We start from the raw sequence: 115343 nt of genomic DNA on the forward strand, positions 1-115343 counted from the left end.
AACATTAGACGAAAGGATATAGTGTTGTTTTTTAGATACACATTTCCCGCATTTTATTGTTCAGATAATCAGCGCTATTTCATAAATCTAGTTCGGTGATAAAAAGCGGTCGTAGGTAAAAATCACTATCTTTCTGTTAGTTAAAGAAAAATCGTATATTTAAACATCAGGCAATAACGTAATTGGCAAACCCTTTGCAAAACTAACTTCAGATTTAACAATGGAATTCGCGATACTTGTTTGCACAGCACGATGCACAGGTACGCAAAATTTGAAGCGCAGGTATTTTTTCTTTCTGCGATAAATAGGAGTTTTTTCAATGCGTAAAGCAATCACTTTACTTACAGCACTTACCGCTACCGCAGCCTCTGTTGCTTCTTTTGCAACGTTAGCTGAGTCTCCAGACTGGCGTTATGTAGAAGGTGGCTATAGCAAGATGGATTTTGACGATAACGAATCATTCGAACCAGATGGTTTCGTACTAAGCAGCAAATATCTACTACACAGCAATATTTATTTAAACGGTGAATACAGCAACTTTGAAGAAGGCAATTTCGATTTCGATATGCTAACGCTAGGTGCTGGTTACAGAATGCCGCTTAACGCGACTACCGACGCATACTTCGGTGCCAACTTTGAGCGTATCGATGGCGATTTCGATGATGAGACAGGCTACAGCGTAAATGCGGGCGTTCGTTCTATGGTGACTGAGCAGGTAGAGCTTCTGGGCGAAGTAGGTTACTACGACGTTGAAGATGGCGATGCGACGTTTAAAGTAGGTGCAAACTATTACGTCACTCCTCAGTGGGCCGTAGGTGCCAGCTACAAGCTAATGGATGACTTAGACATCATGCAGGTAACTGCACGCTACAGTTTCTAAACCTTTCTCGTTTTTGGGATGCTCTCCTAAAGAAAGGTAGCCGGGTCACTCGCCCGGCTTTTTTTGGTCTTCAATTTGAGCTTATGCGATTTTAGGCGCTTTTTTATTGAACAATTTCTTATCAAAATTGGTTAGTGAGCAGTTTGTTATTGAAAAACCTAAGGCACTTCTACTCTTCTTGAGCAGACTCACTTTCGGATGTCACATCGCCTTTTGGTCTGATATCCACACTCTCGTGAAGCTCTGAATACACTAGCACCGCCTCGTTGCTTTTAAGGGCATTTAACACCTGTGTTACTTTGGTTTCCATACTGACGTCTTCAGCGCCGTACTCTGTGCCTTCTCGCAGCACAAATGCTTCCACTAAACTGTGTAAGGTCTCAGTATCAACCGCATCGATTGGAATTATCATCTTTGCCTCCAGAAAAAATGAGTTCACGCTAACTATTATGCGTGAATTAAAGCCAGCTAACGTGCTAATAAATTAGAAAACTTACACGTAGGGCGTGTTGGGGTTAATGGGTAATACATCGCTAACGTATCTTTTTACCCTTTCATGCAGCCACACTTTGGGGCTAAACACTGAACCCTGCATAAAACCAACATGGCCACCACGCTCACTAAGTTCAAGGGTAACATTGCGCGCTAATTCTTCTTCTTTAGGCACCACTAAATGGTTCATAAAGGGGTCGTCAATACTGTGCAACACAAGCGTAGGGCAGTGAATAGCACTTAAGAAATGGTACGCACTGCATTTCTCGTAATAGTCATTTGCATCTTCGAAACCATGCAAGGGCGCAGTGACTTTTTCGTCAAATTGCGCAAAGCTGGTAATGCTATCAACATCATCACCCGTTAATTGGATAAGTTTACGATAGTCGATAAACGACATTTTTTTGCGCAGTGTGGTTTTTATGCTGTTTAAAAGGTATTTCTGATATACCCGCGAGAAACCGTGGTTAATTGATTTGGCACATTCCGACAGCTTCAACGGTGATGATATAGCAATAGCCGCATTCAACCATTTTTGTGCTGGGTTCTCGCCAAGCAGCTTTAACAGCATGTTCCCGCCAAGAGAAAAACCCACAGCGACTTTAGGGATCTGGGGGAATTTTTGGTTTAGCCAATCAAGAAAAAAGCTTGGATCGCCGGTCTCGCCAGAATGGTAACCTCTTGGCTTTAAATTCGGTACACCGCTACAGCCACGATAATGCATCATCACTACTTGCCAGCCATTCACCGATAAATTGGCCATCATATCGTTGGCATAATGTGAGCGAATGCTGCCTTCAAGGCCATGGAACATCACAATAATGCCTGAGGGTTCTGCGGGCTTTGGCCCCCACGCAACGTCGACAAAATCGTCATCAGGCAGTGTTAAGCGTTCCATGCTGTATTTTAGCGGTAAGCGTTTTTGAATGAAGCGCGGCCATATAGTTTGAACATGACGGTTCTTTGCCCAGCTTGGCACCCGAAAACTGCTTTTTATAATCTTTCCATGCGATAACGCGATTTTGCTCATGATGTTTTCTTATTGTTATTTTACGACAACTGCTTCAGTAGCTGGCTGATTAACTCGCGGGCTTCCTGTTTTTCTCGTAGCCCATACGCATTAATAAGTGCAGCGATAGAGGCATTAAACACACCTGACATACTAGAGGCGCCTGAAGGTAAAGATGCCAAACCAAGGCTATTTACCGTTTCTACGATAATAGCTTGTTGCGCTTTTTCTAAAACTAACTCGTCATCTTTTAGCTGATTGTATTTCGCCAAGGCCTGCGGGTAGTTTGCATCTTGCTTGCCTTCTGGCTTCGCTTGCTTTCGCTCAAGCCGATGCTGCTTAAGGGTGTGTTCTGATGCTTCAACGGCGTTTATCACCGCGTTTAACTGAGGTAAATTGATAATATAACCGTGCTCAATACACCAGCATATCAACAAAAGTATATTTACGTTAACACCATGGCGGTCTTGCAACAAAATGGCCAGTGGCGCTACATCGCCTTTGCCGTAGCGACTGCCCGCGTACTGCCAAAAGTCCTCTGCATTTACAATAGCATTATTGTGCTTCATAGCTTGCGCGCTGCGCCTCCATTTGCTCTTGTGCATCAAGCCATTGCATCTCTTCTTCTTCAAGCTGCTGAGTAAGCTTTGCTTGCTTATCTAGCAACTGCATTAGCTCGGCTTTCTTATCATCATTATACAAGCTTGTGTCTGACAACGATGTTTCAAGGGTTTTCAGCTCGCTTGAACATTTGTCCATGGCCTTTTCATGTTTCTCTAAGGCTTTTTTCAGCGGAGCAACTTGCTTCCTAAACTCTGCTTCTCGGCGCTTTTCTTCTTTGCGATCGATTTTACGCTCGCTTACAGCGCTTGCACCTTCATTTAACGCTTTCGCATCGCTATTGGCTTTGGCTTTTTCTGCGGCTTGTTGCTTTAAAATCCAGTCGCGATAATCGTCTAAGTCGCCTGTGAAAGCCGCTACTTCGCCGCTATCTACTAAGTAAAAGTCTTCGCATACCGATGAGAGTAAGAACCTATCGTGCGATACCAACACCATGGCACCTTCAAAGCCTTGCAACGCAATGTTCAACGCATGACGCATTTCTAAATCAAGGTGGTTGGTGGGCTCATCGAGTAACAACAAGTTTGGTTTTTGATACACAATAAGTGCCAGCACTAATCGGGCTTTTTCGCCGCCAGACATAGGCGCAACGGCTGACAGTGCTTCGTCACCGTTAAAACCAAAACCACCTAAATAATCTCGCAATTGTTGTTCGGTGGCTTTTTCGTCTATGCGCTGTAAGTGCAAAATAGGCGTAGCGTTAGGATCGAGAGTTTCTAGTTGATGCTGAGCAAAGTAACCAATTTTAAGGCCCTTGGCAGTATCAAACACACCTTGTTTGGGGGCATGTACACCGGCTAATAACTTGATAAGAGTAGATTTACCTTGCCCGTTTCGCCCCAATAAACCAATACGACTTCCTGGCACCAAGTTCAGCTTCACTTGCTGCAAAACAATATGATCATCATAACCTAACTGTACATGTTCCATTTGTACAAGAGGGTTAGGCAGTGCAGCAGGTGGAACGAACTCAAAACTAAATGGGCTAGCCGCATGCGCAGGTAACAAGGTTTCCATTTTTTCGAGTTGTTTAATACGACTTTGTGCTTGCTTTGCTTTACTCGCTTTAGCTTTAAATCGAGTAATAAAAGAGGTTAAATGCGCCACTTTTTGCTGCTGCTTTTCAAACTCTATATTCTGCAAACGAAGTCGCTCGGCGCGCTGCCTTTCAAAGGCAGAATAGTTACCGGTATAGGTAATCAGCTGTTGCTGCTCAACACTGATAATTTGCGCGACTGTGTTATCAATAAACGCCTTATCGTGAGAAATAAGTAACAAGGTACCTTCGTAGCGCTGTAACCACTTTTCTAGCCAAATGACGGCATCTAAATCTAAGTGGTTCGTGGGCTCATCAAGCAATAATAAATCAGAAGGACATAGCAATGCTTGCGCCAAGTTAAGGCGCATACGCCAACCACCAGAGAAATCGGTAACCGGTGCGGTAAGCTGAACATTAGTAAAGCCAAGCCCTGATAGAATAGTCGCGGCTCTTGCTTCAACATCGTAAGCGCCGGCTTGCTCTAGTTGGCCATGAATTTTACCAATCAGTACGCCGTCTTCGTCTTGCTCAGCTTGCTGAAGCTGCGCTTGTAAACGGCGAAGATTTTTATCACCATCAATAACGTATTCTATTGCGCGCCTGTCGGTGGCAGGGGTTTCTTGTGCAACACTCACTATGCGCCAATCAGCAGGTACTACACAGTCGCCTGCATCTACTGACATTTCGTTGCGCAGTAAGGCAAACAAGGTCGATTTACCACAACCATTGCTCCCTATAAGGGCGACTTTATGGCCTGGAAATACCTGCGCTGATGCACTTTCTAGCAGCACTTTTCTGCCACGCATTAGCGATACGTTGGTAAGCTTTATCATTCATAACCTTCGCGGGAACAATTTAGGTCGCGTATAATAGCAAATTCCTATCAAAATCTGATCAGGAAATGGCTTTTCACGGTATAATACTGAGTAAATTACGTTTAGAGAGCTGCAATGCAAAAATCGATTAAACGCCGCTTTGTTGCAGGCGCTACCTGCCCCAAATGCCAAGAGTTAGATACTATCTCGCTATATTACGAAAATAACGTAGAAAAGCTAGAGTGCGTAGCCTGTGGTTACAATGAAGCGCAAACCGAAGAACAAGTGAGTGCGGCTACCCGAGAAAACGAAAACGTTATTGGCATTTTCAAACCTCACTAACGTTACCGCAATAGCGCTCATTTCTATTTTTGCGCTAGGTACTACATGATAGCTACTAGCTTCTCACTCACGGTATTCGCTAGCAGTAACTATTACGCATAATGTGAAGATACCGCCCATGTTAGCCTTATCTTTACATTATCTGAAACAGTAAATTTTATGCTTAAAACCCCACCAACCTACTGATTTTAATATACTTGCAGCATCAAACAACTCACATCTTCTATTTATATTCGACGGCATAAATCTTGAAATACTTCTCTAAAGGAGTATTTATGAAAACCGCAAATCGTTACCTATTTATTTCACTCGCCACCATACTTGGGCTACTCATTATTATTCGTATGAGCATGCCTTATGCAGCGCAGTGGTATATCAATAAAACACTCAGTCAGCCGGGGGAATACAGCGGCCGAGTAGGTGACGTAGATTTAATGCTATGGCGCGGGGCTTATAGTTTAGAGCATGTATTGTTGTACAAGTCTAATGGACAGGTAGACAAGCCATTGTTTCGCGCCGAAAAGGTTGAGTTCACATTAAACTGGAGCCAGCTGATTAAAGGTGCGGCAAGCGGAACGGTGAATCTTACTCGCCCTGAAATTAACTTTGTCGATGGTGCCACCAGCGACAACAGCCAAGCGGGTAAAAACGAAGATTGGCTTAACATTGCAAATCAACTATTCCCACTACGTATTGATAGGCTTAGTGTTACTGATGGAAAGATTGGTTTTTATAACCCAGAAACCTCGCCTGTGATTGATATCTCGCTGCACGATATTCAAGGTGAAGTAACAAATTTGGTAAACAGCGATGCGCTATCTGACAATCGGGTGGCTAACGCTTTAGTGACTGCGCAAACCGCTCAGCAAGGTACATTGAAGCTTGAAGCTAAGCTCAACCCTGCCACACAAAAACCCACTTTCGATCTCAATCTACAAGCCGATAACGTGGCACTCGTTAACTTTAAAAACCTGCTGGATACCTACGCGCCATTTGACCTAGAGGCTGGTTCACTTACACTGGCTGCCGAAGTAGCTGCCGACGATGGTAAAGTAAAGGGTTACATAAAACCAATACTGCACCATGTAGAAGTATTTTCATGGAAGGGCGATATTGAGCAAGATGGTGATGGCCTACTTGAAGGTACCGTAGAGTTATTGTCAGCGTTTGTCACTGAGATATTTGAAAATCAGAGTGAAGATCAAGTAGCTACTCGTATTCCTATAGAAGGGGATTTGAGTAGCCCAGACACTGATGTGTTTAGTGCGCTAAGCGCCATTATTAAAAACGCCTTTATTCAAGCTATTAACGGCGACATTGAAGAGTCGGTAGAGCTACAGACTTTGTCTGAACCCGCACTGCCGGATTCAACAAAAACCGCAAACTCAAATAGCCAAAGCGCTAAACCCGATACTCGCTAGCTTTGTATGTTCTCGGGTGTATCAATAATGAGGAGGCGGTGTTTCTTCCGAGTCTTTGGCCATATTTGAAGGCTCAATTGACTTAACCTTGTCGATAACGTGACGTAACTTATAGGTAAGCTCATCGAGTTGCTGCTGCTGCGAAGACAACGCTTCGTTTAACGCTTCAATAGTGTGCTCTTGAAACGCTATTTTCGTTTGGAGCTCTTCAATACTATTGTTCGTACTATCGAGTTCTGCTCGAAATGCGACGCTGTCAGTACTGCTGTTTTTATCTGTCATAATTTACTCTATTTACTGCGTTGCCATACTTCGGCAAGACCACTGCTGCTTTCTGTCACAATATTACCATCGGACATAAAGCCAACGCCATAAACAACTGCAGTTGGGGGTGAAACTGTATCTCGTGATGCAACCTGCCAAGCATCCACTTCTTTTCCACTCTTTAAATCCCATAAATACACTTGACGTGATGGTGAACCTGTTAGTAAATACTTACCATCATCAGAAAATACAGCATCAGTGAAGATTTTCTGCCTCGCAATAAAACTCAGCCCGCTAATTGCCTCGCCTGTTTGTACGTTCCACACTTGTGACTTATCTTGGCTATCGGCAGTAAAGGCAAAGCGGCCTTTGTCATCTAGCGCCACTTTGGTTACCCGAGAAGGATGCGTAAAGGTGTGAATTATTTGCCCTGTATCGGTGCTCCATAAATACGCGATATAGTCGTTTCCACCGGTGAGGGCAAACTTGCCATTTGGAGAAATGTCGATAGAGTTCACTTTTTCTTGATGGCCCAAAAACTCTAACCTGCGCTGGGTTTTAGGCTCGAAAAACATGACTTTACCGTTAGAGCGAGCCACCAAGATACCATTACCATTATTCGAAATGGCCACATCCCGAATAGATGCTTCGTCAATACGCCAAAAGCCAATAGGGTCGCCGGTTTCAATACTCCAAAGCGCAAACGCTTCTCTATCAGCAGTAACCACATGGGTATTGTCGGCGGATATATGTAACGAAATGACTAAATTATTACCTTCACCTTGATGACTCCATTGATACAGGGGCGTTTCCTCGCCTATTCGCCACACATTAATGCCATTGTTAATGCCTGATACAACAGAAATAGTGCCATCCGCCGAAATGTCAGCTGCATAGGCTCCCTCTTCAACGTGCCGCCATTGCTTAATTGGCGTGGTCTCAGGGAAGCTACATCCTATAGATCCACTTATTAATAAGGTGAGTAACAATAATCTGGGGAACATTTGAGCCCTAAACATAATCAAATAGGTTTCGCTTTGTGAATGCTAGGTTTAACATAGCATGGATCACGCATCTTTCACTATCGTGCAGACTGCCTTGGATGCAGCAGTTTAAACATAGACGCATGATGATAAAAATTTATGGAGACGTTTTATGCAGAAGTCGCTTGTTGCCTTATCTACTATTGCTGCCCTAGGCCTTTTTGCCTGTCAGCCAAATACCTCTGATGAGGCCGCTACTACCGGCACTGACATCGCTGAAACCGCCGATGTTTCAACTGAATCAATGACAGACGTGCAAAAACAAGCATACGCTATGGGTGCCAGCATGGGCTTGTTCGTGAGCAACCGCGCACAACAGCAAGAGCAACTGGGCTTTCCGCTAGATGAAGCTGCGTTAAAAGAAGGCTTTGAAGATGGCCTTAACGACACATTGAAATTTACCCCACAAGAAATTCAGCAAATTGCTCAGCAAGGTGAAGAAGTACTTCGTGCTAAGCAACAAGAAATGGCGCAAAAAGCCGCACAAGATAATATTGAAGCCGGCGCGGCGTATCTAGAAGAGAACGCGAAGAAAGATGGCGTAACCACCACAGAGTCTGGCCTTCAGTATGAAGTGTTAGAAGAAGGTGAAGGCGCAAGCCCAGCAGCTGAAGACATCGTTAAAGTTCACTACCGTGGTACATTGCTAGACGGTACTGAGTTCGATTCTTCTTACAAGCGTGATGAGCCAGCTCAATTCCCACTTAACCAAGTTATTCCTGGTTGGACTGAAGGCGTTCAGCTTATGAAAGAAGGCGCGAAGTACCGCTTCCATATCCCTTCTGATTTAGCTTATGGCGAACGTGCTACCGGTTCAATTACGCCTAATTCAACGCTAATTTTTGACGTTGAATTGCTAGAAATCATTAAAGAAGAAGCTGCTGAGTAATATCACGCAGCGCTTCAATCCCGCGTAGCGGCTACGTTTTGCGTTCGCCACTACTAATAAAAGCCGATACTTTTTAAAGTGTCGGCTTTTTTAATGCGTAAACTGATGGTAGTACTTAAATGAGTGGATGCGCTGCACCATAGCCATTGCTACAAATACAGCAAATGCACACCTTGCGTGGAAGGTGTATTAGACGGTTAGCCATTCGATAACTCGCTATTTATGCAAAAAATCGTGCAAAGTATCGTGCAATATACTGACCACCAATTTAAGTATGACGTGGTGGTGCACGTCGCCGTTCACGCTGTACTTTAAATACCGCAAAGTGATTTAATAGATATTGTCCAATCTTATACATCAACAAGCCTATCACGAGATATCCCGCTGTTATCAGGCTGTCCATACGAACGACAATATCAAGCAAGCCATACAGCACCATTAACGCGCCCGTTAAAAACAGCATGAAGCCAGCAATAGTACCGCCCATTGAACTGTTAGTTGCAGCTTGGCGCCTGTCTACAGGCTTTTTTTCCACCTTTCGTGCATCATCTTCCATTCGAGTTTCCCGCTCATTAGCCGGTTGTTATTTATACTGCGACAACAACCTAAAGGTTTATGTTCAATATTTGCACAAAGTGGTTTAAATGGGAGATTTCGACGCATTTGTTTATTGCGTTCTATTAATTCACCCACATACACTAGCCATAAGATTTCAATTTAGCTAAATAATTGTGAAAACACCACTGATAACACGAAAAGGATATTTGAAGCTAAAACAGGAGCTTGACCATTTGTGGCGGGAAGAAAGGCCCGAAATCACACGAAAGGTCACGTGGGCTGCTAGCTTAGGCGATCGTAGTGAAAACGCAGATTACCAATATAATAAGAAAAAACTACGTGAAATCGATAGGCGAGTACGTTACTTACGTAAGTGTTTGGAAAACCTAAAAGTCGTGGATTATAGCTCCCAGCAGGAGAATAAAGTTTATTTTGGTGCTTGGGTAGAAATTGAAAATGAACAAGGGCAAGTGCTAGAACTTCGCCTTGTAGGTTACGATGAAATCTTTGGGCGTCGAGATTACATTTCTATCGACTCTCCTATGGCCCGCGCTTTAGTAGGGAAAGAAGAAGATGATGACGTTACGGTAAAAACTGAAACTGACGTAAAAGAATGGTGGATAAACCGTATTTGGTACGATCCAACCGACAAACTGTAATAAAGTTAAAACGTTTTCCATGAATACTGACCATACAATCAGGCTGCTCCTGACCCGTCGCGGTGGTATAATTGCCGCCAGTTATTCCAACTAGAATGAAAGCGGTGTAAAAAGGCTAATGCTAGCCACTACATCCTTATTTGCTATTGCCTAGAGCGTATTATGATTATTAACAAAATTGCCGAAGAACTTGCCGTACAAACTTCTCAAGTCAGTGCTGCGGTGAAGCTTCTTGATGAAGGTTCAACGGTGCCGTTTATTGCACGTTACCGTAAAGAAGTAACACAAGGGCTAGACGACACTCAGTTACGTACGCTTCAGCAACGTCTTACTTACCTTCGTGAACTAGAAGACAGACGCCAAGTCATCTTAAAATCTATTGATGAACAAGGAAAACTGTCTGATGAGTTAAAGCGCAATATTACCGGCGCCGACAGTAAGACCACCTTGGAAGACTTATACTTACCCTTCAAGCCTCGTAGACGCACCAAAGGTCAGATAGCCATTGAAGCAGGCCTTGAAGGCTTGGCAGATACCTTATTTTCCAACCCTGACCAATCTATCGACGAATTAGCCGCTGAATATGTTAATGCCGAAAAAGGGGTTGCAGATACCAAAGCAGCTCTGGAAGGCGCTCGCTTTATTTTAATGGAACGGTTTGCTGAAGATGCAGCACTGTTAGGTAAAATTCGTAGCTACCTTGTTGAAAACGCGCATATTAAAAGCACAGTAGCAAACGGTAAAGCGCAAGAAGCCGTTAAGTATAAAGACTATTTTGAACACAGTGAAAAGTACAAAAATGCACCTTCACATCGCGCCCTTGCTATGTTTCGTGGCCGTAACGAAGGCATGTTGAACATTCAACTTGATGCCGACCCACAGCAAGATGATGCCAGTGCGCCTTCTCACTGTGAACACCTTATTGCTAGCCACTATAATATTATGCACCGCAACCGTCCTGCAGATGATTTCTTAGCCCAAGTAGTGCAGTGGACGTGGAAGATTAAAATCGCCTTACACATGGAAACTGAGCTATTCAGTGGTCTTCGTGAGCGCGCTGAAGAAGAAGCGATTGAGGTGTTTGCTAAGAACCTTAATGACTTACTAATGGCCGCTCCTGCTGGCGCTAAGACCACCATGGGCCTTGATCCTGGCCTTCGTACGGGTGTGAAAGTAGCCATCGTAGATAAAACCGGCAAAGTTGTCGCTAAAAATACCATTTTCCCCCATGCGCCTCAGAATCAGTGGGATAAGTCACTGCGTACGCTTACCACCGTGTGCAAGCAATATAAAGTTGAGCTTATCAGTATAGGTAATGGTACAGGTTCTCGTGAAACCGATAAGCTTGTAGGGGAAATGCTTAAAGCTAACCCAGAGCTAGGTGCACAAAAAATCATGGTAAGCGAAGCCGGTGCATCGGTTTATTCTGCGTCTGAATTAGCGTCAAACGAACTACCTGATTTAGATGTGTCTATACGTGGGGCAGTTTCCATTGCTCGTCGTCTACAAGACCCGCTAGCCGAGCTTGTAAAAATTGAACCTAAAGCTATTGGTGTAGGCCAATATCAGCATGACGTGAGCCAAAGTCAGTTAGGTAAATCTCTCGATCGCGTTATTGAAGACTGTGTGAACGCGGTAGGTGTAGATTTAAATACGGCTTCACCCGCGCTACTTAGCTATGTATCTGGGTTAAACAAGACCCTTGCAAATAACATTGTGCAATTTAGAGATACCAATGGTGCTTTCGGCGATAGAAAAGCGCTAATGAAAGTGGAGCGTTTGGGGCCAAAAGCCTTTGAACAAGCCGCTGGGTTCTTACGTATCGTAAATGGCAGTAACCCGCTAGATGCATCTGCGGTTCACCCCGAAGCTTATCCTGTGGTAGATAAAATTGTGAATACGGCCGCGGTTGCCGTAAACGACCTTATCGGTAACACAGAGCTACTGAAAACCTTATCACCTGATACCTTTACCAGTGACGCTTTCGGTTTACCCACGGTAAAAGATATTTTGAGCGAGCTAGATAAGCCAGGACGAGATCCTCGACCTGAGTTTAAAACAGCGACCTTTAAAGAAGGGGTGGAGACTATCAAAGATCTTACCCCAGGTATGATTTTAGAAGGCGTTGTGAGCAACGTTGCGAACTTTGGTGCTTTTGTTGATGTAGGTGTCCATCAAGATGGTTTAGTGCATATTTCAGCGCTAACCAACAAGTTCATTTCAGACCCGCGGGATGTAGTAAAAGCAGGGGACATTGTTAAGGTTAAGGTGCTTGAGGTAGACGTAGCACGTAAGCGTATATCCTTTACTATGCGACTAGAAGATACACCGACCTCATCAAACCAATCAGGAAAAAGTAATAACAGCAATGGCGCAGCTAACGCAAAGTCTAGTGGGTACCCTCGTGCTAATAATGGGTCTCAGCGTGGGAACCCTCGCGCAGATAAGTCAAACAAGCGTGGAGGCGGACAAAACCAGCAGCAAAACAGTGCTATGGGTAACGCCTTTGCCGATGCGTTCGCTAAAGCAAAGAAATAACGTTTAACGTTATTGTTTACACCCGCGATTGTCGTTTTAAAGTCAGCGTTTTAAAGCCAGCATGCATGCTGGCTTTTTTGTATTTGCACAGTGGAGGTTAGTATTTCTGAAAGTAGTAGTGTTGAGAATACGGGTTATTGGCAGTGAGCAGTAAACGAGATTAGATAAGCATTGAACGTTAATCATTAAGCGCTATGCGCTAGCGGAAAAACCTTCACGTACTGGTGTATAGGCTTGGGTGTAGAAATTTTGAATGCGGCCAATACGGGCTGAGTTAGCTTGATTTTCCTGAACTTCATTACCAAAGGCTAATGAGCGCGTATCAAAACCACCACCAATCTCATTTGAAACTTCACTGGTAGGGCTTTGTATTCCTTGGCTTACGGCGCTTTGCTCAACCGCTTGCGCTTGTAAAACGGCTTCATCTAATGCCCGAGTAGGGCGTTCGACACCCGCATTATCGGTAATTTCATCAATATCAGGTGGCGTAATCTCTGATGCGCTTGGCGCTACCGATGTAGCAGCGTTGTCTTCAGCAATTTCGCTGCGAGCTTCAAAAGATTTTTGCGTCGCTTCTGCAGCCACTTTTAAATCTTGCGCCGAAGGCTCAGCAGGGGCGAGTGCCGCGGCACGTACTTGCTGCATTTTGCGAAGGGTTTCTTCAGGGCTATTTAGCTCAGAAATATCAATAGACACTTCACCATCGGTAACATAACGTTTGTTATCTGGCCCCGTGGTATATTCATATTGCGGCGTCCCAGCGTATTGCCCACCCGCAGCAGCGTGCGCCTGCTCGTGGGTACGGACTTCTTGATCACGCGCCTCTAAGTTGCTTATCTCTTGCTGTTCTTCTTCTGTCTGCTGTTCAGGCTGTAAAGCTTGCTCACCAGAAGCTTGCTGATTTGATTCCTGTTGGCCTGATTCCTGTTGATCATGGGCATTTTGTTTGCCGGCGCTTTCATCAGAGCCATTGTCTTTTTGTTCGCCAAATACGCTTTCAAACGCGCTTTGCAGTTCAGTTTGGATTTGGGGGCGATCGTAGGTAACAGGCGCAGGCGTTTGTCCCGGATTACGCGCTTTGTCAGTGTCCGAACCTAGGCCTTTTTGCGATGCCCCTTTCTCTGCATCCCCCGACTGAGGAATGGTTTCACGTAATGCGTTGTCTCGTCTTGCAGACTCAGTATTAACGTTTGCAGTAGGGTACGCTATGGCCGTAAGGATAGGGGTAACAATGTTCACATTACACTCCTACACGACTACGCTAACGTATCAATAATGGTGCCTATGGTGTCATTAGCCACATCAAGTACCTTGGCGGAAGCCTGAGCATTAATACTGTTGATTTTCAATGACAACAGATTTGTGGTGACATCATCCTGTGGAGTGGGAAGTATGTTGCGTATATTCTGTAAACTCTGGGTGGCAGAATTGGCTAAAACAGCCTGCGGATCACGCTCTGCGCTTGTGGTTTGCTGGGCAATATTAGACGCAGCCTGCGTTATACCATTGCTGGCATTCTGCAAGCCGAATTGCCCCGACAAAATTGCCGAATTTATATTGTTACTATTTACACCCGATATACCAGACATACACTACCTCTACACTCTCATGTGCAATTATTAACCAAATTGTACAAAATGAAAAGGTCTGTACCGCTCATTCACCTTAACTGGCTGTGAAAACGAGCAATATTTATTTCCTCGCGTCTAGTTTTTGGCTAGCAAGAAACTAAGGCGTATCCACTAATGTTCGCTACCCATCACATAACGCAACTTAAAAGCACCGGGTCACGATGCTTTTTGTTGGTAAACGCTTGATGCAAAACTAAACAAAATATCGGCGCTTTGTTGGGGGTGAGAAATAAAAGGCGCATGCGCTGCATGGGGCAACACCACGGTATCGGCTTGAGGGTGCAACTCGCAGATACGATCTATACCACTGGTAGGCACTAAACTGTCTAAACGGCCATAAAGTCGAAGGGTTGGCACCGTTATGCGGCCAATGTCTTGACGTAAATCTTCTGTGGAAAGAATTCTTAAACCTTGTTTCAGCGCATGCTGGTCAGGTTCTGGGTATTCACTGATATGCCCACGAATGGCTTTGATATCTTGGCGGGCCGTATCACTTCCCATCGCTTGAATGGCTAAAAAGCGCTCTAGCGTTCTATTATAGTTACTCTCTAACTGACTTTCGAACATAGCCAGTAAATCACCTGCAATGCCAGGCCAGCAGGGGCCAGCGATGAATCGAGGTGTAGAGGCTATTGTCACTAAACCTTTAAGAGCTAACCCTTTATTGCCGCTAAGTAAGGCTAGTCGTTGCGCCACCAAACCACCTAAAGACCATCCTACAACAATGCTTTCTGGTGGAATATAAGGCGCTATCAATTGTGCTAAAGACTCAGCGTTATAAGGGGAAGGCACATGCTGAGCGTTTTCGCCGAAACCGGGGAGATCAATAGTGGTAACTCGAAAGCTATTTGTTAAATAGGGAATAAACGAGGTAAAAGCGCCGCTATTCATACCCCAACCGTGAAGGAAAACCAGATCGTTTCCTGTACCTTGAGTTCGGGTGACAAGCGGTGTGTTTGTATGCAAATCTTTCACTGTATACATCCTTTGGCTGTTGCATGAAGAAGCAAACCTAATAGGCTGCCATGTATGCATGATTACCCATTATCTCAAAAAATGCTTAAAGACACGTTATCGTACTGTAGCTGCATGCGAGAAAAAGCGACTTAACATAAGAATTCAAAAATCCACGTATTATGAATCTTTCATGCTTACTATGTTATCAGGCAAGTCCTGCGCCAGTATGTCATTGGTGTGAACATGATATATTTTTTTTCTCGGCCAAAGAACACGGTCATAACTTACTGTCCTTTGGGCCAGTGGGTCGGCACGTCAAGCATAGTAGCTACAACGGGCTATCTGTACTGGCTTTACATACTTACCCAATAACCACCTTAATTCATGGCTTTAAGTTTCAACACTCACTGACTTCAGGGAAGGTATTAGCCAAGTGGTTTGTCGGTAAACAGCAACACTTAGCGCATCATACACCGCAGGTATCACACAACGCTGCGCAACTTCTCTTACCAGTGCCGTTAAGCTCCTGGCGGCTAGCAACGCGTCATTATAATCAGGCCGCAGTGCTCGCTAAATCCATTGGCGGTGCACTGAATATTCCCATTTGCACCAATTGGGCGATTCGACAAGGTATGTCTGCCCAGCATCATTTAGGAAAAGCACAACGGCTACAACATGCTAAGCAGGTGTTTTCATTAACGCCGCAGTGTATTGATAAATTAGTCGCTTCTAACCCTGCTCTTAAATGCATCGCCATTGTGGATGATGTTATCACTACCGGTGTCACAGTAAACGCCTTGGCAAGCCTATTAAAAGCGCGCTACCCGCAACTTAGCATTATAGTGTGGGCAATGACCTTTACACCGCCCCCAAAAAGCTCACTGTTGACGGCAAGAATGGCGGCAAGGTAGCCGAAACCAATACCGTTACCTTTTATTGTCTAATCAAAGTTAGCTATTTAAGCATTAGCTAAATAAAAATTAGCTACTTAAGAAAGCCAGACTGATAAATAGCATTACTCAACATTTTGTTCGTGCCATACCAATACCCTCGAAATTGCGTATTGTCGGTAAACCCAATCACCACACCTTTACCTTGCTTTGTGGTTATCACAGCAGGGGTTTCGGCAATAAGTTTCACCAATTTTTCATCACTGAAACCAGCCAGTAATGGCGCTGAGGTATAACGCGCTGGCGTAGTGAATGGCGTGTAGTAATTGTTCACCACCATATTGCTGGTTTTGAACATTGGCAATGTGGTGTCGGTATAACCGTAAAAAAGTGGATGGGTAATATCAATCTCAGCTTCATAAACCGCGCCTGCCACTAACTTTCTTGCATATAACGCCGATTTATCGCCAAATGTCAGTTTATCTTCATCAAACTCACTGTCTATTTCTTCTTGTTTTAAAATATCGGCGTTTAACCATTCGTTGGCGGCAAAATAACGAAGCGCAGATTTTTGTCCAATTAACACACCGCCATTTTCAACCCAAGTAGACAGTGCATCTCTCGTATCATTCGACAGCGAATAGCGGCCGCTGGCAAACACAATATGGGTATAGCCTGACTGTAGCGCATTACCTAGCTTTTGTTGCTCCACAATACTAACCGGCAGCCCCACTCGGGTATCAAAATAGTGCCACATTTCACCCACTTCATACTGGCTTGTGCCCTCGCCTCCCACTAACAGTACTTTAGGGGCTGAAATAGGCTGTATTGAACGGCTTCCAATGTCACTGCCCGTTGGCGTTAACCCACTGGCCAGTGCGTAAACCGGAATATTTAATGCACTCGCGTGTTCCGTCAACAAGCTAAGTAAGTTATCAGGCTGTGCTAATCCCGTAGGAATAACAATGCTTCCGGAGGTAAATGTATGACGCTGATTATTAACAAGCTTAGCTTCAAACGCATTTTCGCTACTTCTTACACTTACCCCTGCTTCTAATAACGATTGAAGCAAGGCTGGCGCGTAGTAGTCTTCCCATGAAAAAGCGTACGCATAGGCATTAGCAGGTAACGAATCGCTAAGCACTGGCATTGCTAATTGTGCATTGGCAGCCGTTTTAACGCTTCGCGCATCACGCTTTTCAACTGCTTCAAACGGCAAATTAAATGCCATCGCCATGTTCCACGATGACACATCGTAGAAGGTGTTATTTTCAAACGAGGTTTGGGTTGAGAATATGGACGTAATAAGTCGATACTGCGCTTGGGCGGCAGGAATATAGATAGCACGATTGGCGCTAAAGGTTTGTTTGCCTATTTCGGAATCTTTGCTGACAACTTCGAACTTAATGTTGTGTTGATTAAGCAGCGACAACATAGCGTTAAATCTACCGCTATCATTCGATTCTCCCACAATGTAACCGCTTATATCACCGTCTTGTGCTAGTGCTTGCGTGTCTTTAACAAAAGCAGACTGATAATCTAAAATAGCTGGCTTATTGGCAAGGGCACCTTCAAAGGTACTCAACGACGTTGTAATTTGATTCGATATGGTAGTAGAAAATGCCAATGGGCCATTGATAGATTCTTGCAAGTGTCCGCGAGAACTCGCTTGTTCGAATAAGATACCTATGCTGCCATGTAAATCAGGGTAGGTACTGCCCTTACCGGCATAAAAGTCGTCGAATGCCTCTTCCGAGAAATACAGCTTCCCTTGTTTATCAAATGCTTTGGCATGATAAGCCGCTAACGCTTCCGTTAAAGTTACGTTTTCATCCGGCGTGATCGGGTTTTTACGCGAGCGTACACCTGGTTGAAAAAAGTAGGTGCTATCGGTGCCCATTTCATGAAAGTCGGTAAGAATATGCGGGCGCCAGCGGTGAAATTGCTTTATACGCGCTTGCGACTCAGGGTGAGCCAACAACAACCAGTCACGATTTAAGTCAAACCAATAGTGGTTCGTGCGCCCTGATGGCCATCCTTCATCATGTTCACGGTTATTACTGTCTGTAACAAGTTGCTTTCCTTTGTGCATATTGGCCCACTGTGCGAAACGAGATAACCCATCGGGGTTGAAAGATGGGTCTAACAGCACAATATTGTTGTTCAGTAACGCATCGATGGGTGCACCTTGCCCAGCGGCTAAGTAGTAAGCTAGGGCTAACGCAGCATTAGAGCCTGAAGGCTCATTACCGTGAATGCTGTAGCCCATATAGAAAATAAGTGGGGCATCGGCTGTTACTTTAATGCCTGAATTCATGGCATTAATATGCGCAGTTCGCATGCTTTCTATGTTAGGGCGATTCGATGGCGCAGTAATGGTAAGTAGCAACAACTCACGATTTTCATGGGTTCTTCCGGTGACTTCTAATGAAATGCGGTCGGAATGGTCAGCCAGTACACGCATGTAGTGCGTGAGTTGATCATGACGCACATGCCATTGACCAATGTTCGCACCCAGTACTGATTCTGGCGTAGGAATATCTGGATTATAGGTCACATCGGTTGGTAAATAGGCCTGAACCGGTTTTCCGCCCTTATCGAGGGCGACCATATTGGCATTTACCGAATCTGATACGCACAAGGCGGTTAACACTACAAATGGCGCAAGCCATTTTGGGAAATTCGAGATTGTGGCGGTGCGAACCAAAGTTGCGAGCATAGTGATTTCCGTCTTGTCGTTATGCGGTTACATCGAAACTAGTCAATACTTGACTGTTTTAGTCAGGTAAATTTGTTATCATAAACCAAATTTTTAATTAATAGGACTTACTGATGATTACTATATCAGAAGAAGCCCAGGCTCACTTCGTAAAACTGTTGGATAAACAAGAGACTGGCACAAATATTCGTGTATTCGTCGTAAATCCGGGCACATCGAGCGCCGAGTGTGGCGTGTCCTATTGTCCGCCAGATGCTGTTGAAGAAACGGATACTCGCCTAGAGTTCAATGGCTTCAATGCAGTGGTAGATGAAGAAAGTGTTCCATTTTTACATGAAGCAGAAATTGATTATGTTACTGATCAAATGGGTTCACAGCTTACGCTTAAGGCACCAAATGCTAAAGCACGCAAAGTCGCTGATGACGCGCCATTGGTTGAACGCATAAAATACATGATTGAAGCTGAAATCAATCCTCAACTTGCTAGCCATGGCGGCCAGGTAATGTTGGCTGAACTTACCGAAGATGGCTTTGCTATTCTTCAGTTTGGCGGCGGCTGTAACGGTTGCTCAATGGTTGATGTTACGTTGAAAGACGGCATTGAAAAGCAAATGCTTGAACAGTTTGCTGGAGAACTAAACGGTGTTCGTGATGCCACTGAACATGAAGCCGGTGAGCATTCTTACTACTAAGATGTTGTATCTCACTTATGTTTGATGTGCACAAAAGCTGGCGACGATTTAAATTAGGCCTTGCCTTGTTCGTTGCTGGCGTTGTGCAGCTTTTCGCGATAAGTCATCTTAGTACATTCCTTTACTATTATTCTCTTACCACTTTGCTTGTAGGCTTCGTTATTGCCATGTCTGGTTATGTAGGCATCTTCATGCAGCGTTTCGCTTTTCTAAAAGACAAAAAAATCCCCCCTAGTTTTAAAGACGATTAGTCGTATATCTCTCGCTTTTTGCACTCACCTTTTACCTTACACGCATTTGTTAACACTCTCGTCCAATGACCTTGTATTAGGTTGCTGATTACACGTAATCTAGTATTTAAAATCTGATATTGCTTATTTTTAACGATATGTTTATGACGGTTTTTGATCCGTGTTTGCCGTGCTTTTTATAGGGGCTTAAAATGAAAACCATTGGGCTAATTGGTGGTATGAGTTGGGAGTCGACAGTGAGCTATTATCAAGCCATTAATCGGCTGGTAAATAGCCAACTCGGTGGGCTACACAGTGCAAAAATATGCCTGTACTCGGTTGATTTTGCCGAGATAGAAGCTTTTCAGCGCAGCGGCGAGTGGGATAAAGCCGCCGATGCGCTAAAGCACGCCGCACAGTCATTAGAAGATGCTGGGGCCGATTTTCTGCTCATATGTACTAACACCATGCACAAGGTTGCTGCGCAGGTAGCAAGCGCAGTCGCCATTCCTTTACTGCATATTGCCGATGCCACCGGCGTGGCTCTGTGTGAAAACAAGGTTAAAAAGGTGGGCTTGTTAGGCACTCAATTCACCATGGAGCAAGCTTTTTATAGCGAACGATTAGCGCAACAGTTTGATTTAGATGTAGTCGTACCAAGCAGTGAAGACAGATTAGTTGTGCATAAGATTATTTATGAGGAATTATGCAAAGGGGTTATTTGTGAAAAATCCCGTGACGCGTATATTGATATTATCAACAAATTAAAAGCACAAGGTGCGCAAGCCGTTATTTTAGGGTGCACCGAAATTGCCTTGTTGGTGAAGCAGTCAGACACTGATATGCCTCTTTACGATACAACAGCACTTCACGCTGCTGAGGCTGTGAAAATGGCGCTAGAATAATCAGATAACAATATTTTGCCTATGAAAAAGGAAATGCTATGTTTAGTCATATAATGATTGGCGCGAACGACATTGAAGCGTCGAAGAAATTTTACGATGCCTCTCTTGCGGTATTTGGATACGATGAAGGCGTTTACGATGAACACGGTCGTGTTTTCTACTTCACCCCAAAAGGTGTATTAGCCCTTACCAAACCAATTAATGGCGAAGCCGCTACCCACGGTAACGGCTCTACGATTGGTCTTGCTGCTGCAAACCCTGGGCTTGTTGATGAATGGCATAAAGTGGGCGCAGCCAATGGCGGCGTTCCGGTTGAAGATCCTCCCGGCATTCGCGGTACCGAAGAGCGCCAGTTGTACTTAGCGTACTTACGTGACCCTTCCGGCAACAAACTATGTGCGACGCACTTTGTCAAAAAATAGCCGAGAGTTTGTATACAGCCTTGAGCGTATAGACAGCCTTGAGCTGTTATAAACATCTACGATAAGCTCGTCAGTACACCACTGGCGGGCGACTACTCAGAATAGGTAAGCAACCATGACACCTACAGAAACTGGCCTTGCTTACGATCAAATTACCCAGCGCTGGACTCGCCCAGAGTTTAATCGTAACAATGGCATTGCTCAGCATAAAACTGCCCTATCATTTCTAGACGTTTTTGCATCAAAAACTGACGCGCCCCCGGCAACGTCGAGTCTTTCGTCCTTAGCCCTTGATGTGGGGTGTGGATGCACAGGTAGATTTATTGATTTGCTGCATGACAACAAGCTTGTGGTAGAAGGCATTGATATTTCGAAGAAAATGCTGGCATTAGCCAGAGAAAAGCACCCCAACAACACGTTTTATTTTGGTGATATTTGTACCTTCGATTTGCCCCATCAGTACCGTTTCATTAGCGCATGGGACTGCCTGTGGCATGTACCACTGCAAAGCCAAGCTGCATTAATTACTAAACTGTGTAATGCGCTGCAGCCAGGTGGCGTATTTATATTTAGCTGCGGCGGTGTGGACGAACCGGGCGAACACACCAATACCACAATGGGGCCTGAAATCTATTACGCTTCACTCGGTATCAACGGCTATGTGCGCCATATTATCGAAGCCGACTGCTTTATCCGGCACATTGAATACGAGCAGCTACCCGAGTTTCATACCTATTTTGTAGTGCAAAAGGCAATACCGCAAAAATAGTCGGGTATTTTTTGATTCAAATTTGTATTGTTTGCTTAATCTAGATAACGCTAGTAACGAATGAACCCTTTATATCTACGTCTTGATAAGGTTGCCGAGGCCATATTAAAAGCGCCCGAGCTTGCCAGTGATCTTAGTCGACTTGCCTCCCTTGCGTGTACCTCTGAGTACCATCTTCATCGCGCATTTAACGCCAAGTTCGGTATTAACATTGGCGCCTACGCTAGGCAGCTTCGACTGCACGAAAGTGCCTATAAATTAGCGTTTCGGCCTCAAAAACGCATACTGGATATTGCAATAGAAGCAGGGTTTGGTTCACATGAAAGCTATGCCAAAGCCTTTAAAAAGCATTACAACCAGTCGCCTTCAAGCTTTAGAAAAACACCCAAGGTTGAAGCACTACATCAAAGCCCGCAAATTACCTCGCTAGTAATATCTAGCGAAAAAGGATCTTCGGTACTTATGAACACCTCACATGACAACGTAAATAGCGCGCCTGAAAGTGGCGCCTCTGAAAATCATCAACTTGATGTATCAGTCATTCAATTTCCGGCTGTAGACATTGCGCTGATGATGCATGTTGGGCCGCCAAGCCAAGTTATGAGCACGGTAAGTGAATTCATTACATGGAGAAGAGAAAACAAGCTACCACCTTCTACCAGCCGCACTTTCAACGTGCTGTACGATGACCCTGACAACACGCCGCCTGAATCGTACCGGTTTGGTGTGGCGTGCCAAATTCTTATGCCAAGTAGCACGCTAATTGTTACGCCAAGTAGTACGCCCGTGAAAACAAGCGACGCTATAGAAACATGTCCGTCTACAGATACAAATCATTCTAGCGTTACCACCACTACCATACCTGAAGGATACTGCGCTAAAGTCCGCCATATTGGCACCGATGCAGAATTAGGGGCGGTAGTACACGCCTTATATCACCAGTGGTTGCCAGATACGCAATTTGAACTTAGAGACTTTCCCATTTTTTTAGAGCGTATTCGCTTTTTTCCCAACGTAGCTGCCCATGAAGCTATCACCGATGTATTTCTGCCTATCGAGGCTGCTAAGTAATGTAGCTGCTTAGCTTAGTCGGGGTTGCATGGCTTAGGTTAGCTGTCACACAATGCATTGTGCTTACTTAACCGTTCAAAGCTCCATCCAAGCGTAATACCACGGGCAAGTAGGAACGCGAGCAATGCGTACCACAAGCTGACATTACCGAGGGACTGGGTAAAAAACCACACGGGGAAATATACCGCAATAGCACTAATAATCATGGTATCGCGCATAGAAGATGACTTCGTAAGGCCAACAAATACTCCGTCGTACAAAAAACACCAATGTGCTAGTAGCGGCAAAATAACCATTAATGGAAGGTAGGTTACCGCTGCACTCACAATATTTTGATGCTCAGTGAGCAGACTTATTATGCCGTGCCCGCCAAAAAAGAAGATAGCACTATAGCCTATTGCAAACAGCGATGACCAAAACAAACCTTGGTATGTTCTGCGCTTTATTTCTGCGGCATTGTTTGCTCCTTTCGCTTCGCCCACCAGCGCTTCTACTGCATAGGCGACCCCGTCTAATCCTAGCGCTATTAATACGAAAAACTGCAGTAGAATTGCATTCACCGCCGCTGGCATTTCGCCAAACCGTACACCTTGTATAGTCAAAAACGCTAAGCAGGCTTGTAATGCTAAGTTACGCAGCAGCATGTCAGTATTGAGTTTCATTAATATTTTTCGTGCTGCTCGATTAAACCAGCTCGCTTCTGGGGTAATACCCCGCACCTGTTTTAGTGCAACATACAAAGCCATAAATGCCATGGCGTACTCAGCAATAATACTGGCTAAGGCAACGCCTGCCACCGACATCGACAGCCCGAAAACAAAGGTGATATCTAGCCCAGCATTTACGAGATTACCCACTATCTGGATGACCATCACCGTTCTCGTTTTTTGCTGGCCCACCAAATAGCCGATAAGGGCTAAGTTCAGCATAGCCGCTGGCGCGCCCCACACCCTAACCTGGTAGTACTCAGTTAAATGCACCGCCACTGCATCTGATGGGCTAGCCAATGCTAGCCCAGCTGTGAGTACAGGCTCTTGTAATACGAGTAAACACAGCCCTAAAATTGAGGCGACAGCAAGGGTTTGCCAAAGCACTTTGGCAGAGGAAAGTGTGGCATCTTTATGCCCTCTTGCCTGTGCGCTTAAACCCGTTGAAGACATACGCAGAAAACCACACACCCAGTAAATTTGGGTAAGAATAAGCGCACCAACTGCCGCACCGGCTAACATAGCAGGTGCAGACATATGCCCCAAAACAGCCGTATCCACCAAACCTAACAAAGGGGTGGTAATATTGGCCAAAATCATGGGCAGCGCTAGTGTGAGTAAGCGTGTATGATCGCGCCAGAACGACTCAGGTTGGCGTAGAGATTGCTTGTCTGTTTGCACTCGCTTTTGCATTAATTATAGTCTCTGCATTATTAGAACGCCGTGCTGACGCGCAGTAAAAAGCACCGCTATTAAATCAACTTCAACTCGGAGAAAACATGAAGTTTATCATGCCTTTCAATATCATTTCGTGGATTAAATGTGACGCTGCTTTGGCGCAAATGAAAGGCAACCGACAACGCTGGTTAGCACTCTGCTCTCTTATTTGCTTTTCTGGCTATAGTCTGGCTGCTACTGATACCACTACGCAGCCTACCCGTGAAATTCTTACTCAAAACGGTGTTATTTTGCTTTACCATCATGTGTCTGACAACACGCCGAAAAGCACCAGTATATCGCCTGATATGTTCAAGCAACACATGACGTATTTAAAACAACACCACACTGTTTTACCTTTAGCAAAAGTGGTTAACGCTATTTTAGATAGCACACCGCTGCCTTCCAATACCGTGGTCGTTACCTTCGACGATGGCTATGAAAATATTCTCAAAAATGCCCACCCCATCATGGTTGATATGGGATTCCCTTACACAATATTTATTAACCCAGGGGAAATTGGCAGCAATAGAAGCCAGCTTACTTGGGAACAAGTTAAGGCGATGCATAACGATGGTGTAACCTTTGCTAACCATACACTTGATCACTTGCATATGCTTGATGGAAGAACGTCTAACAATGGTGCTGATAGCGAAACTAGCGATGAAGCTTGGCTTGAAAGGGTATGGCAGAATGTTGCTGACGCAGAAGCCATTATTGATAGCAAAATTGGGGAGTCGCTTAAATATTTGGCCTATCCTTTTGGTGAGTTCAACCAAAAGCTAGCAGATAAGCTTGCCCAAGAAGGCTACATTGCGTTCGGGCAACACTCAGGCGCTATAGGCCCTCACAGTCACTTTCAAGCTTTACCTCGCTTTCCCGCAGCAGGTCCTTATGCCAACTTAAAAACACTAAAAACCAAACTAAACAGTATTGCTATGCCGGTATTATCGACCAGCTTTGAAGGTGAGCATATTCCCGAGGTAAATCGAGATAGGGTGCAAGGTTCTAGTGACGACTCGATACTCCCTTCTATAACGCTAACTATTAAGGGCGATGATGTACGCTTAAGCCAAGTAAATTGTTTCTTTTCAGGCTCACCCGTTGAAACGAGCGTTGAAGGCAACGCTATTACCTTCAGTATTACTCAAGTACTTCCTGTAGGCCGTTCGCGAGTAAATTGTACCGCGCCCTCAAATTCTCAATCAGGCAGGTACTATTGGTATTCTCAGCCATTTTTTGTTGCAGATAAGAACGGAAATTACCCAGATTAGTTAACCTGAAAGTGCATGAACAAAACGCACAAAAGTGCCGTTCACTGACTGCTCTTTAAAATTAACGTTTTGATAAAACCGAATGGCAGCAATATTACTAATTTGCACGTCTAGCACCAATGCCTGCTTGTTAAGTTCTATGGCATAATCACGCATGTGGTCAATCATAGCCCTGCCGATTCCGCCGCGCCGAGCAATGCTATCTACCGCTACGTGACCTAGCATAAGCTCTGTCGCACTTGGAGGGGTTAAGCCTACAGCAACAGCTTGATTGCGCATTAGTACTGCCATCGCATCATCTAGGCTGTAGAAGGTGGTAATGCTATCTAACGAAGCACGGTCAAATACTGGCCCCAACTTGGTATGCCACGCCGTAATGACACCTACAACAGCGTCATCGACTACCGCAACCCAGTGATTATTGCAGCCATATTGCCCATACTTACCTTTCCATGCATGGGTTAAAAAATCGAGAGTATGCCTTGTATCACCATTGCCAAAAACGGAAACCAATAGATCTTCAGCGGCACTTAATAACAAGGGCACCGCTTGGCTAGCATCAGACACAAGACCTTGTCGGATTTTTATATCCATGCCTCCCATACCCACCTATAGTGCCGAGTTTAAATTAAATGATGATGTAATCCCTGGCATATCATTGAGAATTTGCTGTGCGTCACTAATCGACAACTTTCCAGGTTCACGTTTTGGTTTAAAACGCCCTATCACCTGTGCTTTAGGATTAATAAGTATTACAGATGCACTATGATCGACAAGATAATTAGGGTTGTCTGTACTTTCAGCAATGGCGTACATCATGCCCAAGTTTCTAGCGAAGGGAAATAAGGCTTTATGTTCTCCAGTCGCGGCAATGAAATTAGGGTTAAAGTAGCTAATGTACTCGTCTAGTCGTGCTATTGAGTCACGGTTAGGATCGATAGAAATAAACACCACTTTAATTGGAAATTCAGACTCAATAGCCTGCATTTGTGGGTAGATGCTGTTCAGTTCGGCCATCGTAGTCGGGCAGATATCGGGGCAAAACGTGTAGCCAAGAAATAACAAACTCCACTGATTCTCTAGCGAAGCTTGGTTAAATTCATTCCCTTTACTGTCTGTCAGCGAGAAAGGAGCAATGGCGCGAGGCTCAGGATAAGCCTGAAAATATTCGGGAGAGCTGCCATTAGACTGCCCCGTTGGCGACAAATAAATTGCCCCAAACACCCCAGTCAATAATGCTAATAATGCAACAACGCCTACAAAAATCCGTCGGTTCATAAACTCAGTGGTACGTAGTGATCAAGCAACAATACTACAAACAATACCATGAGATGAACAATTGAGAACTTAAAAGTTTTCATCGCCGTTTGACTAGTGGCGGCAAATTTTAGTTTTACCGCATAATACATAAACCCAATATTTAAAAGCGAAGAGCCAATAAGGTAAATTAAATCACTCATGCCCACCAAGTAAGGCAATAGGCATACCAAGCTAAGTAACACGGTATAAAGTAGCACCGAGGTTTTAGTAAATTCTACCCCATGGGTAACCGGTAGCATGGGCACTTTCGCTTTCGCATAATCTTTTTCACGATGAATAGCTAATGCCCAAAAATGTGGTGGGGTCCACGTAAACACAATGAGTACTAACAACAACGCATGCGCATGAATTTCACCGGTGACAGCGGTCCAGCCAAGAAGCGGCGGTGCGGCACCTGCAATACCACCAATCACAATGTTTTGCGGCGTGGCCCGTTTTAGAAACATGGTATACACCACGGCATAGCCCACTAAGCTAGCAAGGGTAAGCCAAGCGGTAAGCATGTTCACCCATAAACTCAATACAACAAAGCCCATTACGCCAAGGCCCGCAGCAAACCATGATGCTTTAGCGATACTCACTTTGCCTTTCGCCACAGGACGATTAAAAGTACGTGCCATTTGGCTATCGATTTTGTGGTCGACCACATGATTAATCACTGCGGCTGACGCCGACAACATACCAATACCGAGTAATCCACACACCAACGCTGTGACATCTACCCAGCCCGGCGAGGCTAGGCACATCCCCACTAACGCCGTGAGTAAAAGTAGCATCACCACATTGGGCTTTGTCATTTCGTAATAGTCACGCCAGGTGATTTTTGCGTGCGAGTTGCTCTTTGTTTGCGAGATTGGCGAGTGCTTAGCTGCAACAGCGTTATTTAAAGGGATAGATTTAGCCATGATGACCTCCAGTAGAGTAGGAGAAAGAAGAGGTTGAAGGAGCAACTGACCACGTCAGCCATATCAATGTGAGTAATAGCATGGCGGCAACTGCATTGTGCGACACTGCGATAAACAAAGGTAAACTAAACAAAACGTTACTTAGACCAAGCGCGACCTGCACACATAGCACCCCAATCATAAGTACACATCCCCTCTTTACAGAAGGTGGCAACCTGCTGCTTCGTAGCCACATGAAAGCCAATACCGTAAGGTAAATAAAGGTAATGGCAGCGCCGAACCGATGCACGATATGCATGGTGGCTCGCTCACCATAATTGTGTGCGCCAAACTCATAGTTTTGTGCTTCAGGCACACTGTATGCGCCTTGGAAATCCAACCGCTGCTGCCAGCCAGGCTCACAAATTGGCATATCGGTACAGGCGAGGGCTGCATAGTTGGCCGATGTCCAGCCACCTAACGCTATTTGACCGACTAAAATGACCATACCTATAAATGCCGTTGTAGTCAGCGTGTTACTTTGACGAGGATAATAGCCGTCATCACTTACCGATTGAGCAGCATGGCTTTTATGTAGTTGCAAGCTAACTGCGCTGTGCTTTCTAAGGCGTAAGTAAAGTACAAATAAGCAACTAAGTACGGTAAAGCCACCTAATAAATGCCCCATTACCACCACTGGCAATAAATTAAGGGTGACTGTCCACATCCCTAATGCCGCTTGAAAAATCACAAGCCCAAGCAACAATAAAGGAAGTTTAACGGGCGTGCCCTTGTGGCGCTGCCTTATCGCGATAATAGCAATGGCCAAAATACATAGCCCTAATGCCCCTGCAAAATAGCGGTGAATCATTTCGTTCCATGCTTTGTGCGCCTCCACAGGGCGCTCTGGAAACGCCGTATTGGCCGCAGCAACTTTCGCATCGCTTAATGGCACGGTAAGGTTACCGTAGCATCCCGGCCAATCAGGGCAGCCTAAGCCAGCGTCGGTAAGGCGAGTATAGGCCCCTAAAATGATGACTACTGCGGCAAGAAAAAGACTAAACAACACCAGCTTTTTCATGGCATCTCCTACCCAATCCGGGACAGTTTCAGAAGCTTTTTAATGTCAGCCAGCATGCTTCGGCTTTCCATTACAGCAGTGCTTCTGTCACTGTCTATTTGGTAATACAACATGGCATTATTTAAGGTATCGACGATGTACACGCTTTGCTGTTTAAGGTTGGTGATAGGCGCATCGCTGACGCTCAAGGTATGCACGTTGGCGTACTCAGATAGTTGCTCTAGTGCTGTTACATCACTTTTTCCAGTGAACAAAACTAAAGCTTGTGCCCTGTCAGACTCTTTGCCTAACGCCAGCCATACTTGGTTAATGCTAAACAATGCATTTTCACAAATCGCATCACAGTTTTCTGGCAATACATACAACAAGCGCCATTTCGGCTCAGTGCCTTCTAAATGCGATGAAACATCAATGGTAGGCTGCAGCAACGCTCCTTTATTTGTAGCACCTTGGTTGAACCAGTCATTTTCTAACGCAAGCTTAGCTAGAATCACTGGTAGCACGAACACGGCGACCATGATAATTAAGGTTTTCTTCGAGGCCGGATTACTCATATTGACGTCCTTTTTTCATAATTGCGAAACCGCCAATCAAGGCGGCTGCGATAGCAAGACCAAACCATTGAATGGCATAACCCAAATGCTTTTCAGGCGGCATGACAACACTGTTATAACGCCTAACAAAAAGGTCATTCTTTGAAGTAAGTACTACTACATAAGGTAATAAGTTAAGTGATAGCAATTCACTGGCGGTACTGATTGAAATTTGCTGAATACGTGCCGGAAAGCGTGATGCTGATGTAAGCGTTTCTTTTACTAACGGGTTATGACTGGGCTGACTCACCACCCCTTCAAATTGTTGTGAGTGGTGACTAATTTTGACAGCCGGTAGCGAGCGCGATAAATCTGGTGCAGGCAACCAACCATAGTTAACCAAAACCCACCCTGCGTTGGTCTGCACTGGCGCCAATACATCGTAACCTACCCGTTGTTCATGTATTTGGTTATCGAGCAATAACACCTTGTCGCCGTTTGGCGTACCTTCAAAAGAAACGATTCGATCTTCGGGCGCTTTCATTGAAAGGGCATCGATGAGCGACAAGCTTTCTTTCCCCTGTTTTTCGGTTATGCTAGCTATGCGTTGTTGCTTTTGTGCCATTCGGTCTAGTTGCCAGAACCCCAAGCTACACATCGCCATTACACATAAACTGGTAATGACGATAGCGATTAATTTGGATGCTCTCACCTGATTCATTTGGCCAACCTGCACACTACTATTGAGGTTTATATGTTGATAAAAATAATCTTGGTTGCGTTGGTACTTTTCATGATCGTTAACCTTTTTATGGCCATGCGAGTCATGATGAAAAACGATCCCAAAGACGGTCCAATGAGTAAATACATCGGTCGCAGGGTGCTCACTTCTGCCATCATTGTGATTTTAATTTTAGTGGCAATCGGCACCGGTTTAATTACGCCAAACCCTCGACCTTACTAGGGTTTGACGGCATTTTTTAATCGGCATTTATAAAACGTAAACAAAGATATAAAGCATCACCCACACCACATCAACAAAGTGCCAATACCAACTTCCGGCTTGAAAGGCAAAGTGGTTATGCGGAGTAAAATGCCCTTTTAGCACTCTAAAAAACATAACAATCAGAATGATGGTGCCAAGCGTCACGTGCATACCGTGAAAGCCCGTCAGCATGAAAAAGGTATTACCGTAAATGCCTGACTGTAGCGTTAGCCCTAGGTCGCGGTAGGCGTGAACGTACTCTTCAACTTGTAAAAATAAAAATCCAATTCCCAACAAGATAGTAACGCCTAACATGACGGTGAGTTGCTTGCGTTTGTTCTGCTCTAAACCAACATGAGCAAAGTGCAATGTGACCGATGATATAAGTAAAATAACTGTATTAATCGTGGGTAAACCAACAGCACTCATTTCTTGCGTAGTGATGCCCCCAGGGGTAGAGACTAGTGGCCACATGGCTTCAAACGTGGGCCATAACACCTCGTTAGTCATTGCGTTATTTGATGCACCGCCTAACCAAGGCACTGAAATGAATCGGGCGTAATAGAGTGCGCCAAAGAAGGCGGCAAAAAACATAACTTCAGAGAAGATAAACCAACTCATTCCCTGTCGGTATGAGCGCCCTAATTGGTCGCTATAAAGCCCAGACATAGACTCATCAATTTGGTTTTTAAACCAGCCAACCAACATCACCATTAATACGACAAACCCAGCGAGAAGTGTATAACCTCCATAGCCTGATTCACCTTTAGTGGCTTCAATTACAAAGTTGCCCGCGCCAACGGCAATTAAAAATAGCGCCACCGCACCTACAATTGGCCATGGGCTTTGGGCTGGTACATAGTATTTCTGATATTCTTGCTGCATTACTCTCTCCTTATCCCAATACCTGTTATTTACCACTTTCAGGTTGAGGGACCATGTAGGGATTCGGTTTTGTTTTCATATCACTCGCGCGCGCGGTCACATCAAACAAGGTGTATTGCACAGTAAAATAACTAATTTCTTCAGGAAGCTGTGGGTCGACATAAAACTGCATGGGCATATACGCCTCAGCCCCCGCACTTAAAGGTTGCTGATTAAAGCAAAAGCATTCCGTTTTATTTAAATATAGCGCTGCCATACCTGGTGAAACAGACGGAATAGCTTGCGCCATCATGTTGTTAGATGCAGGGTTTCTAACGTAAAACGACACCGTATTAAGCTCTCCTGGATGCACTTTCATACGGGTAGTTTGTGCGCGAAACTCCCAAGGCATACCGGTATTCGTGCGGGTGATAAACTCCACCGTCACCTCACGGCTTTCATCTATTTCAATAAACTCATATACCGCTGCAGTATTTTCGGTTTTGCCGTTTATCCCGGTTACATCGCAAAACACATCGTATAGTGGCACTAGGGCGAAACCAAAACCAAACATGCCAAACACAATAACGACGAGTCTTATCACCATTTTGTTGTTTGCATTTATTTGTGTCATGGTTATCTCCCGTGCCTACTTTTTGTGCTGATACATCACCACAATTTAGCGACTATTTTGCCTGTATTGCTTATCTCACTTTCACTTAACAACAGGCGGCGTTTCAAAGGTGTGATAGGGTGCAGGAGAAGGAATTTCCCACTCTAGTCCCTCAGCACCTTCCCACACTTGAGCAGATACTGGCTCACCTTGCTTCTTACAGGCCTTAATCAACAACGCTAAGAAGATAAGCTGCGACAACCCAAAGGCAAATCCACCTAGGCTTATCCATTTGTTAAAATCAGCAAATTGCAAGGCGTAGTCAGGAATACGACGTGGCATTCCTGCCAGACCCACAAAGTGCATAGGGAAGAACAGCACATTCACCGACACTAGTGAGCACCAGAAATGCCATTTTGCTAGCCCCGTGTGGTACATTTTTCCTGTCCACTTGGGTAACCAGTAATACACCGCAGCCATGATCGAGAAGATGGCACCGGTTACCAGCACGTAATGGAAGTGTGCGACCACGAAATAGGTGTCGTGGTATTGGAAATCGACGGGTACGATAGCCAGCATTAACCCTGACAGGCCCCCAATGGTAAACAATACGATAAACGCAATGGCAAACATCATGGGCATTTCAAAGGTAAGGGAGCCCCGCCACATAGTCGCCACCCAGTTGAAGACCTTCACGCCCGTTGGCACCGAAATAAGCATGGTGGCAAACATGAAGAACATTTCCATATACACCGGCATACCGGTAGTAAACATATGGTGAGCCCACACCACAAAAGACAGCAGCGCAATAGAGCCTGTGGCGTATACCATAGAGGCATAGCCAAACAGTTTCTTGCGGGAAAACGTAGGGACAATTTGAGAGATAATGCCAAAGGCTGGCAATATCATTATGTATACCTCGGGATGCCCAAAGAACCAGAATATATGCTGGAACATAACGGGGTCGCCGCCACCTGCTGCATCAAAAAAGCTGGTGCCAAAAAACTTATCCGTCAGCACCATGGTGACCGCCCCCGCCAACACCGGCATTACTGCAATAAGTAAGAAAGCAGTAATAAGCCAAGTCCAGACGAATAAAGGCATTTTCATCCATGTCATGCCAGGGGCACGCATGTTGAAAATGGTCACTATTACGTTAATCGCCCCCATGATGGATGAAATACCCATGATATGTACCGAGAACACAAACAAAGCCGTAGAGTCGCCACTGTAAGTGGTGGAAAGCGGTGCATAGAAGGTCCACCCAAATGCTGGGCCGCCGCCCTCTAAAAAGAGCGAACTAAGTAGGATCAGGAAGGCTCCGGGTAATATCCAGAAACTCCAGTTATTCATTCGCGGCAGGGCCATATCTGGTGCCCCTATCATCATTGGAATCAGCCAATTTGCTAGCCCTGTGAAGGCTGGCATTACTGCACCAAACACCATGATAAGACCATGTACAGTCGTCATTTGATTAAAGAAATTTGGCTCAACAATTTGTAATCCAGGCTGAAAAAGCTCAGCACGGATCACCATTGCCATGGCGCCGCCAATTAAAAACATGATAAAGGCGAACCATAAATACAAGGTGCCTATATCTTTATGGTTAGTGGTAAACAACCATCGAGTTATTCCTTTTGGAATATGGCTATGATGGTCATGATCTTCGTGATGCGCCGCGGTATCCGGCGCAATGACATCAGTTGCTTTACTCATTACGCACTCCTAGTTTCCATTTACGACAGCATTAACATCTTTGGCCTGCACCATATCGCCCGTATTATTGCCCCACGCATTTCGTTCGTAGGTCACCACAGCCGCAATGTCTTTTAGGCTTAACATTTTTCCGAACGCCTGCATCGCCGTGCCGGTTTTACCGTTCAACACAATATCGATATGTGCAGTTTGGTCTTCAAGTACCATTTCACTGCCCTTAAGCGCAGGAAATACACCGGGCAACCCTTCCCCATTAGGCATATGGCAAGCTGCACAGGTGGCGTTATAAACTCGCTTACCTTCCTTCATTAGTTCATCCATCGACATATTCATCGACAGTAAACGTTGCTCTTCTTCTTTCGCTTGGCGAGCGGCTTCTTCTTGCTCGTTCATCCACGCATCAAATTCGGCAGGTTCTTTTGCGATAACCACTACCGGCATAAAGCCATGATCTTTTCCGCAAAGCTCGGCGCACTGCCCGCGATAAATACCAGGCTCGTTCACCTTTGCCCAAGATTCATTAATAAACCCTGGATTAGCATCTTTTTTCACCGCAAAATCTGGAACCCACCAAGAGTGAATAACGTCATCTGAAGTAATAAGAAAGCGCACTTTTTGCCCTGTGGGGATCACCAGTGGACGGTCGACCTCAAGCAAATAATTCGTGCCTTTCTCGAATTTGTTTTCAATTTGTTCTCGCTGAGTCGCCATTAACGAATAGAACTCAACATCTCTGTCCATGTATCGGTAATGCCACTTCCACTGAGAACCTGTAACGACAACAGTAAGATCGGGCTCACTGGTATCTTCCATCGCAATAAGGGTTTTAGCGGCGGGAATAGCCATAAGAATAAGAATGATGAAAGGTACTACTGTCCACGCAATTTCAACTTTTACATTTTCATGGAAGTGAGCAGGCTTCGCTCCTCTGGATTTACGGTGTAAGTACATTGAGGTAAACATAACCCCAAAAACCACAACGGCAATGGCGATACAGATAAAGAACATCAACATATGAAGGTCGTACACTTGACCACTTATGTCGGTTGCGCCTCGACGTAAATTCATGGATGAGCCTTCACCTGTTGCTACATCCGCAAACAGCAGTGGTGAGGTAAGCAAAAGTGGCAGCCCGTAAAGCCACTTTGTCGCTTGTGTCGCCGCTTGTGTCGTTACTCGTTTCACTCAACACCTCCGTTATAACAGAAGCATTACCGCAATAAATGCGCTGCGCTTCTGGCAACTGATACCCGAAATCCAACTTTTAACTTAATTGCCCAGCTTTAGTTGTAAAGCAAAGTTGCAGCTATTGTTATTATTTTGTTAAATACAGTATAAGAATTGCTCAATAAAACGCACAAGTCTAGTCTTTTCTAAGAAAAAACAATTCCAGCGTTTAATTTTTAATCAAAAGTTGTAAGTAAGAGGAATGAATCACGCCACAGCGTATGGGCGTTATAAGGATAATTAATGTGGCCGTTTGAAACGCTCATTTTGAACGAAATCGACGAATATAAAGTGTAATAAGTTTCTTATAATCAAAAGGTAGTTACGTAATATTGAATGCTTTTCAAACAGAATAGATAACAGACATAGCGGTAGTTAGTACTATAAAAGATGACATAAATAGAAGATAAAATGTGGGAACCGGATCAACTGGCCTCTAAGGTATTTCTGAGGCTTAAACAAGATTATTGTGCAAGCAAGGTATGGTAAACATACAAAAAAGCGGCCTATAAGCCGCTTTCTTTACTAAATAGCTAAAAAGTTACATCCAATCGGCATTTCGAATAACACCAACGGCAATACCTTCAATAGAAAAAGGCTCTGAAGCTAAGTCGACCTTAATAGGAGAAAATTCATCATTTTCAGCATGAAGTAGCACTTCACGGCCACGCTTTTCAAGGCGTTTAACGGTAACGTCTTCATCGACACGTGCCACTACCACCTGCCCATTATGGACATCCGTAGTGCGGTGCACGGCTAACAAGTCACCATCAAGTATACCTATGTCTTTCATACTCATACCGCTTACACGAAGCAAGAAGTCGGCGTGAGGCTGAAATAGGGCAGGGTCGACCTTATAATGAGATTCTATATGCTCTTGCGCTAGAATAGGTTCGCCCGCAGCCACTCGGCCAATAAGAGGTAGCCCTTCTTCTTCAGGAGCTTCATCTTCAAGTGGGATATTCAATTTAATACCACGGGAAGTACCTGGAAGAATCTCGATGACACCTTTTCGGGCCAACGCTTTTAAATGTTCTTCAGCGGCATTCGCAGAGCGAAAACCTAAATGACGGGCAATTTCTGCACGGGTAGGCGGCATGCCAGTTTCGAGCATGGTTGTTTTTATCAGCTCGAGAACTTCTGTTTGTCTTGCTGTGAGTGGGCGCATAAAAGACCTGTCTGTCTATACAGTTCCTGTAAGTATATACACCTAAAAGGAAATGACAAGCACAAAGCTTTGCAAAGCATGTTTTTTATACTGACCTAACCACAACGCAAAAAGCGGCCATGAAGGCCGCTTTGTATATCACTACTATTTAGCGTGACTAAAACTTATATTGCAAACTCAAACGCGCATTAAGCGGCTCGCCGGTGGCAATATTGTTGTCGTTATGTGCTGACGGAAAATAATCTTCGTCGAATAGGTTTTCAACGTTTAGCTGAATTTTAACGTCTTCGCTATAGTCGTAATAAAGTGCAGCGTCTACGCGAACAAAGTCAGGTAGCTCAACCGTATTATTTAATGAAGCATACTGCTCAGATTGATAAATCACGCCTAATGCAACACGCCATTCATCATTTACTTCATACTGATTCCATAACGTCAGCATATGTTCTGGTAGCTGCGCTAAGTCGCGGTTCGCCAATGTGCCATCTACAATTCGACCCATTTCTTCGCCATCAAGGTTGCTGTAACCAGCATTGATTACCCAACGTTCTGAAAGTTTACCCACCACCTGCACTTCAAAACCTTTGGTTTCGGTACCGGTTAAAATAGACGCTTCCGGGTTGTTAGGATCTTGCGCTGTGCCGTTTTCACGTTCAACTTCAAATGCCGCTGCTGTCACGCTAAGCGAGTCAGATAAATTCCACTTCACGCCAATTTCTTTATTTTCAAACTCTTCAGCTTCTAGCGCTTGGCTTGTCAGCGACAGTGAAAGGAATTGATCACCTGAACGAGGTAAAAACGATTTGCTGTAACTTGCGTAAATCGATACTGATTCCGCTGGCTTGTAAATTAAGCCTGCACGCGGAGACACTTGTGAATCAGAACTTGATAGAAAACCGTTGTTGCCATCATCTGCACCGTCAGCCACTTCAATACTATCTACGACATCGATATCGAAGTTGTCGTAGCGAAGACCCGCTACCACGATCCAATTATCGTTAAGTTTAATTTCATCTTGAACAAACGCTGAGGTAAAGGTGACATCAGATGCACGATCTCTTACTGGGTCGGTCAGCGTCATTGAAGGAATTACTAGTGGGTCACTAAACACGAAGGATACTTGATCGTCTTGACTGTCTGCAAAAAACGCATCACGGCGAGCATTTTCTGTATCTTGGCTACCGTATTCCATTCCCGTCAACAAGGTATGGTTAATATCACCCGTGGCAAACTGCCCAATAAGGTTCAATTGAACCAACGTGTTCTCACGGGTTGTAGTATCACGATATCCGTCTAACGTGACTGTGCCTGCATCAGCATCAAAATTAACGGGGTACAAGTTTTGATAAGCTTTGTCATAGTCAGCAAACTGAACCGTACCGTTCAAGTTCCAATTTTGCGATAGTGAATGATCAACACGAATGCGGGCAATATGTGCTTCAAGGGTAGTATTGTTGAAGTCTGGATCACCAAAGTAGGTATCGTCATAGCCTTCCAGCGGCGCACCATCTAATGAAGGAATCCCCCTATCGACTAAACGGTCATCGTTTACGTATTCGTAAGATGCCACCACCGTAGTGTCGTCGTTAGCCATCCATGTATAGGTAGGGTTTAATGCGTAACGTTCACCATCTTTAAAATCACGGTGGTTATCAATGCTGTCGAACACACCATTAAAACGAAACGCATTGTTGGCATCTATGGCTTTATTGGTATCTACGCTAATAGAGCCAGCGCCAAAGGTATCAATACCTGCTGACAATGTGGTGAAGTCTTCCGCAGTACTGGCTACTTTAGTCACACGGTTAACCACGCCACCGCCGCCACCGCGTCCAAATAAAAGTGCGTTCGCACCACGTAATATTTCAACGCGTTCTAAATTATATAATGGGCGGAAGTACTGAACGTCGTCGCGAAGCCCATCAACAAAGAAATCGGCAGTAGTGTTCTGTCCACGAATAGTCACCTGATCGCGATGATCTTCACCCAGCCCAATGCTCACACCTGGCGTGTATTGCATAACATCGGCAATACTAAACAGTGCTTGTTCTGAAATTTGCTGTGCACTTACTACCGATACAGATTGTGGCACGTTAACCAATAGTGTTGGGGTTTTTACCGCTGTGGCGACTTGTTGACCAAAGAATGCGCCGCGTACTGTAATACGTTCAACGCTTTCATCTGATTCAGCTACAGTGTCTTGAGCCAAAACAGATGTGCCATAAAGTGCCAATAGAACAGCAGTAGAAATAGTTGCTTTACCAAGTTTCAAGCAAGTCTCCTCGAGTGATAATTCAAACAGTATTGAAAATGATAGATATTCTTATTTAGAGCGGATTCTAGTCATAATTGTTAATAATTAAAAGGTGTATTAATAAAAATTAAACTTTTGTTATAAATGAAAGCGTCAGTTTAACTAGACAGCCTGTTTAGACAGGAAATAGTGAATAGGCGCCTTACCTTTAATTGGGTTTACGCCGAGGTGACAAGTTTGGCATTAAGGCATAAAGTAACCTTTCTTTTATCTATCTTTAATCAGTGTATTTAATTCCGTCATGTTGCATTACCTCGACTATACCCCCGAGCTAGCCCCCCACTTTGACCGCATAAATAGAGAGTGGATCACCAAGATGTTTCGTTTAGAGAGCGTTGATGAGGCCGTTATTGGCAACCCTCAGCGTAATATTATCGATAAGGGTGGATACATTTGGTTTGCTGAACATCCCGATTTTGGCATTGTAGGCACATGCGCATTAATGAAAAAAGGGGAAGGGGTATTCGAACTTACTAAGATGGGTGTGGTCAGTGAAGCAAGAGGATTAAAAGTAGGCGAAGGCTTGTTGCAATATGTATTGAATAACGCCCCTGCCATTGCTTTTAATACATTATTTCTTTTAACGAATAAGAAGTGTGAGGCCGCTATTCATCTTTATAAGAAAAATGGCTTTGTTCATTGTGAAGAAATCATGCAAAAATTTGGTTGTTCTTATGAACGCTGTGACGTGGCTATGCATTACAAAGGCAATGCCACTAATTGATATGTAGGTAAAAACACGCTCAATCAATATGCTATGGCGACAATTTATACTAATGACTCTTTCAAACAGCCCCACGGCCTCTGCATGACATTGCACGAGATGTGGTACACTTCTCCCGTTTTAATTTCATAGGATTACAGAATTCATGTCGTGGATGCGAAAAGCCCTTTTGTCGCTATTTCATTATCCTGTTAAGTTGCTGGTTAAAGCCCACAGCATTCCCGTAAACGTAGAGACTGAGCTTGGCATTGATAAGTCGAAGCCCATCGTTTACTTGCTTCCAGCAAACTCGGTAACCGATCAATTAGCACTTAGAATGTCAACAGAAGCACTAGGTCTACCGAGCCCGACTGATACGCTTACGTTAGCGGGCAGAGAATACCCATCTACGCTGTTTCTGCGTAAAACCCAACCGATTTTTCGTTCACAAGCTGACGATACCGGTATTGAAGATGTATTTACTGACTTGTTTCATTTGCACAGAGACCATCATCAATTAGATCTTCAAGTGGTTCCGGTATTTGTAACTTGGGGCCGAGCGCCTGGGCGAGGTACGCCTGGATTAGCTGACCTTATTGCCGATAATGCCGCGCCAAGTTGGCTGAGAAAACTCTTTATCGTGATGTTTTTAGGCCGCGATAATTTTATCAATTACTCAAAAGCCGTTTCGGCTCGTGCCATGTCAAACCAACATGGTAGTGATAAAAGCATTGCGCACAAACTGGTGCGTGTAGCAAGCACTCACTTCCAGCGTAAGCGCCAGAGCATGACTGGCCCTACATTGTTAGAGCGCCAAGAGTTGAACAACAGTGTACTCGGTTCTGATGCCGTGCGCCGTGCTATGGCAGAAGAGTCTCGCAGTAAAAAAATTACCCATGAAGCGTCAAAAGACAGAGCACAATCGTACGTTACCGAAATAGCAGCTGATTATCGCGAAGGGTTAATTCGTTTTGGCGATCGACTGCTTACCCGTATTTGGAACAAAATTTACAATGGTATTAGTGTTGGCCACTCTGAACGTATTCGCGAATTAGCCGCTAACGGCCATGAGATTGTTTACGTGCCTTGTCATCGCAGTCACATGGATTACCTGTTGCTCACTTACGTGATTTATCATGAAGGCATGGTAACTCCCCATATTGCCGCGGGTATTAACTTAAATTTCTGGCCGGTTGGTAAAATTTTTCGTCGCGGCGGAGCCTTCTTCTTACGCCGTAGCTTTGCCGGGAACAAGTTGTATACCGCGGTATTCCGCGAGTACTTAGAGCTACTTTTCAACAAAGGCTATTCGGTAAAGTATTACCCTGAAGGTGGCCGTAGTCGCACTGGTCGACTTATCCCACCGAAAACAGGCATGCTTGCCATGACCATTCAAGCCATGCTGAAAGGTGTGAATAGACCCGTTAGCCTAGTACCAGTCTATATTGGTTACGAAAACGTGATGGAAGTGAAAAGCTACCTGAACGAGTTAAAGGGGACTAAGAAGCAAAAAGAATCTAACTGGCAAGTGTTCTCGGCCATCCGCAAGCTTAAAAACTACGGTCATGGCTATGTGAATTTTGGTGAGCCTATTCAGCTGAACCAATTTTTAGAAACCCATGTGCCAAACTGGCGCGACTGCCGTGATGCTGAGCCAGAGAAAAAGCCTGCATGGCTAACGCCGGCCGTAAACGAGTTGGCCAACAATGTCATGACACGTATTAATCGCGCAGCAGCGGTTAATGGCATGGCGTTAACATCGCTGTGTTTACTGTCGTCAAAAACACAAACTATGAGTGAGTCTGAGCTTAAACAAGCGATGGGCGACTTTATCAGTTTGTTCAAAAACGTGCCATTCAGTGCCGATGCCACCATTCCGGATGCCAGCGCGAAGGAATTGTTCGACGATACCTTAAAGCTTGGCAAGTTTGTGGTTGAGGAAGACGATTATGGTCGGTTAATCAGCCCCAAACCTAAGTCGGCGGTTTATCTCACCTACTATCGCAACAATATCTTGCACTTATTCGCATTGCCGGGATTAATTATGGCCTGTGTATTTGCTCATAAAGGCACAAGTAAAGCCACAGTATTCCAGTTAATTGCTGCGTTATACCCACTGCTTCAGCGCGAACTATTTTTACACTTATCTCAAGATGAAGCCCTTACACATACGGATGCGCTTATTGATGCATTAGTAGACCAAGGCCTTCTACGTATTAAAGATGGCGATTTACTTCCTCCTGATGCTCAGCAAAAACAGTTTCATTCAGCATGGTTGTTAAGCCGTTGTATGCAAGAAACCTTGCAGCGTTATGCGGTAGTACTGACTATTTTAGACAAAGAGAAAGTGATTAGTCGCGGTGCACTTGAACGCACCAGCCGCCAAGTGGCAGAACGCTTATCTACCCTTTATGGGCTAAGCTCACCTGAGTTTTACGATAAGAACGTGCTGTCTAGCTTTATTAGTGCGTTAAAAGATAACCATTGGTTAGACTCTACAGAAGATGGCAGTCTGAAATACTCTGAAGAGTGTGAAGCACTTCGGGAAGACGTGATGGCGCTAGTATGGCCTGAAATGACCCAGCATCTAGAGAACGTGGTATTGCATAACTAGCCTATACTTCGTCAGTGTGTTTGCAACTAGTTAGTAGTTACAGTGCTGCACACTGAAGAGACGGTTATCGATGCCACAAAAAAGCCGAAACGTTGAAATACAACGCTTCGGCTTTTTTATTAATTTGGAATACGCCTTACCTCGCCCCAAGGTAAGCCATGCTTAACTTGAAGCGAGGTAAAGCGAAAACGGTTTGCTCTTTACTTAGATGGTTGTGATAAAAAGAACTTATAGGCAGGATCTTGTGTTACTTCATCTACTTTGTAGCCAAGTTCAATAACATGCTCATTGAAAGCTTCTCTGCTTTCTGGCGCAATATCAAACCCAACCAACACTAAGCCTTCTGCCGCACCGTGGTTGCGGTAATGAAACAAGGTAATGTTCCAAGATTCACCCAAGGTATTTAAGAAGGTTAGCAATGCGCCAGGGCGCTCTGGGAATTCAAAACTGAACACTTGCTCGTTTAGAATGGCCGGTGGCCTTCCCCCTACCATGTGACGAACGTGCAGTTTGGCTAATTCGTTATTGGTTAAATTAAAGCACTGATAGCCTTTATCTTCTAAGTCGCTTTGCAGGCTTAAGAATTCTTGCTGACCGCCTTTTAATTTAACCCCTACAAAAATATGGGCTTCGTCGTCATTAGCATAACGATAGTTAAATTCAGTAATCGCCTTTGCGCCAACACATTCACAGAACTGCTTAAATGCCCCTTTGCGCTCAGGAATTTTCACCGCGAATACGGCTTCTTTTTGCTCGCCCAGTTCACAGCGTTCAGACACATAACGCAAAGTATGAAAGTTAATATTCGCGCCGCATAAAATGCCGCCTAGCTTCTTGCCGGTAAGGTCGTGCTGCTTGGCATACTTTCGAATGGCCGCCACAGACAAGGCCCCAGCAGGTTCAGCAATAACACGAGTGTCATCAAAAATATCTTTAATGGCACCGCATATTTCATCGTTGGTTACCGTCATGGTTTCATCAATTAGGCGATTACACAGCCTAAAGGTTTCCTGACCCATGACCTTAACGGCAACGCCATCGGCAAAAATGCCTACGTTATCAAGTGCAGCAGGTGCACCTTCTTTTTGCGCCAAGGCAAAACAGGCAGACTCTTCTGATTCAACGGCAACAATTTTAATCTCAGGCTTTAATTGCTTTAAGTAGACCGCAATACCAGCCGCTAAACCGCCACCGCCTACCGCAACAAATAAAATATCCAAGTTAGGGTTTTGTTCTAATAATTCACGCGCAACTGTACCTTGACCCGCAATAACGTCAGGATCATCAAACGGTGGCACAAAGGTATATCCATGCTCTTCGCACAGTGCTTTAGCGTGACCACTGGCTTGATCGAAGCTGGTGCCATGAAGAACAACGTTTACATGGTCGCCGCCAAAGCGGCGTACTGCATCCACTTTGATGTCAGGGGTGGTTTCAGGCATAACAATAGTTGCCTGAATACCCTTGCGCCTAGCACTGTACGCTAAACCTTGTGCGTGATTACCAGCTGAAGCACCGATAACGCCTGCTTTAAGCTGTGCTTCGCTTAACGAACTTATACGGTTGTAAGCGCCGCGTAACTTAAATGACTTAACGGGTTGCTGGTCTTCACGCTTTAAGAATATTTCATTGCCTAATTCGGCAGACAACAACGACATGTAAGAAAGCTCACTGCTTACGGCTACGTCGTAAACAGGGGCTAATAGAATTTTCTTTAAATAGTCGTGATCGCTAACGGTCATAGATTTTCCAGTTTCGATACATCACGTACTGCGCCTTTATCCGCACTGGTGGCCAATGCAGCAAAGGTTTTCAATGATGTTGATACTTCACGAACGCGATCTTTCGGGCGCCAAGGCTTTTCGCTGGCTTCCATTTTCGCGCGGCGCTCTGCTAGCTCTTCATCGCTAATAGCGATGTTGATGCTACGATTTGGAATATCAATTTCAATCTTATCGCCGTGCTCAACTAAACCAATACCACCGCCACTGGCAGCTTCTGGCGAGCAGTGACCAATCGACAGGCCACTAGTACCACCAGAGAAACGGCCATCAGTAACGAGCGCACAAGATTTACCTAAGCCTTTCGACTTCAAGTATGAAGTGGGGTATAGCATTTCTTGCATACCCGGTCCGCCGCGTGGGCCTTCGTAACGAATAAATACCACATCGCCTGCTTTAACATCGTCAGCCAAAATACCGGCTACGGCATCATCTTGGCTTTCGTAAATACGTGCAGTACCGGTGAACTTCAAAATCGAGTCGTCAACACCAGCGGTTTTAACAATACAGCCATCTTCTGCCACATTACCGTATAACACGGCTAGGCCACCTTCTTGGCTAAAGGCGTTTTCAACCGAGCGAATACAACCGTTTTCACGATCTGCATCTGCTTCATCCCAACGACAGCTTTGGCTGAACGCTTGGGTAGTACGAATACCAGCAGGGCCAGCGCGGAAAAATTTAATCGCATCGGTATTGTCTGGGTTAGTGATATCCCAATCGGCAATCACTTCTGTAAGCGACTTACCTAACACATGGTTTGCATCACCATGCAGTAAGCCACCTTTATTTAATTCATTCAAAATACCTAATACCCCACCAGCTCGGTGTACATCTTCCATATGGTATTTCGGGGTAGACGGTGCCACTTTACATAAGTGCGGAACCTTACGTGACAGTCTATCTATGTCGTTCATAGTGAAAGGTATTTCACCTTCCATTGCTGCTGCTAACAAATGCAAAATCGTGTTAGTTGAACCGCCCATGGCAATATCTAAGCTCATGGCATTTTCAAAGGCATTAAAGTTAGCAATGTTACGTGGCAATACGCTTTCATCATCGTCGCCATAGTAACGTTTACACAGCTCTACAATTTGTGAACCTGCTTTTTTGAACAAGTTTTCACGGTCTGCGTGTGTCGCTAGCATTGAACCATTACCCGGAAGCGATAAACCTAGCGCTTCGGTTAAGCAGTTCATTGAGTTTGCAGTAAACATACCTGAGCATGAACCACAGGTAGGGCATGCAGAACGTTCAATTTCGTCGGTATCAGAATCACTTACTTTATCGTCAGCAGCGGCCACCATGGCATCTACTAAGTCGAGTTTGATGATTTGATCAGAAAGCTTGGTTTTACCCGCCTCCATCGGACCGCCTGATACAAACACAACAGGTACATTTAAGCGCAATGACGCCATTAACATTCCTGGGGTGATTTTGTCGCAGTTTGAAATACATACAATGGCGTCGGCGCAGTGCGCGTTCACCATGTATTCTACTGCATCAGCAATAATTTCACGGGAAGGTAAGCTATAAAGCATGCCGCTGTGGCCCATAGCAATACCATCATCTACTGCGATAGTATTAAATTCTTTTGCTACACCACCCGCGGCTTCAACGCTTCGTGCGACTAATTGACCCATGTCTTTTAGATGCACATGCCCCGGCACAAACTGCGTGAAAGAGTTAGCAATAGCAATAATAGGTTTACCGAAATCAGAATCCTTCATTCCCGTAGCACGCCATAAAGCGCGTGCGCCGGCCATATTTCTACCTTGCGTAGTCGTTGCAGATCGTAACTTGGGCATAAAATCCTTCCCGTTTAATAAATAGCTAAATTAATTACTTGTAAACCGGTGTTAACCAGTTCCATTTGTCTTCAGTAGTACCGTTGAAAAGACCGAAGAACATATCTTGTACTTCTTTGGTGATTGGGCCACGGCCGCCCGCACCTACTTCAATGCCATCTACACTGCGTACTGGCGTTACTTCTGCCGCTGTACCACACATGAAGACTTCATCTGCTAAGTACATAGCTTCACGAGGAATATTTTCTTCGCGAACTTCGTAACCTTTATCTCTAAGTAGCGTCATACACGTATCACGAGTGATACCAGGAAGAATGGCTGCAGTTTTAGGCGTGGTAATCACAATGCCGTCACGAATAACAAAAATGTTTTCGCCCGCACCTTCGCTGATATAACCGTTAGTATCAAGGGCAATACCTTCTCCGTAGCCATGACGACGCGCTTCCATCGAAATAAGTTGTGAAGATAAGTAGTTACCACCGGCTTTAGCGCCAGTAGGCATAGTGTTAGCGGCTAAGCGGTTCCAAGAAGAAATACCAGCATCTACACCATTTTTAAGGGCTTCTTCACCTAAGTAAGCGCCCCATTCAAATGCAGCAATGGCAACTTCAGCTTCCGTACCAAAAGGCACTTGAAGTCCCATACCAATATCACCGTAAAACGCGATAGGGCGAATGTACGCTGATTTCAATTTGTTCTCACGAATGATATCAAGGGTAGCTTGGTTTATTTGATCTAACGTGTATGGAATGGTCATACGATAAATTTTCGCTGAATCGAACAAGCGACGGTTGTGATCGTTTAAACGAAAAACACAAGTACCTTGATCCGGCGTGTCGTATGCACGCACACCTTCAAATACAGACGAACCATAATGAATAGCATGCGTCATTACGTGAACAGTAGCGTCTTTCCAATGTTTCAATTCGCCATTAAACCAAATATGTTCGGCAGGTTGCTTAGCCATGAGTAATCCTTCAAAAATTGAGCGTAAAGCCCGAACCGCGTTTTGCGGAAATATTAATACCGAGACGAATGATACATGACAGTGCGCGAGCGCCCAATACGCTGGATGCAATACGCGACGCGCGGACACATAAATTTACGCATCTGTGCTTTATCACTGACATTGAAACACTGTCGTTTGTCGTGAAAACAAAGGACATCAGATAAAAACAATAAGCTTATGCTATTGAATTTACAGATTTAATTGACGAGCAACACCCAGTTCCTTGGATGAATGCTAAAATGAATGGTTGTACGATAGGGCTATGGCTTTTTCACCCCAATTAAACGTGAATTGGCCGTTACACGATTAATATGCGCAAAGAAATAGCATGAAACCGCCGCCGAAATCAAGTATTTTGCGGTTCAAACGCTATTTTCGTCAGATAAAAAGGGTATCGCAATACAATGGTAGACTGGTTTCACTGGTTAAATTTAGCAGGGGTAGCCGTGTGTGCTATTTCTGGCACCCTGATGGCGTACCAAAAACGGATGGACGGGTTTGGCGTTATTGTATTGGCAAGTGCCACTGCTATAGGAGGTGGAACACTGCGCGACATGATGCTGGATGTCCCTGTATTCTGGATTGCCGACAACGATTATCTTTACACTACCTTGATTGCTGCCTTCATTCCTATTATCTGGTTACGATTGAGCCCACGCTTTCCTTATCATTATCTTCTTATTGCTGACGCCTTTGGATTAGCACTGTTTAATGTAGTAGGTATTGAAAAAGCCTTAGCCAATGACACAGGTATTGCAGTAGCCATTGCCATGGGCACCATTACAGGGGTTTTTGGTGGTCTATTACGTGATGTTATATGTAGAGAAGTGCCGTTGGTATTAGGCGGGGAACTCTACGCGACGACCTGCATTGTTGGCGGGATGGCCTATGGCTTAGCCATGTACTTAGGCTTTGAGGCTCAGTGGTGCGGTGCAGTTGCACTTGTATCCACGGTATTACTGCGCCTAGGAGCCTTACGCTGGCACTGGGAAATGCCGGTCTTTTATAACGAAAATTAGTCCTTCTTCTTGTCCTAAGTACAGTTTCAGCTATTACCATGCTCACTTAAAGTATTCATCCCAAAGTACTTTCTTCTAGAGCGACATTATATGAGCATGGCAGTAGTTAAAACCTTTGCGGGGCAGGGCGTAGCAGCCCCCGAGGTGTCGGTAGAAATTCACTTGGCTAATGGCCTGCCGGCGTTTCAGCTGGTTGGTATGGCGGAAACCAGTGTAAAAGAAGCTCGAGAGCGGGTGCGTAGTGCACTCATTAATAGTGGTTTCGATTTTCCGGCAAAGCGTATTACCGTTAATTTGGCCCCTGCTGATATTCCTAAATACGGCGGCCGCTTCGATTTGCCCATTGCGGTAGGTATTTTGGTAGCGTCAGGCTACCTTCCCGACACCAGCGTCCTCAACATTGCCTTTGTGGGCGAACTTGGCTTAAACGGTGAAATTAAGCCAGTAAGCGGGCTTGTTCCTGTTTTAATTGCAGCTGCTGACGATGACACACCACTTGTTTTTCCGGGTGTTAACGATGTTGAGGCCTCGTTAGTCTCTTATGCTACGCGCTACCCAGCGTTTGATCTTCTGTCTGTTTACGAGCATTTGGCGAATAATAAAAAACTCAATAAAGGCCAACCCTTTACCCCTTGTGCCTCCTCATCTAGCAGTATGGGCTGGGATGATATTATTGGCCAAACCCAAGCTAAACGTGCACTAACCATTGCCGCAGCAGGTAGCCATAACCTGCTAATGGTAGGCCCACAAGGTACAGGCAAAAGCTTACTGGCCAGTAGGTTACTTGCACTATTACCCCCCATGACTGAACAGGAGGCGCTGGAAGTTGCCTCCATCCATTCTGTAAAAGGGGAAAATTTAAATGTGGAGCGATTTTTAAAGCGCCATATGCGCAGCCCACACCATACTAGCTCTGCTGTAGCGCTTACCGGCGGTGGCTCGCAACCCGTACCTGGCGAAATATCGTTAGCTCACAATGGCGTATTATTTTTAGACGAATTACCCGAGTTTGGCCGCCGCGCATTAGATGTACTTAGAGAGCCTTTAGAAACGGGAGATGTACATATATCACGCGCAATGGCGAGCGCTACCTACCCTGCTAATTTTCAATTAATAGCGGCTATGAACCCCAGTCCAACTGGTGATATAGACGACAACCGCTTAACCCCACAACAGCAGTTAAGTTACCTAAATCGGTTGTCGGGCCCCCTACTGGACAGAATAGACATACAAGTAGAGGTGCCAAGGCTAGCCAGTTACGACTTATCGCCACCGGTAAACTCTGCGTCTGATTCCATGTTAGAGGCTAGGGATAGGGTATTACGGGCAAGGGAAGTTCAGCTTCTTCGACAGGGTAAGCCAAATTCACAGTTAAATGCAGGTGAGCTTGCTGATTTATGCCAATTAACCGATACAGATTTACACTTTTTACAAGCGGCCGCTAAGCAATTGAATTTATCGATGCGGGTGTTCCACCGCACCCTTAAAGTTGCAAGAACGTTAGCAGATTTATCTGAAGCGCCTACGGTTACTCGCGCTCATTTAGCCGAAGCCCTAGGATATCGCGCATTGGATACCTTAATTAAGCAACTTAGTAGTCAGTAATGTCATGAGTGATAATCGGTTAACAACAAGCCTGAAAGCTTAAGCCACAATGCTTGGCATGATTGCAGTCTAAATGGCTTTAGGCCTTATCATTAATAGGTTAGGGCGCCATTTCTAACTGTAAAAATGCGTTTATAAGTGGCTCGTTTTGCTTATCCTGCAAACAGCATAAGCCCAATCCATAGGGCTCAATGTCATCTACCGGAATTTGGGTAACCAAACTTGCCATACTGGAATGATCGAGCACCACTTTGGGCACAAAGCCAACACCACACTCTAACGCTACCATGCTAACGATAGCTTCATTTCCTCCTACCGATGCATACACGTTCGGCCGAATACCATGCTCTGCAAACCAGTGGTAGGCAATGCGTCTGGTGGGACCATGCTCTGGCATGATCACATGATGTTTAGTCCAATCTACCTGCGTCAATTGGGTCAATCGCCAGTCTCGTGGTGCAATCAGTACCAATGGCACGTTGTCTAATGGAGAGAAGTGCAAATCCGTAGGTAAATCAGGTGTATAAATCGCTATCGATAAGTCGCATTCTTTCTGCTTTACTTTATCTATGGCTAATGCGGGATCGCCAGTAATTAAACGAATATCCACGCCTGGGTGCTGGGCCCTAAACTGACGTAATATGGCGGGTAAATGGCTTTGACTTGCCGTTACAGAGCAAAACAAACTTATCTCGCCTTGCAAAGAATTACTGTCTTCTCGTAAGTCTACCTTCAATTGTTGCCAGTCTTTTAAGGCTTGAGTAGAGAAAGACAACAATTTATGCCCGCTATGGGTGAGTGCCACTTTCCGATTATCGCGCTTAAACAAAGTACAACCCAATTCATCCTCTAGCCTTTGTATAACGCGGCTTAGGGTAGAAGGCGATACGTACATAGCTTGCGCAGTATCACCAAAATGTAGGCTTGTGGCGAGATGCGTAAACAGTTGAAGGCTACGAAAATCCATAGTGTTTCACTTATTGCAATATTATCTTGCAAATATATCATTTTCCAAAACAAAAGAAATCCCTTAATCTGCGTAGCAAGTCGTCATAGACGAGGTCGTCAACGCCACGGTTGGTTGTTGATAATGACGAAAATGAATGTTGTTCGGAATTTTTATGGCTAATTATTTCAATACCCTATCGCTACGCCAGCAGCTAGATCAGCTTGGCCGCTGCCGCTTCATGGCACGCGAAGAATTCGCTGACGGTTGTCAGTTCTTAAAAGGCAAAAAGATTGTCATTGTAGGCTGCGGTGCTCAAGGTCTTAACCAAGGCTTGAACATGCGTGACTCTGGGTTAGATGTTTCTTATGCGCTGCGTCAAGCAGCCATTGAAGAGCAACGTGACTCTTACAAACGTGCTACTAGCAATGGTTTTACCGTTGGCACATATCAGGAACTAATTCCTAGTGCTGACTTGGTGTACAACCTAACACCTGACAAGCAGCATGCAAGCGTTGTAGAAGCGGTTATGCCGTTAATGCAAAAAGGCGCAACACTTGGATACTCACATGGTTTCAACATTGTTGAAGAAGGCCAGCAAATCCGTAGCGATATTACGGTAGTGATGTGTGCACCTAAGTGCCCAGGTACAGAAGTACGTGAAGAATATAAGCGTGGTTTCGGTGTACCAACATTGATTGCTGTTCACCCTGAGAACGACCCTGAAAACAAGGGTTGGGATACCGCTAAAGCATTAGCGAGTGCAACAGGTGGCGATCGTGCCGGTGTACTTGAGTCTTCGTTTGTAGCTGAAGTTAAATCTGACCTTATGGGCGAGCAAACCATTTTATGTGGTATGCAACAAGTTGCTGCAGTACTTGCCTTTGAGAAAATGACCGCTGACGGCATTGACGCAGCGTATGCTGGTGCACTTATTCAGTTTGGCTTAGAAGCAGTCACTGAAGCACTTAAAATTGGTGGCGTAACCAACATGATGGACCGCCTATCAAACCCAGCTAAAGTGAAAGCGTACGATTTGTCAGAGCAACTAACTGACCTGCTTCGCCCACTGTTTGAAAAGCATCAAGACGACATCATTAGCGGTGAGTTCTCTCGCACTATGATGGAAGATTGGGCAAACGGCGATGCGAACCTACTTAGATGGCGCGAAGAAACTGGTGAAACTGGTTTTGAAAACGCACCTGTCTATGAAGGTGAAATCAGCGAGCAAGAATTCTTTGACCACGGCATCCTTTTAGTTGCCATGATCAAGTGCGGTGTAGAAGTGGCCTTCGACGTAATGGTTGAAGCGGGTATCTTGCCTGAGTCGGCTTACTACGAATCACTGCATGAAACACCACTTATCTCGAATACCATCGCTCGTAAGCGTTTGTATGAAATGAATGTGGTAATTTCAGACACAGCAGAATATGGAAACTACTTGTTTGCGAATGCAGCAATTCCAATTTTGCGTGAGAAATTTATGCCTACTATCGATACTTCAGTTATTGGTAAGGGATTGTCAGAAACCTCTAATCAGGTTGAAAACAAGCGCCTTGTTGATATTAACGAAGCTATCCGCACTCACGGTGTTGAGCAAGTAGGTAAAACCCTGCGTGGCTACATGACTGACATGAAAGCCATCATCGGTTAGGACAGTTTCTGTCGTTAGGTGCTTTATATAAGCCCTCTTGCCCGACCAATTTGGTCGGGCTTTTTTATGCCTACTCGTTTTTACCTATTCCCCACATTCGCGAACCCGCTCTGCATATCTCACCGCAAAGTAAGCCAACACAAAGAAGACAAAAAAGCCCACGCCTATGGGGTATAAATTGCCATCTAAAAAGCTATCTACGAACAGCGCAATAGGCACAGAAAATAGGCTGGAAAGGGAGCCAATAATCGCGGCTCCAAGCCCTGCCATGTCGCCTAATGGCTGCATAGCAAGTGCGTTCAAATTACCAAATAAAATTCCCACAAAAAAGAAACCGACGAACATGGTAATAACGGTAAGCACAAGTGGCGGCAACCCATCGTAAGCGAACAATAAAGCAAGATAGACAACAGCAAATCCGTTAACGCCTTTAAGCGCAAAGCGACATAAACGGCGCATGCCGAATTTCATCACCATGGTGCCATTGAAGTAAGACGCTAAACCAATAGAGAAAGCCAAAACAGCAAATATGTAAGGAAACAAATCGCCCACACCGTAGTACACCTGGAAAATGGTTTGTGAAGCACTTAAATACGCGAGAAACGAACCAAAAATTCCGGCCATTGCAAAGGTGTATCCCATCACTGTTGCATGAGTGAGGATGAATTTTGATGACAAGTAAAACTGCTTAAATGAAAACGGCCTGCGTTTATGCCTAGGTAAGGTTTCCCCTTGCCTGCTGAAAAACCATGTACCCGCTAATGTTGCCACAATTAAAAATAGGGTGAATATATGAAACCACCCGAAAAAGGTCATTACAGCCTGTCCCACCATGGGCGCTATCATCGGCACAAGGATGAACACCATCATGATAAATGACATCACTCGAGCCATCGCATCACCCACGTAAAGGTCACGAATAATCGCCATAGCAGCAATGCGAGGCCCCGACACCCCAAAAGCTTGTATCACACGCCCAACCAACATAGTTTCTAAATTAGTGGCCGACATGCATACAAACGTACCAATCGCGAATACAAACAAGCCAATTAAAATAGTGAGCCGTCTTCCACGACTATCCGCAAATGGACCAAAAAACATCTGCCCGAAGGCCATTCCCATAAAGAATACGGTCACAATAAGATGAGTGTGATGGGGTTCGTCAACGTTCAACGTATCGCCTATTTGCAACAGTGCAGGCAGCATAGCGTCAATGCTTAACGCCACCAACGATGTCATGGTAGCCATCAGTGCGACAAATTCAATTAACCCTAAAGGGGGCTTTCCTTGAGGCTGGCCAGCATTAGGCGCGGTCTCGCTTGAATGGGACATAATTTCTCTATTTAACGAAGAAGGGGATAGTACTTGTGTTGCTCAGTGTGATGATTGACGCGTTAGTGCATCAAAATTGCACGCTGAATGGGCAGAAGTGTAACGTAAAGATGAACAAAAAGCCGCCAGTTTCACGCTATTTGGTCGTGGAACTTGGCGGCTCTGGCTGTTTTTGAAAAACCGCAAAAAGCCCGGCTTACTCTGTTTTCAAATACTTATTTAAAAATGCATCCATTTCAGCAAAGAAGCGATGACGGTTACCTTGGATTGACAAGTAGTGATCACCCGACTCTAACTCAACATATTTAAAGGTCTTATCTAAATCTTCAAGTTCATCAGCCATGTAGCGACTTTGTAACGGTCTAACTATGCGATCTTCTTCACCATGCACCAGTAGAATCGGCGTTTTTATCCCTTCTGCATTGTAATAAGGAGAACGCGATTCTAAGTCATCGAAGTCGTCACCAATTTGATCTTTTACCAAGTCTGAATTTACGAAGCGTCTGGCGTGGATAACGATATGCTTTAATGAACTCACACCGGCAAAGCTTATTGCACATTGAAACAAATCAGGCGTTTTCACCGCCGCCATTAACGCAGCGTAGCCGCCGTAACTCGCGCCAACAATACACATATTGTCTTTGGTGGCATAACCTTGCTCAACCATCCAGTTTGCTGCATCTGTGATGTCATCTTGCATCGACAGCCCCCAGCTTTTCATCTGGCTTTGCGCGAAGTCGAAACCATAACCTTCCGAGCCTCTAAAGTTGGGGCGAAGCACCGCGTAGCCCTTATTGGTAAAGTACGAGGTCCAGTAATCGAAACCACTAAAATCTCGCGCACCGGGCCCACCATGAGGGTGAATAATCGTAGGGAACGGCCCTTCTCCTTTCGGCAAGGTTAAGTAAGCTTCAATTTCAATATCATCACGGGCAGTGTAAGTGATTAGGTTATGCTCAGTCAGCATGCCTTCTTCAATTTTAGGATACTGCTGAAACAAGAAATCTAATGAACCTTTTTCACGGTCACCAATGAAATAGGCGCCAGGCATAGTGTCTGACTCAGAATAAACAATATATTTTTTCTCATCACGGCTAAAGCTAACGAGTGTATTGGAATAGTCGACCAACGCTTCGTCTAAGCCATTTTGAAGTGCGACATAACGCTCGTCCCAGTAATGTCTACCAAGGTGACGAATACCAATAGCATCGTTGGTAACAGGAGAGTAGATCAAACTGCCATTTACGTCATAACCTTCATCAGAGAAAATTTCTGTATGCTCGTTGGTCTCAAGGTTTAACGTAAACAAGGCTTTGTAGTCTCCCTTATAACCTTGATAGTAGAGAATGTTGGGATCGAGACCGAACCCTAGAGGCATTTGTCCTTTTTCAGTCATGGCATTGTAACTAAACAGGGTTCGCCAACTGTCACCTTCTTTAAGTAATACGTGACGCTCACCGCTGTCATAGTCAAGTGTGATACCTACTCGAACATTGTGCTGTCTATCAACGACCCAATCTCTAATACTACGCTTCCCACGCTCTAACCTCGAAGTGCTGCCAGTATAGACATTCACTTTAAATACAGAAGGAAGGGCAAAAACTTCCACATCGATGGCCATTAAGATGTGTTCAGGATCGTCCGGTAGCCAATCAATCACATTATCTTGAAATTGGGGAACACGATTAGGGTCAGCGGCTCTTCGCTTAAGTCTTCGCCAATCTAGAAGGTGTTTAGGCTTTTCACCTTGCGCATCAAAATTCATAGCAAGTAGACGGGTGTCATAGACCCGCGTATTGCCGCGACGGCTTTCATAACGAGCGCTAACCACTATTCGCTCATCGTTAACCCACCGGTACCAATTAATTTTAACCTTCTCGTTGTCTGAGTGAAGAAGGTAATGAATTTTACCTGTAGTCAGGTCAAACGTGGCCAAAACCGATAGTTCATCTGGCTCGTTAACGTTCTTCACAAACGCTATTTTATCGCCTTTAGGCGATAAGGCGGGCATTCGATAAGCCGGTAGGGCACTAAATACGGTATAAGGCAGGGGCGCTGAGACATTTTCTACAGGCTCTGCGGTATTTTCGTCACTTAGCGCACAAACGCTTACTAAGCTGAAGAAAAATAGGACAACTAAAGAAGTAACTGAATGGATACACGAGAAAAAACGACAGCGCATATATTTTCCTTTGCTTATTAACAACCCTTATTGAACTATTCATCCTGTGATTAGCTCGAAGTTTGTACCACTATACAACGATTTATAATTCAAAAAGAAAGTTTAATTGTAATAATTAGTTACATTTAGACCAAACACTACACTAAAACGAATTTAAGATTAACCTGTACTTTAGTTGTGCTTTTTTACTAAATACACAGTATATAAAGGGGTATGGTATTATCAGCATCGTCGATGCAGTGTTACTTATTTCGTATCATATTAGCGCCCCTTTTTTGTAAAGGCTGAAACCGCGCCGTCTCTTTTTTTTGCTACAAGGAATCGCATTTTTCAATGCCACCGTGCTTTCTCTCTTCTCTAAAAGCGCCGTTAGCGTGTATTAAAACCCGGCGCCACCAAGGTTACGCTCTTCGGTTTTTATCGCTGTGCCTATTTGTCATTTTTATCTCCTCTGCTCACGCAGTTACCTACAAAATCAATGGGGTAAAGCAAGATAAGCTTAAAGATAATGTTCGGCTGCACTTGAACAATTTAGATGTAGAAACTGAGCTATTAAATGACCCATTCTGGCAGGACGAAGTTATCGCTACGGTAGCCACCGCCGTGCAGCCCTTTGGCTATTACAATAGTGATGCAACAGTGGAAGTCACTGAGGACGATGAGGTCGTTGTGACAGTTTCACTTAACGACCCACTTCTTGTATCAAAGGTCACCCGAGAAATTATTGGTGTAGGCCGAGAAGATAACGACTTTAGAAGCCGCTTTAATGGGTTTTCACTCAAAGAGGGGGATGTGCTTAATCAACCCGTTTATGAGTCTTTTAAGTCATCGATGTTCAATTATGCCTTATCTCACGGCTACTTTGATTTTTATTGGCAAGCCACGCGGTTAGATTTGGTTAGAGAAGAAAAAGAAGCCAACATTTTGCTTATTGCCCAAAGCGGCTCTCGTTATAACTTTGGTAAATTGAAATTTATTGGGGAAGACAAAGCAAAAGCGATTATTGAACGACTCACTCCGTTTGAAGAAGGTGAACCTTATTCCTCAGCAAAATTGTCTGACTTCAACCGTTCGTTAAATCAATCAGGGTACTTCAACCGCGTTATTGCAAGGCCTGTAGTAAGTGACGCTGAAGGGCTAAATGTACCTATCGAGGTTTCGCTAGCACATCGCCCTCGTGATGCTTTTGATGTTTCTATCGGTGCTGCTACCGACACTGGCCCACGTGTAACATTAGGCTGGGAGCGCCCTTGGGTAAATGATCGCGGTCATTCAATATCGTCCGATATTTTTATCTCTCAACCCGAGCAATCGGTTACGGCTGACTATCGCATTCCGATGCAGAATATCACCAAAGATTACGTTAGCTTTGAAGCAGGTTATCAGTTCATTGAGTACAGCAATACTTCGATTGAAAGTGAAACCTTATCACTTGCTGCCCACCGCTACTTTCAAGAAGATAATTCTCCTTGGCAACACGATGGCTCTATCACCTATTTACGAGAAACCTACGATCAAGGCGACACTGACAACACCACAACGTCGCTAATACTGCCAGGCTACTCGATAACTTACATTACCAAAGATAACGACCTTAATATTAACAATGGCAATTACTTTCAGTTCTTAGCCCAAGCAGGGCGAGATAATCTTGGCTCTGACATCAATATTGTGAAATCCGTATTGGAAGGCATGGTCATTCGTACCTTTTCTGATGTGCATCGAGTTTCTATTCGAGGCGAGCTCGGCGCTATTAAAACCAATGACTTTTCACAAGTGCCTACATCACTGCGGTTTTATGCCGGTGGCGATCAAAGTGTTCGTGGGTTCGATTATCGAGAAATTTCCCCTACGGACGATGTTATCGACCCTGAAACCGGTGACACTGTTACCGATGCCATTGGTGGAAAATACTTGGCAACTGCCAGCGTGGAATATGCTTACCGCATTGCACAAAATTGGCGTATTGCCGCCTTTACCGATGCGGGCACGGCAACCAATGATTTAGATACTACATTAACTTACAGCGTGGGTTCGGGCTTTCATTGGCTATCTCCTATAGGCCCAGTTCGCGTTTACGTAGCTCGGGGCTTTGCACCAGATGAAAAGACATGGCAGCTGCATCTAATGCTGGGGCCAGAGTTATGAGAAAGCGCACAATTTCAACCATTCTATTAACGCCTGTGCTTATCGTGGTGTTTGTTTACGGATTATTAATTAGCCCTTTGGGTGGACCAACTATTCGCCTTATTGCCAATAATCTAGTGAGCGGGCTAAGTATTGAAAGCATTGAGGGCGGCCTGGCTGACAACCTTACTATTTCAAACGTTAAGTGGGAAAATGCGCAGTGGCGGGTACACGCTGAGTATGCGTACCTTGATGTTACGTGGCGCTGTATCTTTGAGCCTAGAGTCTGCGTTAACGAAATAAATGCCAACGATATACTTGTGGAGCAATTAAGCGCGGCCCCAGAAACAGAATCCACTGAAGAAACAGGCAGTTTTGCGCTGCCTTTACCTATAGAAGTAAGCCAAGCCAAGGTTGAGCGTTTTACCCTTAACATGCCGAGCCAGACGGTTGAACTAGGGAAGTTAAACTTAGATGAGTTCTTGGGCAATGATAAGCTGACGATATCATCGGTGTCGCTTGAAGATTTAGCCGTTACCCTTCATCAAGTTGAAGCATCCACTCAAACAACAGCCTCTTCGGCTAACGCGAACAAGGATGATGCTCCCTCTGAAAGTAGTGCTGACAATAGTGCCACGAACAAATCACTACCAAAATCTTATTCGCTTTCATACACCGCCCCAGAACTGCCCACGGTTTCATCGCCTATTCCAATAAGAATCGGGGAGTTTTCACTGACCAATGGCACCTTAAACCAAGAAGAATCTGCCCAAACCTTATCAGCATTTACCTTTGAGGATTTTGAATTCGCTAATGCCAGTGTGTCCTTGGCCAATTTAAATATGGTACACCCTCAAGGAACACTTAATGGAGACATTGCCATCACCTTAGATGGTGCTTATCCGTTGTCAGTCTCACTAAACGGTAGCGGCCTTATAAGTGACAACCAGCAGCAAGTAGACTTTCAAGCATCAGGGTCGCTAGCAGCACTTGAAGCTGATCTTAAAACTGAAGGGGCGATGAATGCTAAAGTGAATTTGTCAGCCGACGTACTTAGCGACAACTTGCCCATTTCATTTAGCGCAACGTGGAAGGAACAACCCTTACCCACTTTGGAGTCTGGCACTTTACACGATGGCGCGTTAACCCTTAATGGCACCATGGGCGACTACCTATTAGATGGCGGGGCAGCCGCCACCTTGCCAGATGTAGGCAAGGTGCCTGTAGCGCTAAATGTGGTGCTAAAAGAACACAACATCTTCGTGAACGAAGCCAAAATTGAAGCGTTGGAAGGCAGTATTAGCAATACCGGTACCTTGTACTTAGATGAGGCGATTTCTTGGGAAGGAAACACCACCTTTACCAATGTCTCTGGGGTTCAGTTTTCTGAGTACGCGCCTGAGCAGTTAGAAGGTGGCTTTACCAGCGTGATGCAATATACGGAAAAAGGCCCGCAAGTCAGTATTCGAGATTTAGACTTAAAAGGCGTTTTGCAAAACAAACCCTTTTCGGTAGCGGGCGCTTTCGTTTATTCCGGCCCCAGCGACTTACTGGTTGCCTCGCTCGCTGTAGAGCAAGCCGAAAATAAAATTGATGTGGTAGGGCAACTGTTAAACAAACGCTATATCAACGCTGATATTGATCTTAATGTAGCGGCAATTGCCGACCTTTACCCTGAAGTAGCTGGGGCGATATCTGGCAACATAAAAGCCACAGGCCCATGGACTAACCCCGTTGCCAAAGGCGCACTTAATTTTTCAAATATTGCGGTGTCGCCTGGGCTTTCAAACGCGGCAGCCCAACAAGGCGAAATCAATGGCAAGCTTGTCATTGATGGCTCATACACAAACCATAAGGTCGACCTTGATGTAACCCTACCGGAACATAGTGTTGCATTAAGCCTTGCGGGCAAATGGCAAGACAACACATGGGCAGGACAAATTGAGCAGAGTAAATTAAAACTCGCTAATATGCAGTGGGCGTTGTCATCACCATTTTCTCTAAATGTCGGCACGGCCCCTTTTAGCGCCAATGTGGGCGAACACTGCTGGCACTCGAGGGAAGAGGGAGAGCTTTGCATCACCAGCTTGAACTACCAAGAAAATAAAGCGAAGTGGAATGTATGGGCTAAGGCATTGCCTGTTGGCTTGTGGGCGCACGAGCTTGCGCCGGATATAATAGCGGCAGCAGCACCGGCAACCTTATCGGTGAAAACCCAAGGCCAATATTCCCAAGCCGATCCTATCGATGCGACTTTTACGGCGTCTTTATCACCTGCCACATGGCAGTTGGGAAAAGAACGACCACTCGCTATAACCGTTAATTCTGTGGAAACCACCGGTACTTTTAAGCAGGGAGAGCTTAAAGCTAAGTCGCTTATTGCCAGTGAAGATTTAGGCAATGCCACACTCAATGTGAATACGTCTCCCTTTGAAACGCGCAAACCCATAAGCGGTAATTTGGAACTACTTAACATTGATGTCGCGCCACTGAAGCCTTTATCCCCAGCTATTCGCACCCTTACGGGTGTGATGAATGGCACAATCACGCTGGCGGGATTTGTCGACTCACCGGACCTCACAGGTGAACTACGAATAGAAAACGGCGCCATTGATATTCAAGACACGCCCGTGTCACTAGAAAACTGGACTCAATCAATTACGTTAAACGGCCAACAAGCCAACTTCGACGGCACGTTTTTGCTGGGCGGTGGTAAAGGGTCGCTAAACGGCGATCTCAGTTGGTCTGATGTACCAAGCGCGAACATTAATTTGAAAGGCGATAAATTTGAGGTACGCCAACCAAACATGCGTTTGCGGGTATCGCCAGATTTGAAAGTAGCGGCTACCGCCGACAAGGTTGATGTATCAGGCAGTGTCAACATACCTTGGGCGCGTATTGAAGTTGAATCATTGCCTGAAAGCGCGGTGTCACCGTCCAAAGATGTTCACCTTCGCGGCGAACCGCCTAAAGAAGAACCCCTTGATATTGTGCATGCGTCTGTGATGGTCAATATCGATAAAGCCAAAACAGGTGAAGTGAAGCTGGAAGCATTTGGTTTAACCGCAAGTTTGCACGGCGGCGTAAAAGTGAATAACCAACCTGCTTTGGTGGGCTTTGGTGATTTACAAATACTCAACGGTCGCTACAACGCCTACGGCCAGCAACTTGTTATACAAACGGGCGAAGTGCAGTTTAATGGCCCTATCGATCAACCCATGCTGCTGATTGAAGCCATTCGCGACCCAGACAAAACTGACGATGATGTAATTGCTGGCATTAGAATAGACGGCGCCGCCGATTCCCCAAGCATTAACTTATTCTCCGAGCCTGCAATGGATCAGCAAAATGTACTCTCGTACTTGCTAACAGGGTCTGGCCCAGACGCTGAAAGCGAAGATCCTAACTACACTGCATTGTTACTGGGCTTTGGCCTTTCAAATACCAAAACGTTAACCGGCCAAGTAGGTAATGCATTAGGCATTGATGATTTCAGCTTAAGCACTAATGAGAACAAACTGTCAGTAACCGGTCAGATTAATGACAGGTTAACGGCTGAATATAACGTAGATGTGGGGTTGAGTAACAATGATTCAAGCAGCACACTTCGGCGTAGGCAAGACCCGCCCGATTTAGCATTGCGATACCGCTTGTTGCCTCGTTTATTTTTAGAAGCGGTACAAACCACCATTGAAGATCAGTCTGAATTCGCCTTAGATTTATACTATGAATTCTTCTTAGGAGAAGAAAAAGACGATGATGATAGTGAAGGTCGTGTTGAAGATGGTGATGGTGATGGTGATGGAAAAAATCATGAAAGCAGCGATACCAGTAACGGTGAAGCTGCTATCCCAAAGGCCGAAAAAGCGACAAATTAGTTAACTAACTTTGACGGGGCGGCAGGTCTTCACAAATGGCTAGCCGCCGTCACTCATATTATTTAATGCCGTTAATTTTTTTTCAAATTGCTTTTGCCTGCGATGCGCCCAAACATACCACACTGCCATAATGCCAGCGGTGATTGCTGTTACCATCAGCACCAGCCCATACTCCCTTTCCTCTGCTGCCTTAGCCAAGGTAAAGATGGTATTAAATGCAATAACAATAGGCACGGCTATCCAGGCAGAATGTTTATTAATAAAGGCAATACGTGCATTGTTTTTAAACTGCTTTTTCAATTGTTGTACATGATTATTAGTTTGCGCATTACTGCCAAACGCAGCCACTCTTCTAAGCCAAAGCTGATAACCAAGCAAAGGGATAACGAAAAACATTAGGCCAAAATATAAGACGCGAGCAGTAACCGGAAGCTCGCCCCAGTAATGTATAAAAATCCAAACTCCTGGTACTAACGACAAGCAATCGATTAGAAAATAAAGACGCTGCTTTCTTGTTTGGCTTTTAAACGTTTTTTTCACCTCTTCCAAATCTACATTCGACACGGGTTGGGCTTGCCATAACGCGCTGAGGTCGTTGTCGATGCCATTATCATCAGCGCTTTTATTAAAATCATTCATCGGCGTCTCCTTCTAATACACTTGCTTTAGCCCGCTTTAAAATAACCCCTACATGAGATTTGGTTAGGCCGCATATATCAGCAATTTCATCATAAGATAAGCCTTCTAAGGAAAGGGTAAGTACTTGTCGCGGCTGTACTGCTAGTGCACGTACTTTAACGAGTAATCGTGTTAGTGATTGTTGTTGGCTGGTGGCCGTTTCAGGGGAAACTTGTGACATTTGCTCAATAACCACGTCATCATTGTACTCATCGGTATCGATGCGCTTCACCTGATTTGCCACGTGAGTAACAGCGCGGTTATGGGCAATTTTTAGAATATAAGTTTTTACACTGCTATCGCCTTTAAAGCGCACTAACCCCTGCCACACAGCAATAGCTATTTCTTGTAGCAATTCCTGCTGTAACGCGTGGTTAGCCTCGTAACTGTTCGCCACACGACTTAATAGACTACCGTACTGTGCAAACACATCTTCAAATCCTTGCCCCAATCTCTCGTCCTCAGTATTTCTTATTATTCACTGCGCTGCATTGTCGACTATTACGGCAAAAGCCACCCATTTACTGTGCTTACTTGCATGTGATGACAGAAATCATCAGTGCTTATTTTGTGTAGTCTAGGGTTAGCGAAAAAAATTACATCTCTTTGTAATTTTTTTTGAAACCTAAAGACTAGTAAGCATGAAGGGTGTTATCGAGACACCACTATTGGGTACAAAATCGGGCACAAACTTTTACCTTGGAGCACACTATGTCTACCTTAAGCATTTTTTTACTTATTGGCTTTATCACCGTCATCGCTCTAGGCGCAAGTTACTTAGATGCTAAGTTTCAATGGCGTCTTAACGACTGGATGAGTGGCACGTGTAGCAATCCATTCATTGCTAGCAAAGCCACACAGCAACAACAGCTTATTGAGAAAAAAGATAAGCAAATTGCCGCCTTAGTTGAACGAGTCGAAACACTGGAAGCCATAGTGACTCAGCCGGCTTATGAACTGAATCAAAAAATTAATGCACTTAGGTAATGCGCTTAAATCATGCCTAGCTAGTTCATACTTAGCCACTTAAGGGTGGGCGTCGCATAAACATGGGCACTTTTCCCATAGCAATGGCGTTGCCCACCAGTACCACGACTACGCCAAGTACAGACAGCCAACTCCACGTATAACCTTCAAAAAAGGTGGAGATAACCAGCGCTACAATGGGGTAAACCAGTACCACATAAGCAGCTTTGTCGGCGCCTATTTGCTTTAGCAACTTCATATAAGAACCAAACGCCAACACCGAGCCGAAAAGCGCCAGATAAAGCAGCGAAATATAAAACTCGGGCGCCGTTGGAACAACCAAAGTTTCGTTTGTGACCCACGCGGTAATATAAAGCATCACCATGGCATAGCTCATGGCGTAAAAATTCATTTGAATAACTGGCGTACCTGAAGTGAGGATCCGCTCTGAAATAACGTTACCAATTGATGCACTGAAAAAAGAAACAAACGCGATAGAAACGCCCGCAGCCAATGCTGCATCCATGGATACTTTAGAGAACTCAGGTACAAACATACACACGATGCCAGCCAGCCCCAAAGTAGCCCCCACCACAACTTCTAAGCGAATAGGCTGCTTTAACCACCACCTGCGAAGCACCACATTAAAATAAATAATACTGGAGCTCATAAGAGCGAGTAACGCACTAATAATATGCGCTTGCGCCATGTAGAGCAGAGTATAGTTAAGGCAATATAGGAAGAAGCCAACTCCTGCCATTTTAATGTGAATGTGTAACGGTAGCTTAAACGGCAAACCACGTACCGCGCAAAATAGTCCTAAACACAGCGCCGCTAAAGTATATCGCCACGCAACGGCTAAGGTCTCAGCGGTATGCCCTATTTGATAAGTAATCGCTATCCACGTTGACCCCCAAATAAGCGTACAAATGGCAAAGAGCACACCATTATTCATGTCTGATCATCTATAAACTGCATTAAATGGTTTATTGCCTTATTGAATAAGCGCTGACGAGACTCATTCGCCATCCACGCCGTATGAGGGGTAACAATAAGATTGGGGACAGAGCCCGTTAGCAAAGGATGATCGGTGGGAGGAGGCTCTTGAGATATAACATCAACCGCCGCGCCGCCTATTTGCCCGCTTTTAAGCGCAGCCACCAGCGCATCTTCATCAACTAACCCACCTCTGGCAGTATTAATAAGAAAGCTGGTACGTTTCATCAACGACAACCGAGCTTCGTTGAAAAGGTGATAATTATCATCAGTGAGTGGGCAATGCAGGCTGACTACATCGGCGCTAGGTAACAATGATTCCAGTGAAGGTCGTGGGTCGCGCTTATTATCGACGCGTTCCTCTGAGGAAAGCCCGCCAGGCCGCGCCGCGATACTCACCTTCATACCCATTGCGATAAATAGCGCTTCAACTCGCTTGCCCAACTCTCCATAACCAACGATAACCGCATGTTTGCCGGCAAGCTCCACAATAGGGTGTTCGGTTAAGCAAAAGTGCGGCGATGTGGCCCATTTACCTTGTTCAACATCGTTATGATACTGAGGAAATGCGGTGGCTAAATTAAGCAGCAACATTAAGGTATGTTGGGCAACGCTGTCGGTGCCATAACCTTCCACATTCTGCACGTAAATATTGTGAGACTGGCAGTAACTCTTATCTACGTTATTAGTACCTGTGGCCATGACGCCCACATACTTTAACGCTTTGGCGTGTTCTAGCGCCTCGCTATCTAATACTACCTTGTTGGTAAGCACGATATCGGCATTCGCTACTCTGCCAACCACTTCTTCTGGAAGGGTGTTGTCATAGCAAGTTAACTCAACATTGAGGCTACTGAGCAATGACGTATCTATTGTGTCTGAATTCAGTAAATCTGCACCAAAGGTTTCAGCATCAAGAAAAACCCCTTTTAGCTTTTTCTGTGGATGTTTCTGAATGCTTTTTTCGCCCGCTTGAGTGGATTGACTATTGGCCACCGGCATTTCCTTGATTGTCTGCCTCGCCTATAGACTCACAAATAGACTCAAGTGCCGTTTTAATATTTAAAGGAATAGGTACGGCTTTGTCAGAGAGCCTGTCCACAAATACATGCACAAATTGGCCGTGCGCCACCCGGCGTTTAGCCTCACCGGCATAAACTGATAAACCGTAAGTAACCGAACTTCGACCTAACTTTATCACCCGTAACCCAACGTAAATTGTTTCTGGATAAGCTGCTGGCGTAATATATTGGCACTGGCTACTGACAACGTAAGCCACGGCGCTACTTTCTTGAATATTAAGGCCGCCCTCGTCAATTAAAAAGCGATTTACGGCGGTATCAAAAAAGCTGTAATACATCACATTATTAATGTGACCGTAGGCGTCGTTATCTTGCCAGCGAGTGGCAATTTCAAGGTGATAAGGGTAATCGTTGAGCGATGGTGTAATGTCTGTCATGCGTGGCGTTATCCCAAAAAGTTAAAAGTGTGGAAACTATAGCAATACCAAGTCGTCGCGATGTACAACTACGTCGGTCGTTTCATAACCTAACACATCCGCAATATGCTGCGACTTTTTCCCTTTTATCAGCATTAAGTCTCGCGCGTTATAAAGGGCCAAACCTTTTGCAACAACTTGGTTTTCATAGCAAATTTCTACCGCCTCTCCTTGGTTAAAATTACCTTCTATGTTCGTCATGCCTGAAGGTAACAAAGACGCACCGCGATCCACCAAGGCGACTTTTGCACCTTCATCTACATGAATACGACCACAGGTTTTAAGCGTATGCGTCAGCCATAGTCGGCGGGCTTTTTTAGGCGAGTTACTAGCGTGAAACAAGGTGCCTGGAATAGAACCATTCAACATGGCATCGAAAGACGCCCCTTTCCGGCCATTAACAATAATAGTTTGAATACCGCTACTGGTGCACTTATCCGCCGCTTCAATTTTCGTTCGCATCCCGCCTGTACCCACCGAGGTACCCGCACCACCCGCTAGTTTGTAAATCGATTCATCGATATTGTGCACTTCACTGATTAATGTGGCGTCTGGATCTTTACGCGGGTCGGCAGTGTACAACCCATCAATATCGGAACAAATAATAAGAGTATCGGCTTGAGCCACCAGCGCGGTATACGCGCCAAGATTGTCGTTATCGCCCACTTTTAGCTCGTTCACTGCCACGGTATCGTTTTCGTTAACGATGGGAAGCGCATCATGATTCAGCAATTCTCTTAAGGTATTTTTGATATTCACATAACGAGTACGATCGCGAAGATCGTCAGCGGTAAGCAAAACCTGCGCACAAGGAAAGTCGAAAAACCGTTGCCAATTTGCCATCATTTGGGTTTGACCAATGGCGGCCATCGCCTGTTTTTCAGCAATAGAGGCATTGTGTCGAATTTTCACTTTGCTTCGACCCGCAGCCACGCTGCCCGAGGAAACCAAAATAATTTCTTTGCCAGATTCGCGGCTTATCGTGATAAAGCGCGCCAGTGCTAATAGAAATCGGGCGCTACACGCATCGCCATTTGGCGCAATAAGGGCGCTACCTACTTTAATTACGGCACGCTGCCAATTGAGACGGTTCATAAGAAGATGATGCAAGAAAACAGGGGTTTAAGAATACGACACTTCGCTTTTTAAACAAACGTTATGTTACAGTTTTTTGCGTTAAAACAGGGTGAGTTTACGGTCAAAAACTGGGATAAAAGCAAAATGGCTTATATACTAGTTCGCTTATTTTATTATAAAAATAACCGGGAAACTCCATGAATAAGCACCAACGACATCTTTTCTGGCTTGCGCCAGTGTTGTCTATGCTGATTTATCTTCCATTCGCCAACGCAGCAATAAATCAAACAAAAGGCGATTTTGAAGATAAGTTCCGTCAGCTAGATGAATCTCTTCCTACCCCAAATGTATATCGAAATGCAGCGGGTGAGCCAGGTCATCAATACTGGCAGCAGCAAGTAGACTACAAAATTGACGTTAAACTGATTGAAGATACACGCCGTATTGAAGCCAGTGAAACCATTACCTATCACAACAATGCACCAGATACGTTGAAGTATTTATGGATCCAATTGGATCAGAATAAATTCCGCGACGATTCTATGTCTGCCCTTACCACTACATTTGGTGGCATTGGTAATCGTGGGCCAGCAACACAATCTGCAAGTGGTGGTAAACCTGCACAGTTGAGCATGGCAGCACTTCGCCGCCAACAGTTTGTTGACGATAACGAATTGGGTTACACCATTTCACGGGTGCAAGACAGTGCAGGTAACGATTTACACCACGTTATCGTTGGTACGCTAATGCGTGTAGATTTAGCGCAACCGCTTCAACCTAAAAATAACGTCACCTTCGATATCGATTTTGCATTTAATATTGTTGAAGAAGACGCGGTTTCTGCTCGTGCGGGTTACGAACATTTCCCAGATGATGAACGTGAAGGCGGTAACGATATTTTCTTGCTGGCCCAATGGTTCCCTCGTCTAGCGGCTTACACCGATTACGAAGCATGGACAAACAAAGAATTTATTGGCCGTGGTGAGTTCACTTTAGAATTCGGTAACTACGAAGTGGATATTACGGTTCCGGCCGACCATATCGTTTCTTCTACCGGTGAGTTACAAAACGCTGATGACGTACTAACGAAAACCCAGCGTAACCGTTTGAAAGAAGCGGAAGATGCTGACCGTATTGTATTCGTTGTTACCGCTGAAGAAGCGCTAGAGAACGAAAAAGCAGGCACCAACAAGCAAAAAACATGGCGTTTTAAAGCTGACAACGTGCGTGATTTCGCATGGGCTTCGTCACGTAAATTCATGTGGGATGCCCGTGGTTACCATCAAGGCGGCGACGTTCAGCCGTTAGTCATGGCGATGTCTTTCTACCCGAAAGAAGGTGGCGAGCTTTGGGAGAAGTACTCTACTGAATCTATCATCCACACTATGGATGTTTATAGCCGCTTTAGTTTCGATTACCCGTACCCTGTTGCTCAGTCTGTGAATGGCCCAGTTGGCGGTATGGAATACCCAATGATCACCTTTAACGGTCCACGCACCGAGCTACGTGACGATGGTTCTCGTACTTACTCTTTATCTGAAAAACGCTTCCTTATTGGCGTGGTTATTCATGAAGTGGGTCATATTTACTTCCCTATGACCGTAAACTCTGATGAGCGTCAGTGGACATGGATGGATGAAGGCTTAAACAGCTTCTTAGACGGTGTTGCTGGACGTGAATGGGATCCTACTATTCCATGGGGCGTTGAACCACGTGACATTGTTAGCTACATGAAGTCTGAAACCCAAGTACCTATTATGACCCAGTCTGATTCGGTACTTAAACTAGGCCCTAATGCTTACACTAAGCCAGCCGTAGCGCTGAACATTCTTCGTGAAACCATTCTTGGCCGTGATTTGTTCGACTTCGCCTTTAAAGAATATGCACAGCGTTGGATGTTTAAACGTCCTACACCTTCTGATTTTTTCCGCACCATGGAAGAAGCCTCTGGTGTTGATTTAGATTGGTTCTGGCGCGGTTGGTTTTACACTACTGACCACGTTGATATCAGCCTAGATAGCGTTTACAAACTTCGTTTGAACACTGAAGATCCTGATATTGATTTCGCCCGTGAGCGTGAAGCCGAACTTGATAAGCCTAAATCACTTACCGACATTCGTAACAAAGAAGAAGGGAAAGAACTTTGGGTAGACCGCTTCGATGACATTAAAGACTTTTACGACGAAAACGACCGTTACACAGTAACCAACAAAGAACGCAACAAGTACCGTAGTTTCTTGAAGAAACTTGAGCCTTGGGAACGTAAAGCGTTTGAACGTGCAGTTCGTGAAGACAAAAACTACTATGTACTCGACTTTAGCAACAAGGGCGGCTTAGTTATGCCGATTATTCTTGAGCTAGCATTTGAAGACGGCACAACTGAAGAAATGCGTATTCCTGCTGAAATTTGGCGCCGTACACCGAAAGCGGTAAGCAAGCTTATTGTCACTGAAAAGGGCAAAGAGCTAGTAAGCGTAACAGTTGACCCACATTGGGAAACGGCTGACGTAGATGTTGAAAACAACCACTATCCGCGTCAAATTATTCCTTCACGTATTGAAGCGTACAAGTCTAAGCCTCGTAACACTTACGAGTATCGCGATCTAATGAACGATGTAAAAACCGAGCTAAAGACCGACGATGACGAAGACGAAGATGACAATTAAGGTTATGCCTTTTCAGTTATCTGCTAAAAACCACAAGCAGGGCCTAACGGCGCTGCTTGTGGCCGTTTTTTTATGTACCGGCTTATTCAGTACTTGGGCTAACGCGCACCAAGTTAAAGCGGCTATTACTACGGTGTTGTTCAACCCTCGAACGCAAAACATTGAAGTAATGCATCGCTTTAACCTGCACGATGCTGAGCACGCCGTAAAAGTACTGTTTGATAAGCACGCCGACATTATGGAAGAAGAGAAAACCCAGCAAGCGTTCGCTGATTACGTAAGCAACCATTTTGCGCTGTTAAACGGTGAGGAAAAATCATTAGATTTAGGTTTGGTAGGTTTTGAGTTAGATGGTAATCACTTTTGGGTGTACCAAGAAACCGCTCAACCGCCAGCGTTAGATGGTTTGATGATTCGTCACGATGCTTTACGTGATTTGTGGCCAACACAAGTTAACACGTTAAATGTAGAAGGGAATGGGCCTTTAAAGACCCTTACTTTCACCGACAACGTGACCTTGCTGGAAGTGGAGTTTAGCGGTGACCATCATTAATGCACTAACCGCATGATGAACGTGTTACTTAATCTTTATTCAACTTTCTGTTACTGATTTAAAGCACTGCCACTTCGCAGTGCTTTTTTGTATCCCCCTGAAGTCTTATTCCCATTTGCGTAAATCTCGCCTAAGTTAACCTAGTACCGTGCTTTTATATCAATCGGTTTGTATCAATCAATGAATTGTCGATTTTTATAAAAAGGGCACGAATATGGGCATGCTTTTAACTTACACCATGGGGACTTTCCATGAGCGACAATACCACCACCAATGCGTTTTCCAACAACAAGAATATTATGTGGGTGCTGCTTAGCGGCGCCATGGCGCTTACCTTCATTGTGATGATGTTTTTACCTAACAGCGGCACAGGTGAGGGCATGATAGCGGTTTACTCTGCCATGCTATGGTGTGGCATCTTTGGCGCGGCGTTATTTCGCTATATGACAAAAAATGGCTGGGTAGGGTTTGCAATAGGCAGTGTAGTAGGCCTTATACTACAAATGGTAGCTCAGATAGTCTAAACGCCTATATTGAGCACAGGTAGTTTTATTCCCTGTCGAGTAGCTAGCGCTTCGTAACACCTTACTGCGGCGCCATATAACTAAGCAATTTACAAAAATTTAAGAAGTAATCGACCAGCGACTCTTTGGCGTATAAATAGTATTAACAGTCAGGTCTCACAGGTTGAGCCTCACAGGTTGGTCCTCAAAGACTGAACTTCAAACGTTGGGCTTCATTGAATGAAGCTGCCTGCGTTTCAAAAAAGATTAAAGGCTTCCAAGGTTACTTCATGGCAAAAAATACCAATGAACGCAAAGCGCGAGCAGTACCATCTTCACGTATTGGGAGAGTAGGGCGCTTAGGTGCCTTGGCAGGCAAAATTGCGGGAAATGTTGTTACCAATGGTGCCAGCCAATGGATAAAAGGCGAACGCCCCGCGCTTAGCGCATTGCTGTTGACCCCTAAAAACATTACCAATATTGCCAACCAACTCGCCACCATGCGTGGTGCAGCCATGAAGCTAGGCCAGCTTATCTCTATGGACACTGGCGACTTTTTACCGCCAGAACTTGCTACTATATTAGCCCGGCTGAGGGAAGATGCCGATCCTATGCCAAAAGCACAATTAAATGCCACGCTAAACGCCCAATGGGGCGAAAGTTGGCATGATGATTTACTGTATTTTTCTTATACGCCCGTTGCCGCAGCGTCTATTGGTCAGGTACACAAAGTGATTACAATGGACGGGAAAATGCTGGCAGCGAAGGTGCAGTATCCTGGTGTACGTAAAAGTATCAGTAGCGATGTTGATAACGTAGCAACACTCATTAAACTCACAGGTTTAGTACCGAAATCGTTAGATATTGGCCCGCTGTTAGAAGAAGCAAAAATTCAACTTCATCAAGAGGCCGACTATCACCGTGAAGCCAGCATGCTAACGCGGTATAAAGACGCGGTAGCGCAGCATAATGATACTGAGCTCTCCCACCAATTTGTTATTCCCAGTGTTCATCCACAGTTAACAACCGATTCTGTGCTGGCAATGGACTTCATCGAAGCGAGCCCCCTTGACGCGGCGATGAACGCCCCCCAAGAAACTCGCAACCGGTTAATGACATCTTTATTCAAATTATTTTTTAATGAGATATTTGGCTTTAGGCTGCTTCAAAGCGACCCGAACTTAGCCAACTATCGATATAAAGAAGATACTCAGCAATGGGTATTGCTGGATTTCGGGGCAACGCGAGAAGTACCCGATGATATTGCGCTGGGCTACCAAGCACTGCTTCAAAGTGCGGCCAGCGGCAGTCAACAAGACATGCAACACGCAGCCCTACAGATTGGCTTAATAAATCAAGAGCATAGTGATGCACAGCGAGACCTTGTTATAGCATTAGGAATGGAAGCGTGTGAAGCCATTAGAGAAGACGGCCCCTACGATTTTGGCAATAGTGACTTGTTACCAAGGCTACACGACAAAGGTGTGGCGTTAACCATGCAGCATGATTTTTGGCATACACCACCGGTTGATGCCTTGTTTATTCATCGCAAGTTAGGGGGGCTTTACATGTTGGCTAAGCGATTAGACACACAGGTTAATATGCGCGCTGCCGCAAAGCCTTGGCTAACGCCTTGATATTACAGCCCTGAGGTTAAGCCATTGAGATTAGGCAACTGAGATTAAGAGCCTCGCCTTTGCAGCCGCCCAAGTATTACGGGGCAGCTATAACGCTAGCAACATAAAGATTAATAAGGTAACGCCATGCTAAATGGCAGCGCCATTTGCTCTGCACTTTTGGGTGGGTTACCAATCATTTCGTCGTAAGGGGAGTCATGTTTCATAACGGCTTGCTGCACGCTGCAGTGGGAAAACACTTCTCGTATCTGGCCGGTACTGAAAAAACGCATAGGTCGGTCCTGCTTGTCGTATACCATGCCGCTTTTGTCTCCCACGGTTAGGTACACTAAATAAACGTTCATTTCATACGACTGAACTTCAAGATAATCGATGCTTAAAGACTTACCTTCAATCTGGGTAAAAAGAAACTTGTGCATAAATGCCCCTCAGCGCACGTAAATTAACCGGTAATTTTTTGATAATTTATACGCTAACTTTTACGTTACTGGGGACAAACAGGTTCATTACGATGATATTGATACTTGGGTATCGGTATTCTCTGAAGATACGCTTTCAGCCATATTGCTGAGTGTTACGCTAGAGCGCACAGCTCTAACGAGCATGATCATACTGACCAAACACGCGCCACCGAATATGGCCGCAGGAATAATAAGCCCACTTCCTAGCCACATCAGTGGAAATATCAGTAGTCGAGGCCCCTCTAGCGCTAATGCTAACTTTGAGCCGGCTAAGATAAACCCATTTTGGATGCTCATTGCGACTATTGTCGCCACCAATATTAATTGGTGGGCTCCACTTAATGCTTGAATAAATAGTAATAAATAAACGGTGATACACAGCAAAATAACGTGTTGTGCCACACTGTAATAAGTAACCGGGGCAGCCAATTTAGGGTGAAATTTTTTAAAGGAGGCTAGTGGCGCTTTTTCGAAAGGAAAGCGTTCGGCCACATCGGAAGGTCGCCACCCTGTGCGGCCAAACCATACACGAAATTTATCTTGCCAACGTGAGGTGTAAAAACTGTCTTTGGCTAATTGACTATATAGCTGTGCATTTGCCCAAAAAGGATTAAAACTTTTCAATGCACCGCGAATGCCGAATATCGGTTTGTCACTTTCTAGCTCTGGAATAAAGGTATTAAATAAACGATCCCAGATGATGAAAACGCCACCATAGTTTTTATCGATATAAACGCGGTTTTGGGCGTGATGAACACGATGATTCGAAGGCGTAACAAACCATTTTTCCATCCAACCTAATTTATCAATATGCTGTGTATGAACCCAAAATTGATATACTAAGTTAAGCGCACCAACCGTAATTATCATCTCTGGGGGAAAACCTATAAGCGCTAAAGGCAAATAGAAAACCCAGCTGAAAATAGCACCGCTCGTTTGCCGCAATGCGGTAGTAAGATTATAGTCTTCACTGGAGTGATGCACCACATGGGCGGCCCATAAAATGCTCATTTCATGGCCCATACGGTGATTCCAATAATAGAAAAAATCGTACAATATGAATGCGGCTATCCATACCCAAGGTGAATAACTCAGCTCGGTAAACGCAAAAGCGTTAAACACCAATACGTAAAAAGTAAGCGGTATAAGTTGATGCCCAATTGCCATTATTCGCGATAATACGCCCATGCTTAAACTGGTAATCGCATCGTTGGCACGATAGTGACCTGTTTTTTTCCGTTTATCGACAAGTATCTCAATGGCGATAAGAAGAATGAATAAAGGAATAGCAAAAAGGATAACAGTCATAATATCTACGCTTTTTAAATTCACTCAAATTGTTAATAAAATGTATAAAATAAGCAAGTTATTTTACATTTCACAGCAAAATTAAAGAATATATTGAACAATGACACCAAAGTTTTCCTTTTCTAGCGTTTCATAGCACGTGATGCTCTCGCTAAGAAATTGCTACAAATTGCGATCGAATTGCGAACCAATTACGTTAAAAAGTGTTCTAAATAAGGAAATTACCTTCATCAGAGAACAATTCTCTTGCGTGATATCCAAATATTGGGTGTTATCTCTGATAGTATTATTATTAGATCAGTTATTGCAGCGGAGATATTATGAGCGAATCGTCAGAAAAGCGTACGTTAGGTCCCCATTTTCTTATTATCGGGGTAATAATTGTAGTCATCTTGGCTCTCGTGTTTTGGCCTTCGAAAGAAGATGAGCCCGTCGCCCCCGAACCTGAGGTTGTTCAACCAGACGTAGAAGCGCCTGTTGAAGAAGTACCCGACGTTTTTGAAACTAAGCCAGCTCCGCCACCATTAGAACTTGAAGAGCCTGATGAAGTCCCGCCAATGCCGGAGCCGGTCGAGCCAGACCCTGAGCCGTTAGATGTGAGCGACCCAGCCATAAAATCATCGCTAGTGGATATTTCTACCGCCACTGACGACAGCGTTAACCGCATGATTGTGAATGAAGGTTTATTGCAGCGTTTTGTGGTCTCGGTCACCAACTTAGCGAATGATGAAATGGCGCCCAATCATCAGTTGCTAGCGCCGCCTGAACAAACCTTCCGTGTTTATTCTCAGGCTGGTAAGCAATGGATTGATGCCGCTAGTTATAAGCGCTATACGCCTTATGTAAACATGCTTGAGTCTTTTGAAAGCGAAGCTTTGCTTGGTATGTACGATATTTACAAAGGCGATATTCAAGATAAATACGCTGAAATTGGCGAGTCGAATAAAAACTTCAATGAAGTTGTACTCGATGCTATCGATCAATTACTCGATACACCTGAAGTGCCAGTACCAGTTGAAGTTTACACCGATTCAGTTACCTATAAATACACTGACCCTCGCTTAGAAAATCTGAACGAGCCGCAAAAGCAGTTGCTTCGTACAGGCCCAGATAATATGCGCCGTATAAAAGCGAAGTTGCGTGAAATTAAAGTATTGCTTGAAGAAAATGGATCTAACTAGATTTCAACAGCAATTGAAGGGCACGTCTGACAAGGCGCGCCCCCTTCCCCCAGTGGAAAAGTGGAACCCTCCTTTTTGCGGCGATATCAATTTAACTATCGCGCTAGATGGCCGTTGGTTTTATGAAGGTAGCCCTATCGGCCGAGCAAGCTTAGTGAAGCTATTTGCTTCCGTGCTTAAAAAAGAAGAGGACAGTTACTTTTTGGTTACCCCTGTTGAGAAGGTGGGAATTACCGTAGAAGACGTGCCTTTTTTGGTTACCGAGTGGCGTTTTGATAACGATAACTTGGAGCTCACCACGCAAACGGGCGACATCGTTACACTGACCTCGGCGGAACAACTTAGCTTGCGAAAGCCCCCCGCCGACTTGCAAGATACTGACGCAACACCCATTCCCTATGTTTTAGTTAGACGCAACTTGTGGGCGCGTTTACATCAGAACGTTTATTACCAACTGCTTGAGCACGCTACCGAACAACAAACTGATGAAGAAATGCAATTCGTGGTTACCTCGAATACGATTCCTTTCGTTATTGGCGCTTTGCCCACCAAGTAGTAGTCAAAGGCTTCGGAGTTATGCTTCAGAGTCAGGATTTAGAGTCAGGCTTCGCTGAATATCTTTGGTTAAAAGTCTCTGGTCAAATGCCGAGGCAGAATCCCATGCTGGCGAAGGGATGCCGCTCAGTTGTACTGAGCATTTATAAAAGCTCGGTAAGTAAAATGGCTTCCGATAAAATAGCATTGGTAAAATAGCGCAAAGTTTTGCGTTAGCCTTACTGGTGTTCTACATTGGTTCTTCGTCTATTCACACATCATAAGAAGAACCACCATGAAAAAGACACTGACTTCATTAGCTATTTCCTTAGGATTAGCAACGCTAGGCACAGTAGCCCTTTCAGCGCCTGCACTTTGTGCCACCTTAGTGCATGCGGGTAAAGCATTCACCGGTACGTCAGATAAACTCAAAAGCGAAGTGACCATTGTTATCGACGGCAATAAAATTACATCGGTAGAGTCTGGCTATAAAGCGCCTTCAGAATCAGACACGGTTATCGATTTAAAGCACGCCACAGTAATGCCTGGTTTAATGGATATGCATGTTCATCTATCTTCACAGCATGGCGGCCCTCAAACCTATTTAGAGCGCTTTTCATTGAATGAAGCTGACTATGCGCTTAAAGCTGCTAACTATGCTGAAATTACGCTAGATGCCGGATTTACGACGGTGCGAAATTTAGGGGACGGCTATCATGAAACCGTATCTCTTCGAAATGCGATAAGTAAAGGTTATGCCACTGGCCCGCGTATATTCACGGTAGGAAAATCAATAGCTACCACTGGCGGGCATGCCGACCCTAGCAACGGATTATCTCACTTACTGCGTCCAGACGTTGGCCCTGAACAAGGCGTGGTTAACGGCGAAGTAGAAGCTCGGGAAGCCGTTCGGTCTCGTTATCAAGACGGTGCAGATTTAATTAAAATCACTGCCACCGGCGGGGTATTAAGCGTAGCGAAAAGCGGCCAGAACCCTCAGTTTATGACCGATGAACTAGAAGCTATTGTTCAAACCGCAAAAGATTACGGTATGACGGTAGCGGTTCATGCTCACGGCAAAGAAGGCATGAAACGCGCCATTATCGCGGGTGTAGATTCTATTGAACACGGCACCTATATGGATGACGAAGTGCGTGATCTAATGAAACAAAAAGGGACTTACTATGTGCCAACGATTTTGGCAGGTAAATTTGTTGCCGACAAAGCCAAGATAGACGGCTACTTTCCTGAGCTAGTGCGCCCTAAAGCGGCGGCAATTGGCCCGCTTATTCAAAATACCTTTGAAAAAGCCCATAAAGCAGGCGTAAAAATTGCTTTTGGTACAGACAGCGGGGTTTCTGCACATGGCGACAACGCGCAAGAATTCGCCTTAATGGTTGAGGCTGGCATGTCTGAAGCAGACGCAATTTTAAGCGCCACCGCTAACAGCGCAGCATTACTGGGTGTTAGCGATACCTTAGGCACCCTAGAGGCGGGAAAACTGGCTGACTTAGTGGCCGTAGTAGGTAACCCGTTAGAAAACATATCGCTATTAGAAAGTGTGTCGTTTGTGATGAAAGACGGCAAGATTTACAAACAATAATGGAAAGGCCTTGAGTATCAGGGCCACATTAATTTCAGGGTAGTACAAAACAAAAGATGGCACTGAGTAAAAAGGTAAAGAAAAAGACGAAGCAACTCGTAGACTCCAAACACATGCTCACCGGCATTACGTTAGCGTCTTTTTTAGAGTCGACCATTGTGCCAGTGCCACTTGAAGCGGTTATGGTGCCATTGATGCAAGCGCGCCGCGATAAGCTATGGTTAATAGCCTTTATGGCAACCTTAGGCTGTGTGGTAGGCGCATTATTCGGCTATGCGATGGGATACTATTTATTCGACTTAGTGGGCCAGTGGGCAATAGATACCTTTTTCAGCCAACAACAATTCGACAACGTTAAACAACAAATGCAAAACCAAGGGTTTTGGTTTGTTATGACATTAGGTATTGCTCCCATTCCCTTTCAAGTGGCAATGCTGGCAGCAGGAGCCACCAAATTCTCCCTCGGCCTTTTTCTGTTAGCTACTGTAATTGCGCGAGCCATCCGGTATTTTGGCTTGGCTGCCGTGGTGTATTTTGCCGGAAACAAAGCCGAACAGATTATTAAGAAATATAAATTTGCCGCCATCGCAGTACTCACCGTATTGGTCATTGGCACATGGTTTACGGTTAATATGTTGAAAGGCTAGTTGTTTTTCTGGCGCGACTTAACGCGTATTTGAATCGCTAATCTGCTTTGTACATTACACAGATAAATTTTTTCAATTTTACATTTGATAATAATTCTCATTTGCACTAATGTAGTTTTTAGGAGGTGCAAATTATGAATTTACAACGGTTATGCCCGGTCTACAGGAAATGGTTGCAGCTAAACCCTTCACATGCCCGCGAGCACAGAATAGCTATGCAGGTACAAACGCAACAAGCTCATCAAGCAGGCAAGTATAACGAGGCGAGGAGCCTTGGTTATCAAACCTTCGAAGCCGCTAAAGTTGTCCTTACCGCATTGCAGCCGGTAAACGATACAATAGATAAATCTATTCACGAAGATGTCTTGGCCTTTGGCACTATGGCCATGTATCTATCCTCGTTGTTACACAAAGAAGATAAAAAGCTCGAAGCGCATCAAATTTTGCAAGAGTGCCACCAGCAACTTATCGCCATACTTCCTTTGCATGCCAGTAAGCCCTCGGTATGTAAGCTTATTTACGCTATACAGGTTGCGCTTGAACAAGGTAGTGGCGCTATGCCAGCCGAACATCAGCAGGCGCTCATGTTGCATTAGCGATATAAGCTATCAACGGTAAAACAAACTCCATGAATGCGAGGGACATCAGCATGACAGTAGAAAACTTTCACGACAATAATGATTTTATTTCACTTAACGTTAAAGCATCGGTGCTTCGAAAAATGTTAAGCGGCCAAAACTTGCATGTGTCTGATATTCATTGCAACTGCTCTCGCAGCAAACAGCAATTGCAGCAACTACTGTTACAAGCCGTAAGTGGTAACGACGAATAGGTACTTGCAGCTAGATGCATGTAGTATTCATGTAGATGACAGCAAGCATGGCGCGCTGTTGTCCCCATACTGATTTACTTCTTACGGTTGATTTTTCACGGTTGGATTCTCTACGCTTAGTCTCTTCACGCTTTTATTAATGGTTCGATTCTTGAAAGTCTCACAAGACAATTTTCAATTATACGAACGAGGAGCGCACCGTGCGCGATACATCAAACTGGCTTTCAGCCGTTGCTAGCGCAGGTTACAGCGCAAAGACCATCATGTACTCCATGCTGGGGCTCTTTATTCTTTCCTCGGTAATTACTGCCGCTGACCGTGAAAAAGCGACACAAGAACAAGTATTTGTCACGCTCAAGTCACAGCCATTTGGGCAAGTGCTTCTAGGCATTTTAATTGCGGGATTGGTCAGCTACGCACTGTGGCGGTGGCTTCAGAGTATTTTGAACACTGAATCGTTAGATATGACAAAAGCCAAAGACATCATTATGCGGGTATTTTTGTTCGTATCTGGCTTATTTTATTTTGGTGCCGCTTTCTTAGGTGCAAAAGTACTTATTGGTGGTCACACGGGTGGCAGTTCTAGTGGTGGCGATTCAAAAGGCGAGCAGGTAAGCCAGCAGCTTATGCAATATCAGTGGGGTATCTACTTGGTCGCGGCTATTGGCGTTGGCATTTTAGTATTTGCTTTTATGCAGTTTAAGCACGCTTACAAAGCCGATTTTTTGAAGAAATTTGAACAAGATAAGCTCACCGGCCATAAGAGAAAAACTACCACTGTTGTGGGCAGAATAGGTTATTTCGCCAGAGGAATAGTGTATTTATTAGTAGGTAGCTTTTTTGTGGTATCAGCGATACAAAGCGACCCGTCTGAAGCGGGTGGATTACAACAAGCGCTACAAACCCTGACTCAGCAAACATTCGGACTCTACATGCTAGCTGCCGTGGGAGTTGGGTTTATTATGTTCGGTATCTATTGTGGGTTTGAAGCTAGGTATCGACGAACCTAGCCGAGGCCTGTAAGCCTACAACCCCTTTTTGATCACATACTGATAAGGTATGACATCGGTTTGTGATGCCACCAAGGTGTGCTCCATAAATCGACAAAAGCTCGGCACATCACGTGCCGTTGAAGGGTCATCTGCCGTTACCGACAAAGTTTGACCGTCTTCCAGCTTACGTATTTGTAAACGCACCATCATTACAGGTTCTGGACAACGAAGCCCCAACGCGTCTAAATGCGTTGTGGCTTCATCAAAGGCTTGTTGAAATTCAGACGCCATACTTAAATACCGTAGGTTTCACGGTAAGTATTTATCGCCTTAATTTCATCCGCCATGTTGTCTTGCTCGGTTAAGTAAGTCACAACGTCGGCTAACGTGACAATAGCAATCACGGTAGTACCAAAATCGCGCTCTACTTCTTGAATAGCAGACAGTTTGCCTTTACCGCGCTCTTGCCTATCTAGGGCAATAAGCACACCTGATAAGCTCGCTTTGTGCTGCTCTATCAATGTCATAGATTCACGAATAGCCGTACCAGCAGTAATCACGTCATCAACTAACATAATGCGACCTTCCAGCGGGCTACCTACTAAGTTGCCGCCTTCACCGTGGGTTTTCGCCTCTTTGCGATTAAAGCAGTAAGGCACATCACGATGGTGGCTGTCGGCTAAGGCTACCGCAGTCGTTGTAGCAATAGGAATGCCTTTGTAGGCAGGGCCGAAAAGTACGTCGAATTCAACCCCAGCATCCACTAATGCATCGGCATAAAAGCGCCCCAACTTTGCTAAGTCGCCGCCAGAGTTAAATAACCCCGCGTTAAAAAAGTATGGGCTTACACGGCCAGACTTTAAGGTGAACTCACCAAATTTAAGTACACCACGTTCAATGGCAAATTCAATAAAACTGCGCTGAAACGCTTTCATGATAACTCCTTACGCCAGTGCTGCTTTTTGAATGTCGAACAATTCACGCAAGCCGTGCTTAGCAATAGTTAGCATTTCATCAAGCTCTTCAAACGCAAACGGTTCGCCTTCTGCAGTACCTTGTACTTCAATAAGCTTACCTGTTTCTGTCATGACGATATTCATGTCAGTTTCAGCAACTGAATCTTCGGTATACTCAAGGTCAGCGATAGGCGTACCTTTGTAAATACCTACCGACAATGCCGCAATCATGTGCTTCAGTGGATTCGCTTTCAAAATACCTTTACTGCGCATATACGTTAACGCATCAACCAAGGCCACACATGCACCTGTAATAGAGGCAGTACGTGTTCCGCCGTCAGCTTGAATAACATCACAATCAAGCGTAATGGTGTTCTCGCCCAATAGTTTTAAATCTACTGCGGCACGAAGCGAGCGAGCAATAAGACGTTGAATTTCTAGCGTACGGCCACCTTGCTTACCACGTGCAGCTTCACGACCACTACGAGTATGAGTAGCGCGAGGTAGCATGCTGTATTCCGCCGTGATCCAGCCTTTACCTTGGCCCTTCATGAAACGAGGCACACCTTCTTCAACCGTAGCGTTACACAACACCTTAGTGTTGCCGAACTCCACCAGCACTGAGCCTTCAGCGTGACAAGTGTACTGACGAGTAATAGTAACTGGGCGAATTTGATTGGCGGTTCTGCCGCTTGGACGCATAGAGTTCTCCACGAGATGAATGCTTATAAAAGAAATAGTTTCAGCAAGTAGCGCACTTAATATTGGGTAAGTGTGCAGACAAGCCTGAGTTTGGGGCGTAAGTATAACGCACTAATACCAGCTGTTAAAAACGAACTTTCGCCCTTTTAACATATCGAACTCTTATCAATGTAGGCTACTATAGTGAATACAAGAAAACCTGCCTTAAGATTATGATGACACAATGCGCGAAAGCGGGTTGTTTTTGCAGGCTTTCATTTGCAAAAAATGCAATAAAAGGACCATTTATGATTTACAGCATGACCGCATTTGCGCGGGTAGAAACTAAAAAAGACTGGGGATCGGCCGTATGGGAAATACGCTCAGTTAACCAACGTTTCCTAGAAACCTACTTCCGCTTACCCGAGCAATTCCGCTCTTTAGAGCCGGTGCTTCGTGAACGTTTCAGAAAGAAACTAGCGCGCGGTAAAGTAGAGTGCGCTTTACGTTTCACCGCCAACGATGCTGCTGTAACCAAACTTAGCCTTAACGAAGCACTAGCTAAACAAGTGCTTCACGCCGCCGACTGGGTGCAAGCCCACGGGCAATCAACCGGAGTTAACCCGCTAGACGTACTGCGCTGGCCTGGCGTTATTGCTGCCGAAGAAGCCGACATGGACACCATTCATGGCGACGTAATGGCCGCGTTCGACCAAGCACTTACCGACTTTATAAGCGCCCGTGCCACCGAAGGCGAAGCATTAAAAGGCATGATCACTCAGCGCTTAGACGCCATTGAAGTAGAAGCCGAGAAAGTGACCGCCCGTATGCCTGAAATTATGGTGTGGCAGCGAGAAAAAGTACAAGCACGCTTCGAAGAAGCCAAAATTGAGCTAGATGCCGGCCGCTTCGAACAAGAAATGATTATGCTAGCGCAAAAGGTCGATGTTGCCGAAGAGCTAGACCGCTTAAACGCTCACGTAGTAGAAACACGCAACATTCTTAAAAAGGGCGGGGCAGTCGGCCGTCGTTTAGATTTTATGATGCAGGAATTTAACCGTGAGTCGAACACACTAGGGTCAAAATCAATTAATACCGACATTACCCAATCAGCCGTTGAACTTAAGGTATTGATTGAGCAAATGCGCGAGCAGATCCAGAATATTGAGTAGAGCTTCTAGATAGATTAAGTTTTGTTAAAGCCGCTATTACAGCGGCTTTTTACTTTCAATGTTCTTCAAGTTTTACTCGCTAATTGCATTAACAGCACTAGGCTGCAAATTTTTTGATATTAGTCTAACGATAAAGAAGATAACACCTACCACCCATGAAAGCGCAACGCCGGTCAATATTGTAGTTAAATAAATGTACAGAAGCTCTGAATCTCCTTTATGTACAATTGCACTAGCAATATTTAAAGATGCTGCTCCTGCTAAAGCGTCTATAAAAGGTATTAATTGAAGTGCCATTTTAATCTTCACAGCTAAAATCAGAGATTTTCTTCTATCTTCTAGATTTCTTTTTATTAAGGACTTATCAATAGCGTAGTAAATAAAGATAAATGTTAATATTCCTAAAAACATCCCTACTGCTAACTCAGTTGTAATATCTTCATTTATTAAACCTCCTATAATTCCAGCTATGCCTGATAATGATACGAGGAAACTCCATTTTATAAATAATTTCATATAGTTAATTTAACGTTTTTTGTTTTTGTGGCTAAAGAGTGTCCAACAATATTTATTTAATTTCAACTTCATTTTTCACTAAGTAAAGTTAGGCTAACTCACATATATAATATATTTATGTCGAGGAAGTTCTTCTATAGTTACTAATAAAGAATGCTTATTTGAGCTATATAACCGTTGCTTTATATTTGGATAATAAGTGAGTAAATTAGTCGTATTCAATAACAATAAATTCAACGAGGGCGGTGAATGTTTTCAATACATGTAGAGCGCATTATCGACAAGCCGATAGACTTTGTTTTTGCCAAGCTAAGTGACCATGCAAACTATGCGCAATTCAAGGGCGTGGAAGCATCTAACCTTGCTGTTGAAGGTAAGTTGGCAAAAAATGGCCTTGGTGCTGTGCGAGAGATTATTGCGGGTGGGGCCAACCTGCATGAAGAAATAGTCGCCTACGATCCTCCCTATAAACTCGGCTATAAGGTAGTGAAATCGAAGCCTCTTCCATATGACCACAAGCTAGGTGAAATCACTTTAAAAGAAATAGATGGCAAAACCCATGTTACCTGGCGCTCGATAGGTCATATCACGACATTTATTCTTGGTAGCTTGTATTTCGATAAGCAAATCCAAAAGAACGGTGGCAAAGCCTTCGGCAGCATTCTAAAGCAGATTGGGAATATGTAACGATATGGACTGCTTCAATACTATCCCAACCTAAAAAGTACCGTGCTATCCCAAATATTGCTTCAAGAATTGCTCATGGCTAGGTAAAGCCAATACTTGATTATCTACCTGCTGCTTCAAGCCTGCTAGAAAACGCTCAAGTTCGGTTTCAGACATTTCATCGGCTACCCGATGATACTGCTGTGGCAACAAGCCTTGCCCCATCATAACTTGTGTCCATGAATCGACACGGAAGATATCCCCATCATCTAGAAACACTCTTCCGGTTTGTTTAAATAGGTTTATTTTGTGGGTGAGAGAAGGGGGGATTTCCATGCTTTTGCAGTGATCCCAGAACGGACTGTCTTCTCGGTTAGTCACCTTATAGTGCATCACAATAAAATCGAGAATGGCTGCCATTTCACTGTCGTACTTATTGTTGTATTCATCTACCGTCGATTGGGTTATTCCATCAAATGGAAACAAGCGCATTAGGCGAACAATACCCGTCATGATCAAGTGAATGCTGGTTGACTCCAATGGTTCGATAAAACCGCTGGCTAACCCTAATGCTACACAGTTTTTATTCCACCCCAATCGACGCTTACCTGGCGTGAACCTTATGATTCTTGGTTCGTTTAGGGTATCGCCTTCTATAGCATCTAATAAGGTGTTTTTGGCTTCGTCATCGCTCATATAATTGCTGCAATAAACCAATCCATTACCCACCCGATTTTGAAGCGGAATTTTCCAGCGCCAACCTGCAGTATGTGCCACACTTTTTGTGTAGGGGATGGGTGCCCCCGTCGACGCGGTTTGCACTGCTAAAGCGCTGTCACAGGGAAGCCAATGGCTCCAGTTTTCGTACCCGGTGTGAAGCGCCTTTTCTATTAAAAGTCCCTTAAACCCCGTGCAATCGATAAATAAGTCGCCAGCAATTTCTTTATCACCCGATAACTTTATACTTGTTATATAACCCGTTTGTGAGCATTTACTTACATGCTGAATATCATCTTCAATATGGGTCACTCCCGCCTCTACTGCCACCCCTTTTAAAAAGCGACCGTAGGCCACGGCGTCAAAGTGATAGGCGAAGTTCATTGGCATACGTTCGCTATAGGCAAATTTACCTGCTTGCGCGGCTTTTAATTCGGTGCAGTAATCACCGAAGTCACCACCAAAACCGAGGGCTTTTGCCCGCAGCCAAAAATGGTGAAATTCACCCGCCCAGCACTCTCGACCTGTTACGCCAAATGAATGGATGTAACTGTGATTTTGCTCTCGCCAGTTTTCAAACTCAATGCCTAATTTATAGGTAGCGTTAGTGGCACGCATAAAGGCTTTTTCGTCTATGCCGAGTAGTTTGTGGAAAGTACGAATAGGGGGAATTGTCGCCTCGCCAACTCCCACAATGCCGATATCTTTTGACTCTACCAGCGTAATGGAAAGTGATTTACCAAGTAATTTTGAAAGCGCTGTCGCCGCCATCCAGCCAGCGGTGCCACCACCTGCAATCACGACACGCTTTACTGGGCTAGTTTTCGCTCCCGAAGTGTTTGAATTATCGGAATCCGATGACATCATGGCGAGGTCCTTCTTTCTTGTCGTTATTATTTGTTGTGGTTTCTTTCTCTACACAATGAGAAATGGCGGTGAGTAAATCGCGGTTAGTTGGCAATCCAGCAAGCAATTGGCGTTTGCCTTGTTGTAAGCTCTGTTTTACCGCGAAGGCTTTATTCACCATGTCGCTGTTTTTATCAAGCTGCCGGCCATTGGTGTGAAAACCCATTCCATACAAAATATACTGATAGCTTGCTGAGGGAAAGATCTCTTCGTTTTCAATAAGGTCGTAACGAGAGGGGGCTTGGTACTGCCATAAATCGAGTAAGGCGTTTAGCGAGTCTGGAATGCTGTTTTCGCTTCGCTGCGCTTTCCAATATGGCTCTGTTCTCTCGCTTAATACATAGTGTAGTTTTAAAAAGTCGATAACTCTTTCCCAGCGATAGGTAAAACGCTGATTGTAACGCCTGGCCACGTGGTTCATGTGTTTTCGGTTCTGCGGAAACTGATCGCACAGCATGCGAATACCCAATTCAACCATCGCAATTGCCGAGGCCTCTAACGGCTCGATAAAGCCTGATGACATACCCATACCAATACAGTTATTCACCCAAAATTGCTTTCGGTAGCCTGGGTCGAACTGTAAATGTCTATAGTTGAGTTTCTCTATCTCAGTTTTAGGCAACTGCTTCGCTAAGTGTTCGCGCAGTATAGATTCTGCATCTTCCTCACTCGCATACTCACTGGCATAAACTAGCCCCACACCACGGCGGTGTTGCAAGCCAATATCCCACGTCCATCCGCAGGTTTGGGCTGTGGCGATTGTCGTTGAGGCTATGCTGTCGGCTGAGCCCTCTATATCGCTGCTGCCATAAGGTACTTGTGCGGCCACAGCGCGGTTATTTAGCAGCACCGATGACACTGAGTGCCAAGGCACATGGTAATGTTTATCGATTAACAGCCCTTGTTGACCACTACAATCAATAAACAAGTCACCCTTAATTGTATCGCCGCTTTCAGTCACCAGCGCCTCAATATCGCCATTATCTTGTGTAACCACGTTCGCAATATGCGCTTGCGTGTGCTTTACACCTAAGCTGGTTTTACAATGGTTTGTAAGCAGGGTCGCTAATGCGGAGGCGTCAAAATGATAGCCGTAATTCAGTACGTAAGCATATTCAGGCGTGGAGTTTTGCTTTGGTGCTAGTCCAGCATGACAAATATCGGGTTGTAAGCAAAAGCTTTGCTCAAACGATTCGTTACTGAAAAACTGTTGCCAGCAACGGTGAATATCAAGTTCAGTATAGCCTGTGGGTGTAGTGAAAGGGTGTTGATAATTATCATTTTGTTGACCGTTTCGCCAGCCAGCAAAGGTAGAACCTTGTTTGAAGGATGCGTTACAGCAAGTAAGAAATTCTGCTTCCTTGATACCTATTTCTTGAAGTGTATCGCGTAATGAAGGCCAAGAACCTTCCCCCACGCCAATACTTGGCACATTAGGCGACTCCACCAGCGTTATATTAATTGCGCTTTCGTCACTGTTGCCGATGCGATTACCCAGCCTAGCGGCTAATACTCCAGCGCACAGCCAACCAGCGGTTCCACCGCCCACAATGACTACATGCTTAATAGGTTGGTTCGACACTGTTTATCCCTTTTTCATTAAGTGTAGAGGGCTTGTTTCTTTATTGCTAAGCGTTGTGTTTACTTTACTGTTTTATTCAGTCTCCACTATGACAAAAAAGCCCATTGAGGTGCAACGCATTCCACCCCAATAGGCCATATATCATCTAAGCGTACGCTTTATTTAAAAGGTGTAACGCGCACCCAATGCATAACGCGCTCCTAATTCATCTAGTTGCCACAGCATAGCGCTGGTTCTTCCGTGTCGACGAATATTTTCATCGGTAATGTTTATTCCTTCAAACGATACAGTCAATGCTTCAGACACTTCATACGACATACTAAAATCAATTTGCGAGTATGCTTCTGTATAGCCTGGCTCATTCACATATTGAGACGTGGTATCTAAGAACTTATCACGCCAGTTATAGGCAATACGTGCTTGAAGTGCATCCATTTCATACATGAATATCAAGTTGGCGGTATCACTCAAGCCGACTAACGCAAACTGGGTAATACTTGGGTTTGCATTATTATCAAACCCGATGTCACCCGTAACCGTTGTATAGTTCGCTTGAATACCAAAACCGGTATCGCCGAAGAAGTGTTGTGCAGCCAGCTCAAATCCGTAAATATTGGCATTTTTGTTATTCACAGGCTTCGAATTGATGAAAGTCATCAATGGATCGTCACCATTTGGAATAATGTCGTATTCTGCTTCGAACTGTTCATCGGTCATAGAGTCGTAATCGACACCATTTTCCATTGCAGCAACCATGTTAAATAACGAGGTATCGCTGATAGGAATACCGCGCGCTTCAAGCTCGTCCATAGCAGCTTGTGCACGAGGACCTGCGGTAGCATCAGTTAGGCCAAAAATATTCTCTTCAACCTGCTCGTTACCAATAAAGTTTTTAACGCGTTTATCGTAAAAACCTACCGATACGTAACTGGTTTCATCAAAGTAGTATTCCAGTGACAAATCTACGTTGTCAGATTCAAGAGGTATAAGGGCCGGGTTACCAGAACTTGCCGTTGCCGTTGGGCCATCACTAAGAAGGGTGGGGCTACTTGGCGTACCAACGGTAGAAGCCGCACTTAAGTTGTTATAAGTCGGTCTGGCGATGGTTTTGCTATATGAGAAACGTGCGATCACATTTTCCATTACTTCGATATCGAAATCTAACGCAGGAAGGAAGTGATCATAACTTGAATCAACTTCCACATCTTCCATGTCGCTACCGAAACGAACGTTAAAGTCGTTGTTACCTTCCCATGCAATCCCGCTAGGCAAACTGATATTCGCAATAGAAGTAACATCCGTATTTTCGTAACGAATACCGGTCAATAGGTTGTATTCCATACCATTGAGCTCACCGGATAAATCGAACTCGAAATAAACCGACGTAATATCTTCTTCAATGGTACGGTTAGTTGCAAATGGGTTATTGGCAAGTAAATCGAAACCATACTTTTCGGCTGCGAATGCACCAATTTCAGCCACACTCCCGGTGAAACCTTGTGAAAACATACCTGTGGTGTTGAAATCGCTAAACTCACTGGCTAAATCGAGCGGGGTTAATGAACCTGCTGGTAATTCACCTGGGTTTTCAATACCCCAGTTACCCATGGTATGACGAGTAAGTGATTGAAGCGAAGTACTTTCCATAGCACGAGATTCAATACCGAAGTTAATGCTTCCGGTATCCATCGCATAGGTGCCGTCGATACGAGCTTGGGTGATTTCAGTTTCTTGTGAAGCAAAGTTCATATCAAGAATTGATGTACCCACATCGTCTTGATCCAGTACGCCATTTCCGTTTAAATTTGTACGAGAAACATCGTCAAAATCTAGCATCATGATAGGGAAGTCACCGGAGAAATCGACACCTTGACCGCGGGCAACATTCGCACCAAGACCAAGGTTTGTCCATGTACCATAAGGCGAGTCTGGTCGACCTTCTGCTGTAGAGTTATGCAAGTCGAAATGAAGCGTTAAATCATCAGTAGCAAAATATTTGACGTTAAAACCTACCGATTTATTTTCGTTAACCTGATTAAGCTCTTGTAACGCCAGGCCTAAATCTCGAGGCAATAAATCTCTACGCTCTTGCGTGATAAGTACGGGGGTTTTAACCGTATTGTCATCGAAAGTTAAGTTCGTAAAGTAACGGTCGTCCATCCAAATTGACTGTTCCGCACGAGCTTCATATAAGTCTTGCTTTGAATACGTATAGTCTAAGGTAGCCACTAGGTCATCACTAGGCGCATACTGAAAAGTAAGCTGGGCGTTGGTACGCTCACGCTCTCTATCTGCCATGTAATAACGTAAATCTGAAGGGATACCAAATAACTGCCCCATAGCTGGGGCATTATTTAAAACGATAGGGTCGCCACTATCGGGATTTGCTGGATCGGGAGATTGTGGCACTGTGCCATCAAATGGGTTTACTCGCCATTGATTGACGAAAGCGCCTTGTGCTGCACTATCACGTTGTTGATAAGAGCCAGTAAAGGTCACGCCGAATTTTCTATCGTCGTCTAAGTAATTAATAAAACCAGACAACTCTGGAGTGACATCGTCACCTACGCGGTTTGTGGTGTCATGCAATGCTTTCGCGCCAACACTGGCCATGATTCCAGTTTCAGAGGCATCAAATGGTCTTGCGGTACGAATATTTACCGAGGCACCAATACCACCGGTCGCTATACTTGCACGCCCAGTTTTATAAACCTCAACAGCGCGGACACTTTCAGAGGCTAAATCAGAAAAGTTAAATGCACGGGAATTACCAACGCTACCACCATTAGGTAATGCTGCGCCTGGCATCGTTCTGCCATTTAGCGTCACCATGTTAAAATCTGGCCCGAAACCACGTGCTGTAATTTGGCTACCTTCACCGTTATTTCGGCTTATCGATATACCGGTAATACGTTGAAGGGATTCTGCCAAGTTTGTATCAGGAAACTTGCCAATGTCTTCAGCGGAAATAGCATCAACAACACCCGCCGAATCACGCTTAATGCCCATCGATTCTTGAACACTGCTTCGAATTCCAGATACTTGAATGACTTCTATATTGTCATTTTCGCTAGCTTCCTGTGCTTGTACTGGGAACATCAGGCCTGTTCCCAATATTAAAGACAGACTAGTAGCGATTTTAGATTTGTATAGCTTGTTATGTGTCACTGTCTTTCTCTCTTATGTTGTGCTGAGTGATGAGCGCTTCCCAAGAAAGGGCTTTCTCAGGTTTATCAACGAAACACCCGCAAGAGAAAGCGCTTTCTCAAAACTAAGTCATCCTAGACTAAAGATCAACATTTTTTTCACACAAAGTTCACAACGAAAAGCCAGCTTCAAATCGAAAACCTAGTTACATTAATATTTATTATTTAAAATCATAACCTTGAGTTATCTCCTAGAATATTATTAATTGACTAATCTAGACCAAATGTAAACGGGCATTTTCTAACGTAAAGATAAAATATAACAACTTTACAAAGAAAGCGCTTTCTCAAAATGTTGAGTTCATGCTATAAACAAAATAGGTGAAGTCATCCATCGCGCTTATTTCTCACGCTTTCCAACCTTCACCTCGCTACATTATTGAGAATTGTAATAGGATCCTAAGAAATGATGAAAGACATAGAGCTACCCAAAACAAGCCCAATGCTAGAAAAACAATTTACGTTTGGAACAGCAACTTCTTCTTTTCAAATAGAGGGGGATGCTGAAAACCGAATGGAGAGTATTTGGGATGTTTTTTGTCGTACCCCTGGGGCAGTAGCTGATAATTCTGATGGCGTGGTAGCGTGTGAACATGTTCTTAGATGGCGTGATGATGTCGAAATGCTTAAACAGCTTGGCGTAGATGCGTATCGCTTTTCTATATCTTGGCCACGAGTAATGAATCAGGATGGAGAACTAAATGAAAAGGGTGTTTCTTTTTATATTCAATTACTTGATGTATTAATTGAAGCGAACATAAAGCCTTTTGTTACCCTTTATCATTGGGATTTACCACAGTATTTAGAAGATAAAGGCGGGTGGCTATATCGTCAGACCGCGTACGATTTTGCAAACTATGCAGACAAAATTACCGCTGCCCTTGGTGAGCGAGTTTATTCCTATGCCACCTTTAATGAACCATTTTGTTCTGCATACTTAGGCTACGAAATTGGTGTTCATGCCCCTGGACGAAAAGGGAGAAAGCGGGGTAGAGCGGCCGCACATCACATTTTACTTGCCCACGGATTAGGCATGCAAGTTTTAAGAAAGAATGCTCCTCATGCTTTGAACGGCATCGTTTTAAATTTTACACCATGCTACAGCGCATCAGATTCAGAGGCCGACAAACTTGCTACAGAAATGGCAGATCAATATATTAATCAATGGTATATGCAACCTGTAATGGAAGGTAGTTACCCCTATGTTATTGATGCATTAGCAGATAATGATAAACCTCCTATTGAATCAGGCGATATGGAAATTATCTGTCAGCCTTTAGATTTTCTTGGTATTAATTTCTACACCCGACTTCACTACTCTGCCCCCATTAAAGCTGAAAACCTATTCCACGAGCACGCCCATCAAGCACCCATGACAGATATCGGTTGGGAAATTTACCCTGAAGCCTTACGCGAACTACTCGTTTCTTTGAATAAGCGCTATAAACTACCTCCTGTGTACATTACTGAAAACGGGGCTGCCATGGCAGATGCCGTTGAAGATGGTATGGTAGATGATGAGGGTAGAATCGACTATTACACGGGTCACTTAAACGCGGTTAACGAGGCAATGGAATCTGGCGTCGAAGTGAGTGGTTACTTCGCGTGGAGCCTCATGGATAACTTCGAATGGGCTGAGGGCTATGAAAAACGATTCGGGCTTGTATATGTTGATTTTGATACGCAAGAACGTACTTTTAAGAATAGCGCGAAGGCTTACCAACGTTTATTAGCTAGCCGTAAATAACAAAAATAAAAGGAATACGCTGTGGATCATTCGTTAAGTGTAAGGGAAAAGATTGGTTATGGGTTGGGTGATGCAGCGGCTAATCTAGTTTGGCGTGGTGCCCTTGCATACTTAGCGGTGTTCTACACCGATACGTTTGGGTTAACGGCGGCTGCGGCCGCTATGCTTTTTTTGGTGGTACGCCTTACTGATGGTGTCACCGACATTATCATGGGAATGATTGCTGATAGAACACAAACTAAACTGGGTAAATTTCGACCTTGGATATTAGGTTCTACCCCATTTCTAGGCTTATTTATGGTGCTGTGTTTCACCACCCCTGATTTTTCTTATTCAAATAAGCTTATCTATGCCTACCTAACCTATATAGGCCTAACGCTAGCTTACACGGTGAATAACGTACCTTATTCCGCATTAATGGGCGTGATGACAAGTGATGATAGGGAACGCACCAGTTTATCTGGCTTTCGATTTGCTGGGGCGTTTATGGGCGGCCTGCTAGTTATGGGTTGTTTACCGATGCTGGTTGAATTTTTCGGAGAAGGCAATACCGCAAAGGGGTATCAATATGCCATGTATCTTTTTGCTACCCTGTTGGTCGCACTCATGTTCACAACGGTAGCGACCACTAAAGAAAGGGTGCCAGTCGTGCAAAACGACGGAGCAAGCTTACTTCAAGAGCTAAAGGATTTGTCTCGTCAATTACCACTCATTCTATTTCCACTGTCAGCCATAACGGCCTTTTTCTATTATCGAAATTGGCCTAGTGGTATCGCTTTCGTTGTCGTTATTTCTGTAACCTCTTTCTTCATTAAGCGCCTTGTTAACCGACCTGAAGCGCAAAATAGCCGTTCACAACAAGACATCATTGATTTGCTTACCAATAAGCCATGGGTCATTTTGTTAGGTATGGGCTTCCTTACTATGATGTTTAATGGCATTAAGTACGGTGTCATTGCCTATTACTTCAAGTATTACGTTGGAGATGAATTGCTCACTGGATACTATTTTATCGCCTTATTGGTGGTCTCGATATTGGGCGCATTGGCGACGCCATCGCTGTCGCGTTATATGGGCCGGAAAAAGCTATTTGTTATCTCGTTATTGGCCAGCAGCGCTCTGACATGTGCGATTTACTTTGTGCCACAAGGATCTGTGACGGGCATATTTGTATTAGGCTGTGGTGCGGAATTTTTCGCTGCGATAATGCCAACCTTATTCTTTTCCATGTTGGGCGACTCTGCAGACTATAACGAATGGCGCACAGGCCGACGAGCAACAGGCTTAATATACTCGGCAGGGTCTTTCGTACAGAAAACTGGTGGGGGCTTTGCGGGCGCATTAGTACTGTTAGTGCTAGGCAGTTATGGCTATGACGGCATGCAAGTTGATTCTATTACGCAAACCCTTCCAGGTATGCAAGCATTGATGAGCTGGATACCTGCCTGTTTCGGTATAGCCGGCGCACTCCTTATTATGTTTTATCCGCTTACCGATGCGCGCCAGCAAGAAGTGACAGAGACTTTACTCAAGCGTCGTAGCGCAACTGCCTGAATAACGGCATAATGCTTTATATAATGCGAACACTGCATTAATGAGCATCAAAACTAAGTTGGGGGAAGTGATACGTGGCAACAATCTATGAAGTAGCTGATAAGGCAGGGGTCTCGTTGTCAACGGTATCTCGGGTATTGAACGGTAAAACTACTGTAAATCCCGCCTTAAAAGCCAAGGTAGAAGAAGCCATGCTAGCGCTAAACTACCGCCCCAACTCTATCGCCCGTTCACTGGCCACCAGTCGCTCAGATAGTGTTGGCATTCTAGTTTCAGAACTAAACTCGCCATTTTTTGGTGACTTGATGCAAGCTGTAGAGCTAACGCTAAGGGCCGCTGATAAGCACGTTATTATTACGGTAGGACACAATAATTTAGAAACCGAACAAGATGCCGTCGAGTTTTTAATTGGCCGTAATTGCGATGCTATCATCATGCACGCTGAAGCCATGAGTGATGAGTATTTAAAAACACTTAATGCTTCTCGCCTCCCAATTTCTTTGGTTAACCGCCAAGTTAATGGCGTGGGTGAAGGGTGTATTGTGTTAGACAATGAAAAAGGCGGCTATTTAGCTACTCAACACCTAATTAGCCTAGGCCATAAAAGTATTGCCTATATATCGGGGCCTTCTGATAAATGCGACGCCAATCAACGATTAGCCGGTCATAAACGCGCGCTCAAAGAAGCAGGTATAGCCTTTACACCGAACTTAGTTTTTGAAGGGGATTACACTGAAGAAGATGGTAAAGCTGGTCTATTGGAGCTGCTGTCAGGAGATTCGCCTTTTTCAGCGCTGGTATGTGCTAATGATTGGATGGCTTCAGGCGCGATGAGTTGCGCTAGAGATTTAGGAATGAACCTGCCACAAGATTTGTCTATTGTAGGTTTTGATGATGCTGTTTTTGCTCACCATGTATTCCCACGCCTCACCACGGTTAGCAACCCTATATCCGACATGGCTGCAATGTCAGCACGTCATATTTTAAATGTGGTTTATGGTTACAAAGATGAAGTGCAAACATTGTTTCAACCTTCGTTGATTGTACGAGAGTCAACTATGGCGTATGAGGCCTAGGTTTTTCTTCTAAGCTCTCTCTATTATGAGATCCCTATAAAGGGCTCGGAATAGGTGTCTTTTTAAGCGCGCATAAGCACACATGAACAAAGCGAAACAGCGCTATTGCACTGTTTCTATTTACGATAAACTGCTTTGCACATGTTTCATGTGAAACCTCTAGTGTTCTTTCGGAGCGACTTATATGCGTTTAACTATTACCCTTTATTTCTTTCTAAGTTGTTTAAATGCTGTTGCTGCTGAGGCATTAACCTCAACGGTACAACCGCATATCTTTGTCAAAGCTCAGAGTAACAAATCTCATAATAGCAAAGCTCAGCCCTTGCTAGAAGCTGAAGAAAAGGTAAATAGGGTGCTTGATTCACTACACCAATTTGCTTCCGATGCAAACTTCGATGATTATTTTTCACTGTATAGCGACAATGCCGTTTTCATTGGAACAGATGCTAATGAGATATGGACCATTAATGCCTTTAAAGCATACGCACAACCTCATTTTTCAAAAGGGCGGGGTTGGACATATACACCCCATTCAAGGCATATATATTTTTCTAATAATCGCGACGTAGCGTGGTTCGATGAACTTCTAGACAATGATAGTTTAGGGGTAACACGTGGAACTGGAGTATTGGTACTTGTGAACAACGAGTGGAAAGTAAGCCAATACCACTTAACCATTCCCATTCCGAATGCGCTAGCCGATAGCGTTGCAGAGCAAATTAAATCACACAGAAAAAAGGGCCAATAAAGGCCCTTTTTTTTTGGTTAACAGCTAACGCTATGACTGAGTTAGCGGCTGAATCTCGAGTTCTACGCGGCGGTTCATCGACCTATTAGCAGCAGTATCGTTTGGCACTTTAGGTTGATACTCACCCATACCTACTGTAGTGATACGTGTAGAGTTAACGCTGTAGTTCAATAGTACGTTTCTAACTGCACCTGCACGGCGCTCAGACAACCCTTGGTTATATTGTTCCGAGCCTGTGTCATCAGTGTGACCTTTTATCATCAGCACTGTTTTTTCGTAGTTGTTTACTACTTTCGCAACATCTTGAAGGACTGGGTTAAAGTTGGGGCTGATAGAAGAACTGTCTGTAGCAAAAGTTATATCGCCAGGCATGATCAAACGTAAGTTATCACCTTCTCGAACCACTTGAACGCCGGTATCAGATAATTCACTTCGAAGCGCTTCTTCTTGCTTGTCCATGTAACCGCCAATTGCGCCACCTGCAATTGCACCTACTGCCGCACCCCAAGCGTAACGACTTTTGTCATTATCTCCCGTTGCCTTACCTAACAATGCGCCTACAACAGCTCCAATGGCTGCGCCTTTCTGAGAGTTTGAAGGATCATTAGCACAGCCGGCAACGGCTAAAGATGCCGCAATTAAAGTAATTCCTATTTTCTTTTTCATAACATCCTCGGTACGTCGTTATTAATTATTACGGTGAAGGCGAGCTTACGCTTACTTTTAAGCTTTCCACTTGCACACTCGCGTCACTTCTATCTTTACTGCTATTAAATTATCGCCTCATTACATTGTGCAATAATTGTTGAGCAATATTTATTAAACACTGTTAAGCAGGAAGTGCAGCAATATGTATTCCACATTCATCAATTGGCTTGAGTGTAACCAATAAACAAAAAACGTTAAGGGCATTATAGAGGAAGTAAACTGAACGTAAGCTAAACGGCTGCCTGTAGTGCTAGCCGTGGGATGCCTTACTTCGACAAGTAATATTTTGATAAACGCGTAAATACGAGCTGTCTGCGCCCGCCGTTTAATTAATGTTGAGATATATAACGCGAAAATCTTTGTAAAGGGTACAGACCAACGCAACGTTCTTACTTAGTCGCATTTCTACGACGGTGTGTGCCTATCCCAATGCTGAACTTATACCGAATATATACACTGTATTGTATTTAACGCGCTTACCCAATAGACACCGAGCGTTCGAAAAAGGCGTTCACATCAATTTTATAATCAGAAGCAATAGCCGCTTTTGAAACCTTAACGGTTTTTTCCGACGCTAAGTCGATATCTTTTGGTTCCAAGAAATGTGCATTTCTTACAGAATAAAATACCTTAACTTTAGGCGCTAATGGGGAATCTGTTTGCTCTAAAACCATCGCAAGTCGTTCGTTCGATAGGAGTACTAGGCTTCCTACCGGATAGATCCCCATACATTTAATGAATTGTTGAACTAATGGTAAATCTAATCGAGACGGCGCATCACTGAGTAAAATAGAAAACGCTTTTTGGCTCGACATGCCAGATTTGTAAACTCTATCTGCAGTTAGGGCATCGTACATATCCGCAATAGCTAACATGCGGCCTTCACGGCTAATATTTTCACCTTTAGTGCCCATAGGGTACCCTAAACCATCTAAGCGCTCATGATGCTCGCTGATAGTTCTAATTAAGGCCTTGTCTAAGTCGGTTTCATTCAAATAATCGACACCATGTTTAACATGCCCTTTCATAATGTCCATTTCATCATCGGTTAAACGGCCAGGCTTATGCAGAATTTCATCGGGTATTTGAATTTTACCAAGATCGTGAAGAAAGCCTGAATAGGAGAGATCTTGAACTTCACTTTCAGACATCCCTAAATGACGACCAAAGTTAGCCAGTAATATGGCCACATTCAAAGAATGTTCGAGTAGGTAATCGTCCTTTTCACGAATTTTCGTCAGGCACAATAACGCATCGGGGTTGCGGTCTACTGAAGAAACCAACTTTGCTGAAAATTCTTTCGGAATACTGCTATCAAAAGGCTGTGCTTTTTTAACACTGTTAAGCAGCTGCTTTTGGATGCGCTTACCTTGAACGTGCAACTTAGTTGCGCGTGTCAATTCGTTTTCAAGGCTTACCTTAGGCGCTTTCTCTTCGATTTTTTTGCTTATCGGCGCTTCTTTTTTAGGTGCAGGTTCACCTGAAGATACACTAAACGCTTTATCAGTATCGACAACAAGGGTTAGCACGCCTTTCTTTTTAAGAGCATCAGCAATAGCCTGCGAGGTAACTCGTCCTTGGCTTTTAACTGAAAGTTGGCCCTTTTGCTCCAGGATCTGATGAACAAACATCCCTGGCTTCAAGTCCTTTATTGTAATTTTTTTAAGCATTATGAGTGAAATACCACTTTAAAAAACGCCACACCTACTGTGTGATAAATTATGCCAAGCATAAGTCCATATAATTACTTCTCTAGTTCTGCCAATAAAGTATATAAACTAGGTTTCCAACCATAAACTTTCATGTTCACTCTATGGTTTTTAACTACCACCCCTTCCGATACAAGTAATGATCGTTGCTCTTCTGCTAGCTCAGAACCTGCCGGAAATGCTATTTTTCCATCGGATCTTATAACTCGATGCCATCGAGTAGTCGCATCAGAGTCTTTTAAACATTTACCTACAAGTCTAGCCTTACCGGGCAAACCTGCAAGGTCTGCTAACTGCCCATAGCTGACTACGAAACCACTTGGTACAATTGAAAGCGTTTTTAGTATTTTGGATTGTATCGCTACATTAACCATAATGCATATTATCCATTCTAACTATTTTTAACGATTTAAGAACACGGAATTTTACAAAACACGACTATGAGAGCTAAATGTAAACAGTGCAATTACCCTATAAGCACCTGTATTTGTGATGCGGTATCTTTGGTTATAATACCAATCAAAATTATTTTAATTCAACACGTTAAAGAGTCTGCCAATGCTAAAAATACGGCGAGACTAATAAAGCTTTGTGCTAACGATGTGGAAATAATTACCACCGATAGTATCAGCGAAATGGAATTATTAGCTTCAAGATGCAGTGTTCAATCAACAGCACTTTTATACCCCAGTGAACGGAGTATTGCACTTGAGTCACAACGAGAGCATATTGCTTCAGCGCTTCAAACTCTATTAGTCATAGACGGTAGCTGGAAGCAAGCTTACGCTGTGTTACAACAATTTCCATGGTTATCGTCTATACCGAGCTTTCATTTCGAGCACGCCCCCTCTACACAATATAGAATAAGGCATACTCGAATTCGTAAAGGGTTATCAACTCTTGAAGCAACGGCCTATACATTAAACACACTATATAATATTGATACTCAGCCTTTCATAAAGTTACAAGAGGCCATGCAAGATAATTGGAGAGGGCCAAAATCCCACCAGCGAGAAACCTAACCCCTAGGCATCCATTGGAATAAACCCTTTTTGATCTTTAATCAGTGTTATCCAGTTTCTTATCGCGGGGTAAGCAGCAAGATCGAAGCCTCCCTCGTGTGCAACATGGGTATAGGCAAATAGTGAGATATCTGCCAGCGAAACATGATTACCTAGCAAAAACGGGGTTTGACTAAGTTGTTTGTCCATTACTTCAAGCGCTCTGTAGCCGCCAGCTTGCTTCGCCTCATATTCTGCTTTTTTATCTTCAGGTAATCCAAGGTAAAGGTTGATATAGCGCGCGACCGCAATATAGGGTTCGTGACTGTATTGCTCGAAGAATTGCCATTGTAATAAAGTGGCAAAAGTAAAGGGTGAGGTGGGTATGAACGTAGAGCCCGATGCTAAATAATGCATTATGGCGTTAGACTCAGACAACACACGTCCATCATCTAGCTCTAGAATAGGAATTTTACCGTTAGGGGACTTAGCTAGGAAGGCATCTGTTCGGCACTCTCCTTTAAGAATATCGACATCAATCCACTCACATGCCTTCCCAAGTAATGCCAGCAAAAGCTGCAATTTATAGCAATTACCAGACCGCTTATCACCGTAAATTAGCATGTCACTCTCCTTTTGAAATTTACTTACTCTATAAGCTACCCGTAGTAGAAGTATTCTACAAATAGAAAGACAAACCAAGAAGTTGGTAAAGGCATCATGCACATAAGCAATCTAAGCTTTTGGGATTTGCTCAAAATTTTACGTAACGTTTCTTTATTGGTTTCTATCGACTCTATTTTCTTACTTAGCGTTGACGTTTCGCCGCTATTTGCCTGCTGACGAATTAACTGAGTAATTTCGCTTTCATGCTCTGTCATCATGATGTTTGACACGGTACGCATTCGTTTAGCCACTATTATCATGGGTAAAAACAAATACGCTGAAATTAAACCGGCGTAAACGGTGAGAATCACAATGTCGAAGAAAGGGACAGGTTTGTTGATCCAAAAAATCGGTGTTAACGCAAATCCACTAACCGCAATCAAGGTATTCGACAGGGCCATGTTGAATATTTCACGCAGCGAATTCAGCTCTTTTATAGAATAAGAATGTTCTGTTGATGCCAGCTTCTGCAAATAATGAGTGTTGCTAAATACCTGTAAAATAAAGAGCGTTAACAATAACCAAAAAGGGATGGATGTAAGTGCGATAACAAGTACTTCTGGCTCATCTATCCGTATCACAAGCCCTTCTGATAATAAATAAGCCACGGGCATGATAACCCCAACCGAGGTTGACCACATGAGGTGTCTAGCGAACTGCCTACTTAACACACCGCGATGATGATTATACTGACTTAATTTTTCTAAGCTTACTAACACTGCAATTAACGTACTTGCCGCATTCTTATGCACATTTCTAATCGTAAGCCAAAAAAATCCAGAAAGCAGCGTAGTGCCTAGCGCCGTATTAAAATCTCGTTGATGGTCATCATCAAGAACAGGCCATGTTAATGCACCGGTCCAATTATGTATAAGTAGCAAAATTAATACTAAGAAGAGTGGGTACGCCCATACACTTACTACATTGCGGTTACTCTCGTAAGCACTGAACTTCATCGTATTTTTAATCGCTAGTTTTAATCAATAGGAAAGAGGACGTTTGCGTTTACTGAACGCTGAACTGTGAATTATACGGGTATAGGAAGAGCAAACCAAATTTAAAAAGTACTTAAATATCGTCTTCTAAGATTGGCTGTAAAGCTGACGAGCTAAATCAACGTTTCAACCATTGACACCAGTCCCCACGATACGGGAACCAATATTAACGCAGCTATTGTTTTTAGTTTATCACTGCTGTTGCATACTTCACTGGGTGCACGAACCACTTTTGGCTGCCTATCATCGCGGTTGTGATTGTTCGTAACACTTTGACCTTGGTTTAAGGTACGAGTTTTCTGCTGCTTTAAAATCAATTTTAATTTCAACAAGGGCGTGAATGTATATGCCACAATTAACAGTGACATACTTACCACCGCTATCACTTCCAAAGGTGACACTACAACGTTAAACCAAAATATTGGCAGAACGGTTAATAGGCCTAAGGCAAATAGGGCATTAGTCAGAGAAAGCTTGGTAATTACGCTAAAAGACGCCCAATAGTCAGAGGACTTATTGGTTCCTGGAAGTACCTGTCTTAGCAGGTAGGTCACATTCGATCTTACTTGAAACAAAAATAAGGAAGTGAGAAGGCTAAAAGTAACAAATGATGCAATGTATGAAATGCCTTTGATGTTATAGCTTTCATTACTAACATCGCCTAGAAATGCTAATACAGCCATGAACATAGATGAAATTATCAATGAGTTTACAATTTGGTGATGAAACGCTTTCGTTAGCTTTTGCCTGTGTACTGAAAACTGACCGAGCTGATTTTTTTTTACCAATAAAGAAATTAAACTGCTGGCTACGTTTTGATGAATGTAACGAAAGCTAAACCAAAAATACCCAATAAATAACGAAATACTTACCGCAGAATTAAAGCTTCGCTGTGCAACCATATCGCCTGAATCCGGCCAGTAAAAGGCACCCGAGTACATATTCAATAGCGGTATCGCTAATAAAACTAATAAAGGAAATAATCCAATAAACTGTTGCGGTTTACTAGTTGGAGGAGCTACTTTCATAAAACCATCGTATCTACTAACGAAAGGATACGGACAGACTGCTTTTATATTACTACTAATTAGTCACAATCTGCGTAGACAATCATTACATTCAGCAATCCTTATATTAATCGATTGGCGTCTTTATTCACACTGTTTATCCATCTATTTAAATAAAAAAACCCGCCAAAAGGCGGGTTTTTATGAACAGCTATTAGATTACTTGCGTAACTTCTGAATAAGGCGAAGTTGTGCGATAGCTTCAGACAGCTCTTGAGCTGCTTCTGCGTAATCAAAGTCTGCGCCTGGGTTGGCGATGTGCTCTTCAGCACGTCGTTTGGCTTCTTCTGCTGCTTGCTCGTCAAGATCTTCTGCACGAACCGCAGTATCAGCCAGTACGGTGACATTACCAGGCTGTACTTCTAGTACACCACCAGCAACGTAAATAATTTCTTCTTCACCGAACTGCTTAACCAAACGCACCATACCAGGTTTAATAGCAGAGATAAGTGGCGCGTGACCTGGGTGTATACCTAGTTCACCTTCGCTACCTGTCACTTGGATCGTTTCGACAAGACCAGAAAAAATTTCTTTTTCTGCGCTTACTACGTCCAAATGTACTGTCATTGCTGCCATAGAACCTCCTGATTAGGTACGTTAGCACATTAATAGGCTGACAGAGTCAGCCACATAATTATGCTTTATTGGCTTTCTCTTGCGCTTCTTCGATAGAACCAACCATGTAGAAGGCTTGTTCTGGTAGAGAGTCATATTCACCTTCCAGGATACCTTTAAAGCCACTGATAGTGTCTTTAAGCGATACATATTTACCTGGAGAGCCAGTGAATACTTCTGCTACGAAGAAAGGCTGAGAAAGGAAGCGCTGAATTTTACGAGCACGTGATACTACTTGCTTGTCTTCTTCAGACAACTCGTCCATACCTAGGATGGCAATGATGTCTTTCAACTCTTTGTAACGCTGAAGTACAGTTTGTACGCCACGTGCTACGTCGTAGTGCTCTTGACCGATAACTAATGGGTCAAGCTGACGTGAAGTTGAATCTAGTGGGTCTACCGCAGGGTAGATACCAAGAGACGCGATATCACGAGAAAGTACAACTGTTGCGTCTAAGTGAGCAAAGGTGGTTGCCGGAGATGGATCCGTCAAGTCATCCGCAGGTACGTATACCGCTTGGATTGACGTGATTGAACCTGTCTTCGTTGACGTAATACGTTCTTGAAGTACACCCATCTCTTCTGCAAGCGTAGGCTGGTAACCTACCGCAGACGGCATACGACCTAGAAGAGCAGATACTTCTGTTCCAGCTAGGGTATAACGGTAGATGTTATCTACGAAGAAAAGTACGTCACGACCTTCGTCACGGAACTTCTCAGCCATAGTAAGACCTGTCAAAGCAACACGTAAACGGTTACCAGGAGGCTCATTCATTTGGCCGTAAACCAACGATACTTTATCAAGTACGTTAGAGTCGTTCATTTCATGATAGAAATCGTTACCTTCACGAGTACGCTCACCAACACCAGCGAATACAGAGAAACCACTGTGTTCGATTGCGATGTTACGGATAAGCTCCATCATGTTTACAGTTTTACCTACACCAGCACCACCGAATAGACCAACTTTACCACCCTTAGCGAATGGGCAAACTAGGTCGATTACTTTGATACCAGTTTCTAGTAATTCTACTGAGCTAGACTGATCTTCGTAGCTAGGCGCTGCACGGTGAATAGACATACGGTCTTCTTCGCCAATTGGGCCTGCTTCGTCGATTGGGTTACCCAATACGTCCATGATACGGCCGAGTGTAGCTGTACCCACTGGAACCATAATAGGATTTTCAGTGTTCTCTACAGCCAAACCGCGCTGTAAGCCATCAGTAGAACCTAGGGCGATAGAGCGAACTACACCGCCACCTAATTGTTGTTGCACTTCTAGGGTTAACCCAGACAAGCCACCTTCGGTAACTCGTAGTGCGTCATAAACTCTTGGTACCGCAGTTTGTGGAAACTCAATGTCCACAACGGCGCCAATGATTTGGACGACCTTACCTTGACTCATAATTTGTCCTCGTTATCTTTTAGAAACCTTTGCCTACACCGCTGCGGCACCGCTCACAATCTCACTAATTTCTTGTGTGATTGCAGCTTGACGCGCTTTGTTATATATCAGTTGTAACTCATCAATTAAGTCACCAGCATTGTCGGTTGCTGCCTTCATGGCAACCATTCGCGCAGCTTGTTCTGACGCCGCGTTTTCTACAACACCCTGATAAACCTGAGACTCAATGTAACGCACCATTAATGCTTCCAAAATTTCTTTTGGATCTGGTTCGTATATGTAGTCCCAACGATGCTTATATTCTTCGTCTTCAGACTTTGGCAAAGGCAATAACTGATTGATCACAGGCTTCTGTGTCATGGTGTTTACGAAGTCATTAAATACCAAGAAAACTCGGTCTAATTTGCCTTCGTCGTATGCTTTAAGCATTACGCGTACAACACCTACTACATCGCTCACAGACGGCTTATCACCCAATCCAGATTCAGCGGCAAGCAAAGTACCACCAAAACGGTTGAAGAAAGAGCACGCTTTAGAACCTAATGCAGCGAAGTCCACTTCTACACCTTGGTCACGCCATTTTTTGACGTCCTGAGTGACAAGCTTAAATTCATTACTGTTTAAGCCACCACACAAGCCTCGGTCAGTAGAAATCACAATGTAGCCGACGCGCTTAACTTCACGCTCTTCCAAATAAGGATGGCGGAACTCAAGGTTACCGTTAGCAATGTGACCAATCACTTTTAGCATGTTTTGCGCATATGGACGGCCAGAGGCCATACGTTCTTGCGCCCGTTTCATTTTGGACGCAGCAACCATTTCCATTGCACTGGTAATCTTTTGAGTATTTTTAATACTCCCAATCTTACCTTTTATTTCTTTACCGCTGGCCATGACTATCTCTCCGATTACTCAACGTGAAGCCGATGGTGTTTACACATCATCGGCTGCATTGATTACCAAGTTTGTGTCGCTTTAAATTGTGTCAAAGCGTCAGTTAACTTAGCGGCGATTTCGTCGTTGAAGTTACCAGTTTCGTTGATAGTCTTCATAAGGTCAGCGTTTTCGCTGTTCATGTAAGAATGAAGAGCAGCTTCAAAATCTAAGATTTTGCCAAGCTCAACGTCCTTAAGGAAACCTTTTTCAACCGCGAACAATGATACGCCCATATCTGCAATAGACAGTGGTGCATATTGTTTCTGTTTCATTAGCTCTGTTACGCGCTCACCGTGCTCAAGTTGCTCACGGGTTGCGTCATCAAGGTCAGATGCGAACTGCGAGAATGCCGCCAATTCACGATACTGAGCAAGTGCAAGACGAATACCACCGCCCAGCTTCTTGATGATTTTAGTTTGCGCAGCACCACCAACACGAGATACCGATACACCAGCGTTAACCGCTGGACGGATACCTGCGTTAAACAAGTCAGTTTCTAAGAAGATCTGACCATCTGTAATCGAGATTACGTTGGTAGGTACGAAAGCAGATACGTCACCAGCTTGCGTTTCGATAATTGGAAGCGCAGTTAATGAACCGGTTTTGCCTTTCACTTCACCGTTTGTATAACGCTCAACGTATTGTTCGTTTACACGAGCAGCACGTTCTAGCAAACGAGAGTGAAGATAGAAAACGTCACCAGGGTAAGCTTCACGACCAGGAGGACGCTTAAGTAGCAAAGAAATTTGACGGTAAGCAACAGCTTGCTTAGACAAATCATCATATACGATTAGCGCATCTTCACCGCGGTCACGGAAGTATTCACCCATAGTACAACCAGAGTATGGTGCAAGGTATTGCAATGCAGCAGACTCAGACGCAGAAGCAGCAACGATAATGGTGTGACCCAATGCGTCGTGCTCTTCAAGCTTACGTACCACGTTAGCGATAGTAGAAGCTTTTTGACCAACCGCTACGTACACACATTTAATGCCTGTACCTTTTTGGTTGATGATAGCGTCGATTGCCATTGCGGTTTTACCACACTGACGGTCGCCGATGATAAGTTCACGTTGACCACGACCAACTGGGATCATGGCATCAACTGACTTATAACCAGTTTGGATTGGCTGATCTACCGATTGACGCTCGATTACACCAGGTGCAATCTTTTCTACTGGCTCAAAGCCAGCTGCATCAATGGCGCCTTTACCGTCGATAGGCTCACCAAGTGTGTTTACAACACGACCTAGTAGGGCATTACCAACTGGTACTTCAAGAATACGGCCAGTAGATTGTACTTTTACGCCTTCCTGTAAGTCCGCATATGGACCCATTACAACCGCACCTACAGAGTCTCGCTCAAGGTTTAGTGCAATAGCGTAGCGGCTTCCAGGAAGCTCAATCATTTCACCTTGCATTACATCGGCAAGGCCATGAATGCGGATAATACCGTCAGTTACTGCGACGATAGTACCTTCATTGCGTGCTTCACTGCTTACATTGAACTGCTCAATTCTTTTCTTGATCAGTTCAGCAATTTCAGTGGAATTAAGTTGCATGCTCTTATCCCCGTTATGCTTGCAACGCGTCTGCTAGACGGTTCAATTTCGATTTTACGGAACCATCTATTACTGTATCGCCGGCTTTAATAACCATGCCAGCGATCAGGTCAGGATTCACGTTACAATTAAGCTTCACTTTACGTGCCAAACGTTTTTCCAACGATGCAACCAAATCGGTTTTCTGTGCATCGTTCAGCGCAGAGGCTGAAGTTACGTCCACTTCAATTTCTTTGTCGTAATCCGCTTTAAAGGCATCAAACACATCTGAAATTTCAGGCAACGCGGCTAAACGTTTATTTTCAGCCAGAACCTTAACAAGGTTCTGACCATGATCATCGAGTTGCTCACCACATACATTGATGAAAATCTCAGCTAAGGTATCTGCAGCTACTGCTCCAGATAACAACTGATGCATATCATCGTTTTGTGCTACTGCACCTGCAAAGGTCAGCATTTCTTGCCACTTCGCAATGGCATTCTTCTCGACGGCGAAATCGAAAGCTGCTTTAGCGTAAGGACGAGCAACGGTTGTCAATTCAGACATGGCTCATCTCCCTCTTAAAGCTCAGCGACAAGTTTTTCAACAATGTCGTTTTGTGCGTTAGCATCAATTTCACGTTGTAAGATTTGCTGTGCGCCAGCTACTGCTAATGCAGACACTTGCTTGCGCAAATCTTCTTTGGCACGATTGCGTTCAGCTTCAATTTCGGTGTAGCCAGAAGCAATAATCTTCTCGCGTTCTGCATGGCCTTTTTGCGTTTCTTCGTCAACCAATTGGTTGGCGCGCTTTTTGGCTTGCTCGATAATTTCGGCTGCTTGCGCTTTCGCGTCTTTCATTTGCTCAGTGGCTTTCGCTTGAGCAAGTTCTAAGTCTTTCTCTGCCCGTTCAGAAGCTTCAAGCCCATCGGCTATCTTCTTTTGACGTTCTTCAATCGCTGCCATCAGCGGTGGCCATACATATTTCATGCAGAACACTACAAATACAGCAAAGGCGATTAATTGACCAATAAAAGTGGCGTTAAGATTCACTCTCGCCCCTCCTTATAATAGTTCGCTAAAGACTGAATTAAAGTAAGTATTCAGGTGGAGCGAACAATAGGAATAGTGCAATACCTACACCGATCATCGCGATAGCGTCGATAAGACCTGCTACGATGAACATTTTTACTTGTAGTTGAGGCGCAAGCTCTGGCTGACGAGCAGCGGACTCTAGGAATTTACCACCTAGAAGACCGAAGCCGATAGCGGTACCAAGCGCACCCATACCAATTAGGATAGCAACTGCAATTGCAAGCATGTTAAATCTCCGATTTAAAGTTAAGTTAAAGTTAATGTTAAAAGTAGAACTCGGTTATCAACCGCGCCGATATTTCCAGGCAATACCGACACGGGTTAATGCTTATTAATGGTCTTCACATGCCAAGCTTAAATACACGATGGTTAGCATCATGAAAATAAACGCTTGCAGAGGGAGAACCAATATGTGGAATACGGCCCACATAAAGTGTAAAGGTAATTGGAAGTAACCAATGGTGGCTATCAAAATAAAGATTAGCTCACTGGCGTATAAGTTACCGAACAAACGCAGTGCTAATGAAAGCGGGCGTGCTAGTAAGGTAACGGTTTCCAGAATGAAGTTCACCGGAATAAATATTGGGTGACCGAAAGGTTGCATAGTAAGTTCTTTAGTAAAACCACCAATACCCTTCATTTTGATTGAATAGAAAAGAATAAGAACAAATACGCCTGCTGCTAATGCAAACGTTAAGTTAAGGTCAGTAGTAGGCACAGCCTTCATATAAACATCATGAGGGTCCATACCGAACGCGTGCTGACCTACAAGACCTGCAATCCAAGGAATAAGGTCAACAGGCACTAAATCCATCAGGTTCATCAATAAAACCCAAACAAAAATAGTGAGTGCAAGAGGTGCAATAAGTGCACTTCTTCCGTGGAAGGTACTTTTTACGTTGTCGTCAACGAACTCAATAACCAATTCCACAAACGCCTGCATTTTGCCAGGAACACCTGTAGTGGCTTTTGAAGCTACGCTTCTAAAAACAACAAGAAAAAGTATGCCAAGGCCAATTGACCAGGCTAGTGTGTCGACATGCCACGCCCAAAAACCTGCATCAGAGCATGCTTTATTAAAAGCAATTCCGTTGTCGGTTGAGCACATGGTGGCATTGGTCAAGTGGTGCTTGATATATTCTGAGGTAGTGTATTCAGATGCCATTGTTTAACCTAAGTTGTAAAGTGTAAAAATTGGTGACTGGTTCCAGTACATATTCGTAACCAAAGTATTCAGTAGCTATTTATTAATCGTTATTATTTGACTACTTCGTACCATAACGGAACATGGCCAGTGCATGACTGGCGGTTGTAGCGACATAAGCCACGAATACTTCGATAGGCGCGGCATTTAAGCCTGCAAATGTCACTACAAATAAAATGATTGTCAGTGCCAGTTTCAATTTTGAACCTTGGCTAAAACTTCGGGCAACAAGTTCGTTTTTACTCGCACCAGCATATCTAAATGCAAACCCTGAAAAAACGGCTGTTGGCAGTATGCTTATCACTGCGCCAGCGGCGGTTGATATTGCAGAATGTTGACCTGCGATAATACCCGCCAAAAGGGTTATTATTAGTGCCGTGACTACCTGAAACAGAATGCCTTTTTTGGCAATAAATAATCCGTGTTCAGCTAACTTGTTTTTCACGTTGCCCTACTGCTTGTTCATGTCTAACGAAAAGCGTCAGAAGTATACTGTTTTACCGACATTTTTCAACAGTACATCGCATTTTGAAAGCTATTCTGAAAATATTCTAACGCTATAACCGGAAAGGAGGCTGTCCACAGCCCGAGTTTTAGGAATGAATGGCCTCACTATTAATGCCTACTACCTTTCAGCATATAAATATAACTTATTGAATTTTAGTTATTATTCCGTCTAATTGTTGTAAATCGTCAAAGCTAATGACTAATTTACCTTTCCCTTTTGCATTATGGTCTATTGTTACCGGTGCCCCTAAATTTTCTGAAAGTCGGGTCATAAGGTTTTGCACATCAGGATCAATTTGCTTCTCTTGCTTCGGTTTTTCTGGTTCAAGCAGCTTTTTGACCAGCTTTTCTGTATCACGAACCGTTAAACCTTTACCTGAAACAACATTTGCCGCTTCTGATTGCTTATCACCATCAAGGGCAAGCAATGCGCGAGCATGGCCCATTTCAATATCACCATGCTCCACTAACAATTTAACGTCATCATTAAGATTGTTAAGGCGAAGCAAGTTCGTCACGGTTGTGCGAGATTTACCTACGGCTTCAGCGACTTCTTGATGAGTTAGGGAGAATTCGTTCATTAGACGGTCTAATGCTTGTGCTTCTTCCATCGCGTTTAAATCTTCACGCTGAATATTTTCAATTAGCGCAATGGCAACGGCAGCCTCATCAGGTACATCTTTAACAAGACAAGGAACTTCATCAAGTTGTGCAAGTTGCGATGCGCGCCAACGGCGTTCACCCGCAATAATTTCGTACTTGTTGTCTTCAACCTTACGAACAACAATGGGTTGAATAACACCTTGAGCACGAATAGAGGAAGCAAGGTCTTCAAGGGCATCAGGTGACATGTCTTTGCGAGGCTGATATTTGCCAGGCACAAGAAATTCTATCGGTAATTTACTAAGTTCGCTTTGTGTAGCTTCTGTCGCCGCAGCATCTGTTTCTCTTTGCGACGTCGATTGACTGGTTGCTAATAGCGCATCCAAACCGCGACCTAGCCCTCTTTTTCTTGCTGACATATTACCCTCAATGGCCTATTTGCTGATATGCATTACGCTTTATTTATATTTAACTGGCTTTCGCCTGACTTGGCGCAGATTTATCACGGCGACGAAGAATTTCACCCGCCAATGCTAAATATGCTTTAGCCCCTGTAGAAGACTTATCGTAGTACATCGCCGGGGTACCGAAACTTGGCGCTTCAGCTAGGCGCACGTTGCGCGGGATCACAGTACGATATACTTGCTCACCAAAATGACGCTTAAGCTGTTCTGAAACGTCGTTTGCAAGGCGGTTACGAGGGTCGTACATAGTACGCAATACCCCTTCAATCTTCAATTCAGGATTTACTACTGACGCGAGTTTTTGAATGGTATCCATTAACGCCGTTAACCCTTCAAGCGCGTAATATTCACATTGCATTGGCACCATGACTGAATCAGCCGCGGCTAATGCATTCACCGTAAGTTGGTTTAGTGAAGGAGGGCAGTCAATAAAGATAAAATCGTAATAATCAAGAACAGGTTTTAACGCATTTCTAAGGCGTACTTCACGGGCAAACATTTCCATTAACTTAATTTCAGCTGCTGTCACGTCGCCATTGGCAGCCACTAAATCAAATTTACCCGCCGTATTTTTAACAATAACGTCGTTGATAGGTTGTTCTTCGATAAGCAACTCAAACGCGGTAGCGTGAACATCGTATTTGTCGACGCCGCTTCCCATGGTTGCATTACCTTGTGGATCAAGATCAATCAGTAGCACTTTACGTTTTGTGGCAGCCATTGATGCTGCAACATTCACTGCAGTAGTGGTTTTACCCACACCACCTTTTTGATTCGCGATCGCGATTACCTTTGCCACAATAAGTCCTGTTATGCCTTTTTAATCCAAACGAGGTGTCGTTCGCCCACCAGATTCGGTACAGTGAGACTTTCCGTTTTGATCACCTGATAGTGATCACTCACTTCTTTTAGTTCGTCTTCTGGAAACTGCCCTTTGAGTGCAAGGAACTGCCCGTTTGAATTTACCAGATGTTGGCACCAGTGCAACATATCTTTTAATGAAGCGAACGCTCGGCTAAGTACTATATCATACGGTTGCGCTGGGGTATGTGCTTCAACACGACTTTGAACAGGTGTCACATTCGATAGTTTAAGGGCGTGGACACTTTGGGTCATAAAACGAACGCGCTTACCTAAACTATCTAGCAAGGTAAACGCCGTGTCAGGAAACGCTATTGCAAGGGGCATACCTGGCAATCCAGGCCCAGTGCCTACGTCAATGATATGTTTGGCTTCATGTTTAGCTAAATATGGATATATCGCTAATGAGTCCAAAATATGTTTTACCATCATCTGCTTCGGATCGCGCACCGATGTTAGGTTGTAGGCTTTGTTCCATTTATCAATCAATAATACAAAGCCCACGAGCTTTGCTTGCTGATCATCACTTAATTGAAGTGATTGTGCCGCAAGGCCCGAGGCCAGTATTTCGTGTAATTCTTGCTCTAAACTCATAAATTGAAATCTGCTTAAGCGCTTAATTTATCGTGTTTTCTTAACATGCCGTGCTTTTTCAAATACACCAAAAGCAACGAAATAGCAGCCGGCGTAATTCCGGAAATACGCGACGCTTTACCAATAGTTTCAGGTCTCGCTTCGGTAAGTTTCGCTACCACTTCGTTTGATAAACCTGAGATTTTAGTAAAATCGAGATCAACCGGTAACAGTGAATTCTCGTGACGCTGTGTTTTGGCTATTTCGTCCATCTGGCGCGCAATATAACCTGCGTACTTAATTTGGATCTCAACTTGTTCTGCCGCAATAGGATCGGCTAAACCAGGTCCAATACTTTCAATCTCCATCAATTGACGATAGGTCATTTCAGGTCGACGAATAAGTTCTTCTAGTGAATGCTCTTTGCTTACGGGTGTTTTAAGCAGGGTATTCAACGCTGGCGTAGCACTATGATCTTTGTGGACCCAGTTTCCACGCATGCGTTGCAACTCGCCTTCAACCGCTTCTTGCTTCGTATTGAACGCGGCCCAGCGAGCATCATCCACTAAGCCTATTTCACGACCTAACGCAGTTAAGCGACTATCGGCGTTATCTTCACGCAGCAATAATCGATATTCAGCACGGCTGGTGAACATACGATAGGGTTCTTTCGTTCCCATGGTAGCCAGATCGTCAATCAGTACGCCCATGTAGGCTTGATCGCGTCGTAAAATAAGGGGATCTTTTTCTTGTGCTTGCAGCGACGCATTTGCGCCAGCAATGAGGCCTTGTGCACCTGCTTCTTCATAACCGGTTGTGCCGTTAATTTGGCCAGCAAAGAACAAACCTTTGATAAATTTGTTTTCGAGTGTTTGTTTCAGATCTCTCGGATCGAAGAAATCATATTCAATGGCATAGCCAGGGCGCACAATATGCGCGTTCTCGAACCCTTTGATTGAGCGAACAAGATTCATCTGAACATCAAAAGGCAAACTTGTTGAAATACCATTTGGATAAACTTCAATGCTGTTTAAGCCTTCTGGCTCCACAAAAATTTGATGGGAATCTTTGTCTGCAAAACGGGTGATCTTATCTTCAATGCTTGGGCAGTAACGGGGGCCAATGCCTTCAATGACGCCAGTGAACATAGGAGAGCGATCAAGTCCACCTCGAATAATATCGTGTGTTTTTTCGTTAGTGTGCGTGATGTAGCATGGGATCTGTTGTGGATGCATTTCACGATTGCCCATGAATGAAAATACCGGTGTTGGATTATCACCTGGTTGTGCTTGCATCACACTAAAATCTAACGAACGGGCATCTAAACGTGCAGGCGTTCCGGTTTTTAAGCGGTCTACACGAAACGGTAAGGCACGTAAACGATCAGCGAGGGCTATCGAAGGGGGATCGCCTGCGCGTCCACCACGATAGTTCTCAAGGCCTATGTGAATAGTGCCGCCTAAGAATGTTCCTACTGTGAGTACCACGGTTTTGGCTTTAAATTTAAGCCCCATTTGAGTAACCACACCAGTTACCTGATCGTTTTCAACCACAAGATCGTCAACACTTTGTTGAAACAACGTGAGGTTTTCTTGGCTTTCTACAATTTTACGAATGGCTTGGCGGTAAAGGGTTCTATCAGCCTGAGCACGCGTTGCACGAACAGCTGGTCCCTTGCTTGAATTTAGAGTTCTAAACTGAATACCACCGTGATCGGCAGCCAATCCCATAGCACCACCAAGTGCATCAATTTCTTTTACCAAATGACCTTTGCCGATCCCACCGATCGCTGGGTTACAAGACATCTGTCCAATGGTTTCAATGTTATGGGTTAACAGTAAGGTGTTTGAACCCATGCGAGCAGCAGCTAGCGCAGCTTCTGTTCCAGCATGACCACCACCGACTACGATGACATCAAATGCTTGGGTGTAATACATATCGAACCTCACTATTAACGTAAATGGAGTAACTTTTTTCTTTTCTGAACAAGCTGAAAAAAGGGCGCGTATTTTAGCTGACTTATTGCATAAAGAAAACGGTTAAATTTTCTTCAATGCTGTTGTTCATTTCTTTTCGCTTTGGCTTTATTGATCTTAAGATCTCTTATAGATCTGTTTATTTTTATTATTATTAGGATCAGCAAGATCTGTTAGTAACCCTTTAAAGCAGTTTCAGATCATGAAGTTACACGATCTAAAAGGTTGTGCAATACAGATCGATAACCCCCTCATGATCTTGTGTATAAACCCCTTAGTTATCCACATGGGCAATTGTGAATAAAGTTACTCATTCTTCAGTAAGAGCTTATACACAGTGGTTTGTAGGATCCTATCCACAGCACTGATCAAGATGTGATCGCATTGGGGATAAAATGTTGGTTATTACTGTTGTTAGATCGCTAACTAAGCATAGGATATGGCTTTCAGAGCGATCTTGTTGTGGATGAGATCTTTCCACAATTTTTAAATGGATCGTGTGATCACTCATTATCTTTTATTTTGTGATCGGAAAAATAATTAAAAAATTATGGAGGAATCAAAAAAATTAGCGCCGCAGAGGAGCAACGATCATTATTAATGACACCCTTTTAAAGAAATACGAGGGTTATTTTACTGAACGTTGAGCGCGCTTTCTCTGCGGTTTTTAGTCTAGCGAACCTGGTTAGGTTGATATCTCGGCGTGATATTTTGTGCTTCAGCTTCATCTTGGGTTAAGCCTTCACGTCTACTTGGGCCTTGAAAGCGTACTTTATAAGTATCGTACTCTTTGACTGACTCAAAGCAATAACGGCCCATAGCGTGCTCTAGCTCGCCTAAACTATGGTTGGTAATTAAGATGCAGTTCTTTTTATTTACCAAACGTTGGCGCAATAAATTGCCTAACCAGCTTTGGGTATTCTTTTTAAGCACGGTTTCATTCACACATACTTCATCAAGAATGAGCAAATCGACTTCAAGTAGTTCTTGGTTTGCTTCTCTGAACTTCTGACCTACGTTGTCTGTGGCGCTAAAATCATAAGAGAAATAACGCATTTCCAATAGGGTTGAAAGCTGCCTGTATAAAACTGAGATCTCGTATTGTTCTATAAGTTGATGGGCGATCGCGCCAGCAATATGAGACTTACCTCTGCCATAATCACCGTAGAATAACATCATATGAGAACCACTTTGACGCCAAGCGGGATCGTCATGAGCAGCAATAAATGACTGTGCAATAGATACCGCTTCAATGACATCATCGCTGTCTTCTACCAAGTTAGCGAACGTCCACTTGGGGTTTAGATCAGAACGCCCATGAATGGCTTCTACACGCGCTTTTTTAGAGCGTTGTTGTAGTTGACCAATTTCTTGATTTGCTTGGTTTTCGTATTGCTTTCTAAGTGTTGCGTAATCGATGTATTCATCGTTAGGCTCGGAAGGCTTGTTAAGGGCCTTTGCAAGATTCGCAATTTTGTCTGTAATTCGATCCATAGCGTTAGTTCTTCTTTGTCGATGTGGCGTATTTTTCCACCAGCTTTCTTGCATTATCATCCGCTTCGATACCGGCTGCAACTTTCACTTGCTGATTTCCCACTTTTCTTACAGGAGAATAACCCGCGGCTACGCGCTTATGTTTAATATTGTGAGCGAATTTTTGTGTCCATTGGAATTCACTCAGTATTGTGCCTGGCCTACCTAGCCAGTAAGAGATGAATTCGCCCACTTCATTATCATCATACTCAGTATCAATAATACCGAGCAGAGAGGCCATCTCTAAGAATAACGCTTTGTTTGGCTTCCAAGAGGCTGAAATAGCAAAATGAGACTTATGCAGCGCATCAAAGTTTGATTGTGCGTTGTTTATCAAAGGAAGAAGTAGGGCTTTGCCGTTAATAGAATGCTCTAAATCCAACGTTTCTGGAAAAACCACCAGCCCCACAAGTTCAAGCTGTTTTAATAGGCTATTGATTTGCCGGCCACGTTGATAGGGGGTGTCTTTTTGTTCGCCGTTTAATAGCGACAGTAAGAACTTATAATCGATAGCAGCACTTGCCGTAGAAGCTGTGTTGGCTGTTGGGCGTAAGCCAAGCAAGTAAAGTACGCGGCAATCGTTTGATATTGGCGATTGTAGTACCGCGAGTTCAGCTTGCGTTAGCGTTGTACTCATGCAGTTTCCAAGGAGCGTTGGAACAGTGCTACCGCTTCATCTTCTGGAATAGGATGTTCTAACACATCAATATGTATGGGTTCGGCAAGAAGGGTAGCACCAGTATTTTTCATAGCGGTTTCTATATCTTTTGCGCCATGGCAGAAGGTATCGTAACTCGTGTCACCCAAACCAATTACATAGAAATTCACACCCGTTAAATCAGTGTCTTTTAATGATTTCGCAAAAGGTTGGATATTATCAGGTAGTTCACCCGCACCATGGGTTGATGTACACACTATCCATGTCGAGTCTTTATTAATGCTACTTAGTGTTGGTTCAAGATGAATAGTGAATGTATTGCCTAGCTGCTCAAGTGTTTTGGCAATAGCTTCGGCCACATATTCTGAAGCTCCAAGCATGGTACCCACAATTATTTCATAGTGCGTTGTCATTAATTATTTACCAATACAGAAAGATGAAAATATCTTACCAAGTAAGTCGTCTGAGGTGAATTCACCAGTGATTTCACACAATGACTGATGGGCTAACCGCAGTTCTTCTGCAAGTAGTTCACCGGCCATAGCATCGTGAAGTTGTTGTTCGCCTATCACCACAAATTGATATGCCTTTTCCAACGCATCAAGGTGGCGTCTTCGGGCGATGAATTGCCCTTCAGTGGTAGTGTCGAA

At 44.3% G+C, this 115343-nt stretch carries 110 protein-coding genes (1 of these 110 only partly in view); 42 read left to right on the forward strand and 68 right to left on the reverse strand.

Features of this window, described 5'->3' with window-relative positions; all coding sequences use genetic code 11:
• Positions 1–319 precede the first annotated feature (319 nt).
• Positions 320–880 (forward strand): outer membrane beta-barrel protein, encoded by a 561-nt coding sequence (locus AV939_RS19395; RefSeq protein ID WP_061998096.1) that lies wholly within the window; start codon positions 320–322, stop codon positions 878–880.
• Positions 881–1049: 169 nt separating this feature from the next.
• Here the strand turns inward: AV939_RS19395 and AV939_RS19400 are convergent, their stop codons facing one another.
• The 4 genes from AV939_RS19400 to AV939_RS19415 all read right to left on the reverse strand — a co-directional run bounded on the left by AV939_RS19400 (position 1050) and on the right by AV939_RS19415 (position 4874).
• Positions 1050–1292 (reverse strand): YheU family protein, encoded by a 243-nt coding sequence (locus AV939_RS19400; protein ID WP_061998097.1) that lies wholly within the window; start codon positions 1290–1292, stop codon positions 1050–1052.
• An 81-nt stretch (positions 1293–1373) separates the two neighbouring features.
• Complete coding sequence (locus AV939_RS19405) at positions 1374–2402, reverse strand: hydrolase (RefSeq protein WP_061998098.1); 1029 nt, start codon at positions 2400–2402, stop codon at positions 1374–1376.
• Between the two features lie 20 nt (positions 2403–2422).
• Positions 2423–2950: a TIGR02444 family protein gene (locus tag AV939_RS19410; protein WP_061998099.1), complete on the reverse strand. Its 528-nt coding sequence runs from the start codon at positions 2948–2950 to the stop codon at positions 2423–2425.
• The gene (locus tag AV939_RS19415; protein ID WP_061998100.1) at positions 2937–4874 is read right to left on the reverse strand and encodes an ATP-binding cassette domain-containing protein; all 1938 of its coding nucleotides are present in this window, start codon (positions 4872–4874) and stop codon (positions 2937–2939) included. Before AV939_RS19415 ends, AV939_RS19410 begins: the two co-directional genes overlap by 14 nt.
• A gap of 117 nt (positions 4875–4991) precedes the next feature.
• Between AV939_RS19415 and AV939_RS19420 the strand changes: the two genes are divergently transcribed.
• Together AV939_RS19420 and AV939_RS19425 are read left to right on the forward strand one after the other, a co-directional pair.
• Complete coding sequence (locus AV939_RS19420; RefSeq protein WP_057795224.1) at positions 4992–5198, forward strand: YheV family putative zinc ribbon protein; 207 nt, start codon at positions 4992–4994, stop codon at positions 5196–5198.
• A 275-nt stretch (positions 5199–5473) separates the two neighbouring features.
• Positions 5474–6619 carry a DUF748 domain-containing protein gene (locus AV939_RS19425; protein ID WP_061998101.1) on the forward strand — a complete coding sequence of 382 codons (1146 nt, stop codon included), beginning with the start codon at positions 5474–5476 and terminating at the stop codon, positions 6617–6619.
• 21 nt (positions 6620–6640) lie between these two features.
• Here AV939_RS19425 and AV939_RS19430 read toward each other — a convergent pair whose 3' ends face one another.
• Both AV939_RS19430 and AV939_RS19435 read right to left on the reverse strand, forming a co-directional pair.
• Positions 6641–6901 (reverse strand): SlyX family protein, encoded by a 261-nt coding sequence (locus tag AV939_RS19430; protein WP_061998102.1) that lies wholly within the window; start codon positions 6899–6901, stop codon positions 6641–6643.
• An 8-nt stretch (positions 6902–6909) separates the two neighbouring features.
• A complete protein-coding gene (locus tag AV939_RS19435; protein ID WP_057795218.1) occupies positions 6910–7887 on the reverse strand; it encodes a WD40 repeat domain-containing protein in 978 nt (325 codons plus the stop codon).
• A 151-nt stretch (positions 7888–8038) separates the two neighbouring features.
• Between AV939_RS19435 and fkpA the strand changes: the two genes are divergently transcribed.
• Positions 8039–8815, forward strand: coding sequence for an FKBP-type peptidyl-prolyl cis-trans isomerase (gene fkpA / locus AV939_RS19440; protein ID WP_057795216.1), 777 nt, complete (start codon positions 8039–8041; stop codon positions 8813–8815).
• A 268-nt stretch (positions 8816–9083) separates the two neighbouring features.
• On the opposite strand, the gene AV939_RS19445 is transcribed toward fkpA, so the two are convergent.
• Positions 9084–9371 carry a hypothetical protein gene (locus tag AV939_RS19445; RefSeq protein ID WP_057795213.1) on the reverse strand — a complete coding sequence of 96 codons (288 nt, stop codon included), beginning with the start codon at positions 9369–9371 and terminating at the stop codon, positions 9084–9086.
• Between the two features lie 175 nt (positions 9372–9546).
• Here AV939_RS19445 and greB point away from each other — a divergent pair, with 175 nt between their 5' ends.
• Both greB and AV939_RS19455 read left to right on the forward strand, forming a co-directional pair.
• Entirely contained in the window at positions 9547–10032 is a 486-nt protein-coding gene (greB, locus tag AV939_RS19450) for a transcription elongation factor GreB (protein WP_057795210.1), read from the forward strand.
• 162 nt (positions 10033–10194) lie between these two features.
• Complete coding sequence (locus AV939_RS19455) at positions 10195–12570, forward strand: Tex family protein (protein ID WP_057795208.1); 2376 nt, start codon at positions 10195–10197, stop codon at positions 12568–12570.
• Between the two features lie 192 nt (positions 12571–12762).
• On the opposite strand, the gene AV939_RS19460 is transcribed toward AV939_RS19455, so the two are convergent.
• The 3 genes from AV939_RS19460 to bioH all read right to left on the reverse strand — a co-directional run bounded on the left by AV939_RS19460 (position 12763) and on the right by bioH (position 15176).
• Complete coding sequence (locus tag AV939_RS19460; protein WP_061998103.1) at positions 12763–13809, reverse strand: putative metalloprotease CJM1_0395 family protein; 1047 nt, start codon at positions 13807–13809, stop codon at positions 12763–12765.
• Between the two features lie 17 nt (positions 13810–13826).
• Positions 13827–14159, reverse strand: coding sequence for a hypothetical protein (locus AV939_RS19465; RefSeq protein ID WP_057795204.1), 333 nt, complete (start codon positions 14157–14159; stop codon positions 13827–13829).
• A 198-nt stretch (positions 14160–14357) separates the two neighbouring features.
• Positions 14358–15176, reverse strand: a complete 819-nt coding sequence (gene bioH, locus AV939_RS19470) for a pimeloyl-ACP methyl ester esterase BioH (RefSeq protein WP_061998249.1) — start codon at positions 15174–15176, stop codon at positions 14358–14360.
• A gap of 161 nt (positions 15177–15337) precedes the next feature.
• Here bioH and AV939_RS19475 point away from each other — a divergent pair, with 161 nt between their 5' ends.
• Positions 15338–16069 carry a ComF family protein gene (locus tag AV939_RS19475; RefSeq protein WP_057795200.1) on the forward strand — a complete coding sequence of 244 codons (732 nt, stop codon included), beginning with the start codon at positions 15338–15340 and terminating at the stop codon, positions 16067–16069.
• A gap of 73 nt (positions 16070–16142) precedes the next feature.
• Here the strand turns inward: AV939_RS19475 and AV939_RS19480 are convergent, their stop codons facing one another.
• Positions 16143–18767 carry a M14 family metallopeptidase gene (locus AV939_RS19480; protein WP_057795198.1) on the reverse strand — a complete coding sequence of 875 codons (2625 nt, stop codon included), beginning with the start codon at positions 18765–18767 and terminating at the stop codon, positions 16143–16145.
• 113 nt (positions 18768–18880) lie between these two features.
• Between AV939_RS19480 and nfuA the strand changes: the two genes are divergently transcribed.
• From nfuA to AV939_RS19510, 6 genes are all read left to right on the forward strand, one after another.
• A complete protein-coding gene (nfuA, locus tag AV939_RS19485) occupies positions 18881–19459 on the forward strand; it encodes a Fe-S biogenesis protein NfuA (protein ID WP_057795196.1) in 579 nt (192 codons plus the stop codon).
• Positions 19460–19476: 17 nt separating this feature from the next.
• Positions 19477–19710, forward strand: a complete 234-nt coding sequence (locus AV939_RS19490) for a hypothetical protein (protein WP_057795194.1) — start codon at positions 19477–19479, stop codon at positions 19708–19710.
• A gap of 191 nt (positions 19711–19901) precedes the next feature.
• Positions 19902–20594, forward strand: a complete 693-nt coding sequence (locus AV939_RS19495) for an aspartate/glutamate racemase family protein (protein ID WP_057795192.1) — start codon at positions 19902–19904, stop codon at positions 20592–20594.
• A 38-nt stretch (positions 20595–20632) separates the two neighbouring features.
• Positions 20633–21016 (forward strand): VOC family protein, encoded by a 384-nt coding sequence (locus tag AV939_RS19500; protein ID WP_057795190.1) that lies wholly within the window; start codon positions 20633–20635, stop codon positions 21014–21016.
• Positions 21017–21131: 115 nt separating this feature from the next.
• Complete coding sequence (locus AV939_RS19505; RefSeq protein ID WP_057795188.1) at positions 21132–21785, forward strand: class I SAM-dependent methyltransferase; 654 nt, start codon at positions 21132–21134, stop codon at positions 21783–21785.
• A 60-nt stretch (positions 21786–21845) separates the two neighbouring features.
• Positions 21846–22856 carry an AraC family transcriptional regulator gene (locus tag AV939_RS19510; protein WP_057795186.1) on the forward strand — a complete coding sequence of 337 codons (1011 nt, stop codon included), beginning with the start codon at positions 21846–21848 and terminating at the stop codon, positions 22854–22856.
• 38 nt (positions 22857–22894) lie between these two features.
• On the opposite strand, the gene AV939_RS19515 is transcribed toward AV939_RS19510, so the two are convergent.
• Positions 22895–24163, reverse strand: a complete 1269-nt coding sequence (locus tag AV939_RS19515; RefSeq protein WP_231751199.1) for an MATE family efflux transporter — start codon at positions 24161–24163, stop codon at positions 22895–22897.
• A gap of 179 nt (positions 24164–24342) precedes the next feature.
• On the opposite strand from AV939_RS19515, the gene AV939_RS19520 reads away from it, so the two are divergent.
• A complete protein-coding gene (locus AV939_RS19520) occupies positions 24343–25554 on the forward strand; it encodes a polysaccharide deacetylase family protein (protein ID WP_057795182.1) in 1212 nt (403 codons plus the stop codon).
• Here AV939_RS19520 and AV939_RS19525 read toward each other — a convergent pair whose 3' ends face one another.
• Genes AV939_RS19525 through AV939_RS19550 form a run of 6 tightly spaced genes read right to left on the reverse strand, consistent with a single transcriptional unit; the run spans position 25555 to position 30093 of the window.
• Positions 25555–26148, reverse strand: a complete 594-nt coding sequence (locus AV939_RS19525; protein WP_057796508.1) for a GNAT family N-acetyltransferase — start codon at positions 26146–26148, stop codon at positions 25555–25557.
• A gap of 15 nt (positions 26149–26163) precedes the next feature.
• Entirely contained in the window at positions 26164–26832 is a 669-nt protein-coding gene (locus AV939_RS19530) for an SCO family protein (protein WP_057795180.1), read from the reverse strand.
• Positions 26829–27779, reverse strand: a complete 951-nt coding sequence (gene cyoE, locus AV939_RS19535) for a heme o synthase (protein WP_167542091.1) — start codon at positions 27777–27779, stop codon at positions 26829–26831. Before cyoE ends, AV939_RS19530 begins: the two co-directional genes overlap by 4 nt.
• Entirely contained in the window at positions 27772–28839 is a 1068-nt protein-coding gene (locus AV939_RS19540) for a COX15/CtaA family protein (RefSeq protein WP_057795178.1), read from the reverse strand. The genes cyoE and AV939_RS19540 overlap by 8 nt, the downstream gene beginning before the upstream one ends.
• A gap of 8 nt (positions 28840–28847) precedes the next feature.
• Positions 28848–29393 (reverse strand): hypothetical protein, encoded by a 546-nt coding sequence (locus tag AV939_RS19545; protein WP_057795176.1) that lies wholly within the window; start codon positions 29391–29393, stop codon positions 28848–28850.
• Positions 29386–30093 carry an SURF1 family protein gene (locus tag AV939_RS19550; RefSeq protein WP_057795174.1) on the reverse strand — a complete coding sequence of 236 codons (708 nt, stop codon included), beginning with the start codon at positions 30091–30093 and terminating at the stop codon, positions 29386–29388. Before AV939_RS19550 ends, AV939_RS19545 begins: the two co-directional genes overlap by 8 nt.
• A gap of 33 nt (positions 30094–30126) precedes the next feature.
• On the opposite strand from AV939_RS19550, the gene AV939_RS19555 reads away from it, so the two are divergent.
• Positions 30127–30336, forward strand: a complete 210-nt coding sequence (locus AV939_RS19555; RefSeq protein WP_057795172.1) for a DUF2909 domain-containing protein — start codon at positions 30127–30129, stop codon at positions 30334–30336.
• Between the two features lie 27 nt (positions 30337–30363).
• Here the strand turns inward: AV939_RS19555 and AV939_RS19560 are convergent, their stop codons facing one another.
• The 6 genes from AV939_RS19560 to AV939_RS19585 form a co-directional block, all read right to left on the reverse strand.
• Positions 30364–31242, reverse strand: a complete 879-nt coding sequence (locus tag AV939_RS19560) for a cytochrome c oxidase subunit 3 (RefSeq protein WP_057795171.1) — start codon at positions 31240–31242, stop codon at positions 30364–30366.
• A 25-nt stretch (positions 31243–31267) separates the two neighbouring features.
• Positions 31268–31855, reverse strand: coding sequence for a cytochrome c oxidase assembly protein (locus AV939_RS19565; protein ID WP_057795168.1), 588 nt, complete (start codon positions 31853–31855; stop codon positions 31268–31270).
• Positions 31856–31936: 81 nt separating this feature from the next.
• A complete protein-coding gene (gene ctaD, locus AV939_RS19570; protein ID WP_057795166.1) occupies positions 31937–33550 on the reverse strand; it encodes a cytochrome c oxidase subunit I in 1614 nt (537 codons plus the stop codon).
• A 9-nt stretch (positions 33551–33559) separates the two neighbouring features.
• Entirely contained in the window at positions 33560–34735 is a 1176-nt protein-coding gene (gene coxB / locus AV939_RS19575) for a cytochrome c oxidase subunit II (protein WP_434800252.1), read from the reverse strand.
• A gap of 583 nt (positions 34736–35318) precedes the next feature.
• Positions 35319–35945, reverse strand: a complete 627-nt coding sequence (gene lexA / locus AV939_RS19580) for a transcriptional repressor LexA (RefSeq protein ID WP_057795164.1) — start codon at positions 35943–35945, stop codon at positions 35319–35321.
• A 157-nt stretch (positions 35946–36102) separates the two neighbouring features.
• Positions 36103–38217: a TonB-dependent receptor gene (locus AV939_RS19585; RefSeq protein ID WP_057795162.1), complete on the reverse strand. Its 2115-nt coding sequence runs from the start codon at positions 38215–38217 to the stop codon at positions 36103–36105.
• Positions 38218–38575: 358 nt separating this feature from the next.
• On the opposite strand from AV939_RS19585, the gene AV939_RS19590 reads away from it, so the two are divergent.
• Together AV939_RS19590 and plsB are read left to right on the forward strand one after the other, a co-directional pair.
• The gene (locus tag AV939_RS19590; RefSeq protein WP_082605008.1) at positions 38576–38983 is read left to right on the forward strand and encodes a GNAT family N-acetyltransferase; all 408 of its coding nucleotides are present in this window, start codon (positions 38576–38578) and stop codon (positions 38981–38983) included.
• A gap of 145 nt (positions 38984–39128) precedes the next feature.
• On the forward strand, positions 39129–41576 hold the full coding sequence (gene plsB / locus AV939_RS19595) for a glycerol-3-phosphate 1-O-acyltransferase PlsB (protein ID WP_057795158.1): 2448 nt from the start codon (positions 39129–39131) through the stop codon (positions 41574–41576).
• A 200-nt stretch (positions 41577–41776) separates the two neighbouring features.
• On the opposite strand, the gene ilvA is transcribed toward plsB, so the two are convergent.
• The 3 genes from ilvA to AV939_RS19610 are packed head-to-tail and all read right to left on the reverse strand — an operon-like array spanning position 41777 to position 46132.
• Positions 41777–43318 carry a threonine ammonia-lyase, biosynthetic gene (gene ilvA, locus AV939_RS19600; RefSeq protein WP_057795156.1) on the reverse strand — a complete coding sequence of 514 codons (1542 nt, stop codon included), beginning with the start codon at positions 43316–43318 and terminating at the stop codon, positions 41777–41779.
• Positions 43315–45165 (reverse strand): dihydroxy-acid dehydratase, encoded by a 1851-nt coding sequence (gene ilvD, locus AV939_RS19605; RefSeq protein ID WP_057795154.1) that lies wholly within the window; start codon positions 45163–45165, stop codon positions 43315–43317. Before ilvD ends, ilvA begins: the two co-directional genes overlap by 4 nt.
• A gap of 34 nt (positions 45166–45199) precedes the next feature.
• Positions 45200–46132, reverse strand: a complete 933-nt coding sequence (locus tag AV939_RS19610) for a branched-chain amino acid transaminase (protein WP_057795152.1) — start codon at positions 46130–46132, stop codon at positions 45200–45202.
• A gap of 446 nt (positions 46133–46578) precedes the next feature.
• Between AV939_RS19610 and AV939_RS19615 the strand changes: the two genes are divergently transcribed.
• Together AV939_RS19615 and AV939_RS19620 are read left to right on the forward strand one after the other, a co-directional pair.
• Entirely contained in the window at positions 46579–47193 is a 615-nt protein-coding gene (locus AV939_RS19615; protein ID WP_057795149.1) for a trimeric intracellular cation channel family protein, read from the forward strand.
• Positions 47194–47283: 90 nt separating this feature from the next.
• The gene (locus tag AV939_RS19620) at positions 47284–48798 is read left to right on the forward strand and encodes a YifB family Mg chelatase-like AAA ATPase (protein ID WP_057795147.1); all 1515 of its coding nucleotides are present in this window, start codon (positions 47284–47286) and stop codon (positions 48796–48798) included.
• 100 nt (positions 48799–48898) lie between these two features.
• On the opposite strand, the gene ilvY is transcribed toward AV939_RS19620, so the two are convergent.
• Entirely contained in the window at positions 48899–49765 is an 867-nt protein-coding gene (ilvY, locus tag AV939_RS19625) for an HTH-type transcriptional activator IlvY (protein ID WP_057795145.1), read from the reverse strand.
• A gap of 154 nt (positions 49766–49919) precedes the next feature.
• Here ilvY and ilvC point away from each other — a divergent pair, with 154 nt between their 5' ends.
• The gene (ilvC, locus tag AV939_RS19630; protein WP_013786748.1) at positions 49920–51398 is read left to right on the forward strand and encodes a ketol-acid reductoisomerase; all 1479 of its coding nucleotides are present in this window, start codon (positions 49920–49922) and stop codon (positions 51396–51398) included.
• Positions 51399–51482: 84 nt separating this feature from the next.
• Here ilvC and AV939_RS19635 read toward each other — a convergent pair whose 3' ends face one another.
• Both AV939_RS19635 and AV939_RS19640 read right to left on the reverse strand, forming a co-directional pair.
• Positions 51483–52730 carry a multidrug effflux MFS transporter gene (locus AV939_RS19635; RefSeq protein WP_057795143.1) on the reverse strand — a complete coding sequence of 416 codons (1248 nt, stop codon included), beginning with the start codon at positions 52728–52730 and terminating at the stop codon, positions 51483–51485.
• A 196-nt stretch (positions 52731–52926) separates the two neighbouring features.
• Complete coding sequence (locus tag AV939_RS19640; RefSeq protein WP_057795141.1) at positions 52927–54912, reverse strand: alpha/beta hydrolase family protein; 1986 nt, start codon at positions 54910–54912, stop codon at positions 52927–52929.
• A 333-nt stretch (positions 54913–55245) separates the two neighbouring features.
• Here AV939_RS19640 and AV939_RS19645 point away from each other — a divergent pair, with 333 nt between their 5' ends.
• Positions 55246–57060 carry an autotransporter assembly complex protein TamA gene (locus AV939_RS19645; RefSeq protein ID WP_057795140.1) on the forward strand — a complete coding sequence of 605 codons (1815 nt, stop codon included), beginning with the start codon at positions 55246–55248 and terminating at the stop codon, positions 57058–57060.
• A complete protein-coding gene (locus AV939_RS19650; RefSeq protein ID WP_057795138.1) occupies positions 57057–60917 on the forward strand; it encodes a translocation/assembly module TamB domain-containing protein in 3861 nt (1286 codons plus the stop codon). Before AV939_RS19645 ends, AV939_RS19650 begins: the two co-directional genes overlap by 4 nt.
• 39 nt (positions 60918–60956) lie before the next feature.
• Here AV939_RS19650 and AV939_RS19655 read toward each other — a convergent pair whose 3' ends face one another.
• Both AV939_RS19655 and AV939_RS19660 read right to left on the reverse strand, forming a co-directional pair.
• Positions 60957–61556, reverse strand: a complete 600-nt coding sequence (locus tag AV939_RS19655; RefSeq protein ID WP_057795136.1) for a hypothetical protein — start codon at positions 61554–61556, stop codon at positions 60957–60959.
• Positions 61549–62046: an RNA polymerase sigma factor gene (locus tag AV939_RS19660; RefSeq protein WP_057795135.1), complete on the reverse strand. Its 498-nt coding sequence runs from the start codon at positions 62044–62046 to the stop codon at positions 61549–61551. Before AV939_RS19660 ends, AV939_RS19655 begins: the two co-directional genes overlap by 8 nt.
• A gap of 260 nt (positions 62047–62306) precedes the next feature.
• Here AV939_RS19660 and AV939_RS19665 point away from each other — a divergent pair, with 260 nt between their 5' ends.
• On the forward strand, positions 62307–62582 hold the full coding sequence (locus tag AV939_RS19665) for a hypothetical protein (protein ID WP_057795133.1): 276 nt from the start codon (positions 62307–62309) through the stop codon (positions 62580–62582).
• A 31-nt stretch (positions 62583–62613) separates the two neighbouring features.
• On the opposite strand, the gene AV939_RS19670 is transcribed toward AV939_RS19665, so the two are convergent.
• Genes AV939_RS19670 through proB form a run of 4 tightly spaced genes read right to left on the reverse strand, consistent with a single transcriptional unit; the run spans position 62614 to position 66150 of the window.
• Positions 62614–63516: a DMT family transporter gene (locus tag AV939_RS19670; protein WP_057795131.1), complete on the reverse strand. Its 903-nt coding sequence runs from the start codon at positions 63514–63516 to the stop codon at positions 62614–62616.
• The gene (locus AV939_RS19675; protein ID WP_231751144.1) at positions 63513–64553 is read right to left on the reverse strand and encodes a D-2-hydroxyacid dehydrogenase; all 1041 of its coding nucleotides are present in this window, start codon (positions 64551–64553) and stop codon (positions 63513–63515) included. Before AV939_RS19675 ends, AV939_RS19670 begins: the two co-directional genes overlap by 4 nt.
• Positions 64543–65016 carry an acyl-CoA thioesterase gene (locus tag AV939_RS19680; RefSeq protein WP_061998105.1) on the reverse strand — a complete coding sequence of 158 codons (474 nt, stop codon included), beginning with the start codon at positions 65014–65016 and terminating at the stop codon, positions 64543–64545. Before AV939_RS19680 ends, AV939_RS19675 begins: the two co-directional genes overlap by 11 nt.
• Positions 65017–65052: 36 nt before the next feature.
• Entirely contained in the window at positions 65053–66150 is a 1098-nt protein-coding gene (proB, locus tag AV939_RS19685; protein ID WP_061998106.1) for a glutamate 5-kinase, read from the reverse strand.
• 227 nt (positions 66151–66377) lie between these two features.
• On the opposite strand from proB, the gene AV939_RS19690 reads away from it, so the two are divergent.
• The 4 genes from AV939_RS19690 to AV939_RS19705 all read left to right on the forward strand — a co-directional run bounded on the left by AV939_RS19690 (position 66378) and on the right by AV939_RS19705 (position 71491).
• Positions 66378–68798, forward strand: a complete 2421-nt coding sequence (locus AV939_RS19690; protein ID WP_138118180.1) for a M1 family metallopeptidase — start codon at positions 66378–66380, stop codon at positions 68796–68798.
• Positions 68788–69351, forward strand: a complete 564-nt coding sequence (locus AV939_RS19695) for a DUF6702 family protein (RefSeq protein ID WP_171008976.1) — start codon at positions 68788–68790, stop codon at positions 69349–69351. The genes AV939_RS19690 and AV939_RS19695 overlap by 11 nt, the downstream gene beginning before the upstream one ends.
• Before the next feature lie 251 nt (positions 69352–69602).
• Complete coding sequence (locus AV939_RS19700; RefSeq protein ID WP_057795120.1) at positions 69603–69875, forward strand: hypothetical protein; 273 nt, start codon at positions 69603–69605, stop codon at positions 69873–69875.
• 269 nt (positions 69876–70144) lie between these two features.
• The gene (locus AV939_RS19705; RefSeq protein ID WP_061998107.1) at positions 70145–71491 is read left to right on the forward strand and encodes an ABC1 kinase family protein; all 1347 of its coding nucleotides are present in this window, start codon (positions 70145–70147) and stop codon (positions 71489–71491) included.
• Between the two features lie 110 nt (positions 71492–71601).
• Here AV939_RS19705 and AV939_RS19710 read toward each other — a convergent pair whose 3' ends face one another.
• Positions 71602–71910: a DUF6482 family protein gene (locus AV939_RS19710; RefSeq protein WP_057795116.1), complete on the reverse strand. Its 309-nt coding sequence runs from the start codon at positions 71908–71910 to the stop codon at positions 71602–71604.
• An 87-nt stretch (positions 71911–71997) separates the two neighbouring features.
• Positions 71998–73260, reverse strand: coding sequence for a sterol desaturase family protein (locus tag AV939_RS19715; protein ID WP_061998250.1), 1263 nt, complete (start codon positions 73258–73260; stop codon positions 71998–72000).
• A gap of 320 nt (positions 73261–73580) precedes the next feature.
• Between AV939_RS19715 and AV939_RS19720 the strand changes: the two genes are divergently transcribed.
• The 8 genes from AV939_RS19720 to AV939_RS19750 all read left to right on the forward strand — a co-directional run bounded on the left by AV939_RS19720 (position 73581) and on the right by AV939_RS19750 (position 79067).
• Entirely contained in the window at positions 73581–74441 is an 861-nt protein-coding gene (locus tag AV939_RS19720) for a DUF3014 domain-containing protein (RefSeq protein ID WP_061998108.1), read from the forward strand.
• On the forward strand, positions 74428–74997 hold the full coding sequence (locus AV939_RS19725; protein ID WP_061998109.1) for a DUF1285 domain-containing protein: 570 nt from the start codon (positions 74428–74430) through the stop codon (positions 74995–74997). The genes AV939_RS19720 and AV939_RS19725 overlap by 14 nt, the downstream gene beginning before the upstream one ends.
• Positions 74998–75017: 20 nt before the next feature.
• The gene (locus AV939_RS20230) at positions 75018–75194 is read left to right on the forward strand and encodes a hypothetical protein (protein WP_156454658.1); all 177 of its coding nucleotides are present in this window, start codon (positions 75018–75020) and stop codon (positions 75192–75194) included.
• Between the two features lie 76 nt (positions 75195–75270).
• Complete coding sequence (locus AV939_RS19730; RefSeq protein ID WP_057795110.1) at positions 75271–76578, forward strand: metal-dependent hydrolase family protein; 1308 nt, start codon at positions 75271–75273, stop codon at positions 76576–76578.
• A 56-nt stretch (positions 76579–76634) separates the two neighbouring features.
• On the forward strand, positions 76635–77225 hold the full coding sequence (locus tag AV939_RS19735) for a YqaA family protein (protein WP_057795108.1): 591 nt from the start codon (positions 76635–76637) through the stop codon (positions 77223–77225).
• 134 nt (positions 77226–77359) lie between these two features.
• Positions 77360–77821, forward strand: a complete 462-nt coding sequence (locus AV939_RS19740; protein ID WP_057795106.1) for a hypothetical protein — start codon at positions 77360–77362, stop codon at positions 77819–77821.
• Between the two features lie 53 nt (positions 77822–77874).
• On the forward strand, positions 77875–78057 hold the full coding sequence (locus AV939_RS19745) for a hypothetical protein (protein ID WP_057795104.1): 183 nt from the start codon (positions 77875–77877) through the stop codon (positions 78055–78057).
• Positions 78058–78257: 200 nt separating this feature from the next.
• A complete protein-coding gene (locus tag AV939_RS19750; RefSeq protein WP_061998110.1) occupies positions 78258–79067 on the forward strand; it encodes a DUF1206 domain-containing protein in 810 nt (269 codons plus the stop codon).
• A gap of 15 nt (positions 79068–79082) precedes the next feature.
• Here the strand turns inward: AV939_RS19750 and tusA are convergent, their stop codons facing one another.
• The 3 genes from tusA to rph are packed head-to-tail and all read right to left on the reverse strand — an operon-like array spanning position 79083 to position 80707.
• Positions 79083–79340: a sulfurtransferase TusA gene (gene tusA, locus AV939_RS19755; RefSeq protein WP_061998111.1), complete on the reverse strand. Its 258-nt coding sequence runs from the start codon at positions 79338–79340 to the stop codon at positions 79083–79085.
• 2 nt (positions 79341–79342) lie between these two features.
• Positions 79343–79984 carry an orotate phosphoribosyltransferase gene (gene pyrE / locus AV939_RS19760; protein ID WP_057795098.1) on the reverse strand — a complete coding sequence of 214 codons (642 nt, stop codon included), beginning with the start codon at positions 79982–79984 and terminating at the stop codon, positions 79343–79345.
• 9 nt (positions 79985–79993) lie between these two features.
• On the reverse strand, positions 79994–80707 hold the full coding sequence (gene rph / locus AV939_RS19765) for a ribonuclease PH (RefSeq protein ID WP_013786776.1): 714 nt from the start codon (positions 80705–80707) through the stop codon (positions 79994–79996).
• A 287-nt stretch (positions 80708–80994) separates the two neighbouring features.
• Between rph and AV939_RS19770 the strand changes: the two genes are divergently transcribed.
• On the forward strand, positions 80995–81858 hold the full coding sequence (locus AV939_RS19770; RefSeq protein ID WP_057795096.1) for a YicC/YloC family endoribonuclease: 864 nt from the start codon (positions 80995–80997) through the stop codon (positions 81856–81858).
• Between the two features lie 72 nt (positions 81859–81930).
• Here AV939_RS19770 and AV939_RS19775 read toward each other — a convergent pair whose 3' ends face one another.
• Entirely contained in the window at positions 81931–82374 is a 444-nt protein-coding gene (locus AV939_RS19775; RefSeq protein ID WP_062088786.1) for a hypothetical protein, read from the reverse strand.
• A gap of 249 nt (positions 82375–82623) precedes the next feature.
• Here AV939_RS19775 and AV939_RS19780 point away from each other — a divergent pair, with 249 nt between their 5' ends.
• Positions 82624–83061, forward strand: coding sequence for an SRPBCC family protein (locus tag AV939_RS19780; RefSeq protein ID WP_061998113.1), 438 nt, complete (start codon positions 82624–82626; stop codon positions 83059–83061).
• A gap of 45 nt (positions 83062–83106) precedes the next feature.
• Here the strand turns inward: AV939_RS19780 and AV939_RS19785 are convergent, their stop codons facing one another.
• The 3 genes from AV939_RS19785 to AV939_RS19795 all read right to left on the reverse strand — a co-directional run bounded on the left by AV939_RS19785 (position 83107) and on the right by AV939_RS19795 (position 89344).
• The gene (locus AV939_RS19785; RefSeq protein ID WP_061998114.1) at positions 83107–84624 is read right to left on the reverse strand and encodes a tryptophan halogenase family protein; all 1518 of its coding nucleotides are present in this window, start codon (positions 84622–84624) and stop codon (positions 83107–83109) included.
• Complete coding sequence (locus AV939_RS19790) at positions 84602–86245, reverse strand: tryptophan halogenase family protein (protein ID WP_061998115.1); 1644 nt, start codon at positions 86243–86245, stop codon at positions 84602–84604. The genes AV939_RS19785 and AV939_RS19790 overlap by 23 nt, the downstream gene beginning before the upstream one ends.
• 162 nt (positions 86246–86407) lie before the next feature.
• A complete protein-coding gene (locus AV939_RS19795; RefSeq protein WP_377895461.1) occupies positions 86408–89344 on the reverse strand; it encodes a TonB-dependent receptor in 2937 nt (978 codons plus the stop codon).
• Between the two features lie 516 nt (positions 89345–89860).
• On the opposite strand from AV939_RS19795, the gene AV939_RS19800 reads away from it, so the two are divergent.
• The 4 genes from AV939_RS19800 to AV939_RS19815 all read left to right on the forward strand — a co-directional run bounded on the left by AV939_RS19800 (position 89861) and on the right by AV939_RS19815 (position 94576).
• Complete coding sequence (locus AV939_RS19800) at positions 89861–91198, forward strand: GH1 family beta-glucosidase (RefSeq protein WP_061998251.1); 1338 nt, start codon at positions 89861–89863, stop codon at positions 91196–91198.
• Positions 91199–91219: 21 nt separating this feature from the next.
• Positions 91220–92752, forward strand: coding sequence for an MFS transporter (locus AV939_RS19805; protein ID WP_061998117.1), 1533 nt, complete (start codon positions 91220–91222; stop codon positions 92750–92752).
• 74 nt (positions 92753–92826) lie between these two features.
• Positions 92827–93828 carry a LacI family DNA-binding transcriptional regulator gene (locus AV939_RS19810; RefSeq protein ID WP_061998118.1) on the forward strand — a complete coding sequence of 334 codons (1002 nt, stop codon included), beginning with the start codon at positions 92827–92829 and terminating at the stop codon, positions 93826–93828.
• Positions 93829–94012: 184 nt separating this feature from the next.
• Positions 94013–94576: a nuclear transport factor 2 family protein gene (locus tag AV939_RS19815; RefSeq protein ID WP_057795079.1), complete on the forward strand. Its 564-nt coding sequence runs from the start codon at positions 94013–94015 to the stop codon at positions 94574–94576.
• Between the two features lie 30 nt (positions 94577–94606).
• Here the strand turns inward: AV939_RS19815 and AV939_RS19820 are convergent, their stop codons facing one another.
• The 3 genes from AV939_RS19820 to AV939_RS19830 all read right to left on the reverse strand — a co-directional run bounded on the left by AV939_RS19820 (position 94607) and on the right by AV939_RS19830 (position 97367).
• Positions 94607–95242, reverse strand: coding sequence for an OmpA family protein (locus AV939_RS19820; RefSeq protein ID WP_057795078.1), 636 nt, complete (start codon positions 95240–95242; stop codon positions 94607–94609).
• A 518-nt stretch (positions 95243–95760) separates the two neighbouring features.
• On the reverse strand, positions 95761–96954 hold the full coding sequence (locus AV939_RS19825) for an HD-GYP domain-containing protein (protein ID WP_061998119.1): 1194 nt from the start codon (positions 96952–96954) through the stop codon (positions 95761–95763).
• A 74-nt stretch (positions 96955–97028) separates the two neighbouring features.
• The gene (locus AV939_RS19830; protein ID WP_061998120.1) at positions 97029–97367 is read right to left on the reverse strand and encodes an MGMT family protein; all 339 of its coding nucleotides are present in this window, start codon (positions 97365–97367) and stop codon (positions 97029–97031) included.
• Between the two features lie 66 nt (positions 97368–97433).
• Between AV939_RS19830 and AV939_RS19835 the strand changes: the two genes are divergently transcribed.
• The gene (locus AV939_RS19835) at positions 97434–98015 is read left to right on the forward strand and encodes a DTW domain-containing protein (RefSeq protein ID WP_061998121.1); all 582 of its coding nucleotides are present in this window, start codon (positions 97434–97436) and stop codon (positions 98013–98015) included.
• A 3-nt stretch (positions 98016–98018) separates the two neighbouring features.
• Here the strand turns inward: AV939_RS19835 and AV939_RS19840 are convergent, their stop codons facing one another.
• The 20 genes from AV939_RS19840 to mnmE form a co-directional block, all read right to left on the reverse strand.
• Positions 98019–98618 carry a glutathione S-transferase family protein gene (locus AV939_RS19840; RefSeq protein WP_057795071.1) on the reverse strand — a complete coding sequence of 200 codons (600 nt, stop codon included), beginning with the start codon at positions 98616–98618 and terminating at the stop codon, positions 98019–98021.
• A 35-nt stretch (positions 98619–98653) separates the two neighbouring features.
• Entirely contained in the window at positions 98654–99616 is a 963-nt protein-coding gene (locus AV939_RS19845; RefSeq protein WP_061998122.1) for a hypothetical protein, read from the reverse strand.
• Between the two features lie 152 nt (positions 99617–99768).
• Positions 99769–100683, reverse strand: a complete 915-nt coding sequence (locus AV939_RS19850; protein ID WP_061998123.1) for a hypothetical protein — start codon at positions 100681–100683, stop codon at positions 99769–99771.
• 198 nt (positions 100684–100881) lie between these two features.
• On the reverse strand, positions 100882–101298 hold the full coding sequence (locus AV939_RS19855) for a F0F1 ATP synthase subunit epsilon (protein ID WP_057795065.1): 417 nt from the start codon (positions 101296–101298) through the stop codon (positions 100882–100884).
• A 58-nt stretch (positions 101299–101356) separates the two neighbouring features.
• Positions 101357–102742, reverse strand: a complete 1386-nt coding sequence (gene atpD, locus AV939_RS19860; RefSeq protein WP_013786810.1) for a F0F1 ATP synthase subunit beta — start codon at positions 102740–102742, stop codon at positions 101357–101359.
• Between the two features lie 33 nt (positions 102743–102775).
• Entirely contained in the window at positions 102776–103636 is an 861-nt protein-coding gene (atpG, locus tag AV939_RS19865) for a F0F1 ATP synthase subunit gamma (protein ID WP_057795063.1), read from the reverse strand.
• A 62-nt stretch (positions 103637–103698) separates the two neighbouring features.
• Positions 103699–105240 carry a F0F1 ATP synthase subunit alpha gene (gene atpA, locus AV939_RS19870; protein ID WP_061998124.1) on the reverse strand — a complete coding sequence of 514 codons (1542 nt, stop codon included), beginning with the start codon at positions 105238–105240 and terminating at the stop codon, positions 103699–103701.
• A 13-nt stretch (positions 105241–105253) separates the two neighbouring features.
• Positions 105254–105787, reverse strand: coding sequence for a F0F1 ATP synthase subunit delta (atpH, locus tag AV939_RS19875; protein ID WP_061998125.1), 534 nt, complete (start codon positions 105785–105787; stop codon positions 105254–105256).
• A 14-nt stretch (positions 105788–105801) separates the two neighbouring features.
• The gene (gene atpF, locus AV939_RS19880; RefSeq protein WP_061998126.1) at positions 105802–106272 is read right to left on the reverse strand and encodes a F0F1 ATP synthase subunit B; all 471 of its coding nucleotides are present in this window, start codon (positions 106270–106272) and stop codon (positions 105802–105804) included.
• A gap of 37 nt (positions 106273–106309) precedes the next feature.
• On the reverse strand, positions 106310–106540 hold the full coding sequence (atpE, locus tag AV939_RS19885) for a F0F1 ATP synthase subunit C (protein ID WP_061998127.1): 231 nt from the start codon (positions 106538–106540) through the stop codon (positions 106310–106312).
• A gap of 105 nt (positions 106541–106645) precedes the next feature.
• Complete coding sequence (gene atpB / locus AV939_RS19890) at positions 106646–107479, reverse strand: F0F1 ATP synthase subunit A (RefSeq protein WP_061998128.1); 834 nt, start codon at positions 107477–107479, stop codon at positions 106646–106648.
• A gap of 100 nt (positions 107480–107579) precedes the next feature.
• Complete coding sequence (locus AV939_RS19895; RefSeq protein ID WP_061998129.1) at positions 107580–107963, reverse strand: ATP synthase subunit I; 384 nt, start codon at positions 107961–107963, stop codon at positions 107580–107582.
• Between the two features lie 205 nt (positions 107964–108168).
• Positions 108169–109047, reverse strand: coding sequence for a ParB/RepB/Spo0J family partition protein (locus AV939_RS19900; protein ID WP_061998130.1), 879 nt, complete (start codon positions 109045–109047; stop codon positions 108169–108171).
• Positions 109048–109096: 49 nt separating this feature from the next.
• On the reverse strand, positions 109097–109891 hold the full coding sequence (locus AV939_RS19905) for a ParA family protein (RefSeq protein ID WP_013786818.1): 795 nt from the start codon (positions 109889–109891) through the stop codon (positions 109097–109099).
• A gap of 11 nt (positions 109892–109902) precedes the next feature.
• Complete coding sequence (rsmG, locus tag AV939_RS19910; RefSeq protein WP_057795050.1) at positions 109903–110547, reverse strand: 16S rRNA (guanine(527)-N(7))-methyltransferase RsmG; 645 nt, start codon at positions 110545–110547, stop codon at positions 109903–109905.
• A gap of 14 nt (positions 110548–110561) precedes the next feature.
• Positions 110562–112463, reverse strand: coding sequence for a tRNA uridine-5-carboxymethylaminomethyl(34) synthesis enzyme MnmG (mnmG, locus tag AV939_RS19915; protein WP_057795049.1), 1902 nt, complete (start codon positions 112461–112463; stop codon positions 110562–110564).
• 711 nt (positions 112464–113174) lie between these two features.
• Positions 113175–113996 (reverse strand): ATP-binding protein, encoded by an 822-nt coding sequence (locus AV939_RS19920; RefSeq protein ID WP_057795048.1) that lies wholly within the window; start codon positions 113994–113996, stop codon positions 113175–113177.
• A 4-nt stretch (positions 113997–114000) separates the two neighbouring features.
• On the reverse strand, positions 114001–114672 hold the full coding sequence (locus AV939_RS19925) for a DnaT-like ssDNA-binding domain-containing protein (RefSeq protein WP_057795047.1): 672 nt from the start codon (positions 114670–114672) through the stop codon (positions 114001–114003).
• Positions 114669–115106 (reverse strand): FMN-binding protein MioC, encoded by a 438-nt coding sequence (gene mioC, locus AV939_RS19930; protein ID WP_061998131.1) that lies wholly within the window; start codon positions 115104–115106, stop codon positions 114669–114671. Before mioC ends, AV939_RS19925 begins: the two co-directional genes overlap by 4 nt.
• Before the next feature lie 3 nt (positions 115107–115109).
• Positions 115110–115343 carry the final stretch of a tRNA uridine-5-carboxymethylaminomethyl(34) synthesis GTPase MnmE gene (mnmE, locus tag AV939_RS19935; RefSeq protein WP_057795045.1) on the reverse strand. 1155 nt of this gene lie beyond the right edge of the window, so only the last 234 of its 1389 coding nucleotides appear in the window; the start codon falls outside the window, past its right edge; its stop codon occupies positions 115110–115112.

The organism is Alteromonas sp. Mac1 (assembly GCF_001562125.1).
GTDB classification, from domain to species: domain Bacteria; phylum Pseudomonadota; class Gammaproteobacteria; order Enterobacterales; family Alteromonadaceae; genus Alteromonas; species Alteromonas stellipolaris.

Excerpts from the sequence above, each read along its gene's own strand:
- AV939_RS19395 (WP_061998096.1), top strand. The coding sequence starts at position 320 with ATGCGTAAAGCAATCACTTTACTTACAGCACTTACCGCTACCGCAGCC.
- AV939_RS19400 (WP_061998097.1), bottom strand. The coding sequence starts at position 1,292 with ATGATAATTCCAATCGATGCGGTTGATACTGAGACCTTACACAGTTTA.
- AV939_RS19405 (WP_061998098.1), bottom strand. The coding sequence starts at position 2,402 with ATGAGCAAAATCGCGTTATCGCATGGAAAGATTATAAAAAGCAGTTTT.
- AV939_RS19410 (WP_061998099.1), bottom strand. The coding sequence starts at position 2,950 with ATGAAGCACAATAATGCTATTGTAAATGCAGAGGACTTTTGGCAGTAC.
- AV939_RS19415 (WP_061998100.1), bottom strand. The coding sequence starts at position 4,874 with ATGATAAAGCTTACCAACGTATCGCTAATGCGTGGCAGAAAAGTGCTG.
- AV939_RS19420 (WP_057795224.1), top strand. The coding sequence starts at position 4,992 with ATGCAAAAATCGATTAAACGCCGCTTTGTTGCAGGCGCTACCTGCCCC.
- AV939_RS19425 (WP_061998101.1), top strand. The coding sequence starts at position 5,474 with ATGAAAACCGCAAATCGTTACCTATTTATTTCACTCGCCACCATACTT.
- AV939_RS19430 (WP_061998102.1), bottom strand. The coding sequence starts at position 6,901 with ATGACAGATAAAAACAGCAGTACTGACAGCGTCGCATTTCGAGCAGAA.
- AV939_RS19435 (WP_057795218.1), bottom strand. The coding sequence starts at position 7,887 with ATGTTCCCCAGATTATTGTTACTCACCTTATTAATAAGTGGATCTATA.
- fkpA (WP_057795216.1), top strand. The coding sequence starts at position 8,039 with ATGCAGAAGTCGCTTGTTGCCTTATCTACTATTGCTGCCCTAGGCCTT.
- AV939_RS19445 (WP_057795213.1), bottom strand. The coding sequence starts at position 9,371 with ATGGAAGATGATGCACGAAAGGTGGAAAAAAAGCCTGTAGACAGGCGC.
- AV939_RS19455 (WP_057795208.1), top strand. The coding sequence starts at position 10,195 with ATGATTATTAACAAAATTGCCGAAGAACTTGCCGTACAAACTTCTCAA.
- AV939_RS19465 (WP_057795204.1), bottom strand. The coding sequence starts at position 14,159 with ATGTCTGGTATATCGGGTGTAAATAGTAACAATATAAATTCGGCAATT.
- AV939_RS19475 (WP_057795200.1), top strand. The coding sequence starts at position 15,338 with ATGAATCTTTCATGCTTACTATGTTATCAGGCAAGTCCTGCGCCAGTA.
- AV939_RS19480 (WP_057795198.1), bottom strand. The coding sequence starts at position 18,767 with ATGCTCGCAACTTTGGTTCGCACCGCCACAATCTCGAATTTCCCAAAA.
- nfuA (WP_057795196.1), top strand. The coding sequence starts at position 18,881 with ATGATTACTATATCAGAAGAAGCCCAGGCTCACTTCGTAAAACTGTTG.
- AV939_RS19490 (WP_057795194.1), top strand. The coding sequence starts at position 19,477 with ATGTTTGATGTGCACAAAAGCTGGCGACGATTTAAATTAGGCCTTGCC.
- AV939_RS19495 (WP_057795192.1), top strand. The coding sequence starts at position 19,902 with ATGAAAACCATTGGGCTAATTGGTGGTATGAGTTGGGAGTCGACAGTG.
- AV939_RS19500 (WP_057795190.1), top strand. The coding sequence starts at position 20,633 with ATGTTTAGTCATATAATGATTGGCGCGAACGACATTGAAGCGTCGAAG.
- AV939_RS19505 (WP_057795188.1), top strand. The coding sequence starts at position 21,132 with ATGACACCTACAGAAACTGGCCTTGCTTACGATCAAATTACCCAGCGC.
- AV939_RS19510 (WP_057795186.1), top strand. The coding sequence starts at position 21,846 with ATGAACCCTTTATATCTACGTCTTGATAAGGTTGCCGAGGCCATATTA.
- AV939_RS19515 (WP_231751199.1), bottom strand. The coding sequence starts at position 24,163 with ATGATTTTGGCCAATATTACCACCCCTTTGTTAGGTTTGGTGGATACG.
- AV939_RS19520 (WP_057795182.1), top strand. The coding sequence starts at position 24,343 with ATGAAGTTTATCATGCCTTTCAATATCATTTCGTGGATTAAATGTGAC.
- AV939_RS19525 (WP_057796508.1), bottom strand. The coding sequence starts at position 26,148 with ATGGATATAAAAATCCGACAAGGTCTTGTGTCTGATGCTAGCCAAGCG.
- AV939_RS19530 (WP_057795180.1), bottom strand. The coding sequence starts at position 26,832 with ATGAACCGACGGATTTTTGTAGGCGTTGTTGCATTATTAGCATTATTG.
- cyoE (WP_167542091.1), bottom strand. The coding sequence starts at position 27,779 with ATGGCTAAATCTATCCCTTTAAATAACGCTGTTGCAGCTAAGCACTCG.
- AV939_RS19540 (WP_057795178.1), bottom strand. The coding sequence starts at position 28,839 with ATGAAAAAGCTGGTGTTGTTTAGTCTTTTTCTTGCCGCAGTAGTCATC.
- AV939_RS19545 (WP_057795176.1), bottom strand. The coding sequence starts at position 29,393 with ATGAGTAATCCGGCCTCGAAGAAAACCTTAATTATCATGGTCGCCGTG.
- AV939_RS19550 (WP_057795174.1), bottom strand. The coding sequence starts at position 30,093 with ATGAATCAGGTGAGAGCATCCAAATTAATCGCTATCGTCATTACCAGT.
- AV939_RS19555 (WP_057795172.1), top strand. The coding sequence starts at position 30,127 with ATGTTGATAAAAATAATCTTGGTTGCGTTGGTACTTTTCATGATCGTT.
- AV939_RS19560 (WP_057795171.1), bottom strand. The coding sequence starts at position 31,242 with ATGCAGCAAGAATATCAGAAATACTATGTACCAGCCCAAAGCCCATGG.
- AV939_RS19565 (WP_057795168.1), bottom strand. The coding sequence starts at position 31,855 with ATGACACAAATAAATGCAAACAACAAAATGGTGATAAGACTCGTCGTT.
- ctaD (WP_057795166.1), bottom strand. The coding sequence starts at position 33,550 with ATGAGTAAAGCAACTGATGTCATTGCGCCGGATACCGCGGCGCATCAC.
- lexA (WP_057795164.1), bottom strand. The coding sequence starts at position 35,945 with ATGCGCCCACTCACAGCAAGACAAACAGAAGTTCTCGAGCTGATAAAA.
- AV939_RS19590 (WP_082605008.1), top strand. The coding sequence starts at position 38,576 with ATGTTTCGTTTAGAGAGCGTTGATGAGGCCGTTATTGGCAACCCTCAG.
- plsB (WP_057795158.1), top strand. The coding sequence starts at position 39,129 with ATGTCGTGGATGCGAAAAGCCCTTTTGTCGCTATTTCATTATCCTGTT.
- ilvA (WP_057795156.1), bottom strand. The coding sequence starts at position 43,318 with ATGACCGTTAGCGATCACGACTATTTAAAGAAAATTCTATTAGCCCCT.
- ilvD (WP_057795154.1), bottom strand. The coding sequence starts at position 45,165 with ATGCCCAAGTTACGATCTGCAACGACTACGCAAGGTAGAAATATGGCC.
- AV939_RS19610 (WP_057795152.1), bottom strand. The coding sequence starts at position 46,132 with ATGGCTAAGCAACCTGCCGAACATATTTGGTTTAATGGCGAATTGAAA.
- AV939_RS19615 (WP_057795149.1), top strand. The coding sequence starts at position 46,579 with ATGGTAGACTGGTTTCACTGGTTAAATTTAGCAGGGGTAGCCGTGTGT.
- AV939_RS19620 (WP_057795147.1), top strand. The coding sequence starts at position 47,284 with ATGAGCATGGCAGTAGTTAAAACCTTTGCGGGGCAGGGCGTAGCAGCC.
- ilvY (WP_057795145.1), bottom strand. The coding sequence starts at position 49,765 with ATGGATTTTCGTAGCCTTCAACTGTTTACGCATCTCGCCACAAGCCTA.
- ilvC (WP_013786748.1), top strand. The coding sequence starts at position 49,920 with ATGGCTAATTATTTCAATACCCTATCGCTACGCCAGCAGCTAGATCAG.
- AV939_RS19635 (WP_057795143.1), bottom strand. The coding sequence starts at position 52,730 with ATGTCCCATTCAAGCGAGACCGCGCCTAATGCTGGCCAGCCTCAAGGA.
- AV939_RS19640 (WP_057795141.1), bottom strand. The coding sequence starts at position 54,912 with ATGCGCTGTCGTTTTTTCTCGTGTATCCATTCAGTTACTTCTTTAGTT.
- AV939_RS19645 (WP_057795140.1), top strand. The coding sequence starts at position 55,246 with ATGCCACCGTGCTTTCTCTCTTCTCTAAAAGCGCCGTTAGCGTGTATT.
- AV939_RS19650 (WP_057795138.1), top strand. The coding sequence starts at position 57,057 with ATGAGAAAGCGCACAATTTCAACCATTCTATTAACGCCTGTGCTTATC.
- AV939_RS19655 (WP_057795136.1), bottom strand. The coding sequence starts at position 61,556 with ATGAATGATTTTAATAAAAGCGCTGATGATAATGGCATCGACAACGAC.
- AV939_RS19665 (WP_057795133.1), top strand. The coding sequence starts at position 62,307 with ATGTCTACCTTAAGCATTTTTTTACTTATTGGCTTTATCACCGTCATC.
- AV939_RS19670 (WP_057795131.1), bottom strand. The coding sequence starts at position 63,516 with ATGAATAATGGTGTGCTCTTTGCCATTTGTACGCTTATTTGGGGGTCA.
- AV939_RS19680 (WP_061998105.1), bottom strand. The coding sequence starts at position 65,016 with ATGACAGACATTACACCATCGCTCAACGATTACCCTTATCACCTTGAA.
- proB (WP_061998106.1), bottom strand. The coding sequence starts at position 66,150 with ATGAACCGTCTCAATTGGCAGCGTGCCGTAATTAAAGTAGGTAGCGCC.
- AV939_RS19690 (WP_138118180.1), top strand. The coding sequence starts at position 66,378 with ATGCTGATTTATCTTCCATTCGCCAACGCAGCAATAAATCAAACAAAA.
- AV939_RS19695 (WP_171008976.1), top strand. The coding sequence starts at position 68,788 with ATGACAATTAAGGTTATGCCTTTTCAGTTATCTGCTAAAAACCACAAG.
- AV939_RS19700 (WP_057795120.1), top strand. The coding sequence starts at position 69,603 with ATGAGCGACAATACCACCACCAATGCGTTTTCCAACAACAAGAATATT.
- AV939_RS19705 (WP_061998107.1), top strand. The coding sequence starts at position 70,145 with ATGGCAAAAAATACCAATGAACGCAAAGCGCGAGCAGTACCATCTTCA.
- AV939_RS19710 (WP_057795116.1), bottom strand. The coding sequence starts at position 71,910 with ATGCACAAGTTTCTTTTTACCCAGATTGAAGGTAAGTCTTTAAGCATC.
- AV939_RS19715 (WP_061998250.1), bottom strand. The coding sequence starts at position 73,260 with ATGACTGTTATCCTTTTTGCTATTCCTTTATTCATTCTTCTTATCGCC.
- AV939_RS19720 (WP_061998108.1), top strand. The coding sequence starts at position 73,581 with ATGAGCGAATCGTCAGAAAAGCGTACGTTAGGTCCCCATTTTCTTATT.
- AV939_RS19725 (WP_061998109.1), top strand. The coding sequence starts at position 74,428 with ATGGATCTAACTAGATTTCAACAGCAATTGAAGGGCACGTCTGACAAG.
- AV939_RS20230 (WP_156454658.1), top strand. The coding sequence starts at position 75,018 with ATGCTTCAGAGTCAGGATTTAGAGTCAGGCTTCGCTGAATATCTTTGG.
- AV939_RS19730 (WP_057795110.1), top strand. The coding sequence starts at position 75,271 with ATGAAAAAGACACTGACTTCATTAGCTATTTCCTTAGGATTAGCAACG.
- AV939_RS19735 (WP_057795108.1), top strand. The coding sequence starts at position 76,635 with ATGGCACTGAGTAAAAAGGTAAAGAAAAAGACGAAGCAACTCGTAGAC.
- AV939_RS19740 (WP_057795106.1), top strand. The coding sequence starts at position 77,360 with ATGAATTTACAACGGTTATGCCCGGTCTACAGGAAATGGTTGCAGCTA.
- AV939_RS19745 (WP_057795104.1), top strand. The coding sequence starts at position 77,875 with ATGACAGTAGAAAACTTTCACGACAATAATGATTTTATTTCACTTAAC.
- tusA (WP_061998111.1), bottom strand. The coding sequence starts at position 79,340 with ATGGCGTCTGAATTTCAACAAGCCTTTGATGAAGCCACAACGCATTTA.
- pyrE (WP_057795098.1), bottom strand. The coding sequence starts at position 79,984 with ATGAAAGCGTTTCAGCGCAGTTTTATTGAATTTGCCATTGAACGTGGT.
- rph (WP_013786776.1), bottom strand. The coding sequence starts at position 80,707 with ATGCGTCCAAGCGGCAGAACCGCCAATCAAATTCGCCCAGTTACTATT.
- AV939_RS19770 (WP_057795096.1), top strand. The coding sequence starts at position 80,995 with ATGATTTACAGCATGACCGCATTTGCGCGGGTAGAAACTAAAAAAGAC.
- AV939_RS19775 (WP_062088786.1), bottom strand. The coding sequence starts at position 82,374 with ATGAAATTATTTATAAAATGGAGTTTCCTCGTATCATTATCAGGCATA.
- AV939_RS19780 (WP_061998113.1), top strand. The coding sequence starts at position 82,624 with ATGTTTTCAATACATGTAGAGCGCATTATCGACAAGCCGATAGACTTT.
- AV939_RS19785 (WP_061998114.1), bottom strand. The coding sequence starts at position 84,624 with ATGATGTCATCGGATTCCGATAATTCAAACACTTCGGGAGCGAAAACT.
- AV939_RS19795 (WP_377895461.1), bottom strand. The coding sequence starts at position 89,344 with ATGTTCCCAGTACAAGCACAGGAAGCTAGCGAAAATGACAATATAGAA.
- AV939_RS19800 (WP_061998251.1), top strand. The coding sequence starts at position 89,861 with ATGAAAGACATAGAGCTACCCAAAACAAGCCCAATGCTAGAAAAACAA.
- AV939_RS19815 (WP_057795079.1), top strand. The coding sequence starts at position 94,013 with ATGCGTTTAACTATTACCCTTTATTTCTTTCTAAGTTGTTTAAATGCT.
- AV939_RS19820 (WP_057795078.1), bottom strand. The coding sequence starts at position 95,242 with ATGAAAAAGAAAATAGGAATTACTTTAATTGCGGCATCTTTAGCCGTT.
- AV939_RS19825 (WP_061998119.1), bottom strand. The coding sequence starts at position 96,954 with ATGCTTAAAAAAATTACAATAAAGGACTTGAAGCCAGGGATGTTTGTT.
- AV939_RS19830 (WP_061998120.1), bottom strand. The coding sequence starts at position 97,367 with ATGGTTAATGTAGCGATACAATCCAAAATACTAAAAACGCTTTCAATT.
- AV939_RS19835 (WP_061998121.1), top strand. The coding sequence starts at position 97,434 with ATGAGAGCTAAATGTAAACAGTGCAATTACCCTATAAGCACCTGTATT.
- AV939_RS19840 (WP_057795071.1), bottom strand. The coding sequence starts at position 98,618 with ATGCTAATTTACGGTGATAAGCGGTCTGGTAATTGCTATAAATTGCAG.
- AV939_RS19845 (WP_061998122.1), bottom strand. The coding sequence starts at position 99,616 with ATGAAGTTCAGTGCTTACGAGAGTAACCGCAATGTAGTAAGTGTATGG.
- AV939_RS19850 (WP_061998123.1), bottom strand. The coding sequence starts at position 100,683 with ATGAAAGTAGCTCCTCCAACTAGTAAACCGCAACAGTTTATTGGATTA.
- AV939_RS19855 (WP_057795065.1), bottom strand. The coding sequence starts at position 101,298 with ATGGCAGCAATGACAGTACATTTGGACGTAGTAAGCGCAGAAAAAGAA.
- atpD (WP_013786810.1), bottom strand. The coding sequence starts at position 102,742 with ATGAGTCAAGGTAAGGTCGTCCAAATCATTGGCGCCGTTGTGGACATT.
- atpG (WP_057795063.1), bottom strand. The coding sequence starts at position 103,636 with ATGGCCAGCGGTAAAGAAATAAAAGGTAAGATTGGGAGTATTAAAAAT.
- atpA (WP_061998124.1), bottom strand. The coding sequence starts at position 105,240 with ATGCAACTTAATTCCACTGAAATTGCTGAACTGATCAAGAAAAGAATT.
- atpH (WP_061998125.1), bottom strand. The coding sequence starts at position 105,787 with ATGTCTGAATTGACAACCGTTGCTCGTCCTTACGCTAAAGCAGCTTTC.
- atpE (WP_061998127.1), bottom strand. The coding sequence starts at position 106,540 with ATGCTTGCAATTGCAGTTGCTATCCTAATTGGTATGGGTGCGCTTGGT.
- atpB (WP_061998128.1), bottom strand. The coding sequence starts at position 107,479 with ATGGCATCTGAATACACTACCTCAGAATATATCAAGCACCACTTGACC.
- AV939_RS19900 (WP_061998130.1), bottom strand. The coding sequence starts at position 109,047 with ATGTCAGCAAGAAAAAGAGGGCTAGGTCGCGGTTTGGATGCGCTATTA.
- rsmG (WP_057795050.1), bottom strand. The coding sequence starts at position 110,547 with ATGAGTTTAGAGCAAGAATTACACGAAATACTGGCCTCGGGCCTTGCG.
- mnmG (WP_057795049.1), bottom strand. The coding sequence starts at position 112,463 with ATGTATTACACCCAAGCATTTGATGTCATCGTAGTCGGTGGTGGTCAT.
- AV939_RS19920 (WP_057795048.1), bottom strand. The coding sequence starts at position 113,996 with ATGGATCGAATTACAGACAAAATTGCGAATCTTGCAAAGGCCCTTAAC.
- AV939_RS19925 (WP_057795047.1), bottom strand. The coding sequence starts at position 114,672 with ATGAGTACAACGCTAACGCAAGCTGAACTCGCGGTACTACAATCGCCA.
- mioC (WP_061998131.1), bottom strand. The coding sequence starts at position 115,106 with ATGACAACGCACTATGAAATAATTGTGGGTACCATGCTTGGAGCTTCA.